The organism is Neglectibacter sp. CSJ-5, from assembly GCF_032490475.1.
Taxonomy (GTDB): domain Bacteria; phylum Bacillota; class Clostridia; order Oscillospirales; family Acutalibacteraceae; genus Hominenteromicrobium; species Hominenteromicrobium mulieris.
Map to the genome: position 1 here is coordinate 173,015 of NZ_JAVYJC010000001.1, position 115,343 is coordinate 288,357.

The 115,343-nt window shown below is 49.8% G+C and carries 106 protein-coding genes, 2 tRNA genes and 1 pseudogene (2 of these 109 running past the window's edge); 85 read left to right on the top strand and 24 right to left on the bottom strand.

The genetic code is table 11. The annotated features are described in order from the left end of the window. The 3 genes in view from R2K26_RS00775 to R2K26_RS00785 are tightly spaced (at most 11 nt apart) and all read left to right on the top strand, a layout consistent with a single transcriptional unit that may run on beyond the window. On the top strand, positions 1–591 hold the 3' portion of the coding sequence (locus R2K26_RS00775) for a hypothetical protein (protein WP_316518151.1). 192 nt of this gene lie to the left of the window's left edge; the window shows 591 of its 783 coding nt (coding positions 193–783); its start codon lies beyond the left edge, outside the window; its stop codon occupies positions 589–591. Beyond that, the gene (locus tag R2K26_RS00780) at positions 584–1,435 is read left to right on the top strand and encodes a hypothetical protein (RefSeq protein ID WP_316518152.1); all 852 of its coding nucleotides are present in this window, start codon (positions 584–586) and stop codon (positions 1,433–1,435) included. Before R2K26_RS00775 ends, R2K26_RS00780 begins: the two co-directional genes overlap by 8 nt. Before the next feature lie 11 nt (positions 1,436–1,446). Further along, positions 1,447–2,079 carry an ATP-binding cassette domain-containing protein gene (locus tag R2K26_RS00785; RefSeq protein ID WP_316518153.1) on the top strand — a complete coding sequence of 211 codons (633 nt, stop codon included), beginning with the start codon at positions 1,447–1,449 and terminating at the stop codon, positions 2,077–2,079. Positions 2,080–2,155: 76 nt separating this feature from the next. Here the strand turns inward: R2K26_RS00785 and R2K26_RS00790 are convergent, their stop codons facing one another. Next, positions 2,156–3,040, bottom strand: a complete 885-nt coding sequence (locus R2K26_RS00790) for a LysR family transcriptional regulator (protein ID WP_316518155.1) — start codon at positions 3,038–3,040, stop codon at positions 2,156–2,158. A gap of 195 nt (positions 3,041–3,235) precedes the next feature. Here R2K26_RS00790 and R2K26_RS00795 point away from each other — a divergent pair, with 195 nt between their 5' ends. Continuing rightward, a complete protein-coding gene (locus tag R2K26_RS00795) occupies positions 3,236–3,514 on the top strand; it encodes a hypothetical protein (protein WP_316518157.1) in 279 nt (92 codons plus the stop codon). Further along, positions 3,501–4,184 carry a YoaK family protein gene (locus R2K26_RS00800; protein ID WP_316518159.1) on the top strand — a complete coding sequence of 228 codons (684 nt, stop codon included), beginning with the start codon at positions 3,501–3,503 and terminating at the stop codon, positions 4,182–4,184. The genes R2K26_RS00795 and R2K26_RS00800 overlap by 14 nt, the downstream gene beginning before the upstream one ends. A 230-nt stretch (positions 4,185–4,414) precedes the next feature. Here R2K26_RS00800 and R2K26_RS00805 read toward each other — a convergent pair. Beyond that, positions 4,415–4,573, bottom strand: a tRNA-Ser gene (locus R2K26_RS00805). Positions 4,574–4,602: 29 nt separating this feature from the next. On the opposite strand from R2K26_RS00805, the gene R2K26_RS00810 reads away from it, so the two are divergent. The 5 genes from R2K26_RS00810 to R2K26_RS00830 are packed head-to-tail and all read left to right on the top strand — an operon-like array spanning position 4,603 to position 7,756. Next, on the top strand, positions 4,603–5,370 hold the full coding sequence (locus R2K26_RS00810; RefSeq protein WP_316518161.1) for a ParA family protein: 768 nt from the start codon (positions 4,603–4,605) through the stop codon (positions 5,368–5,370). Positions 5,371–5,372: 2 nt separating this feature from the next. Further along, the gene (locus tag R2K26_RS00815; protein WP_316518163.1) at positions 5,373–6,170 is read left to right on the top strand and encodes a ParB/RepB/Spo0J family partition protein; all 798 of its coding nucleotides are present in this window, start codon (positions 5,373–5,375) and stop codon (positions 6,168–6,170) included. Then, complete coding sequence (locus R2K26_RS00820) at positions 6,167–6,478, top strand: septation protein SpoVG family protein (protein ID WP_316518165.1); 312 nt, start codon at positions 6,167–6,169, stop codon at positions 6,476–6,478. Before R2K26_RS00815 ends, R2K26_RS00820 begins: the two co-directional genes overlap by 4 nt. Beyond that, entirely contained in the window at positions 6,478–6,828 is a 351-nt protein-coding gene (locus R2K26_RS00825) for a hypothetical protein (protein ID WP_316518167.1), read from the top strand. The genes R2K26_RS00820 and R2K26_RS00825 overlap by 1 nt, the downstream gene beginning before the upstream one ends. Continuing rightward, positions 6,803–7,756 carry a 3'-5' exonuclease gene (locus R2K26_RS00830; protein WP_316518170.1) on the top strand — a complete coding sequence of 318 codons (954 nt, stop codon included), beginning with the start codon at positions 6,803–6,805 and terminating at the stop codon, positions 7,754–7,756. Before R2K26_RS00825 ends, R2K26_RS00830 begins: the two co-directional genes overlap by 26 nt. Positions 7,757–7,985: 229 nt before the next feature. Here the strand turns inward: R2K26_RS00830 and R2K26_RS00835 are convergent, their stop codons facing one another. After that, the gene (locus tag R2K26_RS00835; protein ID WP_316518172.1) at positions 7,986–8,594 is read right to left on the bottom strand and encodes a hypothetical protein; all 609 of its coding nucleotides are present in this window, start codon (positions 8,592–8,594) and stop codon (positions 7,986–7,988) included. Between the two features lie 492 nt (positions 8,595–9,086). On the opposite strand from R2K26_RS00835, the gene R2K26_RS00840 reads away from it, so the two are divergent. The 5 genes from R2K26_RS00840 to R2K26_RS00860 all read left to right on the top strand — a co-directional run bounded on the left by R2K26_RS00840 (position 9,087) and on the right by R2K26_RS00860 (position 17,701). Beyond that, entirely contained in the window at positions 9,087–13,433 is a 4,347-nt protein-coding gene (locus tag R2K26_RS00840) for a SpaA isopeptide-forming pilin-related protein (RefSeq protein WP_316518173.1), read from the top strand. Positions 13,434–13,487: 54 nt separating this feature from the next. Next, a complete protein-coding gene (locus tag R2K26_RS00845) occupies positions 13,488–15,668 on the top strand; it encodes a SpaH/EbpB family LPXTG-anchored major pilin (RefSeq protein ID WP_316518174.1) in 2,181 nt (726 codons plus the stop codon). Positions 15,669–15,796: 128 nt separating this feature from the next. Further along, positions 15,797–16,603 (top strand): class B sortase, encoded by an 807-nt coding sequence (gene srtB, locus R2K26_RS00850; RefSeq protein WP_316518176.1) that lies wholly within the window; start codon positions 15,797–15,799, stop codon positions 16,601–16,603. Then, on the top strand, positions 16,600–17,487 hold the full coding sequence (locus R2K26_RS00855; protein ID WP_316518178.1) for a class C sortase: 888 nt from the start codon (positions 16,600–16,602) through the stop codon (positions 17,485–17,487). Before srtB ends, R2K26_RS00855 begins: the two co-directional genes overlap by 4 nt. Positions 17,488–17,491: 4 nt before the next feature. Then, positions 17,492–17,701: a helix-turn-helix transcriptional regulator gene (locus R2K26_RS00860; RefSeq protein ID WP_308450017.1), complete on the top strand. Its 210-nt coding sequence runs from the start codon at positions 17,492–17,494 to the stop codon at positions 17,699–17,701. 203 nt (positions 17,702–17,904) lie between these two features. Here the strand turns inward: R2K26_RS00860 and R2K26_RS00865 are convergent, their stop codons facing one another. Beyond that, positions 17,905–18,132: a hypothetical protein gene (locus tag R2K26_RS00865; RefSeq protein ID WP_316518181.1), complete on the bottom strand. Its 228-nt coding sequence runs from the start codon at positions 18,130–18,132 to the stop codon at positions 17,905–17,907. 31 nt (positions 18,133–18,163) lie between these two features. Here R2K26_RS00865 and R2K26_RS00870 point away from each other — a divergent pair, with 31 nt between their 5' ends. The 3 genes from R2K26_RS00870 (at position 18,164) to R2K26_RS00880 (ending at position 23,471) form a co-directional block, all read left to right on the top strand. Beyond that, positions 18,164–18,919 (top strand): PT domain-containing protein, encoded by a 756-nt coding sequence (locus R2K26_RS00870; RefSeq protein WP_316518183.1) that lies wholly within the window; start codon positions 18,164–18,166, stop codon positions 18,917–18,919. A gap of 135 nt (positions 18,920–19,054) precedes the next feature. Further along, positions 19,055–22,639 (top strand): VaFE repeat-containing surface-anchored protein, encoded by a 3,585-nt coding sequence (locus R2K26_RS00875; protein WP_316518185.1) that lies wholly within the window; start codon positions 19,055–19,057, stop codon positions 22,637–22,639. 151 nt (positions 22,640–22,790) lie between these two features. After that, entirely contained in the window at positions 22,791–23,471 is a 681-nt protein-coding gene (locus R2K26_RS00880) for a hypothetical protein (RefSeq protein WP_308449028.1), read from the top strand. Positions 23,472–23,478: 7 nt separating this feature from the next. Here R2K26_RS00880 and R2K26_RS00885 read toward each other — a convergent pair whose 3' ends face one another. The 3 genes from R2K26_RS00885 to R2K26_RS00895 all read right to left on the bottom strand — a co-directional run bounded on the left by R2K26_RS00885 (position 23,479) and on the right by R2K26_RS00895 (position 25,026). Then, positions 23,479–24,249, bottom strand: a complete 771-nt coding sequence (locus R2K26_RS00885; RefSeq protein ID WP_308449029.1) for a hypothetical protein — start codon at positions 24,247–24,249, stop codon at positions 23,479–23,481. 245 nt (positions 24,250–24,494) lie between these two features. Continuing rightward, the gene (locus R2K26_RS00890; RefSeq protein WP_308449030.1) at positions 24,495–24,767 is read right to left on the bottom strand and encodes a type II toxin-antitoxin system YafQ family toxin; all 273 of its coding nucleotides are present in this window, start codon (positions 24,765–24,767) and stop codon (positions 24,495–24,497) included. Then, positions 24,754–25,026, bottom strand: coding sequence for a type II toxin-antitoxin system RelB/DinJ family antitoxin (locus tag R2K26_RS00895; RefSeq protein WP_308449031.1), 273 nt, complete (start codon positions 25,024–25,026; stop codon positions 24,754–24,756). The genes R2K26_RS00890 and R2K26_RS00895 overlap by 14 nt, the downstream gene beginning before the upstream one ends. 135 nt (positions 25,027–25,161) lie before the next feature. Here R2K26_RS00895 and R2K26_RS00900 point away from each other — a divergent pair, with 135 nt between their 5' ends. From R2K26_RS00900 to R2K26_RS00990, 19 genes are all read left to right on the top strand, one after another. Next, positions 25,162–25,857: a hypothetical protein gene (locus tag R2K26_RS00900; protein ID WP_308449032.1), complete on the top strand. Its 696-nt coding sequence runs from the start codon at positions 25,162–25,164 to the stop codon at positions 25,855–25,857. Positions 25,858–26,034: 177 nt separating this feature from the next. Beyond that, positions 26,035–26,286 carry a hypothetical protein gene (locus tag R2K26_RS00905; protein WP_308449033.1) on the top strand — a complete coding sequence of 84 codons (252 nt, stop codon included), beginning with the start codon at positions 26,035–26,037 and terminating at the stop codon, positions 26,284–26,286. Continuing rightward, positions 26,286–27,377 carry an ArdC-like ssDNA-binding domain-containing protein gene (locus R2K26_RS00910; protein WP_308449034.1) on the top strand — a complete coding sequence of 364 codons (1,092 nt, stop codon included), beginning with the start codon at positions 26,286–26,288 and terminating at the stop codon, positions 27,375–27,377. Before R2K26_RS00905 ends, R2K26_RS00910 begins: the two co-directional genes overlap by 1 nt. A gap of 31 nt (positions 27,378–27,408) precedes the next feature. Further along, on the top strand, positions 27,409–29,379 hold the full coding sequence (dnaG, locus tag R2K26_RS00915) for a DNA primase (protein WP_316518195.1): 1,971 nt from the start codon (positions 27,409–27,411) through the stop codon (positions 29,377–29,379). Positions 29,380–29,391: 12 nt separating this feature from the next. Beyond that, the gene (locus R2K26_RS00920; protein WP_316518197.1) at positions 29,392–30,138 is read left to right on the top strand and encodes a hypothetical protein; all 747 of its coding nucleotides are present in this window, start codon (positions 29,392–29,394) and stop codon (positions 30,136–30,138) included. A gap of 373 nt (positions 30,139–30,511) precedes the next feature. After that, positions 30,512–30,961, top strand: coding sequence for a plasmid mobilization protein (locus tag R2K26_RS00925; RefSeq protein ID WP_396897206.1), 450 nt, complete (start codon positions 30,512–30,514; stop codon positions 30,959–30,961). After that, entirely contained in the window at positions 30,952–32,436 is a 1,485-nt protein-coding gene (locus R2K26_RS00930) for a relaxase/mobilization nuclease domain-containing protein (RefSeq protein WP_316518200.1), read from the top strand. Before R2K26_RS00925 ends, R2K26_RS00930 begins: the two co-directional genes overlap by 10 nt. Then, complete coding sequence (locus R2K26_RS00935; protein WP_316518201.1) at positions 32,324–33,232, top strand: DUF3801 domain-containing protein; 909 nt, start codon at positions 32,324–32,326, stop codon at positions 33,230–33,232. Before R2K26_RS00930 ends, R2K26_RS00935 begins: the two co-directional genes overlap by 113 nt. Positions 33,233–33,242: 10 nt before the next feature. Continuing rightward, a complete protein-coding gene (locus tag R2K26_RS00940) occupies positions 33,243–34,205 on the top strand; it encodes a hypothetical protein (protein WP_316518203.1) in 963 nt (320 codons plus the stop codon). Next, entirely contained in the window at positions 34,205–34,375 is a 171-nt protein-coding gene (locus tag R2K26_RS00945) for a hypothetical protein (RefSeq protein ID WP_316518205.1), read from the top strand. The genes R2K26_RS00940 and R2K26_RS00945 overlap by 1 nt, the downstream gene beginning before the upstream one ends. Beyond that, entirely contained in the window at positions 34,372–36,165 is a 1,794-nt protein-coding gene (locus R2K26_RS00950; protein ID WP_316518208.1) for a VirD4-like conjugal transfer protein, CD1115 family, read from the top strand. The genes R2K26_RS00945 and R2K26_RS00950 overlap by 4 nt, the downstream gene beginning before the upstream one ends. Positions 36,166–36,178: 13 nt before the next feature. Further along, positions 36,179–36,508, top strand: a complete 330-nt coding sequence (locus R2K26_RS00955; RefSeq protein WP_316518210.1) for a hypothetical protein — start codon at positions 36,179–36,181, stop codon at positions 36,506–36,508. A 16-nt stretch (positions 36,509–36,524) separates the two neighbouring features. Then, positions 36,525–37,163: a hypothetical protein gene (locus R2K26_RS00960; RefSeq protein ID WP_316518211.1), complete on the top strand. Its 639-nt coding sequence runs from the start codon at positions 36,525–36,527 to the stop codon at positions 37,161–37,163. 38 nt (positions 37,164–37,201) lie between these two features. Beyond that, the gene (locus tag R2K26_RS00965) at positions 37,202–37,342 is read left to right on the top strand and encodes a hypothetical protein (protein WP_316518213.1); all 141 of its coding nucleotides are present in this window, start codon (positions 37,202–37,204) and stop codon (positions 37,340–37,342) included. A 19-nt stretch (positions 37,343–37,361) separates the two neighbouring features. Continuing rightward, a complete protein-coding gene (locus tag R2K26_RS00970) occupies positions 37,362–37,853 on the top strand; it encodes a PrgI family protein (protein ID WP_316518215.1) in 492 nt (163 codons plus the stop codon). Further along, on the top strand, positions 37,798–40,134 hold the full coding sequence (locus R2K26_RS00975; protein WP_316518217.1) for a VirB4-like conjugal transfer ATPase, CD1110 family: 2,337 nt from the start codon (positions 37,798–37,800) through the stop codon (positions 40,132–40,134). The genes R2K26_RS00970 and R2K26_RS00975 overlap by 56 nt, the downstream gene beginning before the upstream one ends. Next, positions 40,115–41,839, top strand: coding sequence for a peptidoglycan DD-metalloendopeptidase family protein (locus tag R2K26_RS00980; RefSeq protein WP_316518218.1), 1,725 nt, complete (start codon positions 40,115–40,117; stop codon positions 41,837–41,839). The genes R2K26_RS00975 and R2K26_RS00980 overlap by 20 nt, the downstream gene beginning before the upstream one ends. A gap of 1 nt (position 41,840) precedes the next feature. Next, entirely contained in the window at positions 41,841–42,347 is a 507-nt protein-coding gene (locus tag R2K26_RS00985; protein WP_316518220.1) for a hypothetical protein, read from the top strand. Between the two features lie 37 nt (positions 42,348–42,384). After that, positions 42,385–43,998: a helix-turn-helix domain-containing protein gene (locus R2K26_RS00990; RefSeq protein ID WP_316518222.1), complete on the top strand. Its 1,614-nt coding sequence runs from the start codon at positions 42,385–42,387 to the stop codon at positions 43,996–43,998. A 241-nt stretch (positions 43,999–44,239) separates the two neighbouring features. Here R2K26_RS00990 and R2K26_RS00995 read toward each other — a convergent pair whose 3' ends face one another. Continuing rightward, positions 44,240–45,127, bottom strand: coding sequence for a tyrosine-type recombinase/integrase (locus R2K26_RS00995; RefSeq protein ID WP_316518224.1), 888 nt, complete (start codon positions 45,125–45,127; stop codon positions 44,240–44,242). A gap of 725 nt (positions 45,128–45,852) precedes the next feature. On the opposite strand from R2K26_RS00995, the gene R2K26_RS01000 reads away from it, so the two are divergent. From R2K26_RS01000 to R2K26_RS01015, 4 genes are read left to right on the top strand one after another with little or no spacing between them, the layout of a single operon-like run. Continuing rightward, positions 45,853–46,935 (top strand): hypothetical protein, encoded by a 1,083-nt coding sequence (locus R2K26_RS01000; protein WP_316518226.1) that lies wholly within the window; start codon positions 45,853–45,855, stop codon positions 46,933–46,935. 1 nt (position 46,936) lies between these two features. Beyond that, positions 46,937–47,677, top strand: coding sequence for a hypothetical protein (locus tag R2K26_RS01005; protein ID WP_316518227.1), 741 nt, complete (start codon positions 46,937–46,939; stop codon positions 47,675–47,677). After that, the gene (locus R2K26_RS01010) at positions 47,674–48,519 is read left to right on the top strand and encodes a hypothetical protein (protein ID WP_316518229.1); all 846 of its coding nucleotides are present in this window, start codon (positions 47,674–47,676) and stop codon (positions 48,517–48,519) included. The genes R2K26_RS01005 and R2K26_RS01010 overlap by 4 nt, the downstream gene beginning before the upstream one ends. 12 nt (positions 48,520–48,531) lie before the next feature. Next, positions 48,532–49,164, top strand: coding sequence for an ATP-binding cassette domain-containing protein (locus tag R2K26_RS01015; protein WP_308450096.1), 633 nt, complete (start codon positions 48,532–48,534; stop codon positions 49,162–49,164). 161 nt (positions 49,165–49,325) lie between these two features. Here R2K26_RS01015 and R2K26_RS01020 read toward each other — a convergent pair whose 3' ends face one another. The 3 genes from R2K26_RS01020 to R2K26_RS01030 are packed head-to-tail and all read right to left on the bottom strand — an operon-like array spanning position 49,326 to position 50,575. Beyond that, positions 49,326–49,778 carry a hypothetical protein gene (locus R2K26_RS01020; RefSeq protein ID WP_316518232.1) on the bottom strand — a complete coding sequence of 151 codons (453 nt, stop codon included), beginning with the start codon at positions 49,776–49,778 and terminating at the stop codon, positions 49,326–49,328. A 16-nt stretch (positions 49,779–49,794) separates the two neighbouring features. Continuing rightward, entirely contained in the window at positions 49,795–50,223 is a 429-nt protein-coding gene (locus R2K26_RS01025; protein ID WP_316518234.1) for a DUF6120 family protein, read from the bottom strand. 16 nt (positions 50,224–50,239) lie between these two features. Next, on the bottom strand, positions 50,240–50,575 hold the full coding sequence (locus R2K26_RS01030; protein ID WP_316518236.1) for a PadR family transcriptional regulator: 336 nt from the start codon (positions 50,573–50,575) through the stop codon (positions 50,240–50,242). 172 nt (positions 50,576–50,747) lie between these two features. Here R2K26_RS01030 and R2K26_RS01035 point away from each other — a divergent pair, with 172 nt between their 5' ends. Beyond that, entirely contained in the window at positions 50,748–51,011 is a 264-nt protein-coding gene (locus R2K26_RS01035; RefSeq protein ID WP_308450100.1) for a hypothetical protein, read from the top strand. A gap of 1,064 nt (positions 51,012–52,075) precedes the next feature. On the opposite strand, the gene R2K26_RS01040 is transcribed toward R2K26_RS01035, so the two are convergent. After that, a tRNA-Val gene (locus R2K26_RS01040) sits at positions 52,076–52,152 on the bottom strand. 506 nt (positions 52,153–52,658) lie between these two features. Between R2K26_RS01040 and glgB the strand changes: the two genes are divergently transcribed. The 4 genes from glgB (at position 52,659) to glgA (ending at position 58,524) form a co-directional block, all read left to right on the top strand. Further along, positions 52,659–54,653 (top strand): 1,4-alpha-glucan branching protein GlgB, encoded by a 1,995-nt coding sequence (gene glgB, locus R2K26_RS01045; RefSeq protein WP_316518882.1) that lies wholly within the window; start codon positions 52,659–52,661, stop codon positions 54,651–54,653. 80 nt (positions 54,654–54,733) lie between these two features. After that, on the top strand, positions 54,734–55,942 hold the full coding sequence (locus R2K26_RS01050) for a glucose-1-phosphate adenylyltransferase (RefSeq protein ID WP_316518238.1): 1,209 nt from the start codon (positions 54,734–54,736) through the stop codon (positions 55,940–55,942). Next, on the top strand, positions 55,942–57,054 hold the full coding sequence (glgD, locus tag R2K26_RS01055; protein WP_176821079.1) for a glucose-1-phosphate adenylyltransferase subunit GlgD: 1,113 nt from the start codon (positions 55,942–55,944) through the stop codon (positions 57,052–57,054). Before R2K26_RS01050 ends, glgD begins: the two co-directional genes overlap by 1 nt. Before the next feature lie 42 nt (positions 57,055–57,096). After that, a complete protein-coding gene (gene glgA, locus R2K26_RS01060; protein WP_316518240.1) occupies positions 57,097–58,524 on the top strand; it encodes a glycogen synthase GlgA in 1,428 nt (475 codons plus the stop codon). Between the two features lie 133 nt (positions 58,525–58,657). On the opposite strand, the gene R2K26_RS01065 is transcribed toward glgA, so the two are convergent. The 7 genes from R2K26_RS01065 to R2K26_RS01095 all read right to left on the bottom strand — a co-directional run bounded on the left by R2K26_RS01065 (position 58,658) and on the right by R2K26_RS01095 (position 66,765). Continuing rightward, the gene (locus R2K26_RS01065) at positions 58,658–58,954 is read right to left on the bottom strand and encodes a ferredoxin family protein (protein WP_316518242.1); all 297 of its coding nucleotides are present in this window, start codon (positions 58,952–58,954) and stop codon (positions 58,658–58,660) included. Next, positions 58,951–60,906: an FAD-dependent oxidoreductase gene (locus R2K26_RS01070; RefSeq protein ID WP_316518244.1), complete on the bottom strand. Its 1,956-nt coding sequence runs from the start codon at positions 60,904–60,906 to the stop codon at positions 58,951–58,953. The genes R2K26_RS01065 and R2K26_RS01070 overlap by 4 nt, the downstream gene beginning before the upstream one ends. A 49-nt stretch (positions 60,907–60,955) precedes the next feature. Further along, a complete protein-coding gene (locus R2K26_RS01075) occupies positions 60,956–61,624 on the bottom strand; it encodes a TIGR01906 family membrane protein (RefSeq protein WP_316518246.1) in 669 nt (222 codons plus the stop codon). A gap of 362 nt (positions 61,625–61,986) precedes the next feature. Next, positions 61,987–62,496 (bottom strand): flavin reductase, encoded by a 510-nt coding sequence (locus R2K26_RS01080; protein ID WP_308449062.1) that lies wholly within the window; start codon positions 62,494–62,496, stop codon positions 61,987–61,989. 34 nt (positions 62,497–62,530) lie between these two features. Then, a complete protein-coding gene (locus R2K26_RS01085; protein ID WP_316518249.1) occupies positions 62,531–63,895 on the bottom strand; it encodes an MATE family efflux transporter in 1,365 nt (454 codons plus the stop codon). Between the two features lie 14 nt (positions 63,896–63,909). Then, the gene (locus R2K26_RS01090; RefSeq protein ID WP_316518251.1) at positions 63,910–65,112 is read right to left on the bottom strand and encodes a class I SAM-dependent rRNA methyltransferase; all 1,203 of its coding nucleotides are present in this window, start codon (positions 65,110–65,112) and stop codon (positions 63,910–63,912) included. 255 nt (positions 65,113–65,367) lie between these two features. Then, positions 65,368–66,765 carry an MATE family efflux transporter gene (locus R2K26_RS01095; RefSeq protein ID WP_316518253.1) on the bottom strand — a complete coding sequence of 466 codons (1,398 nt, stop codon included), beginning with the start codon at positions 66,763–66,765 and terminating at the stop codon, positions 65,368–65,370. 625 nt (positions 66,766–67,390) lie between these two features. On the opposite strand from R2K26_RS01095, the gene ilvA reads away from it, so the two are divergent. The 10 genes from ilvA to R2K26_RS01145 all read left to right on the top strand — a co-directional run bounded on the left by ilvA (position 67,391) and on the right by R2K26_RS01145 (position 79,333). Beyond that, positions 67,391–68,587 carry a threonine ammonia-lyase gene (ilvA, locus tag R2K26_RS01100; protein WP_316518255.1) on the top strand — a complete coding sequence of 399 codons (1,197 nt, stop codon included), beginning with the start codon at positions 67,391–67,393 and terminating at the stop codon, positions 68,585–68,587. 14 nt (positions 68,588–68,601) lie between these two features. Continuing rightward, a complete protein-coding gene (locus R2K26_RS01105; RefSeq protein WP_316518257.1) occupies positions 68,602–70,275 on the top strand; it encodes a 2-isopropylmalate synthase in 1,674 nt (557 codons plus the stop codon). 1 nt (position 70,276) lies between these two features. Then, entirely contained in the window at positions 70,277–71,536 is a 1,260-nt protein-coding gene (gene leuC / locus R2K26_RS01110; RefSeq protein WP_176821069.1) for a 3-isopropylmalate dehydratase large subunit, read from the top strand. A gap of 2 nt (positions 71,537–71,538) precedes the next feature. Continuing rightward, positions 71,539–72,033: a 3-isopropylmalate dehydratase small subunit gene (gene leuD, locus R2K26_RS01115; protein ID WP_316518259.1), complete on the top strand. Its 495-nt coding sequence runs from the start codon at positions 71,539–71,541 to the stop codon at positions 72,031–72,033. Then, a complete protein-coding gene (gene leuB / locus R2K26_RS01120) occupies positions 72,030–73,109 on the top strand; it encodes a 3-isopropylmalate dehydrogenase (protein ID WP_316518262.1) in 1,080 nt (359 codons plus the stop codon). The genes leuD and leuB overlap by 4 nt, the downstream gene beginning before the upstream one ends. A gap of 4 nt (positions 73,110–73,113) precedes the next feature. Further along, positions 73,114–74,781: a biosynthetic-type acetolactate synthase large subunit gene (gene ilvB / locus R2K26_RS01125; protein WP_176821066.1), complete on the top strand. Its 1,668-nt coding sequence runs from the start codon at positions 73,114–73,116 to the stop codon at positions 74,779–74,781. A 1-nt stretch (position 74,782) separates the two neighbouring features. Then, positions 74,783–75,289 carry an acetolactate synthase small subunit gene (gene ilvN / locus R2K26_RS01130; RefSeq protein ID WP_316518264.1) on the top strand — a complete coding sequence of 169 codons (507 nt, stop codon included), beginning with the start codon at positions 74,783–74,785 and terminating at the stop codon, positions 75,287–75,289. A gap of 55 nt (positions 75,290–75,344) precedes the next feature. Next, a complete protein-coding gene (ilvC, locus tag R2K26_RS01135; protein ID WP_316518884.1) occupies positions 75,345–76,364 on the top strand; it encodes a ketol-acid reductoisomerase in 1,020 nt (339 codons plus the stop codon). Positions 76,365–76,499: 135 nt separating this feature from the next. Then, positions 76,500–78,155, top strand: a complete 1,656-nt coding sequence (gene ilvD / locus R2K26_RS01140; RefSeq protein WP_316518267.1) for a dihydroxy-acid dehydratase — start codon at positions 76,500–76,502, stop codon at positions 78,153–78,155. Next, positions 78,155–79,333: an ATP-binding protein gene (locus R2K26_RS01145; protein WP_316518269.1), complete on the top strand. Its 1,179-nt coding sequence runs from the start codon at positions 78,155–78,157 to the stop codon at positions 79,331–79,333. Before ilvD ends, R2K26_RS01145 begins: the two co-directional genes overlap by 1 nt. A 282-nt stretch (positions 79,334–79,615) precedes the next feature. Here R2K26_RS01145 and R2K26_RS01150 read toward each other — a convergent pair whose 3' ends face one another. Further along, positions 79,616–80,122 (bottom strand): GNAT family N-acetyltransferase, encoded by a 507-nt coding sequence (locus R2K26_RS01150; RefSeq protein WP_098922424.1) that lies wholly within the window; start codon positions 80,120–80,122, stop codon positions 79,616–79,618. A 208-nt stretch (positions 80,123–80,330) separates the two neighbouring features. On the opposite strand from R2K26_RS01150, the gene R2K26_RS01155 reads away from it, so the two are divergent. Next, complete coding sequence (locus R2K26_RS01155) at positions 80,331–80,708, top strand: TnpV protein (protein WP_316518273.1); 378 nt, start codon at positions 80,331–80,333, stop codon at positions 80,706–80,708. 70 nt (positions 80,709–80,778) lie between these two features. Here R2K26_RS01155 and R2K26_RS01160 read toward each other — a convergent pair whose 3' ends face one another. After that, positions 80,779–81,069 (bottom strand): hypothetical protein, encoded by a 291-nt coding sequence (locus tag R2K26_RS01160; RefSeq protein WP_316518276.1) that lies wholly within the window; start codon positions 81,067–81,069, stop codon positions 80,779–80,781. A 331-nt stretch (positions 81,070–81,400) separates the two neighbouring features. On the opposite strand from R2K26_RS01160, the gene R2K26_RS01165 reads away from it, so the two are divergent. The 8 genes and pseudogenes from R2K26_RS01165 to R2K26_RS01200 form a co-directional block, all read left to right on the top strand. Next, a complete protein-coding gene (locus R2K26_RS01165) occupies positions 81,401–82,105 on the top strand; it encodes a lantibiotic protection ABC transporter ATP-binding protein (RefSeq protein WP_316518277.1) in 705 nt (234 codons plus the stop codon). Continuing rightward, positions 82,106–82,852 carry a lantibiotic immunity ABC transporter MutE/EpiE family permease subunit gene (locus R2K26_RS01170; RefSeq protein WP_316518278.1) on the top strand — a complete coding sequence of 249 codons (747 nt, stop codon included), beginning with the start codon at positions 82,106–82,108 and terminating at the stop codon, positions 82,850–82,852. It abuts the gene before it with no gap. Positions 82,853–82,854: 2 nt separating this feature from the next. Further along, positions 82,855–83,598, top strand: a complete 744-nt coding sequence (locus R2K26_RS01175) for a lantibiotic immunity ABC transporter MutG family permease subunit (RefSeq protein ID WP_316518280.1) — start codon at positions 82,855–82,857, stop codon at positions 83,596–83,598. Continuing rightward, the gene (locus R2K26_RS01180) at positions 83,591–83,968 is read left to right on the top strand and encodes a NisI/SpaI family lantibiotic immunity lipoprotein (RefSeq protein ID WP_316518282.1); all 378 of its coding nucleotides are present in this window, start codon (positions 83,591–83,593) and stop codon (positions 83,966–83,968) included. Before R2K26_RS01175 ends, R2K26_RS01180 begins: the two co-directional genes overlap by 8 nt. A gap of 38 nt (positions 83,969–84,006) precedes the next feature. Next, on the top strand, positions 84,007–84,669 hold the full coding sequence (locus tag R2K26_RS01185) for a response regulator transcription factor (RefSeq protein WP_316518284.1): 663 nt from the start codon (positions 84,007–84,009) through the stop codon (positions 84,667–84,669). After that, complete coding sequence (locus R2K26_RS01190) at positions 84,660–86,024, top strand: sensor histidine kinase KdpD (protein WP_118286031.1); 1,365 nt, start codon at positions 84,660–84,662, stop codon at positions 86,022–86,024. The genes R2K26_RS01185 and R2K26_RS01190 overlap by 10 nt, the downstream gene beginning before the upstream one ends. Before the next feature lie 560 nt (positions 86,025–86,584). Next, positions 86,585–87,010: a sigma-70 family RNA polymerase sigma factor gene (locus R2K26_RS01195; protein WP_316518289.1), complete on the top strand. Its 426-nt coding sequence runs from the start codon at positions 86,585–86,587 to the stop codon at positions 87,008–87,010. After that, positions 87,007–87,174, top strand: a pseudogene (locus R2K26_RS01200) (helix-turn-helix domain-containing protein); the annotation flags it as partial. The gene R2K26_RS01195 and the pseudogene R2K26_RS01200, both read left to right, overlap by 4 nt. A 15-nt stretch (positions 87,175–87,189) precedes the next feature. On the opposite strand, the gene R2K26_RS15425 reads toward R2K26_RS01200, so the two are convergent. After that, complete coding sequence (locus R2K26_RS15425) at positions 87,190–87,660, bottom strand: zinc ribbon domain-containing protein (RefSeq protein ID WP_396897217.1); 471 nt, start codon at positions 87,658–87,660, stop codon at positions 87,190–87,192. Positions 87,661–87,840: 180 nt separating this feature from the next. Between R2K26_RS15425 and R2K26_RS01205 the strand changes: the two genes are divergently transcribed. The 6 genes from R2K26_RS01205 (at position 87,841) to R2K26_RS01230 (ending at position 93,243) form a co-directional block, all read left to right on the top strand. Beyond that, a complete protein-coding gene (locus R2K26_RS01205; protein WP_316518291.1) occupies positions 87,841–88,188 on the top strand; it encodes a hypothetical protein in 348 nt (115 codons plus the stop codon). A gap of 86 nt (positions 88,189–88,274) precedes the next feature. Then, positions 88,275–88,481 (top strand): hypothetical protein, encoded by a 207-nt coding sequence (locus tag R2K26_RS01210; RefSeq protein ID WP_316518292.1) that lies wholly within the window; start codon positions 88,275–88,277, stop codon positions 88,479–88,481. Between the two features lie 1,110 nt (positions 88,482–89,591). Beyond that, positions 89,592–89,876, top strand: a complete 285-nt coding sequence (locus R2K26_RS01215) for a plasmid mobilization protein (protein WP_316518294.1) — start codon at positions 89,592–89,594, stop codon at positions 89,874–89,876. Further along, the gene (locus R2K26_RS01220) at positions 89,876–91,234 is read left to right on the top strand and encodes a relaxase/mobilization nuclease domain-containing protein (RefSeq protein ID WP_316518297.1); all 1,359 of its coding nucleotides are present in this window, start codon (positions 89,876–89,878) and stop codon (positions 91,232–91,234) included. Before R2K26_RS01215 ends, R2K26_RS01220 begins: the two co-directional genes overlap by 1 nt. After that, positions 91,231–91,482 (top strand): transposon-encoded TnpW family protein, encoded by a 252-nt coding sequence (locus R2K26_RS01225; RefSeq protein ID WP_316518300.1) that lies wholly within the window; start codon positions 91,231–91,233, stop codon positions 91,480–91,482. The genes R2K26_RS01220 and R2K26_RS01225 overlap by 4 nt, the downstream gene beginning before the upstream one ends. 93 nt (positions 91,483–91,575) lie before the next feature. Next, on the top strand, positions 91,576–93,243 hold the full coding sequence (locus tag R2K26_RS01230) for a recombinase family protein (RefSeq protein ID WP_316518302.1): 1,668 nt from the start codon (positions 91,576–91,578) through the stop codon (positions 93,241–93,243). Positions 93,244–93,548: 305 nt separating this feature from the next. Here the strand turns inward: R2K26_RS01230 and purF are convergent, their stop codons facing one another. Continuing rightward, positions 93,549–94,988, bottom strand: a complete 1,440-nt coding sequence (purF, locus tag R2K26_RS01235; RefSeq protein ID WP_176821062.1) for an amidophosphoribosyltransferase — start codon at positions 94,986–94,988, stop codon at positions 93,549–93,551. 403 nt (positions 94,989–95,391) lie between these two features. On the opposite strand from purF, the gene R2K26_RS01240 reads away from it, so the two are divergent. The 6 genes from R2K26_RS01240 (at position 95,392) to R2K26_RS01265 (ending at position 103,526) form a co-directional block, all read left to right on the top strand. After that, positions 95,392–96,342, top strand: a complete 951-nt coding sequence (locus R2K26_RS01240; RefSeq protein ID WP_316518303.1) for a D-2-hydroxyacid dehydrogenase — start codon at positions 95,392–95,394, stop codon at positions 96,340–96,342. A gap of 398 nt (positions 96,343–96,740) precedes the next feature. Continuing rightward, positions 96,741–98,168 (top strand): 23S rRNA (uracil(1939)-C(5))-methyltransferase RlmD, encoded by a 1,428-nt coding sequence (gene rlmD, locus R2K26_RS01245; RefSeq protein ID WP_316518304.1) that lies wholly within the window; start codon positions 96,741–96,743, stop codon positions 98,166–98,168. Between the two features lie 313 nt (positions 98,169–98,481). Beyond that, the gene (locus tag R2K26_RS01250; RefSeq protein WP_396897207.1) at positions 98,482–101,694 is read left to right on the top strand and encodes a response regulator; all 3,213 of its coding nucleotides are present in this window, start codon (positions 98,482–98,484) and stop codon (positions 101,692–101,694) included. A 99-nt stretch (positions 101,695–101,793) separates the two neighbouring features. After that, positions 101,794–102,117, top strand: coding sequence for a hypothetical protein (locus tag R2K26_RS01255; RefSeq protein ID WP_316518306.1), 324 nt, complete (start codon positions 101,794–101,796; stop codon positions 102,115–102,117). A 203-nt stretch (positions 102,118–102,320) separates the two neighbouring features. Further along, positions 102,321–102,677, top strand: a complete 357-nt coding sequence (locus R2K26_RS01260; protein ID WP_396897208.1) for a hypothetical protein — start codon at positions 102,321–102,323, stop codon at positions 102,675–102,677. Between the two features lie 261 nt (positions 102,678–102,938). Continuing rightward, positions 102,939–103,526: an acyltransferase gene (locus R2K26_RS01265; protein ID WP_316518309.1), complete on the top strand. Its 588-nt coding sequence runs from the start codon at positions 102,939–102,941 to the stop codon at positions 103,524–103,526. A gap of 91 nt (positions 103,527–103,617) precedes the next feature. On the opposite strand, the gene R2K26_RS01270 is transcribed toward R2K26_RS01265, so the two are convergent. Beyond that, positions 103,618–105,468 carry a hypothetical protein gene (locus R2K26_RS01270; RefSeq protein WP_316518311.1) on the bottom strand — a complete coding sequence of 617 codons (1,851 nt, stop codon included), beginning with the start codon at positions 105,466–105,468 and terminating at the stop codon, positions 103,618–103,620. A 326-nt stretch (positions 105,469–105,794) separates the two neighbouring features. Between R2K26_RS01270 and R2K26_RS01275 the strand changes: the two genes are divergently transcribed. From R2K26_RS01275 to R2K26_RS01310, 8 genes are all read left to right on the top strand, one after another. Further along, entirely contained in the window at positions 105,795–106,745 is a 951-nt protein-coding gene (locus R2K26_RS01275; protein ID WP_316518313.1) for an ABC transporter permease subunit, read from the top strand. Between the two features lie 14 nt (positions 106,746–106,759). Further along, positions 106,760–107,680, top strand: a complete 921-nt coding sequence (locus R2K26_RS01280) for a carbohydrate ABC transporter permease (RefSeq protein ID WP_316518315.1) — start codon at positions 106,760–106,762, stop codon at positions 107,678–107,680. A gap of 87 nt (positions 107,681–107,767) precedes the next feature. Continuing rightward, positions 107,768–109,462, top strand: a complete 1,695-nt coding sequence (locus tag R2K26_RS01285; protein WP_316518317.1) for an extracellular solute-binding protein — start codon at positions 107,768–107,770, stop codon at positions 109,460–109,462. A 166-nt stretch (positions 109,463–109,628) separates the two neighbouring features. Then, positions 109,629–111,407 (top strand): sensor histidine kinase, encoded by a 1,779-nt coding sequence (locus R2K26_RS01290; RefSeq protein WP_316518320.1) that lies wholly within the window; start codon positions 109,629–109,631, stop codon positions 111,405–111,407. After that, on the top strand, positions 111,400–112,191 hold the full coding sequence (locus R2K26_RS01295) for a response regulator (protein WP_316518321.1): 792 nt from the start codon (positions 111,400–111,402) through the stop codon (positions 112,189–112,191). Before R2K26_RS01290 ends, R2K26_RS01295 begins: the two co-directional genes overlap by 8 nt. 68 nt (positions 112,192–112,259) lie before the next feature. After that, positions 112,260–114,152 carry a beta-N-acetylhexosaminidase gene (locus R2K26_RS01300; RefSeq protein ID WP_316518322.1) on the top strand — a complete coding sequence of 631 codons (1,893 nt, stop codon included), beginning with the start codon at positions 112,260–112,262 and terminating at the stop codon, positions 114,150–114,152. 15 nt (positions 114,153–114,167) lie between these two features. Continuing rightward, positions 114,168–114,806, top strand: coding sequence for a hypothetical protein (locus tag R2K26_RS01305; RefSeq protein ID WP_316518324.1), 639 nt, complete (start codon positions 114,168–114,170; stop codon positions 114,804–114,806). A gap of 166 nt (positions 114,807–114,972) precedes the next feature. Then, a protein-coding gene (locus R2K26_RS01310; RefSeq protein ID WP_316518325.1) for a Glu/Leu/Phe/Val dehydrogenase crosses the window boundary here: on the top strand, positions 114,973–115,343 show its 5' end (the start). 892 nt of this gene lie beyond the right edge of the window; 371 of the gene's 1,263 nt are visible here — the first part of the coding sequence; the start codon lies at positions 114,973–114,975; its stop codon lies off the right edge, out of view.

Genomic DNA, 115,343 nt, shown 5'->3' on the forward strand with positions numbered 1-115,343 from the left:
CTGTTTGCGGCAATACCCGGGGCGGCGCTGTTCTGCGCGGACTGGGAGAACCGATTCATTCGCTTTTCGGCACAGCGGTGCTCGAAGCGGATATACGGCGTATCGAAAGGCATTGCGTGCTTTGTTTCGGCGGTGCTGGTGGTCGTCGTTTCCGAGTGGCTCGACCTGATGATCTTACGGCTTTGGGGCTTTCCGGCGGTGAACATGGAAAACAGAATCTTCATGGCGCTGGGCGCGTTTGACGAGATTGGGTATTCCGAGCGGGTGTACCTTTATTTTGCGGCAGTAATCTTCATTAAAGCGTGCTGCGCGGGGGCGTTTGCGGAATTTGCGCTGTGGCTTTCGACGAAGATCACGAACGTATTCGTGACACTGGCGGCACCGATGCTGGCGTATTACGTTTTGAATACGCTGATGATGTGGCTGCGTATGCCGAGCAAATTTTACCCCGGTATGCTCTCTAAGGGACTTTCGATGTTCGGAGGCGCAGGGATAACGACGCTTGTGACGTGCGGAATCTTTGCAGCGTTCGGCGTGGTGTTCCTCGTTTTATTTACGCGCTCGTGCAGAAGGAGACTTGAAAATGGGTAAGGTTTTCGCTTGCTTTTCGATTGCGCTGCACAACTTTAAAAAATGGGCGGTGAACCCGCGGCTGTACATTTTGCTGTTGATGGAGGTCTTGTATTTGCACTCGCGGCTTTCGCCGGTGGGCGAGCTGTGCGCGCGGACGGGATATAAGGTCACGCCGTATCTGCTGCCGTTTTTGCTGGACGAGGGCAGCGCGGTGATGATGCTGTTCCTCGGCGTGGTGCTGTTGTTCTGCGATGCGCCGTTTATTGAGGACGAGCAGCCGTATATTATGCTGCGTTCCGGGCGGCGGATATGGTTCATCGGGCAAATGCTGTATATCGTGGTGGCGTCTGTGCTGTATTTAATTGTGCTGTATTTCATAAGTGTTCTTGTGCTGCTGCCGCATATCGAATGGAGCGCGGAATGGGGCAAGCTGCTTTCGACGTTTTCACAGACATCGGCAGGGGGGCAGAACGGCATCAGCATTCCGTTTGCACGCGTTATCACGGCGCGATTTGATCCGATCCCGGCGGTGTTGCGGTGTGTGGTGAACGGGAGCTTGGTCGCCACTGTGCTCGGTATGCTGATGTTCTTCGTGAACCTGAATATTTCCCGCACAGCGGGCGGCATCTGCGGCACGGCACTCGTGCTGTGGAACATGGTGACGTATAAGACGTGGTACGGGTTTGTGAACGTCTCGCCGGTCTCGTGGGTGAACCTTTCCCGTGTGGATTACGACGGCAGCTCGATATACCCGAGCCTTACGTATATTTTGTTGGCACTGTTGGTTTTGTTTGCGGTTTTATCGGCGGCTTCGTGGGTGACGCTGCGCAGGCGGAACATTGACGTGCTGAAATCGGTGTGAAAGGAGTCTTTATGGAAACTTGTATTGAAGTACAAAACGTGGTGAAGCGTTTTCGCGACCAAGTGGTTTTGAAGAACGTATCGATCTCGTTTGAAAAGGGGCAGATACACGGCATTGTAGGGCGCAACGGTTCCGGAAAAACGGTGCTTTTTAAGTGCATCTGCGGTCTGATGCACCCGGAGGAGGGCGTGATCCTCGTAAACGGCAAGCGCGTGGGACGTGACGTGGACATGCCGGAGGACATTGGAGCCATTATTGAAGCGCCGGGCTTTCTGCCGAATTACAGCGGGTACAAGAATCTGCGCTTTTTGGCGAACATACGGCGGAAAATCGGCAAGGAAGAGATTTTGAATGTGCTGAAGACGGTGGGGCTTGACCCCGAAAGCCGCAAGCATGTGGGAAAATACTCGCTCGGCATGCGGCAGCGCCTCGGCATTGCGCAGGCAATCATGGAAGACCCGGAGATCCTCATTTTGGACGAGCCGATGAACGGACTGGATAACGCCGGTGTGCAGGATATACGGGCACTGCTGTTGGAGCTCAAGGCACAAGGGAAGACGATTTTGCTCGCGAGCCACAACCACGAGGACATCGCGGCACTGTGCGACACGGTGCACGAGATGGACGGCGGGGTTTTATTGTAATGATATTCGATCTGTGGCCGAATGATCAAAAAAGGAAGCACGCGGTTTTGGTAGGCGTGCTTCCTTTTTTGATCATTCACTTTTCGGCGGCGAGAATCATTTTTTCGAGCTCTTTGGCGGCGACGCTCAGGGGTTGGCCTTTCCGTTTGATGACGACGACGCTTCTTTCCGGTATTTTCTCTTCTAAATCGATGCGACAGACATTTGACCATTTTTCCAAGAATTCTTCCGGCACGAACCCGATGCCGAGGTCGGCTTCGACCATGGGCAAAATTTGGTCGGCGGTGAACGCTTCGATATCCGGGTGGTACGGCAGGCCATGCGCGGCGAAGAACCCGGAATAGAACTCGAACGATTTGGTATCGGCGCCGAGCGAGATGAGCGGGAATTCTAAGAGCTCCTCAAGCTTTACTTGGCGGTTTGTGAGCGTTTTGAAAAACGGTGAACATACGGCATACTCGTGGATGGGCCGGACAGGTGTTTCGGTGAGCGAGGCGGACGGTGCGGTAGGGGTGGTGACGACGGCAATATCCGCTGTGCCCTCTTTTAACGCGGCGATAGCCTGCGGCGTGGAGTGGTTGCTGATGCGGATATGGATGCCGGGGTGGAGAAGGCGGAATTCTTTGAGCACGGGCAGCAGCAGGCAGCGCAGCGCGACCTCGCTTGCGGCGACGTACACGGTGCCGGTTTGCAGCGTGCGGCTCTCGGTAATCTCCGCTTCGCCGGCTTCGATATGCTCGAACGCGATGCGCACGTGGGCGTACAAACGCTCGCCCTCTGGCGTCAATTTCATGCCGCGGTTTGTGCGCAGAAACAGTGGACACCCGAGTTCGCCTTCCAGGTTTTTGATGGCGCGCGTCATGTTCGGCTGGTTATTTAAAAGCTGCTTTGCGGCCTGCGAGAGGTTACCGTATTTTGCAACGTAATAAAAAATTCGATAGTAATCATAACTGATGTACATGTTGGCTCTGTTCCCCTTGCTATATCATAACGATATTTTAGATATATAGATTATAGATTTTACACATGGATATAAGAGTATTATAATGGTCACGCTATGGGAAGTCAAGAAGATTTCGCGCAGATTTTGTGCTGAAAAGCGTAGATAAAAAGCGGCGTTTCAAGGTTTTGTGCGCCAAACGAAGAAGGGTATAAAATGGAAGCGGTAGTTTTTGAAATCATTATGGGTATTTTCTTTGACGCAGGTATGCTGGCGATGGTGGTGCATGCAGCGCAGCACATCGGCGAGGATACCGGTCGCGTTCGCTTTACGGCGGTTGTATTTGCGATTGGCTTTTTCCTTGGGATGATTGCAAAATGCGTTGTGGGCGGCAGCTACATTGCGCTTGCCCTGTATGCGCTCGGCTTTGTGCTCTCGTACACGGCGGTCGTTTTCACTGTGCCGGAAAAGGAGCACGCCTATGAAGGTCGCTGAGCCGTTTCATCTGCACGGGCAGATGTCCGACAGCTTCCGTGCGGCGGTGTTCATCATTCTCTCCGGCGGATTTCAGGACGCATATACCTACTTTTGCCGCGGCCGGGTTTTTGCCAATGCGCAGACGGGTAACATTGTTTTTTTGAGCACGGCGCTGTTCCAGAAAGACTGGCCGAACGTGGTGAAGTACCTTATCCCGGTGGTATCGTTTTTAATCGGTACAGCGGCCGCGGAGCTGATACACATTCGTTTTAAGACGTATGAGAAAATCCATTGGCGGCAGATCATTTTGTTCTGCGAGATCGTGTTTTTGCTTGTCGTCGGCTTTTTGCCGGCATACTTTGAACCGCTTGCGAACGCGATGGTCTCGTTTGTATGTGCCATGCAAGTGCAGGCGTTCCACAAGGTGCGCGGCCACGCGTATGCGAGCACGATGTGCATCGGCAACATGCGCTCCGGCACCGAGGCACTGTGCGCGTATTTCAGAACGCGGGATAAAGAGATTTTGCAGAAATCGCTGACGTATTTCGGTGTTATTTTTGTGTTCGGCATCGGCGCCGGCCTTGGCAGCCTGATGAGCGGCCTGCTTGGGACAAAAGCCATTTGGTGCTGCTGTGTGTCTTTGCTCGTTAGTTTTGTAATGATGTTTGTCCCCGAAAAAAACGGATAACCCATCTTCTGCGTTTTCCCCTTGCAGAGAAGTTATAACCCCACCGTGCCATACGGGCCCTGAAAGCTCCCGTGTGGTGCGGTGGGATTTTTATAAGTAAAAATCCTCTCGGGTCGTGTATGATTTGGTAGGATGAAGTGAACCGCGGGAACGGTTCGGGGAATTTGTCAAGCGGGGGATTGGAATCGAACATAGGAAAAAGAGCTGTCTCTAAAGAGACAGCTCTTTTTTGGTGGAAACGCGCGGGCTCGAACCGCGGACCTCCTGCGTGTGAAGCAGGCGTGCTATATAGTGTAGATAAGGAGCAACCGAAAGGCTGCTCTTTTTTCATATCTCAATTTCATATTTCTGACGGAAACCGGCAATGTTGCCGGTTTTTTTATATTTCCCCGGTTTCGGGAGTTTTAGGAGGCTCATTATGAGACAAATCAAAAAAATCGCAATTACAAACGAAAAGGGCGGCGTCGGCAAAACGATGACGGCCGTCAATCTCTCCGCGTGCTTGGCACAGCGCGGCTACCGTGTGCTGTTGATCGATGCAGACCCGCAGGGCTATGCTACACTCAATTATGATGTGGCCGTATCTCTGTCCTTACTTGAGGTGTTGCGTGGGCAGGCGACTTGCACAGAGACCGTGCAGACAACGCGCTTTGGTGTAGATGTGCTGCCGTCTGATCGAACATTGGGCGTGATAGAAGAATATTTGATCCGTCAGAAAATGAATGGTGCGCCTTATCTGAACACGTTGGAAAAAGCACTGGAAGATCTTCCAGATTATGATTTCGTCATCATCGACTGCCCTCCGCAGGGTGGCAGGCTGATGGATATTGTACACTATTATGCGGATGCGATTATCATGCCGATGTTTGCCGAAGACTATGGCATCCATGCGCTGACGCTCAAAGCGGAGGCTATCGCGGATATTCGCCGCACGATAAATCCAAATTTGAAAATTCTTGGCGGGCTTATCACGATGGATGAGCGGCGTGGTTTGCGCAGTGTATTCCGCGAAGTCCTTTTGGGACAGGATTTGCTGCCGATGTTCAGCACGACGATCCGGCGTAATGTGGCGCTGATCCGTGCGGTAAATGCACGTGAGCCGATTTGCGTTTTTGATAAGCGGAGCAACGGAAATATAGATTATCAGGCTCTGGCAGACGAGTTTTTGAGAAAGGTTGGTGCGTAAGCATGAAAAAGCTGAATTTAGGTAATATCAACGCCGGGTTAAATAGTTTGAAAGCAGCAACAGATAACGCCGCACAGAACGGCAGATTTGAGCTGATCGATACGGCGCTGATCGATTTTGCGGCGAAGAACTCTTACGCAGCCGATGATAATGAGGAATCCTACAAAGAGCTTGCGGCGAATATTGATGAAGTCGGTTTGCTCACACCGTTGGGCGTAATCGTAAACGGAAACCGTTACACACTGTTCTCCGGTGAACGTCGTTTTAGGGCAATCACTACGTATCTGCATTGGACGAAAGTGCCGTGCTATGTGTTTGAGACAAAATCTGTACGAAAGGCGCAACTGATGCTGCATCAGGCCAATGCAAGCCGCGAATACACACCGCAGCGCAAATTGCAGCTTTACGAAGAATATCGAAAGCTGCTTGAAGAAATGAAAGAAGCAGGTGAGATAAAAGGCGGTATGCAGGAGCATCTTGCAAAGCTGATGGGCGTTTCTGAACGCTCTGTGCGCTATTATAAACAAATGTCTGAGCAGCTTACACCGGAAGAAAAAGACGACGTGGCAGAGGGACGCTTAGACATTAAAGAAGCCCGTGAACGTGCTGTGGAGCGCGGACGGGAAACCGGCAATATTGCCGGTTCTGGCGAGAAAGAAGAAAAGAGTGAAAAGTCGGAAAAGTCGAAGCAGGACAAGCTTGAACAGGCAATTTTAAAAGTTCTCAAGCTTGCGGATAGGGAAGACCCGGAAAAAGTCACGGCTTTACTCAATCGGTATTTGAGAGGGTACATGGGATGAGATTCAGAAAGATCAATGTACATCCGCTGCGCGGTGCTGACCCAAGGCTCCGCGCAGTCGCAAATATCTTGACGGCAGACGGATATGCGATAAACGGCATCCGCGTCTATGAGGATAAAGGTAAAATGTATGTGCGCTTTCCGATTATCCATTCAGAAGCACGTGCGTGGAAAGCCGGGCGTGCAGCAAATTTTGCGTTTACGCCCTGTACACATGCTGCTCGCAGAGAAATTGAAGGAGCAATATTGGAAGCGTATAGAATGAAAACCGGCAATGTTGCCGGTTTTGAACAAAGGAGCGTGCAGTAATGATGTTAATTAGAACATCAACAGAAACATGGAACGCAGAATATACCGTACAAGGTAACACAGACGCACAAATTGTGCGTATTAAATCGCGTTCAAGTATTATAGTTGTTATTGCAAAAATCATGGAAAACCTACCCTTAGTCGGCAAAACAGTTACGTATTACATATCCGTGCCGAACTACGGCATAGCCCTCCCGGAAATCGAGAACTTGAATGAGTCAGCATGGATCGTTGATAGACTCCTCGTGCGAAATGTGACGCGTGTGGATGCAATTACGATTGCTCAGGTGCTGAGAGATGTTTTGAAAAACGAGGTGAAACAAAATGACAACGAAATACAGAGTTTATAATGAGTTATCGGAGGAGGAGAAGGCCCAAATCGCCACTGAGAAGCAGTGGAGTAAGCGAGGATATTGTCCCGTAGAGAACGAGGGCGAACTCATGTACTGCAATCGCTCTTGGTCTAAGGCGGTATATTTTCGAGCTGACCAAGTGCGGAGAATATCCGAAATGGAACTCGCGTTGATCCGCGCCGAGAGAAGTGCCAAAGACGTGGCGAAGCGTGCAAAGAAAAGGGCGGTTGCATTGGCTGAACAAGAAGCACAGCGTAAACGGGAAAATCTAAATATCTATCGGCAAAAATGCGCTGCTATTTGTGCGGCTGTGCCTAAGCGTCCGACAAACCTCAAACTCATTTTTGATTTGGAAACGACCGGCTTGAATTTCGTTGAGGATGAAATCCTTGAAGCTGCGATTACGACGGTAGACGGTGAAGTGCTTTTTGAATCGCGATTTAAGCCTGCATATACCAAAGAGTGGCCGGGTGCGCAGCGCGTGAATGGTATTTCACCCGAGGACGTTAAGGCGGCACAGGGGATCATCGATAAAATCGGCGAAATGGCAGCGTTGCTGCAAAACGCCGAAACGGTTATTGCCTACAACGGCAAGCAGTTTGATATTCCGTTTTTAGGAAAGTATGGGATAAAGTTTCGCCCGGATGCAGTGATTGATGATCCGATGCTTTACGGCGCAGTCGTATACGGAGAACTGCGTGGTGAAGGTGAAGACGTGAACTATAAGAACTATAAATGGAAAAAGCTTGCGGTATTGGCGGACTACCTCGGTTACAAAGGTGCAAATTGGCATAACGCGGCTGCCGACTGCATTGCCACGGCCTATGTGTGGCGACGGTTGCAGGAGCCGGACATGATCGAAAAGTACAATGAGAATTTGGCAAAGCTTAATGAAGTGTCGGAAGAAACCGACACCTCATTTTAGACCTATTGCAATTCTGCAGAGCACAAAATATAATGAGATACATAAAGGCAATCAGAAACATGAAAAGGAGCGATGTAAAATGGAAAGAATGTATGGGCGAATTAGATGCACTGCCGGAAGAATATGTGGATGTGCTGCGTGATTACGGTGGAAAAGAAAAATTTGACTTGTCTTAAAATGTAGGAACCGGCAATGTTGCCGGTTTTCTTGCTTTTCAACTTAATAGGAATTATAATGAAACCAACAAGGAGTGAACGACTATGAAGAAAAAGATCACAGCAATATTGATGGCGGCGCTTACGGTATCGCTTGCGGCGTGTGCGGGAAGCAGCACGGAAAACACCGTGACAGAAAGTTCAGCAGCAAGCAGCACAAGCAGCACTGCATCGAGCAGCAAACCGACGAACAGTACAAGCAGTGTTGCATCGAGCACGAAACCTACTGCAAGCACGAAACCGACAGCAACAGCAAAAGCAACGGCAACACCGAAACCGAATACAAAGACGGAAAGTTCGAAAACCGAAACGAGCAAGACGGGAGCAACCAAACCGAGCAGCTCGTCTGCCTCGTCTAAAACGGAGAACAGCACAACGAGTAAGCCGTCGTCTTCAAGTTCTACCGGCAGCACAGTATCGAAGCCGAGTGCAACCGCAAAACCGTCGGCGACAACGAAGCCCAGCTCTGGCAACAATACTGTGAGCAAACCGTCTTCCGGCAGCAGCGCGACTGCGAAGCCTTCTGCCACAGCAAAACCAACAACTGCGTCGACAACTAAACCCACGGCGGCACCGACAGCAAAGCCTACATCTAAGCCGACTGCAACGACTAAACCTGCCACGAAGCCCACAACCGCTCCGACGGCCAAGCCTACGGCAGCTCCTACATCAAAGCCGACTGCTGCGCCCACAGCAACACCAAAGCCGAAAGAAAAGGTTTGGGTTGTAGATGTTCCGGCAAAAGAAGAGGTTGGTCATTGGGAAGAAGATGGGTATTGGTGGAGTGATGTAGTGTATAGATGCAATGCGTGTGGAGTAACATTTTCCACTGTGGAAGGATTCTATACTCATTCAGACGATGAATGGGATAAAGGCAACGATCATGGAAGCTATACAGAAGTCCCGGGAGAATCTTATTGGGTAAAAACAGGCCAGCATTGGGTAGTTGATGAGCCTGCGCAAGAAGAACAAGGTCACTGGGAATATAGATAAAAATTGAATATTGCAACATCAAGCATCCGTTTTCTCGGGTGCTTTTTTACTGCAAAAATTCAAACCGTACTTTTTGAGTGCGGTTTTTTCATATAAAAATCTAACGAAAGGAATGGCAAAAAATGAAGAAAGCAAAACGGATTTTGGCCGGAGCGCTTGCGGCGTTGATCCTTACGATGTCACTGCCGTTAAGTGCTCTGGCGGATGAAGCCGACGTGCCTGTGGAAAGTCCGAGCTTTGAAGTCTCGTTTGACGTAGATACCGGGCAGGAAGAAGTTTCGGAAGCTCCTCCGGCAGATATTGAAGCGACACCGGAGCCTACCCCGGAACCTACCGCAGAGCCGACGCAGGAGCCAACGCCTACGCCGGAAAGTACCGCTACACCGGCCCCGACGGCAGAACCTACCGCAGTTCCCACGGCTACACCCGGAGTTACTGCAACGCCGACAGCAGTGCCCACGAGTACGCCGGAGCCCAGTGCTGTACCGAGCGCATCCCCTGTTGTAACGCCGACACCTACGCCTACGCCGTCACCACAGCCGGTGGTGAACCCAGTAAAGCTTGAGCACGACGTATTGGATAATGTAGATAAGGATTGTATCTACCTGTTCCCTGTGCCGAACAGCAGTGAGATCACACAGGAATACAGCGCCGAGCACAAGGCGATAGATATTGCCGCATTAAGCGGATCGCCTGTATATGCGGCAGAGGATGGCACTGTAAGCTATGTGCAGATTTGGGACGGGTCGTATGACACCACCGGCATGATGAGCTACGGTCACATGGTCGAAGTTCGACATGCGGACGGCAATACGACGCTGTATGCGCACTTATCTGAGATCAATGTGCAGCAAGGTGAAAAGGTTGTGCGCGGGCAGCGCATCGGGCGTGTCGGCAGTACCGGAAATGCTACCGGCCCGCATTTACACTTTGAAGTCATCACTTCGGAGGGTAAAGCCGATCCGGCAGAATACCTGTGGACAATGCCGGGCGAGTGGATCATGGGTTATGCCGCCGACACCGAGGCGGGAATATCGCTTACCGGTATTGGTGACACCGGTAAATCGGTTATACATTTTTATTCGCTCGCCAAAGAAACGACGACAACAGTGACCGGCTCATTGGGGCATCTGCCCACAAAGACGATCAAGTCAGGTTCAACCGAATATCCGGCATATTGTCTCGAAAAAGATAAGCTAATTTGGGACAATATAGATTTTAAGTGGTCGTCGTTTACTGTGCCGCAGCAGACGACTATGAAGGCTATCCTGGCGGAAGGCTTTCATGAAACAAATTCTCTGGATAAGTCCGATTGGGGTAATGCACAAGGCAGCGGTTATAAAGGCAATTACGCCAATGAAACTGCAAAATGGCTTGTCACGCAATACCTGATCTGGGCAGCCGAAAAAAACTACATCACCAAGCACAGCAATACAAGCTGGACATGGAAATCGCAGGTCGATACCGACCTCGAAACCATTGCCAAAAATGCGTATAACCCTACGGTTGTAAGGAGCTATTACGCGGAGGTTAAAACCAAGCTGCTCAATGCTTATACGATTCCCTCCTTTGCTTCAAGCAGCTCATCCAGCTTTTCGACGACAACAAAACTGTATTGGGATGGCAGTAAGTATACAGCAACAGTCACGGACAGCAAATCTGTTGCTGCCTATTATACGTACACCTATAACGGTATAACGTTCACCAAAAACGGCAATAAGCTCACAATCTCGACCACAAAAGAGTATCCGTCGGGCGTTGTTGCAACGGGATCGCGTACCATAGGCGATGACAGCAACCTCGCTTGGTGGAAATGCACAGATTCTTCAATTCAGCTCATAGCCACACCACTTGGCAAGACTAAAACTGTACGCAGTTATCTCAAAGTGCAGACGGTTACACCGTCCTATTACATCTATCTAAAAAAGTCCAGTGCTGACACATCTATGACTAATGGTGATAATAGATACAGCCTTAAGGGGGCTGTGTACACCGTTTACAGCGGCAATACAGCAGTAGCGACTATAGCCACGGACGCATCGGGATACGGATACACAAATGTTGCCCTCCAAAACGGACGGTATTCCATCAAGGAAACCACTTCTCCGAAAAACTACTACAAGGACGAAACAACGCATTGGGTAACGATTTCTTACGGAGACGCTGCATTAAATGTATCAGATGTTCCGATACCATTGGAGTATAGTATTAACCTCACGAAGACGAGTGCCAATGTCTCTATCACAAACGGCGACAGTGGATACAGCCTCGCCGGAGCCGTGTACAAAATCTATAACAGTTCAGGTACGGAAGTTGCATCCATCACCACCGATTCGTCGGGCAAGGGCAGCTCGAGCGCGAAGCTCAAAAACGGCACATATACCGCCGTGGAATCCAAAGCGCCTCCGGGGTATGCCTTGGACACGACAAGGCATACCGTTAGGATCAACAATGCTGACGCGACTCTGAATGTCAGCGATGTGCCTTTGATTAAGACGGTGACACTAACCAAAACGAGCGCTAACACGTCGATCACGGCAGGCAACAGCAATTATAGCCTTGCCGGAGCTGTGTACGATGTGTACGAAGGTAATTCTGCTACGGGTACGCCGGTTGCATCATTCACAACTAACTCGTCGGGCGTTGCGACGTTAAGCCGCAAATTATATCCAAATCGAACATATACAATTTTGGAACGAACTCCGCCTCCCGGATATGTAAAAGATACGACGCCACATCCATTCTATCTTACTTACAACTCGGCAACAATGGATGTCGTGGACGACCCAACGACCATTCGTCTTACGGTTAAGAAAAAGGATTCCGAAACCAATACCAGTGTGGCACAGGGCAACGCTTCGTTAGCGGGAGCGCAGTATAAAGTGACCTATGTCAACGGCACAAAAACCGTTGAAAATATCGTTACGACGAATAGCTCGGGGTCTGCAACGCTTAGGGGTCTTCCGATTGGTGTGACTGTAACTGTACAAGAAATTACAGCCCCAGCAGGATACAAGTTGGATTCCCGTGTGCACACCTACGTTACAACAACCAAAACAGAGAAAATTGAATATGACCTCGAACCCGAAGATTTCACCGAAGATGTCTTTAAAGGACACATCCAGATTATCAAGCAGATTGAAATGCTCGGTGCGGATGCACAGCTTGAGCAAGGCGCTGAATATCAGGTGTATCTCAAGAGCGCAGGCAGCTACAATGCAGCAAAGGATACAGAACGAGATTATCTTGTGACCGGGGCGGACGGCAAGTCGATCACCAAAGACCTGCCTTACGGCACATATACGCTGCATCAGGTTAAGGGTGTGCCGGGACGCGAATTTAAAGACTTGGATGTTGACGTCCACGAAAACGGTAAGACGTATGAGGTGACGCTCACAAACGAGCTTAAGTATGCGCCGCTCAAAATCGTGAAGACCTCCGAAGACGGCAATGTTGCCGGTTTTACATTCAAGGTCACACGGCTTGCGGATGGGTATAGTAAAACATATACCACCAATGCGGCCGGTGAGATCATTACAGATCAGATGCCTGTATACGTCGATGCAGATGCAACGCAGCTGTATGAGTACAAGGTCGAAGAAATCAACGTGCCGGATAAATATCGCACGCCGGATGCACAGACGGTAACACTTACCTATGGGCAGACGGCAGAGGTTAGCTTCTATAACCAAATTGCACGCGGCTCTTTGGAAATCCTCAAAGTGGACCATGACGGTGTGACGCCGCTTGAAGGCGCGAAGTTTGAGATTACAGACGATAACGGTAATGTAATTGCAACCGAAACTTCCGGGCCGGACGGAAAAATCAAGGTAGACTCGATCCTTTACGGACAATACCACTGGTCAGAGGTGATGGCTCCGAAGAGTTATGAACTTGATGATACCGTGCATGACTTTGCAATCGAGCACGATGAGCAAGTCGTAGAAGTCACGCAGGAAAACACCCCGAGCGTGGGCTCCATTACGGCAAAAAAGGTCGATACCGATGGCAATGCTATGCCGGGCGTAGAGTTTACGCTTGAGTACAGCACCGACGACGGCGCGACATGGGCCCCGGTGGAAGCTAGAGCAGAAGACAGCAAGCCTTCCATCGGCGGTTGCACAAGTGCAGTCGTTGACGGCGCACTTATAACCGATGAAAACGGCGTCACTACCTTCAATGGGCTTCAGGTCGATAACCAGACCGTTACAATCACCTACCGTTTGACCGAAACCGGCACGAAGTCCGGCAACACATTGCTCGCAGCGCCTTTGTTTATCGGCAGCTTGCCGCAGGTGCTTGATGACGGTACAGAAACCGTTGATGTGGTTGTTACAGCGGTCAACAATCAAAGTTTTACATTGCCGTCTTCAGGCGGTAACGGCATGATGGGCGTGCCGGTAGGCATTGCTCTCGCACTGATTTCCGCATCCTGCATTTTAATGCTGACGCGTAAAAAGAGGTTTTAAGGGGATTCTACAACCCTTGGAATAATAAATGATGAAGAAAGGAAATGAGTAGAAATGGCAAAATCCAAGTTGATCTCTCGCATTGGTGCTTTGGCTTTAGCAGCAGCTCTGGCCTGCACCTCTCTGATCTCGGCCTCGGCGGCTACTATTGATAAAGCTACCATCGATATGGACGCAAAGGCACAGCTGACCATTTATAAGTATGACTTTACCAATGCCAAAAAAGATGGCGTGTGGGATGAGGGCAGCTACGTTTCTACCGGCCAGTATGACGCAAAAGTAAATGAAGTGCTTGGTGGTACAACGCGTACCGGTGCGAACAGCACATCTTCTGCACTTGGTAATGGACAGGCAAGCAACGGCTATGCAATTAAAGGTGTCGAGTATACTTACCTCAAAATTGCGGACATCACGCAGTTCACGGAGTCCGAAAAAGACGGCGGTCGTACCGACAGCCACATTGAGGTGCTGTATGCAATCGATAAAGTAAAAGGCGCAGACATGCTTGCAGCTATCGGTCTTGCAGACGGCGAAAACAGTTATGAAAATGCCAACGCACTTGATTCCGACAACTGGTATTATCAGTCCGACGTTCTCAGTGCGGCACTTAAAGCTGCACTTGAAGCCAATTCCACAACCGTTAAGAATGCGCTCGAAAACTACACAAAAAACAATGGCGGCACAGCAATGCCCGAAACGAACGAGGACGGCTACAGCAGCGTAACCGGCCTCCCCGTAGGTCTCTATCTGCTGGTTGAAACCCGCACACCGGAAATGGTGACAGGTACAACAAATCCGTGCTTTGTCAGTCTCCCGATGACCACTGTTGATGGTGGTATGGCAGATGGTTCCGGCAACCAGATTACGACCGGCGGTCATGACTGGAACTACAATGTTGTTCTTTACCCCAAAAATGAGACCGGCATTGTCACACTGGAAAAAACTGTGCGTGAAGCTGTAAAAGACACCGGTAAAAACAATGCATCTGATGTTATCACCGACGGCTTTGCACACAATGCAACGGCCTCCGCAGGCGACACGATTGAGTACCAGATCATCAGCACGCTGCCGACGATCACGTCTGCGGCCACCAATATCAGCGAGTATACGTTCCAAGATGTTTTGGCCCGCGGGCTCTCTTATGTAGGTGGTACGAACAGCGTTACGCTCGAATTCTTTACCGATGCAAATTGCACCAACAAAGTTACAACGTGGAAACAGACAGACGGCAAATTCAAAGTTACGCGCGAAGAAAACAACGACGGAACGCACACGATGACGATCTCCATGACCGATGACGGTCTTGCCGAGATCAACACAACCAATACGGCTTACGATAACGATAACGGCAAGCTCTATGCCGGTTACAGCAATTACACACTTCGCATCCGTTACGATGCAAAACTCAATTCCGACGAAAGCCTTGTTTACGGCGACGCCGGTAATGAAAACGAAGTCGTCCTCACATGGAAACGTACCAATGACACCTACTACGACACCCTTATCGACGACGCGCATGTTTACACGTATGCGACGAACATTACGAAAACCTTTAGCGACGGTAAAGAAGAACAGACGATGTTCGATCACGTCCTCTTTAAAGCGCAGAACGCGATGGATGGCTACTATGTAATCGCACAGCTTAATGAGGGCGAAGGCATCTGGTATGTTACCGGCCACACGGATAAGGAAGCCTCTGCAACAGCAATGCACCCTGTCGAATGGAATGGCAAAAAGGGCCAGATCATCCTTAAGGGCGTCGAGGATGACCAGTACATCTGGACAGAGCTTGAAACGGCCAACGGCTACACGCTGCTCAAAAATAACATTGACGTAACGATCAAGTCCGTGGATGATGCAAACCGTCCGTGCGACATTTACAGCAAAGATACACTCGGCGTCGTGCAGAATGACCCGCGCTACAACTTCCCGAACAGTGAAGATTATAAGCTCGCGAACATCCCGCAGACGCAGCTCGCTCATAACTATCAGACTGCATCTGCAACGGTTGACGGTAACGACGTCACGATGCTCGACGATGAGATGGATACGGGTTCTACCAACGCAATCGCTCCGCTGCAGGTCGTGAACACCAAAGGTTTCGAGACCCCGATGACCGGTGAAACCGGCACATGGGCGCTTGCTATCGGCGGCGTTCTCGTCTTCTGTCTCGGTACTTCCGCATTTATCTTTTTCCTTGTGTTCAAGAAAAGAAAAGAGCAGGAAGATAAGTAAGAATACACCCAAATTTTGAATTAGGTTTACCTCGCAGGGAGGGCTCAGTGACAGCACTGAGCCCCACCCAAAGCCTGCAACTGTGTGTAGGCTTTGGGTGAAAAGGAAAAATTAGAGAAGGTGAAAACATGCCCCAAAAGCGAACGCACAAAGGTGCGCAGGTCATAGCCATTATCACCGCAGTTTTACTGCTGTGCGTCGCGGGATTTTGCGCGTATCTGCTCATCCATAACCAACAGCAAAAAGCAGAGCAAAAGGCGATGTTTGCAACCATAGCCGAAAAGGTGGACGCAGCTGAAAGTGAGTTGGGAGATTTGGAGCAGATCGGCAATGCAGAGGATAAACGCGTGGCACAGTTGCTTGAAGTATACCGAGAGCTGCACAGTTATAACTCAGACTTTGTAGGCTGGATACGCGTACCGGGAACAGAGATCAATTACCCGGTAATGCAGTCGCCGGATGAGCCGAATTTTTATTTGCGCCGAAACTTTGAGAAAGAGTACAGCAACCTCGGCACGCCGTATTTACAGGAAAACTGCGATATACGCACGTGCGATAACTTGATAATTTACGGCCACCACATGCTTGACGGCGGGATGTTCAGTGACCTCGAGCTTTATAAAAAGGAAGCATTCTTCGAGCAGCACAAATACGTGCGTTTTGACACATTAGACGAGCTGGGACTATATGAGGTCATGGCGGTTATCATCACAACGGCCTACCAGTCGGATAGCTTTCAATACTACAACTACACAGAAAACAACGAGCTGACTTTTAACACATACGTCGACGAATGTAAGCAGCGTGCTCTGTATGATACGGGTATGGATGCCGAATACGGAGATAAGCTAATCACCTTATCGACATGCGAATACAGCAGCGATAACGGCAGGCTGATCGTAGTTGCTAAAAAGATTGGAGGGGTTAAACGATGAGCAAACGCAAAAACACTATCATCATTATCTGTTTTATCCTTGTGATCCTGCTCGGCGCGGGTGCAGCTGCGTACCCGTTAATTGCATCGATTAACAACGAGCACACGCAATCGCTCGTACAGACGGAATACGAAGAAAAGCTTCAGCAACTTGACACTTCGGAAATCGATGCAGCGTTGGCGGCAGCACGGGAATATAACAAAACAATCTCCACCGTACAAATTGAGAACATCGATAAAATCAAAGCCGACCTGCCGCCATACGAAGATCTTCTGAACCTTGCCAATAACGGCATCATGGGCTACATAATGATACCGGCCATTAACATAGACCTGCCTATATACCACGGCACGACCGGTGCGGCGATGGAAAAGGGAGCTGGACACATGGAAGGCACGTCGCTGCCGGTGGGCGGTATCGGCACACACGCCGTGATCTCCGCACACTCCGGCATGGCAAGCGCAAAGCTTTTTACCGACCTCGATAAGCTTGAGCTTGGAGATATGTTCTTCATCACGGTGTGCAACCAGAAATTAGCTTACGAAGTGGACAACATCGCAGTGGTGGAGCCCACAGACATTGATTTGATCCGTATCGATACGCAGCAAGATTACGTCACATTGCTCACCTGCACACCGTACGGCGTCAACACACATCGGCTGCTTGTGCGCGGCCACCGGGTGGATATGGCCGAAGAAGCCATAGCGGAGGTTGAAGAAAAGGCAGTGCCGGAGGGCAGCACGTGGATAGAAAAATATGCGGAAGGGCTTGCAATCGGCCTCATAGCTTCCTTTGCGGCGATGCTGTTGCTGCTGTTGATCTTGCTAATCCGCCGCAGACAAAAAAAGAAAACCGGCAACATTGCCGGTTCTGAAAGGAAGTGATAGAATGCCAAACGCTTATATAGAGCTGATTGATAGCCTGATTTTACAGCGGCAAGCACTTAAAATATCGCAGCGCGAATTAGCTTCTGCCGCCGGAGTTTCGTGGACGGAGGTTGCACTCATGGAGCAGAAAAAGCACATGGTACAGCTCCGGGCACTGCTGCGGATAGCAGCCGCGCTAAACTGCAAACTGGTGGCCGTGAGTGTCGAATAAAAACATTGCCATATAAGGTGATTTCTGGTAGAATAAAAGCGAACTGCAATATGCGGTTCGGGTGCTGCCATAAAACGGTGGACGGTTTGGCCCTCAGATACGGATTTTCCGCACCGTGTGAGGGACGTTTCTTGAATATGAAAAATCCCTCAATCCGACACGGAGAGAGGGATGATACCATGAGTGATTTTGAAATCTTATCTTTAGTCATCATGACCGCAGGATTGATCGTTCAAATCCTCATCTACATAAAAAAGAAATGAGCCGCCCATACTTCCCAAAGTCGTCGGCTCATTTCTTTGAACTGCACTGAGGGCTAACCGTTCATCGGCAGCACTCTTTGTATTTTCAGTATAAATCTGTTTTGAAGTTTTGTCAAGCGCGAAAAGCGGCAATATTGCCGGTTTTGCACTTGATTTATTTTTACTCATTTATTATAATCAAATCAGGGAGTGAAAAACTATGAAAAGAAAAATCACAGCTATTTTAATGGCAGCAGCAATGGCGCTTACTATGGCGGCGTGTGCAGGCAACAGCACAGCGGATACCGGCGTTGAAAGCTCTGCATCCAGTGCAGTGAGCAGCAAGCCGGTTTCGAACACAAGCTCCACGGCCGCAAGCAGCGCCAAGCCGAGTGCATCGGCGAAGCCTACGGCTACTCCCTCTGCCGGTGCTGCGGCAACGGCCAAGCCTACCGCAACGACGAAGCCGGAGAGTAAAACCGAAAGCAGCAGTACGGTCAAGCCCACACCGAAACCGGCAGCAACCGCAAAACCGAGCAGCTCCAATACTTCCAACAGCAAGCCTTCCGGCAGTGCGGCCAGACCTATGCCCGCACCGACTGCGAAGCCGACAGCTGCACCCACCGCAGCTCCGACAGCTAAGCCTACGGCAGCTCCTACCGCAGTACCAACGGCGGTTCCCACCGCGACGCCGAAGCCCAAAGAAAAGGTCTGGGTCGTGGACGTACCTGCTCAAGAAGAAGTCGGGCATTGGGAAGACGTCTACTGGATGGGCAGCGATTGGGTCTACCGATGCAATCAGTGTGGTACAATATGCTCTACCGAGGCTGATATGTGGGATCACGAAGGTGATTTGTCCTCGTGTTGGAGCTACACCATGGTTAGCGGAGAACCGTACAAGCATTATACAGGAGAGAAATATTGGGTCGTAGATACTCCCGCCCAGGAAGAAGTCGGTCATTGGGAATATAGATAAGGATCAAATAAAGTGAATATTGCAGAATGAAGCACTCGTTTTACTGCGAGTGCTTTTTTACTGCTCAAATTCAAGCCGTGTCATTTTATATGCGGCTTTTTTCATATAGAAAAATCTTTGAAAGGAAGCAAAAAAATGAAAAAGAAGCTCAAAAAGTCACTTGCGTGTCTGCTTGCAACGCTGCTGATTTTCAGCGCCGTACCGATGAGCGCTCTTGCCGATGAGGCCGATACACCCGTATCGGTTACGGTCGAAACAAACGCTGAAAAAGCAGCTCAGGACACGGAGCCGAATGCAGAACCTAAACTGGAAATCACGGCAGAACCGACCGTAACGCCGGAGGCGAGTACAACCCCCTCGGCTGAACCGACAGCAGAGCCCTCACCGGAGGCAACAGAGGAACCGACTGAATCGGAGGTCAGTGCAGAGCCGGAAGCAACGGCTGAACCCACTGCCTCCCCTACGCCAAACCCCGAGGATGGAATCAGTCTACTGGCACTCGGCGACGAGGCGGTTACGCGTTACCGTACGGTAGGCATCAACGGTAATTTCAGTTCCAACTATTTGTATGATCTCGGTCAATACCCTCTCTACGATATCCTTCTCAATGGTACAAGCTACCCGGCCTACTGCTTACAGCACGGTAAGGGTCGTGTGAACAACGGAGCATACGTGCAAAGAGACAATTATGGCATGACTGAAGCTATGCGCCGCATTATCGCTTATGGCTACAACACGACAAACTCTCTCGGTAAAAATGATTGGTACAGCGATGCGACCGCAAAGACGATGGTCACACAGCATCTTGTTTGGCTGGCATCCGAAGGCTATATTACCGTAGACGGGACAAACTGGTCTTGGAGTTCTGGTATCGACAACGATGTTGAGCGCATGGCAAATCTGGCGTATAACGGTTCTGTTGTACGCAGTTACTACGCAGAGCTTAAAGATCGTCTTTTGCGGTCGGAAATCGTCCCGTCGTTTGCAGGAAAAAACAGCGACGGCAGCGATGCACAGGAAATCGCTTTGCAGCTTGTGAATGGCAAATATACGGCCACCGTTACCGATACCAACGGCGTGCTGGATTTATTTGATTTTCAAAAAGCAGGCTTTGATATTTCCCGTAACGGTAATACGCTGACAATATCTACGAGCACGCTGCCGGAGCAAGAGACCTCGATTATCGGTGCAGGCTACACCGTCGGCGATAAAAACAGCATCGCCGTTTGGGAGGACAGAGACCAGCAGGCCAATATTCAGCACCAAGCGACCTGCCCGGGCACAACGCAGACCATGGCGTACATCAAAATAAAAGGTGAAAAGCCAAAATATACCGTGACGCTGACCAAAACCAGCGCCGATGCAAAAATCACCAACGGCAACGCAAATTATTCGCTCGAGGGCGCAGTATATTATGTCTATAAAGATGTCAATATACCGGATTATCCGTATTGGGATTATGAGCCATATGCGACCTTTACCACGGACGCGAACGGGCACGCCGAACTTAGTAAGAAGCTCGAAAACGGCAACTATGTAACAATCGAGCAGGTGGCTCCGTTAGGTTATACACTGGACACATCGGTTCATAGATTCTCTGTTAATGGCAAGAGTACAGATATTTCGGTCGTGGATGACCCGAGTGCAGTTACTCTTACAGTTGCAAAAAAAGATAGTGACACGAATAGCAGTGTAGCTGCTGGTAACGCATCGTTGGCCGGAGCGGTGTACCGTGTATCTTATTTGCAAGATGGCAGCGAAGTACACAAGGATATTACTACTAATAGTTCGGGCCGAGCGGTTTTAAAGGGTATTCCTATTGGACAAATAAAAGTTCAAGAAATCTCATCTCCGTTGGGATACAAACTTGATCCGACAGTACATATATACAGTGTTGCACCACACGAAGTAACATCTGTTGAATTTGAACTCGAACCGGAAGACTTTACGGAAGATGTCTTCAAGGGTAGAATTTCGCTGCACAAGCAGTACGAAACGCTTGATGAACCTGCCGATGAGCAGGGTGCAGAGTTTGATGTTTACCTCAAGTCTGCGGGCAGCTTCGATGCAGCCAAAGAGACCGAGCGCGGCCACATCATCACCGGCGCAGATGGCATGGCAACCACAAAGGACTTGCCTTACGGCACATACGTCGTGCATCAAACAAAGGGCGGCAACGGTCGTCAGCTTGTAGCCGATTTTGATGTTTCAATCTCCGAGGATGGCAAGGTTTACAGCTATGATCTTGTCAACGTACAGAAAAATGCACAGCTCAAGATCGTAAAGACTTCCGAAGACGGCGTAATCGAAGGCATTCACTTCCGCGTGACGCGCCTTGAGGATAGCTATTCCGCAGAGTATGTAACGAATGCCGCAGGCGAAATCCTTACGGAAACACTTCCGATTTACGCGGACAAAGACGGCGCGAATAAGTATCAGTACAAGGTCGAAGAACTTGATACAGAGGAAACTTTCGGATATCAGCTTCCCGACTCGCAGACCGTAGAACTCAGCGAAGGCGAAATTGCTTCTGTAAGCTTCCATAATGTGCCGATTGAAATCGGTACGAAGGCCACCGTTGAGGGAGAAAAAGAAGTTGATCCGCTCGATAAAGTTACGCTGACCGATACGGTATCATACACTGGCCTTGTTCCCGGTAAAGAGTACAAAGTAACCGGCGTACTGATGGATAAAAAAACCGGTGAAAAATTACTTGTGAATGGGAAAGAGATCACCGCTGAAACTACCTTTATCGCAGAAACAAAGAATGGCAGCGTAGACGTTACCTTTATCTTTGACGCAACCGGTCTGCATGGTAAAGGAATCGTTGTTTTCGAGGATTTGTACCGTGAAAACGCGCTGCTTGCTACCCATGCGGACATCAACGACGAAGGGCAGACCGTAAAGATTAAGAATCCTGAAATCGGAACAAAGGCAACAGCAGACGGCAAAAAAGAAATTACAGCGGATAAGATCACGATTACCGATGTTGTGAGCTATAAGGATTTGACCCCCGGTAAAGAATATAAGCTTACCGGTGTGCTGATGAACAAAGCCACGAACGATAAGCTGCTCATCGATGGTAAAGAAATCACGGCAGAAGCTACCTTTACGCCAAAAGCTACCACCGGCGAAGTTGAGATGACGTTTACTTTCGACGCGCGTGAGCTGACGGTCGAAACTGAGGTCGTAGCTTTTGAAACGCTTTATCGCGACGGTATTGAAATTGCAGTACATGCAGACATCGAAGATGAGGGTCAGACGGTGAAGATTCTGCCGCTGCATGGCTCCATCAGCACGATCAAGGTCGATGCAGGAGACTCGCAGCACCGTCTTTCCGGCGCTGTGTTCGGCATCTATCGCGATGTAAACGGCGATGGTCGTTACACAGAGGGCATAGATACGTTTGTCGGCAATATGCGCGAAAAAGAAACCGGTGTGTATGAACTTGATGGTTTGCTTTACGGCAAGTTTCTAATCCATGAGAAGCAGGCTCCGTCTGGCTTCTCACAGGATAAAAACTATTACAGCTTCGAAATCACAAGAGACGGGGAAAAGGTGCAGTTTGAGGTTAAGCCCGGTATGAATTTCCCGAACAGCGCATTCCCAAAGACCGGCAGCAGTAATCACGGTGTTTATGCAGCACTGCTCGCTCTTGTGGTTTCCGGCCTCGGTTTAGGTGCTGTGATTTTTCACAAAGTCAAAAAAGCAAGTAAATAAGTAAAACCGGCAATGTTGCCGATTCCTAAGCTACCCGTGCAGAGTGAGAAGGCCCATTACCGTTTGGTGATGGGCTTTTGTAATGCAGAGCGCCGGTCACAATCCCGGTGGGGCACTGCAAATTTAATGTAATAGAAAGGTAAATGTTGATATGCATATTTTTGAAGAAGCAAGCCCAACGATTATAGGGCAGATGGTTACGCCTAAAAACATAGGAGACTTTTTTCTTGAATCATCGTACTACTTTTACTGCTGGGATGATCTTATGGAGTTGGAATACGGTCAGTGTGTTAGAAACAAGAAAAAATATTATTTTATCTCTGAGTTTGCTGAGGCAATTATGAAAAGAGGCTTTTTCTGCGACAAGCCTCTTTATGCGGAATTCACAGAAGAGCAAATTCAGAAGTATTTCAGCGGCGAGTATTCAGTCGGACAAATCTTTGCTCTTGCAATATCTCAAGCCCTTAATTTCACACCAGAACAAGTTGAAGTTTTGGAAGATAAAAACCTGAAATGCTTGGCCGTATGGATTCTGTACGATATGGTATTGGGTACAGATGTGAGAGATATTAGAGAAATACTTAATAAACCGATTTTTATAGAAGAAAAGGAAAAGCAAATTCGGAACTTGCATGGTAAAAGGCATTACTTACTCATTTCCCAAGAAAACTGGAAAATGGTAACAGAGTGGAACGCATGGAACAAGTGCGCCGATGACGGTACACTCAATTGTATTAAAAATTTGCGTGGTAATTTCCTTTGTTCGGATGCAGTTATGGATGATGACTATAATCTCATTGATACAAATGAAAATAGATACTTGAGCATTTGATTATAGACTATATTAGAAGAATTTGTAAATTTGATGAATGACATAGTTTTGTGACCACATAGGGGCGACCACTTTTGGATTTTTGAAATTCTGAAAATAAGGCAACATAGCCTATTTGTTGTTTTAGGTATTTATACTCGACAGGGAGATATAAGAAAACTTTTTTAGAAATAAAGACGCGACATGCTAATGACGAAGAAGTATGTTCATTTGTTGCAATACGTCTGAGAAGTAGTGTGTGCCTATCGTCTTTGTTTTCCATTTCTATCGAGAATTTTCCATATCCTAATAGAGGAGTATTATAATCTTCATCTCGGAAACCCATTAAAAGATTCTTGGGCTGTAAGTGTTTTCCTTCTTGTGTAATTTGAGGTGGAGTTTTTTCAATATGAAAATTAGTAGCGTGGTTAGTATTTGTTTTACATATAGAAGTTTTTTGTGGTTTGACATGAGAAATTCGCGTAAGAAGGCTGTGTAACTGACGTGATACATAGTCTCTATCTTCAGAGTTAAAAGAGTTCATAATTGTTTTTGCTCTATTTGTGGACAGATAAAGTTGGGCTAAGGGGCAATCTTCAGCATGTGATTGTTTCTGTGCAGTTCGCAAATATGCAGGTTGATCGTTTACATATGTAAGTTTAGCCTCTTTGCAGATAGGGCAGACCATGTACGGTTCATACTCAGCGCGAAATAAAGGAATATTGCGATATATTAGCGCTATTTGAAAAACAGAAAGTTCCGATTTTTTGTTTTCTAAGTAAGCATAATCAAATTTCATCTTCAGTATCGCCTCTAATAGTCATATAACTGTTGGTAAATAACATAAATATTGTATCTAATTTGACTGTACAATGCAATATAAAGTTTGACGGTAAGGAAAAAGCAGTACGTGGATGTTCGTTGACGGGAAGACGCTGTACATAAGTAAAGCGTGACCGGCAATATTGCCGGTTTTATACGAAAAAGGAGCGTCCACAACTTTAGGGACGCTCCTCGCAGATGGATAATGTTGAATTTGAACTTTCAGAACAGATCACTATGTGATCCGGTTCTGGTTAAGCAGAGGATGAGCTCATCGTTTTGAATTTCATAAATTAGAAGCCAATCGGGGGTGATATGGCACTCCCTGCAACCGGCATAATTGCCAGACAAGTTGTGATCTCGATAATTTTCCGGCAAAGGCTTTTGTTCAGCCAGAATGGTGATAACCTCTTCCAGAAGCCGAATATCGTAACCCCTTTTGACGATTCGCTTGTAATCTTTTTTGAAGGTCGTCTGATACTTAATCGTCAGCATTCAGATCCTCCATCAGCTCTTTTACGGAGGAAAAACCTTTGCTCATTCCAATTCCGTTTTTTGCGTCTTCGATAGCTTTTCTTGTTACGGCGTTCGGTACTTCGGCGCCGATTTCAAAAGGAATGCGATATTCGCGTACTGCTTTTTTTGCGAAAACGGTAAAAGCGGTCGTCATCGTCATGCCCATATCAGTGCAGAAAGCCTCGAATTGTGTTTTTAAATCGCTGTCCATGCGAATATTGACGTTTGTTTGTGCCATTATACAACCTCCTTTGGTACTTATATTATAGCACTTTGTAATGATACTGTCAATAAATTTTCGCACGATTGATGTGCAAAATGTAGATGATAATCGTAACATAATACAGATAAGAAAGAAAAGAGGAGCGAGAATATGCAAAAAGTTGTTGGATTTTTCAGTAAACCGGAAAATCTGTTTGTGCTGACACTTTTGATAGGGCTTTTTACGGGGACGTATAAGGTGGTGTCAAAGGCCTCAAATCACAACAATAGCTTGTATCAAAGGGTCAGCTCACCTATATGTTTCTATCTTAGGCTTTTTGGGTATGTATATACCCTTCCTTGGATAGGTAGTTTGTTGATTTCGGGAGGAAATTATGAAGAATGGTTGCAGGCATCAAAGAACACAGAGCCATATAGATTTTTCATAATTGGTTTGGTGATGATCTTCGGGAGTTATGCGATGTATATTCCGGTGCTGCTTGAGCGCATTGCACGCGGGATTATGAATAAGGTTTCAATTAAAAATGATCTTGAACTCATCAATTCAAAATTTGGCACAAGCTATACGGCAAGCGACTATATGTATGGTAAAGGGCACATTAAGCAAATTGTAACTTATATAAGCATAGGAGAAGAAAGTATTGCGGAGCTGATTTCAAACCCAAAACTTTCAGATGCAAAGAGAACTGTAATTCTTGACCTTCTTAGTCGTGGACTTACAGTAGACCAGATTAAGCCCTACATACAGTCGGACGATCCGTATACAGCGGAACAGCTGCAATTTGAACTCTACAAATTGTTTTTTACCCAAATAGGGATCGTCAATAGCCGCAATATAACAAAATAACCTGCCTGTGCAGAGTGAGAAAGCTCATTACCGTTTGGTGATGGGCTTTTGTAATGCAGAGCGCTGGTCACAATCCCGGCGGGGCCTGTAAATAAAAGGAAAGGAGCAAGAAGCTACGCCGAGCATTCCGGCAAACAAAACTGTAAACTTATATTTTCGGCAAAGGAGAAAGGCAAAATGAAAGAAATGTATGGTGTTGTGCTGCTGTACACAGAAGGCATGGCAATTTGTGAAGATGACTGGGAGAACCTTTGGTGCGCTGAGATGCCAGAAGAATTTGTAACAGCAGGAGATGGCATTGAAATCGACGGATTGACGCCATTAGAAGATCTTCCGATGGAGCAGCAAGTGCGTATTAAAAATGAGCTGGCTGCACTGCCGGAAGAATATCTGGACGTGCTGCGTAATTATGGTGGAGGTGAGGAGTAATGCCCGGTTACGGAAAATATCGTTCACCAGAGGAAAAAGAAGAATTTGTAAAGCAACTGGGTGCAGACGCCAAGCAGCGCGTTATTGACCTTGCAGAAAACTGGGAAGCAGATGCAAAAGATGTTGCGGAATTTTTGATTTTTTCAAGCCGGTTCCCAGATTACAGCGTCCGCAACCAGATGCTGATCTACAAGCAAAATCCGTATGCTATGTTTACTGCGGGATATAATCAATTTGAAAAAATGGGCTATACCGTACAAAAGGGCGAAAAAGGTATGCGTATATGGGTACCCCATAATATTACCTATTATCGTGGCAAAGAAAGTGAACCATGGAAGAGGCTGACGAAAAGCACACCAAAAGCAGTACGGGACATGATAAAAGCCGGAATGCTTGAGACACGTGAAGAATTGCAGTTCTATCGTTATGGAGTGGTCTTTGATATTGCACAAACGAATTGCCCTGCGGAAGATTACCCTAAATTAGTCGGTCTCGGCTGCGCAGATGAGCTGCACGCAGCGGCGTTTGACATTATCAGCGAATACAGCAACCGCTGCGGAATGCCGGTGCGGACGATTGATTTAAAGAGCGTTGCGCTGCGCGGATATTACGAATCAGAGACATGCAACATTACGATTAACAGCCGCCTTGCTGATACACAGCGATTATCGACGCTGCTGCATGAGATGGCGCACGGCATGTTGCAACACGGTATGGATACCGGCAAAAGCCGTGCACAGCGTGAGTTTGAAGCAGACGCTTTATCCGTTATGCTTGAATCCGCCATGGGTCTGCCAATCACTGACACACGTAAGGAGCACATGAGCGTGGAGTATAAGAACTACATAACCGAGCTTAAAACGGGCAAAACGGATGAAGAAAAAGCGGAAATCAATGAGCAGATCGATAAGGTTTTTAAACCAATCGGTGATCTATATAAGCGCCATGCGCCGCAGATTTTGGCAGCACTGCGCTTATCAGGCATTCAGCCGCAGCCGATAAAAACAGCGCAGGCAGCACCTGAACAGGAAGAAAAGACGCCGGAGCACATTATGGACAAGCCGAAAAGAAAAATGAATCGTTCACTGTAAAGAGAAATGAACGTAGAAAGGAGTGAATTTTTTGGCAATATCGAGAGATCAGGTTGATGAGATCAAAAGCCGCGTGAGCATTATAGATGTTGCAGCAGAACGTGTGAATCTATCGCGGCACGGTTCAACCATGTCGTGCTGTTGTCCGTTCCATCAGGAAAAAACACCGTCATGCGTATTGTATGAGAAGACCAATTCCTTTTACTGCTTCGGCTGCGGCACGAGCGGCGACGTCATATCTTTTATTCGCGGTACGGATAATCTCAGTTACGTGGAGGCGGTGCAGCAGCTCGCCCAGCGTGCCGGAATAACGATTGATGCCAAAGGCGCACAGCTCAATCAGCGTGAGCAGGAGCTCAGAGATCGTATTCGTGCGTGCAACCGAGAGGCGGCACGTTACTTCTTCCGTTCGCTTACACAGGACGATGAAGGCAGTGTCGGGCGAACTTATTTGCTGAATGAACGCGGTTTGAGCATGGCCGCTGTACGACATTTTGGTTTAGGTTATGCGAAGCCGGAAAGCTTTGGGCTTGTGAATTATCTGCGCGATAAAGGCTTTACGGATGATGAGATGATAACCGCAAATCTTGCGTACCAAAGTAAAACCGGGCACGTTATGGATCGGTTCCGAGACCGAATCATGTACCCGATTTTTGATACAGTCGGCAATGTAATTGCGTTTGGTGGACGCGCCCTGAACAAAGAGGACAAGGCAAAATACATAAACACCAACACCACGCCGGTATTCAGAAAGTCCAATAATCTGTACGGATATAACTTCGCACGCAAGGCGCACAGCGACCATTTGATACTCGCAGAAGGGTACATGGACGTGATCGCGCTGCAAACAGCGGGCTTTGCTGGTGCGGTCGCTTCACTCGGTACATCGTTGACGGAGGAACAAGCAAAGCTGATTGGGCGGAGCTGCAAGGAGCTTACTATTTGTTATGACAGCGACAGTGCGGGCATCAGAGCAACGCAAAGAGCTATACAGGTTTTGCGTTCTGCGTGCCCAGAGTTGCGCGTCAGCGTGGCTTCCTTGGGCGAAGGTAAAGACCCGGATGAGTTCATAAAAATGCACTCGGAGGACGGAGCAGAACGTCTTGCTGAGGCTTTCAAAGCAGCGATAAGCGATACCGAATACCGGCTACAAATGTGCAAAAACGGGTTGGACATGAACGTGAATAAAGACCGTTTGACTTATGCCGTTGAAGCGGTGCGTGTGTTGGCGACGGTCGAAAACCCGGTGGAACAGGATTTATTTGCGGCACAAATTGCTGCGGAGGTCGGAGTTGGACGTGAGAGTATCTTAGCACAGGTGCAGGCAGCTGCGACAGACCCGGCAAATAAAACCGTGCCGGAAGAAATTAAAGACGAGGAAATTTTTGAGCCGGAAGAAGAACCTACACAGCGCTATCATGCGTTTATTCGCCCGGTTTCTGACGCAGAAAGTGAAGTGGTAGCCTTTGCGGATGTCATTATAAACGAAGACTACCGCATCAACGGCGTGCGTCTGGTGTTGGATGAACACAATCGATTTTCGGCCTTGATGCCCGCGTATCTTGCTAAAGATAGGCGTGAATGGGTTCCGTACGTCGAGCTGAAGCCGGAGATTGAAAGGGAAATGACGGCGTTCCTTGCACGTAATTTTGATTTCAACTCGGAGGTTGAAGTTATCGGCGGCGGTACGGCGATAGACGTCGGAGAGACAAAGCTCACGCTGCGGAAGGCTGCAAACCGCAATACGGTTAAAGCGTATGCCGAGCTGCAAAACGATGTGTTTGCGCTCAAATACGGCAAGATCATGGAGGGCAAACGCGGGTATTTCTATTCGCCGCCGAGCATGGGAACGTACACAGATCAGGACGGCAATAAGCAATATCAGTATGCGTATGGGTTTGCTTCCGCACCGGAGCGCACAAGAATTTCGGGAGAAATTAAGAAACAATACGAGCTCATGTGCAAAAAAAACAAGCAGGTCTATGAAGCAAAAATCAAATAGCGAGGTGAGATTTTGCAGACGATTTATTTAGTTACCGGGCTTCCGGGCGTCGGGAAAACGAGCTTTTTGCAGGTGCTTGAAGGCTTAAAGCTACTGCCAGAGTATAGTGTTACGCCGCAGAAAATCGCTCGAATCTACAACAGTTCGGAAACGTATGCGATGCAAAAGCTCATCGCTGACGGGCGCAGTTTTCTGTGCGAGATACCGCTTGAACAAGAAAAAATGGAAGCGTTTTTCGCTTTGCTTGAGGGCAAAACGTATGCGGTGAATTGCTATTGCATCGGTCTGCCGGACGCAGCAGAAGCCATAGCGCGGTTGGTGTGGCGAGATCGTACAGGCGTTCCGGCTGCGAAAATCGTGGAAGATTTTGAGCTGTTCCCGTCCAATATTTGGGAACTTGCAAAGCGTGTAGAGAGCATTAAGTTCTTCGATAATACCCGTGGCTTTTGTCTGACCGGCTATTTCAGTGCGGGAAAACTTACGTTTTCGGATGCCGGTCATTGCGTGCCGTGGATGCAAATTGTTGGAGCTGCACTGCTTCCGGATGAGCATCAAGTTGCGCCGGAGAGCGTGTGGCAGACAAAAATTTTTGAAAGAAAGGCGAAAGAGAATGAAGAAAAGTCAGATGGAAATCGTGGTGAAGCTCAACGTAAGCGCGGAAAAAAGAAGGGCGCTCGAGATGTACTGCACGGACTTCGCGGGCACAATGCAAAAGGATTTGCAGGCAGCGGCGGAACAGATTTTAACGCAAAAATATAACAAGTCCGTGCCGAAAGCCGTGCGCGAATACGTGGAGTTGTGCAGCGACGAGGAAAATTCTTCCGCTGCAACGAGCGAAAAGTAATCCACTTTTTCGCAAAACGCAGTGAAAAACTGCGGGAAACCTTCCCCGTAATCAGCAAATTCTTGCGTCTGCCGGACACATTTTTGCGTGTGGCGACGCAGAATTTTGGGCGAACTCCGTTCGTTTTTTTGCTATCAGCAAAAAAGATTTGCGGCGGAAGCCGCCCGGGCAAACTGAAAAAGCGCGAAACGCACTTTTTCAGTTTGCTTTCGCAAGCATACCATTCTTACGTAAGAATGGTAGATCGGTGAAAATCACCGATTTTTTAGGGACACCCTAAAACCCGTCATGCAGAAAGAAGTGAGACCAATAAGAAAAGGCGAATACAAATACCCTTACCGTTTAGAGCTGCGCTTAAATGAAACACAAATGGCACGTCTGCAATCCTTAGCGAGCAAATCCGGTTTATCTATGTCGGCGTATGTGCGGCAGCTTATCGACGGTGTGCTTCCGCAGGAACGCCCGCCGTTTGATTTTTATTTGATCCTGTCACAGTTGCGTTACATTGGCAACAACATGAACCAGCTTACGCGTATAGCACATGCGACCGGCAGGATTGACTGGAAGGAATTTGAGCGGCTTACCGATGAGATCAAGCCGTTGGCATCTATGCTGTATCGTTACGTTACGGAGCCAATCAAACGCGACCCGATGACTTCGGAGCTCGGAACGTATATCCGTAAATCCGACCAAAAGGCGCTGAAAGAAAAACGGGAGGAAGAACGAAAGTGGCGGTAACAAAAATCTGGAAAATCAACGGCTGGATTGGCGATTGCCTGCTTTACATTGAGAACCCGAACAAGACGCAGAACCCGTTGGTGATCGGTGATCCGAAATTAAAAGAGGAAGAATATCAATCACTGACGGATGTGATTGAATACGCAGAAGACGGCAACAAGACTGTGCGGGACACGGAGCGTTTTGTGTCCGGCGTCAACTGCGATGCAGAAACGGCGCGGCAGGAAATGATTTTAGCAAAAAATGCGTTCGACAAAAACGACGGCATTTGTGCCTACCACGCCATACAGAGCTTTGCGCCGGGAGAGGTCACACCGGAAACGGCGCACGAGATCGGTATTCGGCTCGCAAAAGAAATGTGGGGTGAACGGTATCAGGTGCTTGTTGCAACGCATTTAGATCATGAGCATATCCACAACCACTTCGTTATCAACTCGGTTTCTTTTTTGGATGGCAAACGCTTATGGAAAGAGAAAAACTATTGGCAAATGCGGACGGTTTCGGATGCACTTTGCAGAGAGTATGGTTTGTCGCTCATTAAGCCGGTACGCCGCGGTATGCCGTATGCAACTTGGCAGGCAGAGAAAGAAGGAAAACCGAACCGGCGTAAAGTGCTGCGCGAAGATATAGACCACATACTCGCAAATGAAAATATAGAATCGCTCGAAGCTTTTTACGATACGCTGCGGGCGTACGGGTATGCCGTTATGACAGATCGAAAGTATGTTGCGATTTGTCCGCCGGGTGGTGAACGAAATATTCGTTTGCAGTCGCTTGGAGAAAACTACGAGCCGGAGGCGCTGCACTTGCGCATTCTCCGTATCAAAGCAGACCGGCTGCTCGGCAAAACCAAAGTTATAGAGCAGCCGATGACACCAAAAAGGAAAATGCGCTTGCGAGGAACGGTACGCCGAAAATCTAAAGCGCATGGAATACGAGCGCTTTATTACAAGTGGCTTTATTATCTCGGCGTTTTTAAGCGACATCCCAAAGTATACGGAAGTGCGTTTACCACGGCACGTTGGCAGTTAAACGCGTACGTAAAGCAGTTCGATTATGTTGCAAAATATGATCTTAAAACTTGCGATGACGTAGAGCAGCGGTTGCGCGTAGTGCAGCACGAAATCTCCGAGCAGATTGATGAGCGGGAAGAAGTAAGAACCGTGCTGCGGTGTTTGGAGACAGGCGATGCTGAAATACAGGAGCAGCTTGAAAAAATCGAGAAAATCAACGTGCAGCTCAAAAAGCTGCGCTCAGAAGCAAAGCTCTGTGTGCAAATCCTCGAGCAGCAGCCACAGATCAAATCCAAAATCGAAAAAGCACATGAAGTAAAAACATTTGAAACAGAAAGGGGAAAAGAAAATGGACGAACAAGCGATCATCACCTTGAGCATCGAAGGAACGAAGCTGCTCCTACGCGGGAGCAAAGAAGTTCTGGCAGCGCTCGTAGCGGCGATCCGATACAGCGCAGATAAAATGATCCCGGCGCGAAAATGCCGAGATTTTTTGATGAGTACATCGGAGGTGCGCTTTATCTCGATGAGTGATGAAGCCATCGAAACATTCAAAAAAGCTGCACGGCCCTATGGCTTGCGGTACTTGCATTTGCACGACAGCAACGGCGATGGGTTATCGACCTTAATGGTGCGCGGCGAGGATGCAGCAGTTATCAACCGTCTGATCGAGCACAATAAGCTGACTGTGCTGACGGATGTTACGCAGGCGGAGATCGAACGTGATCCGTCTAAAGCGGCAAATATAAACGAGCTCCCGGAGGTCGTGATTGGAAAAGATCAAGTGCGGGTACAGGATGCGGTTAAGGAGGCACGCGGTAGCGCACAAGACCTTTTAAAGCCGGAGCCAAACCCTACGAAAGGACAGACGGAACGGAAAAGCCGTCTGTCCTCCGACGGCTTGAAGACATCCGTAACGGAACAAGAGGCTGAAGAACTTTGGGCAGATGTTACGGCGTCTATCGATAAAGACTTTGCAGAGCGAATCGAAGAAAAGCGTCAGCACAATTTTGAACTTTATAACCAAGACGACCCGCTACTCGGCGAGAAGGTTGTGAAAACCAAACGTACCGTGCCGGTACAGGACAAGCCATCTGTTATGAAAAAGCTGGAGGCTGCAAAAAACGTCAACACGCAAAAAGAAGCGAGAATTGCGGAAGCTGTGCGCCAGATGCAGGCAGGTGGACGTACTTCAAATACCGATAAGGTCATTCAAAAGACGCCGAAGGTAAAGCCGCAAAGGCTGACAAGAAAGTAAGGCGGTGTGTATGGCGATTTCAAAAGAAGATATAAAGCCTTTGGCTTGGTCGGCTGATGATGAACCGACGTTCCTCAAGGACGACGAAAATAAAGACGGAAAAAACGGCAATGTTGCCGGTTCTGTGGATACAGTTCTGCGAGCGCGCCGTACTTTCAAAATGAAGAAGGGTTCCGGCGGCAGAAAAAAGCAATCATGGAAAGCGCTGAATACACGTTGGGTAAGGGCGCGGGATGAGATGTTCGTCAATGAGCGTTTTTTGGAGAAAGTGTTGCAGGTTATGGGACGTATGCGCTTTGACGTCAAAAACTCTATGCTAATCGCATTGCAGAATGAGAAAGCAACACGTATTGCAACGGCTGCATCGTGGCGCGGCTTAGGCGTGCAGCTTCTGTCGGGCGCAGAGGCAAAACCAATATGGCTGGATGCAGGTGCAGACGCACAGCGGAAAACCATAGTACCGAGCAAATGGTATGACATTACGCAGACAAATGCCGGAGAAAAACTGACGCTGAAAGGTACTATCTATAACACGCTTGCCATTTGCAGAATCACTCTAAATCAGATCGACGAGCTGAAAATCGTCGAACAACAAAATGTGACGGGCATCCACTATGACCATGAAGCACGTGCGTACCTTGTGCAGCCGGGGCAGATGGAAAGAGCTATGCTTTGCTACGCCGCGCTTGAAGCATTGGCCGAAAAAGATTTCGCTTTGGTGTTTCAGGAGAATGAGAAAACAGCGCTGCCGGATACACCGGCAAACGAGATCATTGCAAAATGCGCAGCGTATATTGTGTGCGTGCATTTTGGCGTTTTGCCGCAGGAAGTGTGTGTGCGCGTCCCGACGGCGCTCGGCACAGATAAAATTGAAAATCTGCTGCGAGCGTTATCCACAGCGCAGAGCATCGCAGCACAAGAAATTATGGTGATCGAAAATCGACTTCGGTCAAAGAAATGGAGGACAATGTGATGAAAAACAAAAAAGAATTAGCGGCGAGAGGTTGTTTGTGTGTGGAACCGAGTTCACCGGAATGCAGCGTACCTTATATCGTTACAGACCCCAAAGGCGAGCTGCGGCACTATGAGGAAAAAATAAAGGAAAACGGTTATAAAATAATTGTGAGTGAGTTCAAAAGATGAGAGGCAAAAACACATTAACGACTTGGATCATGGCAGGCATCGGGGCGGTATTTGTGCTTTGGCTTGCGGTGCTGATCGCGCCGTATGCAGAGGGTGGCTTGCCCGGGATTTTGCTGAACATGAATGAGATTACTGCACATCCGTTTCGGTTGGAATTCTGTGCCGATACCGGAAAAGCCGTGGGCATATTTCTGGGCGGCTATGCGTTGATGCTCCTATATATATTCGGCTCACAAAAGAATTTCCGCCATGGCGAGGAACACGGTTCGGCAAAATGGGAAAATGTGTACCTGCTGAACCACCGGCTCCACGACAAAGAACACCCGGATGAAAACCGCATCTTATCCAGACATTTGAGCATCACAACGGATCAGCGCAAATTGGATAAAAACCTATTTACGCTTGTTATCGGCGGCTCCGGCTCACGCAAAACGCGAGCGTATGTAAAGCCTAATTTACTGCAATGTAACTCATCTTATATCATCATGGACCCGAAAGGGGAGTTGCTCCGCGATATTGGCAATGTATTTAAGGCAGAGGGCTACAAAATCCGTGTCTTTGACCTTATCGATATGCTCAGCAGTTTTCGGTATAACCCATTCGTCTATTTTAAACGGGAAAGCGACATACAAGGCTTTATCACAAACCTATTTGCAAATACCGAGGATAAAACGAAACATGGTGGTGATGCCTTTTGGGACAAGACGGCTAAAATGATGCTTTCGGCGCTCATGTATTACGTGTGGTATGAATGCCCGGAGACGGAAATGAATTTCGGAACAGTTATGGAGCTGATCCTTGCCGAGACCGTCGAAGAAGGCGATGAAGCTGGGGTCTCTGCGACACAGGTGCTCATCGAGGAGCTGCGTGCCAGAAGCCCGAGGCATATAGCGGTGCGCTACTTTGATGCTTACCGAAAGGGTGCAGGCGAGACGATTATGAGTATTCAGGAATCGCTTCTCAGTCGCTTAGAAAAGTTTTTGCTTGAAGACGTGGTAAACCTAACGACCGGTGATGAATTGGAACTCGAGAAGATCGGAGAAGAAAAAACAGCGCTGTTTATCCGTATGCCGGACGACAACAGTTTCCATTTCCTGGCATCGGCGCTTATCACGCAGCTTTTTCAGCTTATGATGGCACAGGCAGATGCACGCAGCACCGGCGGCTTACCCGTGCCGGTGCATTTTGTGCTCGAGGAAGCGCGAAATATTACGTTGCCGGACAGCTTCCAAAACTGGGTTGCGACGATGCGTTCGCGCAACATCACATTATCGATTATTCTGCAAAATATATCGCAGATCAAGCGTATGTTCCCGGACGACTGGGAGTCCGTGTCCGGCATGTGCGATGAGATACTATATCTCGGCGGCAACGAGCAGAGCACGCACGAATGGATTTCCAAAGCGATGGGACAGGAAACGATTGACAATCGCAGTTACGGTACAACGCATAGTTGGACGAGCGGCAGCAACAGCACCAATGAGCAAAATAGCGGCCGCGCTTTGATGGATGTAACAGAGGTACGCCTAAAAAACAAGCTGTTGAAAGGCAAAATTGGTAGCGTAATTATGATTTTAGCCGATGAGCGGCCGATAATCGACGAAAAATACGACCTGAACCGACATCCAAGAATTAAGCTTTCGGCCGATGGCGGTGCGCCGCAGTATTCGTATGTTTCGTCAGAGCTTTTGCCGGAAACGAACACAATACAGATCAACGAAACAGACGTTGATGAAGACGAGGTGGATGGTGTGTTTACCTTTGACCTTCAAAATGTCGAACTAAATTAAAGGAGCGATTCACATGAGAAAGTTTAATTTGAACCGAGTGGGAAAATACGCACGGTACGCATACTTTGCGGTGGCAAGCGCAATGCTGTTTGCTATCCCCTGCTTTGCAAGCACCGGTGTGGCAGAGATCGACACACCGATTAACAATTTGCTGACGATGTTTTTCGGGTTGCTGAAAGTAGTAGGTATATTTGTAGGCTTATTTGGTCTTGTGCAAATCGTCATGGCAGGATTTAGCCACGATTCTACGAAGCGCATTATAGGTGTTACGTGTATTATCGGTGGATTTACCCTTTGCTTCGCACAGCAGATTCTGACGTTCCTCGGCATGACAACAGCATAAAAGGGAGTGAACTGCTTTGTATGAACTTGTGCTGCAATTTTTGACACAGATATTCGGCTTGATGTACTCGGTGTTGACGGAAGATCTCTCGGATTTTAGCCCGCACGCATACGAGTATATTTCAATTCTGAATACGATATTGAAAGGGTTTGCATCATCACTGATGCTTGTTGCATTTTGCGTAGGGTACATACAATCCGCCGTGTCGCTGATCGAGCAAAAAACGCCGATTGCAATATTCAAAACCTTGGCACGGCTCGTGATCGTCAATGCTCTGGTGGTACGCGGTACGGATATAATCCTCATGCCGATGTTCTCCGTTGTCCGCAGCTTAACAAGCCGCCTGATTGAGGCGATGGGCGGACAAGCCGGACTTCTTCCCAATATAGACGAAAGCTCACCGGGCGGTGTTGCCGGTGCGATAGGCGAGCTGCTGTCCATTAACATCCTGACCGGTATTTTATATATTGCGGTCATTATCAGCGGTCTGGTTTTGCTGCTGACGGTGTTCGGGCGGTTTCTCAAAATCTATGTCTATATGTCGATAGCGCCGGTTCCGTTGGCGTTTTTTGCCGGTGGAAATGTAACCGCCATGTATGGTCGCAACTATATAAAAACGTGTTCGGCGTTTGCATGGAAGCCATTACGATGGTAATCGCCATACAGCTATTTTGCGCGATAGCGGATGATGCTGTGATGACACAGGTAGGCGGGATGTTGGGCTTTCTGGGCACGATGGCGAAGCCGGTCATGCTGCTTCTGTACTTGTCGTCTCTCAGCGCCATTATAAAAGGTGCCGACAACATGACGCATAAGCTGTTGGGATTTGTGTAAGGAAGGAGCGAAAAGAGTTATGCAAATCAAAGTAAACCAAGAAATACGAGATATTAAAGATGAGTTCCTATCCGGTTTATCTGTGCGTCAGACTATTTGGAGTGCTGCAGCGCTATGTGCGGGCGTTATAACTTTTTGGAATGTGTATACGCGTTTCGGCAGTACCGATATGGCATCGTTCCTTACGTTATGCGCAAGTGCGCCGTTGGCCTTGATAGGCTTTTTTAAGTGGCATAAAATGCCCGCCGAGCGTGTGGCATTATGCTGGCTGCATGTGCTCTTGATGCCGCGCAGGGTCGTTTTTAAGGGTAGCAATATACACGCAAATGAGATCGAACAGCTTTGCACAGCCGCACGTGCGGTCGAGCAGAATGAAATGAAGAACAGAAGGGAGAAAGGCAAAGATGCTTTGGAAAAAGACCTTGAGAGGCGCGGAGCAGTATCAACAGGGAAGCATGAAAATTCCGCGCAGCACGCAGGAGATGATCCCGGTCAAGCGCATTCTGAATGATGGTACGTTCGTACTTGACAGCGGAGAATATTCCAAAATGTTTGCGTTTACGGACATCAACTATACAGAGCTGCGCGATGAGGAAAAGATGCGTCGGCTTGTGGATTATTCAGCACTGCTCAATTCTATCGATAAAGGCATTTACGCGAAGATCAGTGTTTTCTTTCGGCCGATACGACAGGAGCAGTTCGAGCGCGATGTGTTGATCCCGATGAACCCGGAAGATGAGTTAGATGATTATCGGGAGAATATGAATACCGTACTGCGGGAACAGGTGCGCGGTACGCTCGGCATGACGAAGCAGGCGTATCTGACGATAACAGCAGTACGAAGAAATGATGAAGATGCCGCAGCGTTTTTTGCTCGCGTGGAGGGAAATTTAATTAGCAGTTTTCAGGCGCTCGGTGTGGAACTGCGTGCAGTACCGTTATCCGAACGTCTGCGTTTGCTGCACGATATTTACCGGCCGGGTTTAGAGGAAACTTTCCGATTTGATGCTCACGCAGAAAAAAAGCTCGGCATGAACTGGAAAGACAGCATTGCACCGCTCAGTGCGGAAGCTCTCAATTCCTGTACGCATTTGAAAATCGGCGGCCGATACTGCAAAACGCTGTTCCTGAATGCCTATCCGATATATCTCAACGACCGCATTGTTTCGGATATTGCCTCTATCGGCAAGCCGATGATTTTTACAATCGATTTTCTGCCGATACCGAGCGCCGAAGCGATGGCGGAGGCGGAAAGCCGCAGTATGGCAATCGATACGAAAATCGTAAACTATACGCTGCACCAACAGCGCAACGGCAATTACAGCGGCAGCGTGCCGTATAAGCTGATGCAGCGTGCGGCGGGAGTACAGGAAGTCATGGAGGCTATACAGGAGCGCGACCAAAACTTATACCTTGTTACCGTCACCGTAGCACATTTTGCCGATACGCGGGAAGAACTGGAAAACGATGCTGAAAGCATCATGAGCAAAGGAAAATCCATTTCCTGCCAGTTTCTCCCGCTCCTTGCGCAGCAGTACGAGGGACTGAATACGGCATTACCTTTTGGGCGTCCGTTTATTCAGGCGGATCGGTTGCTAACAACGCAGGCGCTTGCCGGTATTTGCCCGTTTGCAGCGCAGGAAATCTATTATCCGGGCGGCTCGTGGTTCGGTATTAACGCAAAGACGAAACGCCTCATCACTATAAATCGCGATATGCTGATGAGCGGAAACAGTCTTGTGTTGGCGACGACCGGCGGCGGTAAGTCGTTCCACATCAAGGAGGACGCTTTGCAGGTCGCACTGAAAGGGGAGGCAGACATATTTTTCGTTGACCCGGAGTGTGAGTATGTTGTAGCGACACAAAGGCTTGGCGGAACGGTGATCTCCTTATCTCCGTCTACACCGCACAGGATCAATCCGCTTGAGATCAATGCCGACCCCGATGACCGCAGCAGCGAACCGTTGAAAGAAAAGCTTGAATTTATCATGTCTTTCTGCCGTATCTTGCTTATGGAAGATGGCAACGTGCTTGACGGCAAAATGAAAAGCCTTTTGGATCGTTGTGTGCGAAAGCTGTATGCACCGATCGTGGCGTCCGGTTATACAAAGCCGTCGCCGCTGCTTGGTGATCTGTACCGTATGCTGAAAGACCAGGATGCGCCGGAAGCACAGGAACTAGCGCTGCGCATGGAAATTTATACTGCGGGTTCTTACGATATGTTTGCGCAGCCTACGAACGTCGATACACAGGCGCATATCATCGACTATGACCTTTCAAAGCTTGGTGAAGGGATGAACGCGGTCGGTATGCTCATTGTCCTTGAATCGATTTACAGCCGCCTAATGGACAACTGGCGGAAAAAGAGGCACACGTACATTTATATCGATGAGATCATGACGATTTTCCGTAACCCATACGCGGCACAGTATTTTGCATCGCTTTGGCAGCGTATCCGCAAGCGTGGTGGCTATATCATCGGTGCGACCCAGAACACAACGGAAATACTCAACAGCCCGGAGGCACGCAAGCTGCTCGAAAACAGCTACATCATCACGATGCTGTATCAGTCTGCACCGGACAGAGACGTACTTGCGGAAATGTTTAGCCTGTCTGAGGCGCAGAAGCAGGCGCTTGCCAAGGAGCAGTACGGCACAGGGCTCATCAAGGTTGGCAGCACGATTGTGCCATTTGAAAACGATTTCCCGACCGATAATCCCTTGTATCAGCTGATGTCCACAAAGCCGTCTGACGGATGGGGGCAAGAAGTAAATGAACATTACGACGTATGAGAACACGGTAAAGAAAGGCATGATCAAGGCACACGGGTGCAGTGACGGTTTACGGGAAATGTCAGAGCAGCTCTCCGAGATGCAAAAAATCGTCACTGCACCGATGAGCGTTGATACGCCGGAGCAGGATGGGGACAAAGCGCCGGAAACGGCTGCGGCAGATCAGGTTGTCGGCCGTGCAAAATCGACGGCAGGGGCGGTCAGAGATGCTGTGACGAGTGAGATCAAGCGCGCTGTGCGAAAGAGTAAAAATAAACCCGTTGAACGAGGCGTGCAACCGTTGGCGAAGAGCTCTCCGTGGCGGTTGACATCGCGTGCAGGAAATACGGTGCAGGCATCGTATAAAGCTGCATCCAAAACTGCGTATAGAAGCACCTCCGAAGCAGTGTCACATGCGGCACGCGCCGGTGCGCAAGCTGCACAGCAGGCAGCTAAGACGGCCACTGTGGAGACTGTAAAAGTTACGGCAACCGTAAGTGCCGGTGCAGCGACGGCGGGAACCAGCGTGGCCGTACAGGCTGCGGCCGAAACGGCTAAAAAGGTAACGGTCGGCACGGTGCAAAAAATACAGGAAAGTGCGCAGACGGCTACGGCCGTACACGCGCACGATGTGGCACGTGCGGCGCAGCAGTACGTCGCAAATAAAACGCAAGATGTACCGGCGACAGACGCCAAGGGCTTACCTAAAGCTCTCATGGCGATTTGGATCGGTGTTGTTGTACTGCTGTTGATTTTTTCAAACAGTTTTGGCAGCTTAGCGAGCAGTGCCGGACGTGCGATAAATCTAAACGACCGCGTGGAATCCTACCGCGCATCCATTACATATTGGGCACAAAAAGACGGCATACCCGAATATGTTGAGGTTCTATTGGCGCTGTGTATGGCAGAGACCGGCATTTTGGATGACCCGGAAGACCCGTTTGCGTGCTCCGAATCCGGCTTGGCGGTAAAACAGCCGAATGGCATAACTGACCCCGAGTACAGCATTGAGATCGGCGTATATTGCTTTAGCCTAAAGGTGAAAAAGACCGGCTGCAAATCACCGACAGACAAAAATAATTTGTTCAAGGCTTTGCAGGCATACAACATGGGCGATGGCTTTATCGATTTCTGCGATACATATTACGGCGGGGTATGGTCAGTCGAATGCGCGAGAGCTTATTCGGAAAAAATGGGTGGCGGCAGTACCTACGGGAACCCGAATTATATCGAGCAGTTTTTGCGCTGCTATACGTTTGGCACGATTTCGGGAACATACCCGGGAAGTCTGAATGCACGCGGTCTATGTGCACCGCTTGAGCCGGGATGGGAGCAGAACATCACGCAGCATTTCGGCGGCATGTACAGCGGTTCGCCGCACAAGGGAATGGACATCGGTATGCCGGAGGGCACGCCGGTGTACGCGGCCGCAGACGGCAAAGTGACCGTTGCAAATGCGTCGGATTCGTGGGGCTACTCATGGGGCTATTACGTCAAAATCAACCACGCAGAGGGCGTAGACACGCTGTATGCGCATCTATCCAGTGTGGCGGTATCTTATGGGCAGTATGTGCATCAGGGCGACGTGATCGGCTACGTGGGCAGCACCGGAAATTCATCCGGCAACCACTTGCATTTTGAATTGTATTTAGAAAATAACCGAGTTGACCCGTATCCGTATATCGGGACGGATTTACTCAGCAAGTATTTGGAAAGGACGTTTTAATATGACAATCAAACAGGCTTTTATTGGAATCGTTACGACTATTGCACTTGTAATCGCTGTGCTGATTTCACAGATCGTGCGTATCAACACAATGACCGGTGATCTGCAGGAGGCGCAGACACGCATAGAGGCATTGGAGACCAAAGCCGCAGCAACGCCAAAACCCACGGCTACGCCGGAATCGACTGCAACGCCGGAGCCGGTGGTCTATGTGGTGAGCCCGATCAGCGAGTTCAACGCGTATAACGTAGAGGCAGCGCCGTATTACTGGCTGCCTGTCCCAGATGCAGAGGCAGACGGGACACTCGAAGCCGGGACGAACATGGTCGTGTCCGGCGTTTGCGGAGAGCTTTACTACGCTGTGCTGCCGGATGGCACGTATTTCTATATTCCGCAGTCGGCCGTAGCGCAAGTGCCCGAGGTTACTCCGGAGCCGACACCGGAACCCACACCCGAGCCTGCACCGGAGAGCGTGGCGGAAACAACCACACCTGCACCAGCAGAATAACTTTAAGATAATTAAATAGAATGGAGGAGTAAGACCGATGAACGACTTTTACGCGACATTAGACCTTAATATCAGCAGCCTTACCCCTCGCAGCGTAAAGCTGTTGGCTTTTTTACAGGCGCACGCGGATAAGGAGGGGGTATCCTTTTGGAGCAAACGAAAGACCTGCGAGGCGCTCGGAATCAGTGAATCAACCTATGCACGCGCTTTGCGCGAGCTAACGCGTGAAGGCTTAGTGGAGGTCAAGCCGCGTTTTGATGAGAACGGCCGTCAGCGTAGCAATACATACCGCGTTCTAAACACAAAGGGGCTCAAATATCGCGCAGATATGGATGATGTAGAGAAGTTGCGCCACCGTGAAGTGAAGGTATACAGCCAGATCATGCTGCAAATCGGTGAGGATAGCTGGGCGATTTCCCGTCGCAGCCTTGCCGATGCGTGCGGATGCTCTATGCGCTCTATTTCGCGCCTCGTGGCAGCCTTGCGCGATAAGGGAATCCTTTGTGTGCGTGCGGAAGATCGCAGTTTTATGGGCAATAAGGGGCAGAGCTTCAATCGTTTCCGTCGGTACAAACCGGCGGAACTTTTGCTTTTGCGCCGTATTTTACTCGTGCTGCTTTCTTCTTTGAATACCCCCATAGTCAAATGTGACACCCCTATGAACCCTTACCCCCAGCTACAGTTTTTATGCCTGGTTAAGGAGAAGGGGTATACGGTATTTAGAGTTTACAGGAAGAATAAAGTAAACAGAAAGAATCAACTATACCGCAAGTATAAGTGTGCAAAAGTGGAGATTTGCGGTGAGGAAAGGAATATCATGACAGAGATCATTTATGCAAAACCACAGTACAAGCAGTCCCGTATGCCGGGAAAAGAGCTGTGCTGGCGTGTGCCGGAGGACATGCCGCTAAAAAGCGAAAGGTGGGCATTGGTTCCGTGCAAGGAACATCTATATCTTGTGAAAATCTTACGCAAGGAGTGGGTGGAGGACAATATAGCCGAGCAGTACCGTCGTGTTTACGCGATAGGCAGCACGCGAGAAGAATTAAAGCCGCCGATAGGGCGTGTGCATCTCATAGACGCAGACAGGAGCGATATGCCCGGTGAGGTAAGCTATCACGCCGTTGAAAACTCGAAGCTTTCTAAGCCGGACGTGATGGAGTTACTGCAATATCCCATCGGTGTGACACTTGAAGCAGACGGTCGATACCGTGTATTTCTGGGGGCGTATCGGTTTTGGTATCTGAGAGAGTGTCTGCACTGGACGAAAATCCCGTGCTTTGTTTACAAAATCAAACGGCAGATACGTGATCCTCGTGAACGGCGCCGCCGGGAGATTCGACGCAGGCAGCAGGCGGCAGAAAGTCCGCGTATCCGGCTTCAACTCTACGAGAATTACTACAAGCTGCTGAAAGGCATGAAGAACGCAGGTGAAATCAAAGGCGGTTTACAGACGCGGTTGATGCAGCTTCTCGGCGTTTCCGAACGCACGGTGCGCATTTATAAGCAGCTCTCGGAACAACTTACCGGGCGAGAAAAGCAGCACTTAATGCGCGGTAAGCTGCCGTTTGTGCAGGCACGTGCCCTTGCCGCAGAGAGAAATCAAAAAGCGGCAATGTTGCCGAATTCGGAAACAGGAGATCTTCATTAACAAGGTGAAAGCAGTGAGGATGCAGCAGCGGCAAAAGCGGCAATATTGCCGCTTTTGTGCTGTCAGGTACGCTTTTTACATTTTGAAGTGCGGCAGTTAATTATAAACACCTATATCTTTTGCATATTTAGAAAGATTACCTGATAAAAATGACCATACAGTAGCATTTTTACTCTTGTATGGTCATTTTCTGTTTTAGAGAACGGTTCCTTATAAACTCAAAAGCGGCAACATTGCCGGTTTACGGTCTTTGTGATGAAAGCCGACACATCTGTTCATAAAGGGATACCGGATCCGGGTGGACGTACCGACGGAGTGTAAAGGCCGGGTTGGAGTGGCCAATGATAAGAGCAAGGCTTTTTGCATCCGAGCCGTTTTCAATCATTCGGGTCGCGAAGGTATGGCGCAGCATGTGCGGCGATACGCGGCGAATTCCGGCGCACTTTGAAGTGTACAGGCAAATGTGCCGTAAGTGACCGGCGCTTACCGGTTCTGCATCGCCGAATATGTATCGGTTAGAGCTGCAGCGCTTAGCCCAGCCTTGCAGATGTGTGAGCATAAGGGCGACTTCGGGAATCACCGGCACGCTGCGAATGCCGTTCTTTGTTTTGCTTTTTTCAACGCGCAGAACCTTGGCTTTTTTATCCCAGTCCTGCCAGCGCAGGTTTTGCAGCTCTCCGCGCCGCAGGCCGGTCAGAAGAAAGGTTTGCAGAATGAACTGATCTCGAATCGTGAGTTGCTTTGCAGCTTCTTCAAACGCTTGCTGTTCTTCGCGTGATAGCCCGTTGATGACTTTTTCCGAGGCTTTTTTGGGGACGGTGACACCATTGATCGGGTTTTCCGTACACTGGTGATTCTCAATCGCGGTTTGGTAGGCCAAGTTATAAAGCGACTTGATATGCCGTAAAGATGATTTTGCGTACTTCTTTGATAGGTCGTTCAAGGCTTTTTGAAATGTGACCGGCAGCAGCTCTGTGAGCAGCGTGCTTTCGATTTCCGGGAAACGCCGCGATAACCTCTTTCGGGCATCTCGGTAGATTTCGAGCGTTTTCGAGGCATATTCCGGCACGGCGTATACCTCATACCAAACATCCAGCCATTCTCCGATGGTGCAGACTTTTCTTTCCATTGTAAACCTCTCCTGTTAGATTAAAATTCCCGTTAGGGTTAATTCAGTTTAGCAGTGAAAGGAAAGAAAAACAAAAACCGGCAATGAAAAAGTAAATTTTTGATTGATTTAAGCAAATGCTGTTACCTATTTTTCATAAATTATATTGACAACTGTAATTTTATGTGATATTATGACCATGAATTAAGGGATGGGTCGACACATTCCTTGCAAAATCTACATAATTTAAGGAGGCAATTGTATGTTAAAGAAAAGGCTTATAGCCGGTGTGGCAGCTTGCTAAATGGCGGTTTCTGCGTTTTCCATGTCTGCGAGCGCGTATGCTTGGACAGACACGATACGTGTGTACAAAAATCAAGGAGCTTATCTTACAAATGCTTGTGTAAAATTGAATACACAAAATTATTTTAAGGTTAATATCCAACCCGATAAAAATGTTTCTGATGCGTGGAGTCAAGGGACAGAGTTGGTTTATGCTCGAGCCCGAGATACAAATAATGTATATGCGTCTTCATTAGTTGAAACGAGATATGCGGGTAATTTTACACCCTTGTATTATTCCGGATATGGAGTATTTGGCTATTCGTACAAATGCGCAGCGCAATATGCCGACAGCAATCCATATCAGTATGCAGCTTTGACATTGAACTGGGAGCCGTAATAGATGATGCCGGAGTGAAGCAAAATTTAATTTTGCTTCACTCCTATCAATAAAGGAGCTTATTATGAAACAAATTAGATTACTGCTTATACTGTGTGTGTTGATTTTACTGGCTTCATGTAGAACAACAGAAAGTACAAATAGTTTGAATATTACTAGTGAATCCAAAGATATTAGCTCTGGAAAAGAATTTGTCAGTTCGCAACCAATACTAAAGGATAATGTGAATTTATCAATGTCGGTGTTTAAAGGAGTTACTTCCATATTTTCTGAAGATGTTATAAATAGTGCTTTCAAACTTAGTGAAAATAAAATTACACAGTATGGAGTGGGACCGAAAGAGACAGGATATATTGTTACAGATGAAAAATGTACAGTTACAGTAGATGAAGGTATGGTTTCATATTTAAGTTCAGATGTAAAAGAAGTTTTACCTGTTTTACAAGTTTTTCGATATAATGAAACCGATCAGATGTATAACGCAAATCAGTTTGAAAAAGATGGAGACTTAAACTTCAAGAGCCATAATGAAGTTTTACAAGACTTTTATAAAATATTACAGGCTATTGGATTGAAAAACAATTATTTGGTGAATTGCTATAATCTTGATTCTGAAACACTCAAGGAAAAAGAAAAAGTTATGATAGATAAATTTGGTGGCAATGAGAATTTAGATGGATGGAAAGACTGCTATTTCTTATATGCTGTACCGAAGCTGAATGATAAAAAAGTTTTTACAGATGTTCATGGAAGCTCTGAAAAAGGCACTATGATAACTGGAGAAGAAATAATTTCAATAGTTACAGAAAACGGGTTACAATTGCTTGTTGTTTCAAATAGTATAAATATAGTTGAAGAACTCGAAAAGAAAGAAATTATGACCGAGAATCAAGCGAAAGAGGAAATAGAAAGGCAGCTTGGTCAGTTGATTGTATCAGAACAGTATACAATTAAAAGTATAGCGCTAGGATATTATCCTCAGTTTGCTGATACGGCACATAAAGAGGTACTCTTCTATCCGGCGTGGAAAGCAGTTGTATTTGCGGAAGGGGATGACACAATGAGGTCATCAAATGACACCGCCTATTCTTATGAATTTTCATATATGATCGATGCTCAAACGGGATTAGAAATTTCGGAGGAGTAATATGCAAAAATTATTTAGCACTTTTATACAAGATGCATATCGTAGCTATTGCACTAAGCGATTTGTATTTGCTGTTTTAGGAGTTGCTTTCTTTAATTTTCTGAGTGTGTACTGGGATATGCTTTTAGGTTCAGCTAATTGCGTAGCTTATTTATATATGATTTCAGGTATAATGGGCATCGAAACATTGTATCTCTTGTTATCTGTTTTACCGGGAACAATTCTTTTTAGAGTTGATAAAAACGAAAATTATCAGAGAAATGTTTTGTTGCGTTCTGGTAAAATAGCATATCTACTATCAAAGGTAGTAATAACAGTATTTACGGCAATATCAGTTTCTTTGATCGGCGATTTTTTATTTATATGTGCGTTGGAAATGCGCTATCCTTTTACAACAGATGAGTTTTCTGAACAGGTTTTATCGTTGTATGGATGTAGTGTATTGGAATATATATTTAGAAAAAGTTTTATTAAATCAATATCTGCATCTGCATTTTCGAGTATGGCGTTGTATATATCATCCCGAACTAAAAATATACTTATTATTTTATTTTCCCCGATTATTCTATATTATTTGTGGTTGCGTTTATGCCGGATACTGGGGCTACCTCAATGGCTCGATATTGCTTTATTGATAAGAGGGGAAACACTTGGTACCGCGACTTCTTTGGTAGTTTTTGTAATAGTTATAGTAGCTTCCAGTGCGTTATTTATAATGGAAGCGAATAGGAGTATGGAATGAATAATTTGCTTAATATATACCATGTCTTTCTATATGGTGTGCGTCGATTGCTCTCGGATTCACGAATATTTATTGTTGGAATTATTACAATACTATATTTGTTAATGATTGGGGATGCGCTGCATCAGTATATATTGATAGCAGGAGAACCGATAACACCTTGGCTCTTTCCTTTTATAATGGCAAACCGAAATTGTGTTTTGGTGCTATTTTTACTCCTGGTTTTATTATTTTGCGATGCACCGTACATTGAGGAGAATGCTTATTTGCTTTTTTTGCGATGTGGTCGTACTGTATGGATGTTCGGTCAATTATTATACACGATTATAATATCTATTTCGTATGTTCTATTTGTAGTTATTATTACAATGGTAATGAACTTATTTGATTGTGTGGCTTTGCACGATTGGGGCCGGGTGTTTTATACGCTTGCGAATACAAATGCTGCGGAATTAGTTGATTTGCCGATTCAAATTTCTAAAGCGTTGATTTTACATTTTAGTCCTAAAAATGCAATGGTATTTTCGATTACTTTATCGTGTCTTGCTGCAATTTTTCTTGGTAGCATAGTGTTTTTATTAAATTTAGCTTTTAGTAAATTGATAGGCTCTATCGTTGGTTCGATGTTTGTTCTGTTTCAATTTCTTTCATCTAACGCTTCAGGCTATACGATGACATATTTTTCTCCAATTTCATGGGTTAATTTAGATTCTTTAGATTTTTTAGGAATTAGTTGTATGCCATCTATTCAATATGCATTTGCTTTTTTTTGCCTTTCAATCTTAATCTTCTGGTTATGTTCTTTTATGATTATACGAAACAAAGATATTATAATATCATAAGGAGAAGTTCCTATGGAAACTTGTATTGAAGTACAAAACGTGGTGAAGCGTTTTCGCGACCAAGTGGTTTTGAAGAACGTATCGATCTCGTTTGAAAAGGGAAAGATACACGGCATTGTGGGGCGCAACGGTTCCGGCAAAACGGTGCTTTTTAAGTGCATCTGCGGTCTGATGCACCCGGAGGAGGGCGTGATCCTCGTGAATGGCAAGCGCGTGGGACGTGACGTGGACATGCCGGAGGACATTGGAGCCATTATTGAAGCGCCGGGCTTTCTGCCGAATTACAGCGGGTACAAGAATCTGCGCTTTTTGGCGAACATACGGCGGAAGATCGGCAAGGAAGAGATTTTGAATGTGCTGAAGACGGTGGGGCTTGACCCCGAAAGCCGCAAGCATGTGGGAAAATACTCGCTCGGCATGCGGCAGCGCCTTGGTATTGCGCAGGCAATCATGGAAGACCCGGAAATTCTCATTTTGGACGAGCCGATGAACGGACTGGATAACGCCGGTGTGCAGGATATACGGGCACTGCTGTTGGAGCTCAAGGCACAAGGGAAGACAATCCTGCTTGCGAGCCACAACCACGAGGACATCGCGGCACTGTGCGACACGGTGCACGAGATGGACGGCGGGGTGCTGGAATAATAAAGGCTACAAGATAAAACCTGCCTGTTTTAGAATAGGCAGGTTTTTGCTGTAATCTTTGAGTGTTTATAGATATGAGAATGTTAAAAAAGAAAGGCGGCTGTTTCCAACTGAAAGTAGCCGCCTTTAATATGGGATTTGAGTGAAACCTTGTACGCAAATTAAGAAATGTTACCGTATTTATCGCAGGTGATACTTAAAGAAAGCGTTCTGTTTTTCCCTAAATAATAAACTGTACCGGAACCGTATACGGTTGCACCTGAGCGGGAAGAAGTTTTCGTAACATAAGATGCAGAGTTATCGTAGATAGAAACAGAAACACTCTGGCTTGTAGCAGTGCAACTCACGTTGTACGTATAATTAAAATTACCAGTCAACGAGACTGCAAAAACCGCTGTATTGCTTGCCGTGTAATAGGTGGATTTTTTTGTATATGATCTTGCCGTTCGTGCAACTGCCGGTGTTACTTCTAACTCTGTCACGATATAACTGCCGTCTTCAAGGTATTCGACTGTTTGCATGTTCTGCGATGCTGTTTCTGATGCAGATACACAGAAAGGTATAATACCAAGTAAAAGTGTTAAACAACAGATAATTGTTAATATACGTTTCATTTTTTTACCTCTTTTCTTAATAAACTCTCGTGCCTTCCGGCTCTGGAGGCGGCGTTCCTTCGACTTCTTCATAAAGTCTTGTAACGATATACCCATCCTCGAACTGTCGTTCCCGCCAGTTATCAAACAGAATATATCCCAAAACGCACACAAGAGCAAATACAACTGTGGCGATTACAAAAACGCGCACAGCTTTTCGGTGCTTAAATGTTCGTTTTACTTCATTGTACGGTTCAGTGCTCAGAAAATTTTCGGCTATGCTTTGTGGTGTGCCGAAATGTTTTTCTAAGTCATTTTCGGTCAGCGTAGTTGTTGCGCTATCAGCAAAATCTTCCATGTCATTTTGCAGTCGCTGCAAAAACTGCTTTTTCTTCTTTTTGTCACACGTCATTTCTTTGTCTATTCGACGCAGATAGTCGTGGACAACATTTACGGTTTCGCTCATCCCATATCCCCCCAATTTAAGAATCAAGAATGTTATGAATTCCTTGCTGAACGGTTTCGTAATCCTTTTTTAAAGATGCTAACCGTTCACGCCCGGCATTTTCGATATGATAAATCACACGCATACGGGAGCGCCCCGTGCTCATGCGTGTTACGATCTCCTGACCGGTGATGTACCCATCGTCTGCCAAGCGATACAGAAGCGGATAAAATGACCCCTCCTGCACTGTGATTAAACCTTTGCTTCGCTCTTTGATCTTCTGCACAAGCTGATAGCCGTATGTGTCTTCTTCACACAGCAAAAACAACGTGAGCATTTCGATTGAGCCTTTTTTCATGGTATCGATAGCCATAGTGGAGATACCTCCTGTCAAGTAATAGATTACAGTAAAACGATTTATAAGTCAATACCTATTTTAAATAATTTATTTGACAAATAAAAATTGAAATGCTATTATGATATTGGATTAATCTCATTGAAAGAACGAAGAAATTGTAAGTTTACTTGATTGGAGATGAGTTATAGTGCTTAAGGAAGAATTGTATCAACAATATTTGCAATGGAAAAAAGAAAAAATCGCGTGGTCAATAGAAGAAATATTTGGGTTTCCGAAAGTTGATTGCGATGTATACGAAAATGAAGATGTTTTAGTTAGTCGCCTTTTTTATGTTATTCCCGATATTTTTGAAGTAAAGTTACGCGTGTTCATTTTTTACGAAGAAAACACCTTTCTTAAGACAAAAGGCGATGACTTAAAATTGATCCACAGTGAACTAAAAATACAATAGTTGATGCATAAAGGAAAACCGGCAATGTTGCCGGTTTTTTCTGTGTGAATATAAAACTTGCCAGATAAAAGAATTTCTGGTAGAATTTTAAAGGACCGTGATAGCGGTTCGGGTGCTGCCATAACGGTGGACGGTTCAGCCCTCAGATACACTTCGGTGTACCGTGTGAGGGAACATTTCTTGAATATGAAAAAATCCCTCAATCCAACACGGAGAGAGGGATGACGCTTATGAAGCTCGAGCTGAACTTTAGCGATTTGTGCCAGTTGGCACTTGTCGTTATTGCGTTGATCGAACTGTTTCGTGATCGTAAACATAAAAAGAGATGAGCCGCCCTGCCCAAGGTCTCGGCTCATTTCTTTAAGCTGAACTGAGGGCTAACCGTTCATCGGCAGCACTCTTTCTATTTCTAATTATAAACGCTTCTGAAGTTTTGTCAAGCGCAAAAACCGGCAATGTTGCCGGTTTTTGTTAGACGAGAGAAAAGGCGGGGCGGGTTACGTAATGAGCAAAACCGCGACACCTTGTTGAAAAATGCAGAAAAAATCTTATTTTGCGTTGACGAGCGGGAAAAGAAGTGCTATACTTTTAGGCAGAAATAAAGAAAACGTCCGCTACGGACGCTTCTCGGTCGATAAACGATCTACCAAATCGTTTATCGATTCCAGATGTACGACCATCTGAAAACTTCGCGAAAAGACGCCGATAGGACGTTTTTTACAAGAGGGGTGCTTCATGTCTAACACTTAGTTAGATTATAGCACAAGCCAAACGATATTTCAAGGCTTTTCAGATGCTTGTCTGGAGAGCCTTTTTTATTTCTGATTTCGCACCTTGAAAACCGAATGAACCCACAGGCGAGAATACCCGGCGCAAATCAGTGTGCATTTGCACACCTCTGCAATGGGAAATACTTGGTATACAGGATTGGACAAACCTAATCTGCCTCAGGAACGGCGTTTGAGAACGGGTCGCTAAAATCAGGATTATTAAAACGAATATTCTTTGTTTTAATCGATGTGCATAGCTGCTATTAGGCTATGCACATACATTAGAACAAAGTTTGGTGGAAACGCGCGGGCTCGAACCGCGGACCTCCTGCGTGTGAAGCAGGCACTCTAACCAGCTGAGCTACGCTTCCATATCAACTGTATTATGTATTCTACCACAGAAAATGGGATTTGTCAAACGCTAATTTGGGGATGACGTGATTTTTGCGAAGGGATTTACAGAAAGTTTCAGTAAACTTTCCTTTTTCCGACACTGTATTTAACGCGGGGGCAGTATACTGAAAACACAGAATGCACGGGGAACGCCGCAAGTGGGCGAAAATGCGGCGGAAAAGCTTGCCTTTATGTGGGTTTTATCGGTGGTTAGTTATTGAAACTATACAAACCGAAGTGAGTTTTCATGGGTTATTGTTAGAAATTAGCTAAAAACCCTTGAACTTTTTTCTTGTTGTGGTATTATTAGTATAGAAATTGGTGCAGAGCGTCTTTTATTAAATTGAACGGCACGGAAAATAGGAAAATAAGACGCTGTGCGGCAAAAAATTCGGACGGACTGCGGGTGCAAAAATGAGAATGGCATGCACCGCCGGCGTTTGCCGGGCTGTTCCGAATGGAAAGGACAGGACGTATGAGTGAGATGATAAACAAAACGGCGCCGGAAGGCAATGTTCCGCTTTATTTGTTCCGCAGCGGCAAAAACAGCCATTCCTACGAATACATGGGTGTGCACAACACGATAAAGGACGGAAAGGCATGCACCGTGTGCCGCGTATGGGCGCCGAACGCGCAGGCAGTTGCCATTACCGGTGATTTCTGTGAATGGGATCCGGAAAAGTATCCGCTTACAAAGATCGACGACGCGGTTTGGGAGGGCTATACGGACGAACCCTTAAAGGAATTCGACGCGTATAAGCTCGTCATTACGGCGGAGGACGGCACGGTGACGTATAAGTCCGACCCGTATGCGTTCCACGCAGAGACACGTCCGGGCACGGCTTCCCGCTACTACGACATTTCGGGGTACAAGTGGAACGACGGCCGCTGGTTTGAGCACAAGAAAAAATACCCGCATTATAACCAGCCGGTGAACATCTACGAGATGCACGCAGGCTCCTGGCGCAAATATGCGGACGGCAGCGTATTTTCTTACGACAAGCTCGGTGACGAGCTGATCCCGTATGTGCAGGAAATGGGCTTTACGCACATTGAGTTGATGCCGTTGACAGAGTACCCGTTCGACGCTTCCTGGGGCTATCAGGTGACGGGCTACTTTGCGCCGACCTCCCGCTACGGCACGCCGAAGGACTTTATGCGCTTTATCGACCGCTGCCACCAAGCGGGCATCGGCGTGATTATGGACTGGGTGCCGGGACACTTCCCGCGCGACGAGGCTGGCCTTGCGAAATTTGACGGCATGCCGTGCTATGAATATGCAGACCCGAGAAAGGGCGAGCACAAGGAGTGGGGCACGCTGGTGTTTGACTACGGCCGCACGGAAGTCATCAGCTTTTTGATGAGCAGCGCACTGTTCTGGGTGAAGGAATACCACATTGACGGCTTGCGCGTGGACGCTGTGGCCTCAATGCTGTACCTTGACTACAACCGCAAGGACGGCGAGTGGATCCCGAATAAGAACGGCGGCAAGGAAAATCTGGAGGCCATTGCGTTCTTACAAAGACTGAACGAGGCGATTTTCGCCGAGGTGCCGGAGGTCATGATGATTGCCGAAGAAAGCACCGCGTGGCCGATGGTGACGAAGCCGACTTACATGGGCGGTCTCGGATTCAATTATAAATGGAACATGGGCTGGATGAACGACATGTTGCGCTACATGTCTTTGGATCCGCTATTTAGAAAGGGCAACCACAACAGCCTGACGTTCTCGTTCTTCTATGCGTTCTCCGAGAATTTCATTTTGCCGATCTCGCACGATGAGGTCGTTTACGGCAAGGGTTCTCTCTATAATAAGATGCCGGGCACGCCGGAGGAAAAGGCTGCAGGCGTACGCTGCTTTGCGACCTACATGATGGCACACCCGGGCAAAAAATTGCAGTTTATGGGCACGGAGTTCTCGCAGCACGACGAGTGGAACTTTAACGAAGAACTCGAGTGGAATTTGCTGCAATACCCTGAGCACCAGATGGCGCAGACGTTCTTTAAAAAGCTCAACGCGTTCTACCTCGGCCGTTCCGAGCTGTGGGAGATCGATTTCTCGTGGGAGGGCTTCTCGTGGATCTCGAACGACGACGACAGCCAGAGCGTTATTGCGTTCCGCCGCTTTGACCGCGAAGGAAACGAGCTGATTGCCGTGTGCAATTTCCTGCCGGTCCGCCGCGAGAATTACTGCATCGGCGTGCCGTACGCGGGCGTTTACGAAGAGGTGTTTACCTCCGACGCTGCGGAGTTTGGCGGCACGGGCTTTACGAACGGCAACAACATACGCACCGTGGATGAAGCGATGCACGGCTTTGAGCAGAGCATTTCGTTGACGCTGCCGGAGAACACGGTATTCTTCCTGCGCTGCAAGCGCAAGGCGGCAAAGAAGCCCGCCGCGAAGACGACAAAGACGACGGCAAAGAAGCCCGCGGCCAAAAAGGCAGCCGGCACAAAAGCCGCAAAGAAAAAAGCCTGATTCATTTTACATGAAACAATATACGGGCGGCGGCAAAATGCCGGAACGCCCGAAATCTACCAGAGAGGGGATCATCAGTCATGTTACCTAAGCAAGAAGTAGTTGCAATGCTGCTGGCAGGCGGCCGTGGCAGCCGTCTCGGTGTTCTTACCAAGAACCTCGCAAAGCCGGCTGTTCCGTTTGGAGGCAAGTACCGTATTATCGACTTTCCGCTTTCCAACTGTGTGAACTCCGGCATTGAGACCGTGGGTGTTCTGACACAGTATCAGCCGCTCGAGCTGAACGAATACATCGGTTCCGGCCAGCCGTGGGATCTCGACAGTATGAACGCCGGCGTACATATTTTGCAGCCGTACGAGCAGAGCAGCGGCTCTGACTGGTACAAGGGCACGGCAAATGCCATTTACCAGAATATACCGTTTATTGAGCGCTACAACCCGGATTATGTGGTTGTGCTGAGCGGCGACCACATCTACAAGATGGATTACTCCAAGATGGTTGCGTATCACAAGGAGCACGATGCGGCCTGCACCATCGCCGTTTACGAAGTGCCGATGGAGGAGGCTTCCCGCTTCGGTATTCTGAACACGAACCCGGACGGCTCTATTTACGAATTTGACGAGAAGCCGGCTGTGCCGAAGAGCAACAAGGCTTCCATGGGCATTTACGTCTTCTCCTGGAAGAAGCTGCGCGCGTATCTGGAAGCGGACGAGAAGGACCCGAACTCCTCGAAGGACTTCGGTAAGGATGTGCTGCCCACCATGCTGAACGCAGGCGAGCGTATGTTTGCGTACCGCTTTGAGGGCTACTGGAAGGACGTCGGCACGATTGACAGCCTGTGGGAATCCAATATGGACCTTTTGAACCCGAAGACCGGTCTTGACCTTTCCCGCGAAGACTGGAAAATTTATTCCAGAAACCCGGTCATGCCGCCGCATTACATTGCAAAGGGCGCAAAGGTGCAGAACTCACTCGTAGCTGAGGGCTGCAACGTATACGGCGATCTTGAGTTCTCCGTATTGTTCCACGGCGTTTATGTGGCGCCGACCGCGACTGTGACGGACTCCATCGTGATGCCGGGCGCTGTGATTGAAGAAGGCGCGAAGGTGCAGTATGCGATCGTGGCGGAGAACGCCGTCATCGGCAAGAACTGCGTCATCGGTAAACGCCCGGAGGACATGGAAAACAGAGACGATTGGGGCGTGGCGGTCGTAGGCCCGGACTGCAAGCTCTCTGAGGGCACCGTTGTGGCGCCGAAGGAAATGATCGATAAGGAGGCGCAGGCATAATGTTTGGAAATAATGTTTTGGGCATCATCTTTGCCTATGCACACGAAGAAAGAGTACGCGACCTGACGGAGCTGCGCGTGATGGCTTCCGTGCCGTTCGGCGGCCGTTACCGTTTGGTTGACTTCACCCTCTCCAACATGGTGAACTCCGGCCTCAACAAGGTCGGCATCATCACGGAGGATAACTACCAGTCCTTGATGGACCACCTCGGCTCCGGCAAGGCATGGGACCTTTCGAGAAAGCGCGAGGGTCTGTACCTGCTGCCGCCGTTCGGCAAATCGACTTCGAGAACCGACGGCAAGATCGAATCGCTCGATTCCATTCGCCGCTTCCTGAAAAATTCCCTTGAGGAATATGTGATTCTCTCCGATTGCGATATGGTCTGCAATATCGATTACCGCGAGGCACTGGAGCAGCATGTGCGCCAGAACGCGGACATCACGGTCATTTACCGCCATGGCACTTCGCCGGACGTAGACCGCAACAACATTTATATGGTAGACCCCGAGAACCGCATTCGCGAGCTGCTTCTGCACCGCGGAAGCGAGCACGGTGTAAATTACGGCATCGGCATGTATATCCTTAGCCGCGAACTGCTGCTTCAGCTCGTTGAAGGATGCATGAGCCGCAACGAATATGACTTTGATAAAGATATGGTTCAGCGCGTAATTCCCGAACTGCGCGTGATGGGTTATGAATTTAAGGGCATTGCATATCAAATTTCCTCGTTTGAAGCGTACTTTAACGCTAACATGGGTTTGATGGATCCGCGCGTGCGCGCAGAGCTGTTCAATCCGAACCGCCCGATCTACACGAAGGTGCGCGATGATATGCCGGCGAAATACGGTTTGAATTCGTATGCCACCAACTGCCTTGTTGCAGACGGCTGCGTGATAGACGGTGAAGTGGAAAATTGTGTGCTGTTCCGCGGCGTGAAGATCGGCAAAGGCGCGAAGGTTCGCAACTGCGTTATCATGCAGGACACGGTCATCGGCGCGAACAGTCGGCTCGATTATGTTGTGGCGGACAAGAACGTGGAGATTGAAGAGAACCGCACGCTGATGGGCTATCAGACCTACCCGGTGTACATTGCAAAGGAAAGCAAGGTCTAAGCTGCCCCGAGAAACGAAGGAAAGGAAAGCGGTGTAATTGATATGAAAGTTTTGTTTTGTGCCAGTGAAGCGTTGCCTTTTGCCGCAACGGGCGGCCTTGCAGACGTAGCGGGTTCTTTGCCGCAGGCGCTGCGCGCACGTCTGATTGGTTGCCGCGTGGTGATGCCGCTGTATGAAAGCGTGCCGCAGGAATTGCGCGACAACATGAAGTTTTTAACAAGCATCAGTGTGCCGGTGGCTTGGCGTCGCCAGTATTGCGGTATTTTTGAGGCGAAGGTAGGCAATGTCATTTACTACCTCATCGATAACCAGTACTACTTTAAGCGCCAAGGACTTTACGGTCACTTTGACGACGCGGAGCGCTTTGCGTTCTTCTCCCGTGCCGTTTTGGAGATGCTGCCGTACATTGAATTTAAGCCTGATGTGATCCACGCGAACGACTGGCAGACGGCGCTGGTGCCGATCTACTACCGTTTGTTCTATGCAAACAACGACTGGTACAGCGGCATTAAGACGCTGTTCACCATTCACAATATCCAGTATCAGGGCCAGTACGGTTTTGAGATTCTGGAAGACGTTTTCGGTATTCCGAAGAGCGAGCAGAGCTTACTCGAATACAACGATTGCGTGAACCTGATGAAGGGCGCGATTGAGAGCGCGAACTGGGTTTCTACCGTGAGCCCGACGTACGCGAAGGAAATCCTTGATCCGTGGTTCGCCCACAAGCTGGACCCGATTTTGCGCGAGCGTGCCTGGAAGCTTTCCGGCATTTTGAACGGCATTGACGTGGTGGGCTATGACCCGGCGACGGACAAGAACCTGTATGAGACGTATGACGCAAAGCACCTGGAGGGCAAAGCCGTCAACAAGGCAAAGCTGCAGGAGCGCCTCGGCCTTGCCGTTGACCCGGATGTGCCGCTCATCGGTATGGTAACGCGCCTCGTCTCCCACAAGGGCCTTGACCTTGTAAAGGGCGGCGTGGACAACATCATGACGTACTCGAATGCGCAGTTTGCGGTCCTTGGCAGCGGCGACTGGGAGTATGAGCAGTTCTTTAAAGAGATGCAGGCGAAGTATCCGGGCAGATTTGTGCTGTGCCAGGGCTTTGTGCCGGAGCTTGCGCGCAAGATCTACGGCGGCTCCGATATTTTCCTGATGCCGAGCAAGAGCGAGCCGTGCGGTCTTTCACAGATGGTGGCGCTGCGCTACGGTTCCATTCCGGTCGTGCGCGAAACGGGCGGCCTGAAGGACTCCATTACGGACAGCGGCGACGGCAAGGGCAACGGCTTCACGTTCCAGACGTATGACACGCAGGATATGCTGAACTCCGTGCACCGCGCGATCTACGCGTATAACGAGAGCAAGGACGGCTGGAAGGTGCTTGTGGAGCGCGCAATGGCGTGCGACAACAGCTGGGGCCGCTCCGCAAACGATTACATTCGTTTGTATAAGCAGCTCATCAACAGCTGATCTTCTGAAACGTCTTTCGAGAAACAAGACGGCGTTTTGCACGACTGTTTGATTAGGTATCGTAGAAAATGAAAAATGCCCTGCTTGTGTTTTTTAGGCACAGGCAGGGCTTTTTTGTGTTTTTATGTTTTGGTTATTTCTCTTCCGGGTAACGGACGGGGACGAACTTTGCGCGGTTCATGAGGGGGTGCTCGAGGCGGATGGCACCGTCGTGCGGGCACGCCATGACGCATGCGCCGCAGTAGTAGCACTCGCCGGGGTAGAGCACGATGGGGTGCTTGCCTTTTTCGGGCGAGGGGATGAGAATATCCACCTGACAGATGTTGACGCAGGCGTTGCAGCCGACGCATTTTGTTTCATCGTAAAGAATCGGGTGTGTGCTGCACGGCACGGGTGCTGCCGTGAGAATTTTGTTTTGAAACTCGCTCATTTCCGATACGCCCCCTTCTGCTCGGTTCTGATGTAATCCCCGTTGCGCTTTTCGTACTCGGTCTCGAGGTCGCCGAAATAGTAGAGCGGATGGCTGCCGTAGATGACTTCGCCGTTTTCTTGTCGGACGGTGATGAAGCGGCGGTCGCGCTCGGGGTCGGTCTCGGTGCTGTCCGTGCGCTTGAAAAACAACGGCTCGGACGACGTTTTGCGGGAGAGGCAGGCGTGCAAAATTAACTTGGAGACGGTCAAAATGTCAAAGACCTCGTGCGCGCGCATGAGCTCGTGCGGGTTTTTGCAGCTGATCTGCGGGACGATCTCGGTTTCAAAGCTTTCGAGCAGGTCGAGACCCTCATGCAAAAGCGCATCGCACTTTACGCCGCCGCAGTAGTTCTGCATGGCTTTGGAGATGGCCATGTTGAGTTCGCGCCAATCCATGCCGTCTGCGCGGCGGATGGGGGCGAGCAGGCGTTCGCGCTCGGCTGCGGCTTCCGCTTCATTATAGTCGGGCAGGGCATCGAGTGCTTTGGCAGCTGCGGCGGCTTTGCGGCCGGCGTAGTAGCCCGTGGCGCAGGCGAAACCGGCGCAGTCCGAAGCGTAGAGCTGGTCGCCGGCGGCGTAGATGCCGTCGATGTTTGTTTTGAGGTCCCAGTCGTGCCAAACGCCGCCCGGCGCGCCGAACAGCTGCCGTTCCTGCTCAAGGAAATTTGCGGACTGCCAGCCCGTGCCGTAGCTTTGCAGCATGTGCTTTTTGGGGTCAAATCCACGCTCCGTGTAATTTTTGAGGATCGGAATTTTTGTTTTGCCCTCTTCGCCGACCATCATGCCCCAGATGACGCGGCGCTCCGCGTCGGGCATACGGCTGAGGTCTGCGTAGAACGGCAGTTGGTAACCGCGGCGCATGAGCTCTTCAAAATCAAGCGTTTCGGGGCCGCGGTACTCGTACTTCGGGTTATCGATGACGCCGCCCTTTAAGAAAAATTTCTGGCCGGGAGCGGGGTAGTAGCGCTCGGAGACGGTTTTAAGCTCATTACCGTCGCGGTCGACGTAGGGGATTTCCACGCCGCGGGCGTCGACCATCGTCGCGGCATACCACGTGTTGTGATTATTGCCTGCGCCGTAGGGCGGAAAGCTGCGGCCGGCGGCGGAGAACTCTCCCTTGACGGATTTTTCCATCATGGTGAACTCAATGCCGGCCTTGTAGCCCATGGCGTGGCCGCTGCCGATGCTCTGCATGGGACGGAACTCGCACAGGCCGGTCATATCCGGGTTAAAAAGCCAGACGCGCGCCGGGCGGCTCATGGTGAGAACGGTCTCTTTGGCGCGGAGGATGTAGAACTTGCCGGTGCGCACGTCCATGGCGCAGGCGCCCGCACCATGCTTTTTACCGTTCCGGGCGGTGGTGAGCAATGCGGTAGCTTCGGTGCGGTCAAGCACTTTCACGCCGAGGCGCAGAAGCTCCTTGAAAAGAGCGGGCTTAAAGGTGCTGCCCCAGACGCGCAGAGTGAATTTGTTTTTATAATCGTAGGCGAACATCAGCTTCGTTTCGTCGTCGCGGAACTCTGCACCCTTGAATTCATCGTCGGTGTCGCGGACTTTGCCGCCGAACGACTCAAGGTCTAATAGACGGTCGTAGCCCTCGCGGCACTCGATGTAGTGCGCGATGCCGTTAGAGTAGCCGCACTGCTCATCGACGTACGCTTCGGCGATTTCCTTCGGCGTGACGGTGGAGCAGGGGTTTGTACAGGCGGATTCCCAATGGTCGAAACCGGTGCCTGCGCTGCCGCTGCGGGCGGTGGCACCTTTTTCCACTAAGATGACGGACTGTCCGCGCCGTGCCGCCGCGATGGCGGCATAGCAGCCGGCAAGGCCGCCGCCGAGCACCAAAACGTCGCAGGAAAGCGTTTCGATGATATCTAATTCATTTTTATATGGCCAGTTATAGGTCTGCAAAGCAGATCCCTCCTTGTTTGAGTGTGAAAAGCGGAGCTTCAGCAAAGCTTTAGGCGGTGTGCGTCTTTTTATGCTTTGCGTGCCTGTATGCGAGCAGGCAGATGATGCTGCCCAGTACCACGAGCGCCAAGATCATCAAAGCGCAGTGCATGAAAAAGGTATCGGGCAAAATGGTGATGACGGGGTCTGTTGCGGCATCGAAGATCCAATAGTTGTTATGGAAGACAATCTTATGGAATAGGACGAACACCGTTTCCCAGTTTAAGGCGATGAGTACACCGAGCGCTGCGGGAATGGCGACCGTTAAAATGCCGGAAAGCAGCAGATACCCCGGGTTCTTTTTAAAATGGCGGTAGATGATGCCCGCAAGGCTCAAAATGCCGCTGACGATGAGCGTGATCTCGAAGACGCCGAACACGTTTTTGACTTCTTCAAAATGGATGCGGCCGCTCTCGCTCATGGCGAGCGTGGGGAAATTCAGAACTTGTGTGCCGAAAATGGAGTTGTAATCGATGAGCACGTTGTAGTTCTGCAAAATTTCCTCGCGCGGCAGGCCGGACATGGCGGTGATGTTTAAATGGTCAACGTCAAAATAATAGAGCGGACGGAAATTGAGCGTGAAGACGACAGCGGCGCTGATGATGAACAGCACGAGCGCGACGGCGAGCACGATATTGAAAACGACCGCCAACGGGGTTTTTTGAAGTTTATCAGACACGGGAAATACCTCCGAATTTTTTATCTTGCAAAGGCAGACCCGCACGGTGCTTTCTGCGGGGACATGCCCTCCGGGATGGGCTTTTCAAATTTTTTTGTGGAGACAAACGTCATGCGGTGTCCCTCCTTTTTTGAATTTATAGGAAACATGGTAGCACAATCCCTGCAAAATCGCAAGGAAAACGCGCAAAAAGACTATTTGATAACGCGATACTTGCCGAAGTGCTGTCCGTTTGGCGTAAAGCAGATGACGCGTATGACGGAGATTAAGGATTGCTTCGGTGAATGCGTTTAAAAACAGGATAGATATGAGAAAACCGCCGCATACCGAAACTTTTCCGGTATGCGGCGGTTTTCTGTTTTTTATGATTCTTTGACGAGCACATCGATGACTTCTGCGATGTACATTTCGTGGTAGTCCTTGTTCGGGTACCAGCGTCCGTCTACGGTTTCGTCGAGAAACTGCTCGGGTCTTAACGGCGTGCGGCTCATTTTGCGGCAGACGAGCACGAGCTCCGCTTCTTCAAAATACGCATTGCCGTTTGTGAACGCCGGGGTGAAGCCGACTTTTTTGACCTTGTCTTCATCGCGACCGGAAACTTTACCAAGGTAGGAGAGTGCGTCTTTTTTCTCTGCGGGGTAGAACGAGAGCGTGAAAGTATCGCGGGTATCGACAAACTCTTTCGTGTAGCGCTGCGGGCGGATATACACGGTGACGGACGGCTTGCCCCACATGAAGCCCATGGCGCCCCAGGAGACGGTCATGGTGTTGAATCCGTTTTCATCGCCGGCAGTGAGCAAGGCCCACTCTTTGCCGATTTTTGTGAATGGATTTAAAGACAGGGAGTCATACGGTACGGAACGAAATGTCATTTAAAACAGTCCTTTCGGAAAAAATTTACAGAAGTCAGGCGGTCTGCTTTTGCGGACCGCGGTTAATAACGCGTTTGATGGTGAGCGTGTAGACCAAAATGGAGACGAGCGGCGGGAAAATATCCGAGATGGGCTCGCAGAAGAAGATTTGCTCGATAGGCAGGAAGCGCGGCAGAATGAAAATGCACGCAAAGAAGACGACCTTGCGAAAGACCGAAAGCGGCAGCGCGATTTTGACGACGCCCATGCCCGTGAAGCCGTCCACAATCTCGTACTGCATGCCAAGCAACACGGTGCCGAGCGTGTAAATACGGATGAGCCGCGCCGTCATGGCAATGTATTCGGGTTCTTTGGTGAAAATGCCTGCAAAAAGATGCGGAATGGTCTGTGCGGCGAGCGTCATGAGGGCGCAAAAGCTGACCGCGATGACGAAGATGTACCGCTGCGCGCGAAGGATTTTCTCCGGGCGGCGTGCGCCTAAATTGTAGCCTAAAATGGTCTGCGTGCCCATGGTGAGGCCGCCGAGCGGCATGGTGATGAGCAGCTCGAAGCTTTGCACGATGGTGTTGCAGGTGAGGAGCATGTCGCTGTTGTCGCCGCCGTAGCGCTGAAGCATCATGTTGAGCGAGATGAGCATGACGTTATCGAAAAGAATAATGAGGAACGCGCTCATGCCGATGCTCGTCACACGGCCGATGACTTTTAAATCGTATCCGCCAAATGTGATGGGAACTTCGATATGTTTGCCGAACAGGACACACAGCACGAACGCGCAGCTTGCGACCTGCGAAATGACCGTGGCGATGGCCGCGCCCGCGACGCCCATACGGAGAGCGAAGATAAAAATGGGGTCGAGCACAATGTTGATGATGGCGCCGATTAAAACGGAAAGCATGCCGCTGCGGCTGTGGCCCTGTGTGATGATAAACTGGTTCATGCCTGTGGCGGTGAGGGCGAAGACCGTGCCGATTAGATAGAGCGAAAAGTAGGTCTCGGCGTAGGGGTAAACGGCCTCGGTCGCGCCAAACGTGAGCAAAATGGGGCGGCGGAAGATATATGCCAGCACCGTGACGGGCACAGCGAGAGCCAAAATGTACACGAAGCAGTTTGCGATGACTTTTTTAGCGGCGTCTATGTTCTTTTCGCCAAGATTGATGCTGACAAGCGGCGCGCCGCCGATGCCGACGAGAAACGCAAACGACGAGATGAGCGTGACGATGGGACCGCACACGCCGACACCCGCGAGCGCCTGCGTGCCGTTGCTCGGAATATTGCCGATGTACATACGGTCTACAATGCTGTACAGTACGCTGACGAGCTGCGAGAGCATGGAGGGAACGGCCAAGGTCCAGACGAGGCCTTTAATGTTATCCGACCCGAGGTCGTTTGTGAACTTCAAGGAAAAGCGCCTCCTCAGTGCTCGTGGCAGACTTGAAAAATATAGAACTTGAGGTAATAGGATTCGTCGGCACTCCACAAAATGGGATGATCAGGCGACTGGGTGCGGAACTCCACCTGACGCAGGCGGCAGTGCGCGGCACGCGCGGCCTGCCCAATGGTCTGGGCGAAGAGCTCGGCGTTCATGTAGTGCGAACAGGAGCAGGTGGCAAGGTAGCCGCCGTCCTTGACGAGCTTCATGCCGCGCAGGTTAATCTCGCGGTAGCCCTTGACGGCGTTTTTAATGGCGTTTTTGGATTTTGTGAACGCCGGGGGATCGAGAATGACGACGTCGAACTGCTTGCCCTCGTTTTCGAGCGCGGGGAGCAGGTCAAAAACGTCGGCGCACTTGAACTCGACCGTATCGGAAAGATTATTTAGAGCGGCGTTTTTCTGCGCCTGCGCGACGGCGAGCTCGGACGCGTCTACACCAAGGACGTGCTTTGCGCCCGCGATGCCGGCGTTCAGCGCGAAGGAGCCCGTGTGTGTGAAGCAATCGAGCACATCCATATCCTTGCAGATGCGCTGCATGGCGAGACGGTTATATTTTTGGTCGAGGAAAAAGCCGGTCTTCTGGCCGTCTTTAACGTCCACGATGTAGCGCACGCCGTTTTCGACGATCTCGACATCGGTGTCGAATTCGTCGCCGATGAAGCCCTTTTTGCGGTCCATGCCTTCTTTTAATCGCTCTTTGGCGTCGCTGCGCTCGTACACGCCGCGAATTTTGATGCCGTCTTCGAGCAGGACTTTCTTTAAGATGTCAATGATCTGCAGCTTCATTTTATCGATGCCGAGCGCGAGGGACTCGACGACGAGGACATCGGAGAATTTATCGATGACAAGGCCGGGTAGGAAATCCGCTTCGCCGAAAATGACGCGGCAGGCGGAGGTATCGACCGTGCGCTTGCGGTATGCCCAGGCGTTGCGCACGCGCATCTCTAAAAACGCGTCGTCAATCTCCTGTGACGCGTCGCGGGTGAGCATGCGGACGCGAATCTTGGAGTTCTGGTTGATGAAGCCGCGGCCGAGCGGGCAGCCGTTTTGCTCCTGCACGGTGACGACAGCGCCGTTTTTGAACGTGCCGTGGATGCTTTCGATCTCGTTGTCATAGATCCAAAGACTGCCCGCTTTGAAAGCGCGGCCTTCGCCTTTTTTGAGTGTTACAATAGTTTCGTTCATAGATGGGTTCCTTTTATATAGTTGAGATGGGGGAGCTTTTTCTAAAGGCTTGCAGGGCAAGCCTTTCAAGGGACCCCCTAATTGAGTCCCTCGCGGTTCAACTGTCCACCGGACAGTTCTAGCAATGCGAAGCATTGCTTACTATCACTCCTGATTTTTGGGTAGGCAAAAGGGTTTCGTCGTCTGCGGACGACGACCAAAGGTTTCACCTTTGGAATCTGACCGACTTTTTGAAAAAAGTTGGATCAAAAGCTTTTAACCAACGCTTTCGGATAGATTGGCGTTCGCTTTTTCCGCTTCGATCTGCTTTGTGACCTTCTTAATGCAGTGCAGGCAGGTGGGGGTGATGTAGAGCACGGCGGCGATCCACGCGGTTTGATCCGAGAAACAGATAGCCGTATAGCCGAACGCGCCGACAAAGCCGAGGCTGACGATGGAGCGCGCGAACATTTCCGTTACGCCGGAGAATACCGCGCGGCCGGAGAAGCCGATGCCCTGTGTCGCCATACGGCAGATGTTGAGGATACCGAGACTCCAGAAGAAGTAGCCCATGCAGCGCAGATATTTTGCGGAAGCGTCGAGCACGTCGCCTGCACTCGATTCAACAAAGAGCATGGACATGCTGCGGCCGAAGAAGATCATGACAAGGCCGATGCAGAAGCCGTAGGCGACGCCGACGATGACGCCGAGCCGTACGCCCTGCCGAATGCGCTCCGGCTTTTTTGCACCGAGATTCTGACCGCAGAAGACGGAAACAGCAGAACCGAGGGCATCAAACGGGCACATGCAGAACTGCTTTAAGCGCATGCCGGCCGTGAAGCCCGAAACGTACACGCTGCCGAGGCCGTTGTTCGCCGCCTGCATGACCATGCTGCCGATGGCCGTGATGGAGGTTTGAAGTCCCATGGGGATGCCCATGACGACGAGGTCACGGATGGATTCGGCATCCGCTTTGCAGTCTGCGCGGGAAAGCGTGAGGAGCGGTACGCGGAAGCGGATATAGATAAGGCACAAAATGCCGCTGACCGCCTGCGCTGCGATGGTGGCGATAGCCGCGCCCGCAACGCCCCACTTGAAGACAATGATGCAGAGCAGGTCAAGACCGATATTCAGGACGGTCGAGATGGCGAGGAACAGGAACGGCGTGCGGCTGTCACCGACGGAGCGCAGGATGCTGGAGAGCAGATTGTATAATAAGGTAAAGGGGATGCCGAGGAAAATGACGATGAGATACGCGTAGGCGTCGTCAAAAACATCCTGCGGCACGGAGAGCATTTGTAAAATGAGCGTGCAGCACAGAGAACATACCGCCGTGATGAGCACCGCGAATAAGGCGGTAAGCAGCACGGAGTTGAAAATGTACGAACGCATTTTATCAAGACGCTCCGCGCCGAAGCTTTTGGCGATGGGGATACCGAAGCCGATGCAGATACCGATGCAGAAACCGAGTACCAGAAACTGCACGCTGCTTGTAGCGCCGACGGCGGCGAGTGCGCCGGTGCCGAGCACACGGCCGACGATGGCGGCATCAACCAGATTATACATTTGCTGCAAGAGGTTGCCGAGCAAAAGCGGCACCGCAAATTGCAGGATAAGCTTGAGGGGCTTACCCTCTGTCATGCTTTTTGTCACGAAAATCACCCGAAAATACATAGTCTTTTTTCAACCTTCTTATTTTATCATACCTTTTTTATTTTGGCTATGGCAGAACTGAGGATTTTGCACGTCGTTTTCCACACTTTTTGCGTGAATTGCGGAAAAAGCGCCCGATTTGCGAAAAAGGAAAAAACGGTGGGAGAAAAGGTATTTCCTGCAAAACTTACAAAAGAAAAATTTTGACAAGGCGGTCGAAAAGCATTGACAACGAGAAAAACGGGTGTTATAATCTATTCAATTTCATAACAAAAAGCGATGACGAAGACTGTCTGTGCAGAGCTGTTTCAGAGAGCCGGTGGCAGGTGTGAACCGGTGCAGAGATGCAGAGATTTCTCCCTTCCGAGCCGGATGCCTGAACAGCGAATTCAGTAGGGTATCCCGTGATTGCTACGTCAGTGCATAGAAGTTATTGGACTTCGAAGAGTGGCGGAGGTTCTCCGCAATTTGAGTGGTACCGCGAGTGCATATTTTAGTTATTACACCCGTCTCAAAGCATAAACGGCTTTGAGGCGTTTTTTTATACTTCAAAGCGGAAGAACAAGGAAACAAGCTGCAAGTTTGAGGGCACAAACTTTCAAATTCGTAAGGCTTTTAACCGAACACAGCAGAAAGGCAGAGGAATATGTTATCATTAGACAAAGTATTTGATGCACAAACCGTTCTAAAGGGCATCATCCGCGAAACAAACGTCGTGAAGACCTACGGCATCGCGCCGGATTGCGACCTGTACCTAAAGCCCGAGAATTTGCAGATCACCGGCTCTTTTAAGGTGCGCGGCTCTGCGTATAAGATCTCCCAGCTTTCCGCAGAAGAGAAAGCGAAAGGCGTTATTGCCTGTTCCGCGGGCAACCACGCACAGGGCGTGGCGCTGGCGGCAACGAAAAACGGCATCAAATCGCTCATCTGTCTGCCGGACTCCGCACCGATCTCCAAGGTGGAGGCCACAAAGGGCTACGGCGCAGAGGTTTGCCTTGTGGAAGGCGTTTACGACGACGCGTATAACAAGGCGATTGAATTGAAAGAAAAAGAGGGCTATACGTTCGTGCACCCGTTTGACGACGAAGACGTTATCGCGGGCCAAGGAACCATCGCACTGGAGGTTCTGAATGACCTTGACAACATCGATGCCATTGTGGTGCCGGTGGGCGGCGGCGGACTCATCTCCGGCATTGCGTACACCGCAAAGCACATCCGCCCGAGCGTGAAGGTGTACGGCGTACAGATGACCGGCGCACCGAGCATGTACAACTCCATTCACGACGGCAAGATCGAGACACTCGACACCGTGCAGACCGTGGCGGACGGCATCGCCGTGAAGCGCCCGGGTGACAACACGTTTGAGATTGTCAAAAAATATGTGGATGACATTGCGCTGGTGAGCGAGGACGAAGTTTCGAGCGCAATCTTGGCACTCATCGAAAAGCAGAAAATGATCGCGGAGGGCGCGGGCGCTGCTTCCGTTGCCGCTGTGATGTTCAATAAATTTGACTTAAAGGGCAAGCGCGTCGTGTGCATCGTCTCCGGCGGCAACATTGATGTGACGAGCCTTTCCCGCGTGATTGACCGCGGCCTGATGAACTCCGGCCGTTCCGCGAGCCTCCTCATCGAGCTTATCGACAAGCCCGGTCAGCTCAAGGAGATCTCTTCGATCATCGCGGACTGCGGCGGCAATGTGACCGGTGTGCATTACGAAAAAGGCAACACCGAAAGCATTAACGGCTGCTTCCTGCGCATCGAAATGGAGACGCGCGACAACAACCATGTAAAAATGATTAAAAACACCCTGCGTGAAGCAGGCTTCAGAACCACCAAGGGTTGAGAGGAGAAAGCAAAATGATGGACGCAAGCAAATATAAGGTCGGATACTTCCCGGTATCGAAAGAATATAACAAGTGGGTGGAAAAAGACCACATTGAAAAGGCGCCGATCTGGTGCAGCGTGGATATGCGCGACGGCAACCAGAGCCTTGTCATCCCGATGAGCCTTGAAGAAAAGCTTGAATACTACAAAGTGCTTTTGCAGGTCGGCTTTAAGGAGATCGAGGTCGGTTTCCCGGCGGCGAGCGAGACGGAATATGAGTTCCTCCGCACGCTGATTGACAACAACATGATTCCCGAGGACGTTACCGTGCAGGTGCTCACCCAGTGCCGCGAGCACATCATCCGTAAGACATTCGACGCGTGCAAGGGCGCACCGAGCGCGATTATCCACTTCTATAACTCCGTCAGCGTTGCACAGCGCGAGCAGGTATTTAAGAAGTCCAAGGAAGAAATCAAGAAGATCGCCGTAGACGGCGCGAAGCTCGTTAAAAAACTTGCGGCCGAATACGAAGGCAACTTCCGCTTTGAGTATTCTCCGGAGTCCTTTACGGGCACCGAGCCGGAATACGCACTCGAGGTCTGCAACGCGGTTCTCGACGTTCTGGAGCCGAGCGAGACGAACAACGTCATCATCAATCTGCCGGTCACGGTGGAAATGAGCATGCCGCACGTGTATGCTTCGCAGGTCGAGTACATGAGCGAGAACCTCAAGTACCGTGAATTCGTGACTTTGTCTCTGCACCCGCACAACGACCGCGGCACGGGCGTTGCGGACACCGAGCTGGCGCTCCTTGCCGGCGCAGACCGCGTAGAGGGTACGCTGTTCGGCAACGGCGAACGTACCGGCAACGTGGATATCATTACGCTTGCGATGAACATGTACTCCCACGGTGTTGACCCGAAGCTTGACTTCTCCGACATGCCGTACCTTGTGGACGAATATGAAAAATGCACGCGTATGCATGTGTACGAAAGAGCCCCGTATGCGGGCGCACTGGTGTTTGCGGCGTTTTCCGGCAGCCACCAGGATGCGATTGCAAAGGGCATGAAATACAGAGCGAAAAATAAGCTGCATCAGTGGAACGTACCGTATATTCCGATCGACCCGAAGGACATCGGCAGAACGTACGACGCAGACGTTATCCGCGTCAACTCCCAGTCCGGCAAGGGCGGCATCGGTTATCTGCTGGAGCAGACGTACGGCTATAACCTGCCGCCGAAAATGCGCGAGCACTTCAGCTATCTGTGTAAGGATATTTCCGACCACGAGCACAAGGAACTGAAGCCGGATGAGGTTCTGAATATCTTTGAAGAGAACTACCTCAATCTGACGAACGGTGTTACCGTGACGGATTTTGAGTTTATGCGCGACAAGGACAACGTGAAGATCGGCATCACGTTCGCGAAGGACGGCGAAGAGACCGAGATGGAAGCGGAGGGCAACGGTTCCCTCAACGCGATCAACAACGCGCTGCGTGCGTACACCGGTGCAGAGTACACCCTGCAGGTCTTTACCCAGCACAGTATGCAGGGACAGGGCTCGCAGAGCGTGGCGGCTTCGTACATCGGCCTTGAAAAGGAAGACGGTTCGATGTTCTGGGGCGCAGGCACCGACACCGACGTTGTAAAGGCGAATACAAAGGCGCTGTTGAGCGCTTACAATAATATGATCAAAGGGGGAGACTAAAATGAAAATGACCATGACGCAGAAGATCCTTGCGGCGCACGCGGGTCTCAGTGAAGTTACCGCCGGTCAGCTCATCAATGCAAAGCTGGATATCGTGCTCGGCAACGACATCACGACGCCGGTCGCGATCCATGAGTTTAAGAAAGCGGGCTTTACAGACGTTTTCGATAAGGACAGAGTGACGATCGTACTCGACCACTTTGTGCCGAACAAGGATATTAAGGCGGCGGAACAGAGCAAGACGTGCCGCGAGTTTGCGTGCAGCCACTGCGTGAGCCATTTCTATGACGTAGGCAAGATGGGCATTGAGCATGCGCTTTTGCCGGAGCAGGGCATTGTGACCGCCGGCGACTGCATCATCGGCGCGGATAGCCACACCTGCACCTACGGTGCGCTGGGCGCGTTCTCCACAGGCGTTGGCTCTACGGATATGGCAGCCGGCATGGCAACGGGCATGGCGTGGTTTAAGGTTCCGTCCGCGATCAAATTTAACCTGACCGGCAAGCTGCCGGAAAATTGCAGCGGCAAAGACGTTATCCTCACAATCATCGGCATGATCGGCGTGGACGGCGCGCTGTATAAGAGCATGGAGTTTACCGGCGAGGGCGTGAAGAACCTCTCCATGGACGACCGCCTGTGCATCTGCAATATGGCGATTGAGGCCGGTGCGAAAAACGGTATTTTCCCGGTGGACGATATTACGCTTGCCTATTTACAGGACAGAAGCGAACGCGAGCCGGTTGTATACGAAGCAGACCCCGATGCGGAATACGAAAAGGTTATCGATATCGATCTCGCAAAGATTGTGCCGACCGTCGCCTGTCCGCATCTGCCGGAGAACACGCACCCGGCAAGCGAGCTGCACGATATTAAGGTCGACCAGGTTGTCATCGGCAGCTGCACGAACGGCAGAATGGAAGACATGGAAGCGGCGTACAGCATTTTGAACGGCAAGAAAATCGCGGACGGCATCCGCTGCATCATCATTCCGGGCACGATGCAGATCTACCGCGAATGCGTGGAGCGCGGCTACGTGACGGCATTTATCGATGCGGGCGCTGTTGTTTCTACCCCGACATGCGGTCCGTGCCTTGGCGGCTATATGGGCATTCTGGCAGCGGGCGAACGCTGCATCGCCACAACGAACCGTAACTTCGTTGGCCGCATGGGTCATGTGGACAGCGAAGTGTACCTGGCTTCTCCGCACACGGCGGCAGCCAGCGCACTGACCGGCTACATCACCGAATATAAGGAGGCGTAAGCATGAACACACAGGGCAAGGTTTTCAAATATCCCGATAACGTCGATACGGATGTTATCATTCCCGCACGTTACCTCAACACCCCAAACGCACAGGAGCTTGCGCTCCACTGCATGGAGGATATTGACAAGGCGTTCGTAAAGAAGGTCGAAAAGGGCGACGTCATTGTGGCGGGCTGGAACTTCGGCTGCGGCTCTTCCCGTGAGCACGCACCGCTCGTCATTAAAACCTGCGGCACGGGTTGCGTCATTGCAAAGAGATTTGCGCGTATTTTCTACCGCAACGCCATCAATATCGGCCTGCCGATTCTCGAGTGCGAGGAAGCGGCAGACGAGATCAACGCAAACGACGAAGTTTCGGTCGATTTTGATACCGGCATCATTACCGACGTCACAACCGGCAAGACGTATAAGGCGCAGCCGTTCCCGCCGTTCATTCAGAACATCATCAAAGCAGGCGGCCTGTTGAAGTCCCTCAAGGAGGCGGAAAACAAATGACGAAGAATATCGCGGTGATCCGCGGCGACGGCATCGGCCCGGAAATCGTAAACGAAGCGCTCCGCGTGCTGGATAAAATTGCAGAGCTGTACGGACACACCTTTCATTATACAGACGTCGATATGGGTGGCTGTGCCATCGATAAGTGGGGCGACCCGTTGCCGCAGAAAATGCTCGATAAGTGCGTAGCTTCCGACAGTGTGCTGCTCGGCGCCGTAGGCGGCGACAAGTGGAATGATGTGCCGGGCCCGAAGCGCCCGGAAAAGGGTTTGCTGCGCCTGCGCGCGGGTATGGGTGTTTACAGCAATAACCGCCCGGCGAAGATTTGGCCGCAGCTCTCTGACGCTTCTCCGCTGAAAAAATCTATTGTCGAAAAGGGCATCGATTTCATCATCGTGCGCGAGCTCATCGGCGGCATCTATTTTGGCGAGCATAAGACCGATGATGCAGACGGCCAGCCGGTCGCGACGGACATTATGAAGTACAGTGAAGCGGAGATCGAGCGCATCGGCCGCATCGGATTTGAGACGGCAAGAAAGCGCAATCACCGTTTGTGCTCCGTAGAAAAGAGCAATGTGCTCGACACGAGCCGCCTTTGGAAGAAGGTCATGCACCGCTTGGCGGACGAATACACCGACGTGGAGCTGACCGATATGCTCGTCGATAACTGCGCGATGCAGATCGTGAAGAATCCGGCACAGTTCGACGTCATCGTGACGGAGAACATGTTCGGTGACATTCTTTCCGACGAAGCTTCCATGATCACCGGCTCCATCGGCATGATCCCGTCCTCGAGCCTCGGTGCGACGAGCTGCGGCCTGTACGAGCCGATCCACGGCTCTGCACCGGACATTGCGGGTCAGGACCTTGCAAACCCGATCGGCACCATTCTTTCCGCCGCCATGATGCTGCGTTACAGCTTCGATATGGCGAAGGAAGCCGATGCGGTGGAGCATGCGGTCTCCAAGTACCTCGACGCGGGCTACCGTACTGCCGACATCATGGAAGACGGCATGACGAAGGTCGGTTGCAAACAGTGCGGCGACCTCATCCTCGAATACTTAACGAAGGAGTAATTGAATGCAGCTTACAGGTGCAGATATCCTCATCAGAACTTTAATTGAACAGGGCTGCGACACCGTTTTCGGTTATCCGGGCGGGCAGATCCTGAACGTTTACGACAGTCTTTACAAATATCAGAATGAAATTCGCCACATGCTGACGGCGCACGAGCAGGGCGCTGCCCACGCGGCGGACGGCTACGCAAGAGCGACCGGCAAGGTGGGTGTGGTGATGTCCACCTCCGGCCCGGGCGCAACGAACCTTGTGACCGGCATTGCGACGGCGTACCTCGATTCCATCCCGCTTGTCGCGATTTGCGGCAACGTGCCGACGACACAGATCGGCACGGACAGCTTCCAGGAGATCGACATTACGGGCGTGACGCTGCCCATTACGAAGCACAACTACTTCGTCGGCTCCGTGGAGAATCTGGCGGATACCATCCGCGAGGCGTTTGCGCTTGCGCAGTCCGGCAGACCGGGCCCGGTGCTCATCGATGTGCCGAAGGATGTGCAGACAGCGGTCTGTGACTACGAGCCGCAGGCACCCGTACAGCCCGAAGAACGCCACGCGGCGAAGGACGTGCGCATCAAAGAAGCCGCGGCGCTCATCAACGCCTCGAAGCGTCCGTTCATTTACTTCGGCGGCGGTCTCATCACCTCGGAAGCACAGGAAGAAATGCTGGCGCTCGCCGAGAAGATTGACGCGCCGATCGGCTGCTCCTTGATGGGTCTTTCCGGCATTCCGACCGACCACCCGCGTTTCCTCGGTATGCAGGGCATGCACGGCCACTACGCTTCCTCTATGGCGATGCACGACGCCGACCTCATCATTTCGCTCGGCGTGCGCTTTAACGACCGCGTGACGGGCAACCGCGAGAAGTTTGCGAAGCTTGCGCAGATCATCCATATTGACGTGGACGGCTCCGAGCTCTCGAAAACCGTGAACTCCGCCTGCGGCCTGCGCGGCGACGTGAAGCTGACGCTGCAAAAGCTCATTCCGCTCGTCAACGCAGAGCAGAAGCCCGACTGGGAAAAGGCCGTGAAGGCCTTAAAAGAAACCGAAAACGATTATCTCGATATTCGCCCGGGTCTTACGCCCCGTAACGCGATCATGACGCTGAACAAGCACCTCGGCGAGAATACCGCCGTTGCAACGGACGTCGGCCAGCACCAGATGTGGGCGGCGCAGAACGTGAACTTCAAAAAGCCGCGCCGCTTCATTTCCAGCGGCGGCCTCGGCACCATGGGCTTCGGCCTCGGTGCGGCCATCGGTGCGGCGGTCGGCACAGGCGAGCGCAGCGTGCTCGTCACGGGCGACGGCAGCTTCGGCATGTGTCTCAACGAACTCACCACTGCCGTAACCTACAACGTGCCGGTTGTCATCCTTCTGATGAATAACGGCGTGCTCGGCATGGTGCGTCAGTGGCAGACGCTGTTCTTTAATAAGCACTATTCCAACACGATTCTCGACCGCAAGACTGACTTTGTGGCGCTTGCGCGCGCGTTCGGCGCGGACGGCGAGGCTGTTGATACCGTGGCGGCGCTCGACAAGGCGTTTGAGCACGCGTTCAGCTGCGACGGCCCGTATGTCATCGATTGCAGGATCGATAAGGACGAATTCGTCCTGCCCATGCTCCCGCCGGGCGGCAGCATGGACGATATTATCATGAAGGTGGGTGAATGAGATGAATCGATATACCGTAGCGGTTCTGGTCAATAACCAGTTCGGCGTGCTGAACCGTGTGACGAGCATGTTCAGAAGACGTCAGTTCAACATCATTTCTCTGACCGTCAGCGAAACGGAATCGAACGCGCTTTCCCGCATCACCGTCACGTTTGAGGGCGGCGAGACGCAGAAGCAGCAGCTCGTGAACCAGCTTTATAAGCTGCCGGACGTTTGCTCCATTAAAGAGTTCACCCCGGACACCTCCGTCAGCTGCGAGCTGATGCTCATTAAGCTGAAAAACGATTCCAAAACGCGCAGCGACATCCTTGCCGCGGCGGACGCGTTCGGCGCGACGACCATGGATTACTCCAAGGATTCCCTGATGCTTTGCCTGACCTCCGAATCGCGAAAAATCGATGAATTCGTCGATTTGATGCGCGACTACGAGATCCTTGAGATCTGCCGCACCGGCAATGTTTCCCTTGAAAAGGGTAGCACGACGATCCGTCAGGCCATCAATTTCTAATTTAGTTTGTCCATTTAAATTAACATACCAATTCATGCACAGAAAGAGGTAATTTATCATGGCAAGAATCTTTTATCAGCAGGATTGCGATCTGCAGAAGCTCGCAGGCAAGACCGTTGCCATCATCGGCTACGGCTCGCAGGGTCATGCACATGCACTGAACCTGAAGGACAGCGGCGTTGACGTTATCGTCGGTCTGTATGAAGGCTCCAAGAGCTGGGCAAAGGCCGAGGCACAGGGCCTCAAGGTCATGACAAGCGCTGAGGCTGCAAAGGCTGCGGACATCATCATGATTCTCATCAACGATGAAAAGCAGGCTGCACTGTACAAAGAGAGCATTGAGCCGAACCTGACCGAGGGCAAGACCCTGGCATTTGCACACGGCTTTAACATTCACTTCGGCTGCATCAAGCCGCCGAAGAACGTCAACGTCATCATGATCGCGCCGAAGGGCCCGGGTCACACGGTCAGAAGCGAGTATCAGGCAGGCAAGGGCGTACCGTGCCTCATCGCGGTCGAGCAGGATGCAACGGGCGACGCTTGGGACATCGGCCTCGCATATGCACTCGGTATCGGCGGCGCAAGAGCAGGCGTTTTGGAGACCACGTTCCGTACCGAGACCGAGACCGACCTCTTCGGCGAGCAGGCAGTTCTCTGCGGCGGCGTTTGCGCTCTGATGCAGGCCGGCTTCGAGACGCTGGTTGAGGCAGGCTACGACCCGAGAAACGCGTACTTTGAGTGCATCCACGAGATGAAGCTCATCGTTGACCTCATCTACCAGAGCGGCTTTGCCGGCATGAGATACTCCATCTCCAACACGGCAGAGTACGGCGATTACATCACCGGCCCGAAGATCATCACCGAGGAGACGAAGAAGACCATGAAGAAGATCCTGAAGGACATTCAGGACGGCACCTTCGCAAAGGAATTCCTGCTCGACATGTCTTCCGCAGGCAGCCAGGTACACTTCAACGCAATGCGCAAGCTGGCTTCCGAGCATCCGAGCGAGGCTGTGGGCGCGGATATCCGCAAGCTGTACAGCTGGAGCGACGAGGATAAGCTCATCAACAACTGATTTGAACAGAATCTGTTTTAAGGGGATAGCCATAGGGGAGTTTTCCTCTATGGCTTAAACCCTATTTACACACGGCGCGTTTTTCCATGTGGGACGCCGCGCCACAGCCAAAATTTCACGGATCGAGGAAATAAAATGAAAAGTGATTCTCTGAAAATCGGTACGCAGAACGCGCCGCACCGTGCGCTGTACCATGCTCTGGGCCTCACGGAGGAGGAGATCGAACGTCCGCTCGTCGGCATCGTCAGCTCCTATAACGAGATCGTCCCGGGCCACATGAATATCGATAAGATTGTGGACGCCGTAAAGATTGGCGTTGCGATGGCAGGCGGCACGCCGATTGTCTTCCCGGCGATCGCGGTATGCGACGGCATTGCAATGGGCCACACCGGCATGAAGTATTCGCTCGTCACGCGCGACCTCATTGCGGATTCCACCGAAGCCATGGCATTGGCACACGGCTTTGATGCGCTCGTCATGGTGCCGAACTGCGACAAGAACGTGCCGGGCCTTTTGATGGCGGCGGCGCGCCTTAACGTGCCGACAGTGTTCGTCAGCGGCGGCCCGATGCTTGCGGGCCACGTAGACGGCGCAAAAACGAGCTTCTCCTCCATTTCGGAGGCGGTGGGCGAATTCAACGCCGGTAAGATTACCGAAGAAAAGCTGCGCGAATATGAGTGCAAGACCTGCCCGACATGCGGCTCCTGCTCCGGCATGTACACCGCAAACTCCATGAACTGCCTGACTGAAGCCCTCGGCATGGGTCTGCGCGGCAACGGTACCATCCCGGCGGTATATTCCGCACGTATCGAGCTTGCAAAGCACGCGGGTATGGCAGTCATGGATATGCTGAGAAAGAACATTCGCCCGCGTGACATCATGACGAAGGACGCCATTATGAACGCTCTTACGGTCGATATGGCACTCGGCTGCTCCACGAACAGTATGCTGCATCTGCCGGCCATCGCGCACGAGTGCGGCATCGAGATCAACCTCGACATCGCAAACCGGATCAGCGAAAAGACCCCGAACCTGTGCCATCTGGCACCGGCGGGCAGAACGTACGTTGAAGAGCTTGACGAAGCGGGCGGCGTGTACGCTGTGATGAACGAGCTGAGCAAAAAGGGTCTGCTGCACACGAACTGCATAACCGTGACCGGCAAGACTGTCGGCGAGAACATCAAGAATTGCGTAAACCTGAACCACAACGTTATCCGTCCCATCGAGAATCCGTACAGTCAGACCGGTGGCATCGCCGTGCTGCGCGGTAATCTTGCGCCGGAGGGCAGCGTTGTAAAGCGCTCTGCCGTTCTGCCGGAGATGCTTGTGCATGAAGGCCCGGCACGCGTGTTTGAGAGCGAGGAGGACGCACAGGCGGCCATCAACGCGGGCAAGATCGTACCGGGCGACGTCGTTGTCATCCGCTATGAGGGTCCGAAGGGCGGCCCCGGTATGCGCGAGATGCTGAACCCGACCTCTGCTATCATGGGCATGGGCCTCGGCAACAGCGTGGCGCTCATCACGGACGGCCGTTTCAGCGGCGCAACGCGCGGTGCGTGCGTCGGCCATGTTTCCCCGGAAGCGGCTTCCGGCGGCCCCATCGGCGTTGTGGAGGAAGGCGATATCATCAGCATCAATATTCCGGAGAACAAAATTGAGCTGAAGGTGGACGAGGCTGTCCTCAATGAACGCATGAAGAACTTTGTGCCGAAGAAGAAAGAGCTTTCCGGCTACCTGAAGCGCTATGCGGCGCTGGTCTCCAGCGGTGCTTCGGGGGCGATCCTGAACTGATGGGTAGTTTACAGGAGTTGAGCATCCGCCTTTCCACGCTGGCGGTGTTCAGAGAATTACAGGAAGATGCGGTTATAAATAGTCTGCGTAAGTATCTCGCAGAGCCGTCCCCGGCGCTGTATGCGTCGTTCGTCTCTGCGCTGTACCGCGCAAACGGCGGCATACTCGGCGCGTATGTGCGCGAAATCTGCGAAAACAGCGAAAACGTCTACGTGCAGGCCGTGGGCAAAAAGGAAGAGATCCCCGCTTACCTGCGCGAGGCCGTTTTGGAAGAGCTTAAAACGCTGCAGATGACGGCGGAGCTCACGCCGGAAACGCTGCGCAGTGCGATGGAGTATAGGGGCTTTTTACCCGGCTTTGTCAGCGAAGCGCCGGACATTAAAGCGTGCTACACAGAGCGTACCGAGAACATCGGCAAGTACGGCTACGGCATTTACGCCAAAAACCGTATGTTCTACCTTGGCGAGAATGCCGAGATCGTGCCGGTCAGCAACCCGGACAAGACGGAGCTTTCCGACCTTGTGGATTACGCCCGCGAGCGCCAGATCATCATCGATAACACAAAGGCGCTGCTTGAGGGCAAGCCCGCGGCGAACATTTTGCTGACGGGCGACGCCGGTACGGGTAAATCGTCTACGGTGAAAGCCGTTGTCAATGCGCTGTGGCGCGAGGGTTTGCGTATCATCGAGGTGCGCAAGGATCAGTTACAGTCTATCCCGAAAATTCTCGATGAGCTTTCTGCGAATCCGCTGAAGTTTATTCTGTTCATCGACGACCTTTCGTTCCTCAAGGACGACGATAACTTCAATGCACTGAAAGCGGTGCTGGAGGGCTCCGTTACGGCGAAGTCGCAGAACGTGGCAATCTACGCGACGAGTAATCGCCGCCATATCATCAAGGAGAAGTTCTCCGACCGTGAGGGCGATGACATTCACCGCAACGATACGATGCAGGAGCTTGCATCGCTTTCCGAGCGCTTCGGCATCCACGTGACGTTCAGCAAGCCGAACAAGGACACGTTCCTGCACATCGTGCGCCACCTTGCGGAGGAAAACGGCATCGATATGCCGACGCAGGAACTGGAGTTGCTCGCCGAGCGCTTTGCGCTGGAGCGTGGCAACCGCTCCGCGAGACTTGCCCGTCAGTTCATCGACGGACTGCTTTCCAAGGCGGAATAAAAACCTTATACAGTAGACTGTTTTTGAAGCGGCACCTTTGCGGCTAAAACACGAAATGAAAAATGCTCCCGGTTTTTAGCTGGTTGCTCATAAAAAAGTGAATCCGACCTATGGCTGCAATCAAAGGTCGGATTCTTTTTTTATGTTAGGACTGGAATATCCATGGCTCCCCCTGACGCGGGAGGCTTGGATGCGGTGCAAAATCGCACATTACCGCACTACACCGAATGGTGTATAGAAGTGCGCCCTTACTGTTTGACAAATTGGAATTGATTTTCCTTTTTATTTCTTAGTATCAATCCAAATGAAAACTCTCTCGTCAGTTCTTTCAGTAACAACACCTCCGTTTGCTATTGCCACAGCTTGAGATGCTATGTTATCTAAAAGAATGGTTACTAACACTTTATCTATTCCCATTTCTTTCGCTTCATTAAGCAATAATCTCAGCAGTTCTTTTCCATATCCTTTTCCACGAAACGCTGGTGCAATTCCGTACCCGATATTTCCTCCTGCTTTTCTCAATGCCTCAGTCAAAAAATGTCTGACAGAACCAAATCCAACCGGAATACCATCAGCATATAGCCAAAAAGTTGTAGAAGGCACTTTCCAACCATCTACAATCCCTTCTTGCTCAGAATCCCTCTGTTTTACAATCAGCCATTCTTTATACTCATCAAATGTTAATCCGTTGGCTTTGTTAATTAATCCATTTTCTTCAGCAGGGATCTCTTGCAGCATTGTGTAAATATCTAAGCCATCATCAACTGACAATCTTTTTAATTCCAACATTATTTTCAATTCTCCTTAATCAAATAAACTCAAGTTTATCAGTCTGTTTAATCATATCATATGGCTTCAATGTACGGCAAGAACAATTCCGGCAGACATTACTGCCGGGAAGGAGGCACTTCGTAAGGAAGTGCCTCCTTCGGCTTTTGTAATCAGCCGGAATGATTGGACTGTAGGTAAAAAAACAATCATATTGGAGGGCTACAAAATGGAGAGGTACATCTACAACGAGAAGAATGGGCTTTGGTATGAGCTACAGGGAGACTACTATCTACCCTGTCTGAAACTGCCGAAGGAAGAAACGGCACATATCGGCATCTTTGGTCAGCGGCATCGTCGCTATCTTAAAACCCACCGCAAGGCGCTATATACCTCCCTGCTCACCAGAGGCAAACTGAATGGTTACCTTGCTGACATTAACCGGCAGGCAGAGGGAATGTTCTCTCGGCTGGTAAAGCAGCTTACCGAAAAAGAGGGCGTGACGGAAACGCTCAAAGCGGAAAATCAAATGCTGTGGGTACAGAAGATGAACAATCTGAAAAACGCCGCTATGGAAATCGTATCAAACGAGCTTATTTATCGCTAACACTGCACAAGTAAGGTCGCCGTCAACAGACGGCGGCTTTTCTCATTTCGGGTGTAATTCGAAAGCCACATCATACATATTTCGGGAGCAATCCTGCCGTTTGGTACACAGTAGTATATTGTTTTGAAAACATAGTCTGAAAGGCTAATTTATCTCGTTCATAATAGGCTGAAGCCGTTTGACCCAGCCTTAAATAGAGTTCCAGGTGGATATGCTTATCATTGCTGTCCTCGCGTACCACAGCGTGGTCGAGAATCGTAGCCACCGTTTCCGATTGGATCGATTCTTCGTAATTCAGATCCGCCCACAGCGCCTTTTCCAGCGCTGCCGTATAGTCCAACAGCTTTTCTTGTCCGTCCATCCTGATACCCCCGTCAGATTGATTTTTTCCATGATACCATATCTGGGAGTATGGAGCCAGAGAAACCGGTGATTTTCTGCTGGTAAATTCTACGCATTTAGAGCGGCACTATGGCGGGGATAGGATAAAACACTCACATACCCCGCCGACTATGCGGGAAAAACCTTGAAATATAGGGCTTTTTAAGGCCCTGAAGGCGTAGGTTGGTGCTTTGTTGCGATATGCTCCACGGTTACGGTGTATTGTTCATATTCTGTTTTCGGGAATCTTTATGAAATCTTCAAAATTGCCCGGTATGCTATCCGTAAAATCAAAGAAAGGACTTGATTATATGGATATGATTTTGAAAACGACTGACCTCTGCAAAAATTTCAAGGGGCAAATGGCGGTAAACAATGTGTCACTGAACATCCGGCGCAACTCGGTTTATGGTCTGCTGGGGCCGAATGGGGCTGGCAAATCCACGATCTTAAAAATGCTCACCGGCATTTTGCGCCCCACATCGGGAAGCATCGAGTTTGACGGCCACCCGTGGAAGCGGAATGATCTGGAGCATATCGGTGCTTTGATTGAGATGCCCCCGCTTTACGAAAATCTGACTGCATACGAAAATCTCAAAGTCAGAACTACATTGCTAGGTCTGGACAATGCACGAATTAATGAGGTATTGCAAATTGTCCAGCTCACGAATACCGGCAAGAAACGGGCCGGGCAGTTTTCTCTTGGTATGAAGCAGCGGCTTGGTATTGCTATTGCATTGCTGAACAGTCCCCAGCTTTTGATTCTGGATGAACCGACTAACGGCCTTGACCCTTTAGGGATTGAGGAACTTCGAGAGTTAATTCGCTCTTTTCCCTGCAAAGGGATTACAGTTATTTTGTCCAGCCATATTCTGTCAGAAGTCCAGCAGATTGCAGATCATGTGGGTATCATTGCTGGCGGCGTCCTTGGATATGAGGGAGAGCTTCGCGCCGGTGAAGATTTGGAACAACTCTTTATGGATGTTATTCGCAGGAATGGAAAAGAGGGGTATTAAATGGAAATGAGATATATTCAGGCCGAGAATCTAAAACATAAGAGAACTTTCACAAAAACGCTGATCGTTCTGGCTCCATTTGTAACAGCGCTTATGAACTTTTTTGCCCCTCTTTGGTTCCAGCTCAATTCTTATAACTGGTGGTATATACTGCTCTATCCCGGCTTTCTCACGCTTACCTGCGCTTTGGTTGAGCAGCGGGATAATGGCAAACTAAAATATCGTGCCGTTGCTTCATTGCCTGTTTCGCAGAACAAAGTCTGGAAAGCAAAAATTGGAGTGGCCGGTATTTACTCCTGTGTGGGGAATTTCATTTTCCTGGCGCTAAATCTGTTGGGCGGTTTTGCAATATTAGTTATCAACGAAATTCCCCTGACAATCGGAATTTGGCAGGCTGCGGCCGGAACAGCTTGTATTGTCATTGCAAGCCTATGGGAAGTTCCGCTGTGCTTATGGTTATCAAAAAAAGTTGGTATCTTTGTCACGGTTATTCTTAATGCCGGACTTGGAAGCGTTTTAGGGATTTTCACGGCTACAACCTCTTTGTGGATGATCTGCCCGTATAGCTGGGTGCCGCATCTTATGATTTCCGTGTTAGGTATTTTGCCTAATGGTGAGCCGGTTGCAGATCAGAGTACGGCAATGGCATTTTGGATGATTATACTTGTATTGGTCATTTCGCTGGCCTGGTTTGCGGCGCTGTCATGTTTAACGGCAAAATGGTTTGAAAAAAAGGAGGTGGGGTAACTATGGTATCTGTGGTTCGCTGCTGGAAAGCAGAATATCAGAAGTGTAAACACAGCATTTTGCTCTATATGCACAGCATGATTCCGATTATATGTGCGGCGATTTTTGCGGGTTACTATCATATATCCAGTTGGGAACCGGCGACCAAAATCAGTGCCTATCTGGAAGTATTGGCCGTTGCATTTCCGTTCTTGATTGGCATTATCGTGGGTCTGGTTGTTCAGATTGAAAATCAGGCCGGGCATTATCAGCTTTTGTTAGGAACAATCCCATCTCGCATAGCAACGTATATTGGTAAACTTGGGTTTCTGATGATCTGTGCTATGGGTGCAACATTTTTAGCGTTAGGAACATTCGCTGCACTATATAGGGATGCTCCGGCAAGCCTTTACCTGAAAGCAGGGATTCTATTGTTGATTACCATGCTTCCCATTTACCTGATTCATTTGTTTGTGGGAATGAGCTTCGGAAAAGGTGCATCTGTGGGATTGGGAATTGCAGGGAGTTTAATAGCTGCCCTTATGATAACAGGGCTTGGTGACGCTACATGGAAATATATTCCCTGGGCCTGGGGCGTTCGTGCTATGGATTACACTGTGCTTGCATGGAATAGCCCCCAACTGTATGCACAGGTAAAAACCGATTTTTTCAGCGGTATGATTATTTCTGTATGCTGCACTGTTTGTCTGCTGATTGCCAGTTTGGTTTGGTTTCATGGTTGGGAGGGAGGTAAAAACAGTGAATAAAAAGTGCCTGTTTGCCGTGGTAATTGCGCTTGTAAGTCTTATATGCTTATCGGCCTGCGGTGCGCTCCGCGATACCGCCGATAAAAATAAGGCGTTAAATGAATCTCTGCCGTATTATGAGCTGAACGCCGCAAACTATGATGAAATTTCATATAACGGCCTGACATATACCATAACGGATGAATGTCTTGAAATGTCAGAACTGCAAGAAGAAATCGGGCAGGTATCGAAACGCTTCAAAAATGTGGCGGGGGAAGATTTCAGTTTCGGCTACGTTTACAGTATTGTGGATGTGGATATAAGCAATGCCGTAGCTGTAAATATCAACAATGAATATCGGAAAGCTGACATTAAAAATAATGATGAGTAACCTCGACAATGTGGTATAATGGGGCGGGAGGTGATTTTTTGACCCACTTACTTGTAGTTGACGATGAAGTTTCTATCTTGGAATTGATTAAGAACAGTTTGGGGAAAGATGGATATTTGATAACAGTCTGTCAAAATGCGGATGATGTAGACATCAAAAAACTGCATTTCTATGACCTCATTCTTTTGGATGTGATGATGCCTGGCACAGACGGGTTTGAGTTTTGCAAACAGATCAGGAATATGGTAGACTGCCCGATTCTCTTTCTGACCGCAAAGACATTAGAGGAAGATATATTGTTTGGATTGGGCGTCGGTGCGGATGATTATATTACGAAACCTTTTCGTATTCAGGAGCTTCGCGCCCGTGTCGCGGCACATTTACGCAGAGAAAAAAGGGAGCATCACAGCACACTTTCATTTGAGCCTGATATAAGATTTGACCTTTCCGCAAAGGTACTGTATGTTTCAGAACAGCCGGTTCCCCTTACCAAAAGCGAGTATTCAATCTGTGAATACCTTGCGAAAAACCGGGGACAGGTTTTTACAAAAGAACAAATCTATGAAGCCGTTTTCGGGTTTGATGGAATAGGCGATAACTCTACGATCTCAACGCATATAAAAAATATTCGTGCGAAATTGGAGCATTTCAAAATAAGTCCGATCAGCACCGTATGGGGGATAGGATATAAATGGGAGTGAAAAAGAAACCTACATTGAAAATATTGTTTCGCCAGTTTGCTATCTCCCTCATTGTCATGCTGGTAGCGGCAATTATTGTCCCTTCTGGTTTGGAGGGACTTGCTGTAAATGCTGGATTAGCTACAAGAGCAAATCTAAGTGAATTGCAGGTAAAAGAGATCATTCCAACGCTGACGATTGCCCCGGATATTACAAAGGTTGTGATTCCACAGGGATGCGGCTACTTAATTCTGGACAAGAACTTTAATGAGCTTTACAGCAATATGGACGATGATGAAAAAGAAATTGCCCTGTTGTACGCAAAGGGAGAATATATTGAATATGCTACGGGGAGGCAGTTTGCACTTGTTGTCCGGGAAAACGAATTTTGCGTTTTAAGGTATTATATTGGTTCTCAATTTACAGTGTCATGGCTACCGGAATATTTTCCATCTCCTGACACGCTTGCGTTTATCCTGATGGCTGTAAATTCGCTGCTGGTCATTATCATACTGACCGCCAGATTTGCTAAGAACCTGCGTACACAACTGACCCCGCTTTTTGAAGCAACTGCGGAGGTTTCAAAGCAAAACCTTGATTTTGAAGTAGGACACGCCAAAATCAAAGAGTTTGAAGATGTCCTTGCATCTTTTTCAGATATGAAAGATAATCTGAAAATTTCGTTAGAACGGCAATGGAAAACCGAACAGACACAGAAAGAGCAAATCGCCGCGCTTGCCCATGATTTGAAAACGCCTCTGACGGTTATTCAAGGAAATGCTGATTTACTCACAGAAACAAATCTTGATGATGAGCAACGATTATACGCTGGTTACGTCGTGGAAAGCTCCGGCCAGATGCAGTCATATATTCAAACCCTGATTGATATATCACGGGCGGCGGTTGGTTATCAGCTCCATATTGAAAGTATAGACTTGCCAGCGTTCATGCAGCACTTGTTCGGTTATATGGAATCACTATGCCGGACAAAAGAAATCCGGCTGCAAATGAATACTGTTTCACTCCCTCAAATGCTGAAATTTGATAGGGTGCTGATAGAACGTGCTATTATGAATGTTATCAGTAATGGGCTGGACTACTCCCCGCAAGGCGGAACGCTTTATGTGGATGTTCAGAGTAACAACGGTTTCGTGGAAATTTCAGTCACAGACGAGGGAACGGGGTTTTCTAAAGAGGCATTATGCCACGCACAGGAACGGTTCTATATGGGCGATCAAAGCCGCAATTCAAAGTTACACTTTGGTATGGGTCTATATATTACAAATTCGATTATGGAACAACATAATGGTCAGCTTATTTTAGAAAATTCAAAAGAAACCGGCGGCGCAAAGGTTACTATGAAACTTCCTTGCTGATTTTCCGATAGTGTAATGGACGTCTTTTATGTCCGTCCATTTTTCAAATCTTTATGGAATCTTCAAAAATTCCTCTTATCATGTATCTAAAGAAAAAACATCTGCCCAGCGGCAGAAAAGAAAAAAACCGATGCTGGGCAGACCCATTTTCACGCTTAATTTATATTCACTGGTGGCGGTTTTGAGAAATCAAGGCCGCTGCTTGCTTTCTGTCATTCCCAGCAGTTAAAGGCATGGCGGCCCACGGGAGGACGCCGCCATGCTGTTTTACTATCATTATAATCTAATCCACTTCTACCGCTTAAAAAAAGCCTTGCCCCGCCACGGGAATATTCCGGCTATGAGTATGAACTATACCATGTAAGAAAACAACAAAACGCTTCAAATCGTCGCCCGGTAGGTTTACGACCTGCCGGGCGATTTTTGTCGATTTTCGCGGATTGTCATTTCCGGCAAAAAATCAGATGGAAAAGGAGGCGGTCAGCAGACCAGGGCCAGCATAGGCCCCTGACAACGGACAGGATCATCCTGTTCACTCCCCACGGAAAGGGGGTGAGAAGATGAAAGTTACCCCTGATGATTACGGGAGGCGCTGCCAGTTTGACCATTTTTGCAAGCTGGTACTGTACCATGAAGCCATTGACTACTTCCGGGAAAGGAAGCGTCAGCGTGGCTGGGAAACATCCTTTGAAACGCTGCCGCTTTCGGAACTGGACACGCTATGCACGATAGATCAGTACCCCAGCGACAGTTTTATATTTCCGGCCTATGACTGTGAGCTTCAGATCAGCGACGGGCTGGTGGCCGCTGCCTTTGCCAGCTTGCCCCAGCCGGGACAAAGCATCTTGATACTGCATTGTGTCATGAAACTGGCAGACGGCGAGATCGGCGCACTCATGGGAATGTCCCGAAGCGCCGTCCAGCGGCACAGGACTAAGACGCTGGAAACCATGAGAACAAGACTGACGGGAGGTATTGCAGAATGAAGCAGACCAGATATAAGGAGCCTTTGCCCCTTGCAGTGATCGAGGCGGCCCGCGCCGGTGACGCCGGGGCCGTGGAACAGGTCTTGCAGTATTACAACGGTTACATAAACAAGCTCTGTACCCGGACGCTCTATGACGATTGCGGCCAGCTCCATGTATCTATTTGCCGTGCTTTGCTTTTACCGTTCCCGCTGCTGCAAGGAAATTACCTGAGCTTGCAGCAAAATAATCTGTTCATTGAACCGATTGTTCCGCTTTTTGAATTCCTGCATGGTGATGGCATCGGTCACGCTCAGCTCCAGCAGCTTATCCTTTTTATCCTCCAGCTGTTGTATTTGTGCTTCCAACCGTGCTATTTTGTCGGAATGATCTTCTCCTTGCTGCGTGTCCGTGATGGAATCTATCACCAAACGGATGATCTGCCTTTGGTGCTTCACCAGCTTTTGAAACTGCTCCGCCAGAATCACATCCAATTCTCTGGTGCGAATGGTGGGCAGGTCATAACCGGCTTTGCCATGCTCGCGATACATTTTGCACTTCCAAAACTCCGTTTCACCATCCTGTGTTTTGAGGGACTGCCTATGAAACGATGTCCCATGCTTTCCGCAGATAATCTTGCCGCTGTACGGATGCCGGCTTTGATACCCCACACAAATGTGGTGGGGCTTGCATGATTTTGTCGATGATAGGCTTTAGCACAGGGGCTCTGCACCCGTTTTGCACGCAGTACTTTTGAGAAAATTCGCATTTAACTTGGGATTTCAAAAAAACATGGTACACTGCAAAAACAAATGCGGGTCAGCGAAAACGGACAGGAGGCGAAAGGCGATATGGCACGGGAAGAAGAATGGACCTGCGACTGTGAGTCGGATCCTTTGGCAGAGCATCGCCGGGAAAAGGAAAAACGCGCCCTCCATATAGAGCAGAGAAAGCGGCACAAGGAGCGGCTGTGCCGGGAGCTGTCCGGTAGCGGAAACTGCAAGCTGTCCATTTGGGTAGACAGCCGGAAGAAAAAATCCGGCGAAATCATCCTCATCAGGCGCTATAAGAACAGCAATATCCAGTGCCAGCTGAAAAAATGCTCGAAGCATATTGTCCGATGCATCCCGCCGGATGTCCTGCCGCCCAAGGGAAATCAGTATAGAAGGGCTTTTGACTACTGGTGGATATGGGAGTAACGAATTGAAAAATATTTCGATTTAACTTAAGTTTTCAAAAATACCGTGATACGCTGTAGAAAAAACAAAGGAATGAGTGGATAACAATGTCTGTCAAAACCAATATCAAGGACTTTTACGGGCGGGTGATCGGCACGGTGGTGGAGGAAAACAACGGTGACAAGACCATCAAGGATTTTTACGGCCGTCCTCTGGGCTACTACAAGAAAGGCCGCAATGTGACCACCGATTTTTACGGCCGGGTGGTGGCCTCCGGCGATCAGCTTACCATGCTGCTGAATTCGGACAAGTGAGAAAGCCGGGTGCCGCATTCCTACAGAATGCGGCACATCTCTTTTTATTAAACTCATTTTTACCACATGGTATCACGAAAAGCAGGAATTTTCAAGGATAATTGGGGAACTACAGGAAATCAATGTTGGGATGGGATGCTGTTTATATCGGAGGACTTGCAGTCTTCAGCGGACTATAGCTGGCGAGACAGCTCCGGCAGTTCAATGGGTGGGCATGAATGGATTGTAGGAATATATTCGGTTTGTTCCCACTACAAATTTTTTTAGGAATTGTGCTATATAAACATTTTGCAAAACATTTTAAAACGTTTTGCAACGAATCCTCCAAAGGAGATTAGCATTATGGATATGTACTTTTCTGCAAGAACGCATTTAAGCTATTCCTGTCCCTCAAAGCGAAAAAGCATTAAAAGCCCATTGACGAACAGGCGTTCTATATGGTATAATCTATACACTCTCATTAGAGAGCCACAACTGAATATCTGAAATGAAACACAAGGCAGCCGTCGAAAGAGATTGCGGCTGCGCCGCTCCTGATGCAGTGTCTGCCTGAGTCGCGGAAAAAGCAGACATTGAAGGTTTCTGAAAAGCAGAGCCGGTACATAGTTTCATCAAAGATATAGCGAGAGATCATCTCCCGCTGATTTGATGTGCTGTGTACCGGCTCTTTTTGCCGTTTGCGGAAAGTTTACAAAATTTACTTCGTTCAAATCGAAAATAAATTCTCAATTGATTAGCGTGAGGGCAAAGAGCCGACCTGACAACTGAATGACCGTCCGAATGGGATATGATTCTGCCACGACTTCCCCGATGGGGGCAAGCAGAACAACGCTGCGGTGAGATTCCGGGGCAGGAATAGAAAAACGACATTCGGGGGAAGCGGCAGAGTAATCTAAAAACATAAGGTGCTGTCCACAGGAATAACGAGCATCGGATTGTGGTCCCCACAATCCGGATCCGCAGCCTTGCGGCGTGCGGACCTCTCAGGGCGTTTTCTCGCCTACCGGCTCGGTCGGTGCTTCTGAGCTCAAGCGCTCAGAGGTCGCCACCGGCGACCCGCACCCCTGAAACCCTGCTGAGAAAGCAAAATTGACTGAAGGAGATGACAAAATGAAGGAAGAAAAAGTGCGTATCAGAGTACGCCTGACCGAAGAAGAAAAAGAGAAATTGGAGCGCAACAGCGCCCTGTGCGGACTGACCCAAAGCGAATATGTCCGCCAGCTCTGCCGGGGCATTCACCCGAAGCCAAAACCGCCGGATGTATTCTGGGAGCTGATGGAGGAGCTATATAAGGCCCATTCCGATTTGAAAGAGTGTGCCAAATATGGGCCGTCCGCCCTGAAACTCTGTGCCGAAATCGAACGGCTGGTGCTGGACTTGCAGGAGGCGATCTAATGGCAACGACTTCTCTTTGGCACATCGAAGGCCGACTGAAAGACCTCATCGACTATGTGGAGGACCCGGAAAAGACGGCAGCGAAAACCCCGGAGCTGCAAGACCTATACAATGTGTTTTCCTATGTCCAGCGTTCAGAGGCTACGCAGGAGGGTGAGTATGTCACCGCCATCAACTGCCTGAAGGAAACGGCGCTGCGGCAGATGATCCTTACCAAGAAGCGCTACGGTAAGACGGACGGCTATATCGCTTGGCATGGGTATCAGAGCTTTAAGCCGGAGGAGGTCACGCCGCAGCTTGCCCATGAGATCGGCGTGAAACTGGCAAAGGAGATGTGGGGCGACCGCTTTGAGATCATCGTCAGCACCCATCTGGACAAGGAACATCTGCACTGTCACTTCTGCTTCAACTCCGTGTCCTTCCGGGACGGCGGCAAGTACAATTATTCCAAAGCAGAACAGCAGCGTCTGCGAGAAGCCTCAGACCGGCTTTGTCGGGAATACGGACTGTCCGTCATTGAGAATCCTCACAAAGCACCTTCTCGTCCTGTTTGGCTGGATGAGAAAAGCGGCAAGCCCACCCGCTACAATGTCTACCGTACCGATGTGCGAGAGGCAATGGAGTTCAGCAGAACCCCCTACTATATGGAGGACTATCTGCGGCGCAAAGGGTATGTGACCGACTTCACGGGCAAGCACTGGAAACTCCGTCTGCCCCAATATGAGCACTTTACAAGGCTGGACACTCTGGATGAAAGGTGGACGCCGGAGAACATACGCCGCTCTATGGGCAGGTATGCCACCTTCGGCAATCGCAGGGCGTATATCAGTTATCCGCCCCAAATGCCACAGGAGCTTTCGGACTGGTTTCAGCCGTTCCATAAGACCGGTCATATCTACAAGCTGTACCTACACTATTGCTATCTGCTGGGGTACTTACCGAAGCATACCGACCACAAACCCACCAGTCCATACCTGAAAGAGGACTTGCGAAAGCTGGACGAGTTGTCCCAGCAAGTGCGGTATATGGGCAAATACGGTATTGAAATGCTGGACGATCTGTATGCCGATAGAGAGAAAATCCAAGGAGATATGGACAGTTTAATCTCTCGCCGTACCAAGCTGCAAAACAAGATCCGCCGTGCCGTACCTGCCGAAAAGGAAATCCTGCGTCAGGAAAAGGCGGGTGTGACGGAGCAGATTACTGCCCTGCGAAAGCAGTTGAAGCTGAATAAGGCCATTGAGGTGCGTTCTGCCAAGATACAGGAAAAGACGGATTTATACTTTGCCAATGAAATCCGTGCCAAGGAAGAGCAGCAACAAAAGAAATCGCAGAGAAGGGAGCGTGACGCACGATGAAAGACCGAAATAATGAAATCTATGCGCAAATTGACCGTATTACAGACCATCTTGTAACGATGCCGAAGCAGGAACGCATTGCGTGGTTTCGGCGGAGCGCCTATGTGCAGCCGCTGAATTTCACCAGAGAAATTGACGGCACGGTATATGCCGTAAGAGCCTTTTTCAGCGAGAACGCACGGGAGAACATCACCGAAAAGGTACAGCGCATCATCCTGAAAAGCGATGATAATAACAAAGAGATTTGAAACTACCACATTAAAGCGTTGAAGTTTACGGTTGGATATGGTAGAATAAGCTCACCTACAAATTCGATCATATCCGGCTGGGAAAGGAGCATCATGACAAAGCAACCGGATAAAATCACAGCCCTGTATTGCCGCCTGTCCCGTGACGATGAGCAGGACGGCCTGTCAGGGTCCATCAAAAATCAGCGAACCATCCTCGAAAAGTACGCACAGGAAAACGGCTTTCAAAACACCCGTGTGTTCATTGATGATGGCTGGTCAGGTACGAACTTCGCAAGACCGGCGTTCACGGAGATTATGGAGCTGGCGGAAAAGGGCCTTATCGGCACCTTGATCGTCAAGGATCACTCCCGCTTGGGGCGTAACCGCCTGATCGTTGGACAGCTTCTGGAAGAGGGCTTCGACAGTCTCGGCGTCCGCTACATCGCCATTATGGACAACATCGACACCGCAAAGGGCATCAGCGACCTTGTCCCGATGCAGGACTTATTCAATGAGTGGCACGCTAAGAACACCAGCCAGAAGGTACGCAATGTGTTCAAGAGCAAGGGAATGTCCGGCGCACCGCTGACCACCAACCCGCCCTTTGGGTACCTAAAAGACCCGGAGAGCAGGAACGGGTGGACCGTGGACGAAGAAGCGTCAAAGACTGTGCGGCAGATCTTCTCTTGGTGTGTGGACGGCCTTGGACCGACGCAGATTGCCAAACGCCTGAAAGCGGCAAAAGTGTCCACACCTACGGAGCATTGGGGCAATATCGGCCGGAATTGCAGCAAGCCACCCGCTGTGCCCTACAACTGGTGCTCGGCCACTGTGGCGGACATCCTCGGCAAACAGGAATACTGTGGCGATACGGTGAACTTCCGCAGCACCACCAAGTCCTTCAAGAACAAGAAGAAAATCGAGCGTCCGCCGGAGGAATGGCAAATCTTCAAGGATACCCATCCTGCCATCGTTGACCGGGAAACCTTCGCCTTAGTGCAGGAGCTTCGCAAGCACCGCCGCAGGCCCACGAAAAGCGGCATCGTCAGTCCCTTTTCGGGTTTGCTGTACTGCGCTGATTGCGGAGAGAAGCTGTATTACAGTGTCACCAACAACTACAAACGGGAGCAGGCGTACTTCTTCTGTTCCTCCTATCGCAAGAACTCCGAGGTTTGTTCTGCCCATTATATCCGTGAGAAAGTGGTGGAGCAAATCGTCTTAGAGAGTATGCAGCGCATTCTCTTAAATGTGCAGGTGTTTGAAAAGGAGTTTGCCCGCAAGCAGATGGACTGCTACACGGAGGACAAGAAGAAGCTGCTTGCCGCCAAGCGCCGGGAGCTGGGCAAAGTGAAGAAACGCATTGCGGAGATCGATACCCTGATTCAGAAGATCTACGAGGACAACGCCAGTGGAAAGCTGTCTGACGAGCGCTATGCCACCCTGTCCCTGTCCTATGAGGAGGAGCAGAAAACGCTGAAAGCAGCCGTTCCGGAGATGCAGGCCTATCTGGAAGCCGAAACGGATAAGACCGAGAGCTTGCAGCGGTTCATTCAGAAGGTGAAGCAAATCACGGAATTGAAAGCACTGACCCCTGAGCTGATCCACGAGTTTATGGATAAAATCGTGGTGTATGCGCCCAGATACCTCGACGGCAAGCGGGTGCAGCTTTTGGACATCTATTACAGCGGCGTGGGCATCCTCCACGAGCTGACCCCGGAGGAGATGGAAGAAGCCTTCCAGCACCACCTCGCTGAGCGTAGCAAAGAGAAAACGGCCTAACCACAAGGGTTACACCGTTTCCAAGAATTTATTAAATTGAGATACAAGAGCCGCCCCGGGGCACCTTCCTTACGGAGGGTGCCCCGACTGATGCTGTTTTATGGACATCTACATTTATGCCGGGAGCGTTTTTGTGTATACAGGTAAATTCGATTTTACAAATTGCTGTGGCGGCGGCTCGAACCCGTTTGCAGGGTACTGCCGAGGCTGGTGATGCAAAGGAGTGTTGCGATGAGAAACACGCCGGGAATGACGATAATCCACCACGCGTTTGTGAGCAGAGCCTTTTCGCCGACAGAGACGCATTACGCTTCGTATTCGCCGCGAATGTCTTCTTCCGGGGCGGGAATGGGGTAGTCGCCCGTAAAGCAGCCCGTGCAGATGCCGAGACCGTTCACCATTTCCGGCAGACGCTCTAAACGTAAATAGCCGAGCGTATCTGCGCCGATCTCCTTGCAGATCTCGTCGACCGTGTGATTATAGGCGATTAGCTGGTGGCGCTCCGGCACATCGATGCCGAAGTAACACGGCCACAGGAACGGGGGCGAGCTGATGCGCATGTGCACCTCTTTTGCGCCGGCGTCTTTCAGCATGTTCACAATCTGGTCGCTCGTCGTGCCGCGCACGATGGAGTCATCGATGAGGATGACGCGCTTATCCTTGACAACCTCGCGCAGGACATTTAATTTAACGCGCACGCTGGATTCACGGCTGCTCTGCTTCGGTTTGATGAATGTGCGGCCGACGTAGTTGTTTTTCACGAATGCCGTGCCGTAGGGGATGCCGGATTCCATGGCGTAGCCCTGTGCTGCCGCGTTGCCGGATTCCGGCACGCCGACGACGATGTCCGCATCCACGGGGGAATCTTTCGCGAGGAAACGGCCGGCAAGCAGACGTGCGGAATACACGTTGATGCCGTCAATGCGGCTGTCCGGGCGGGCGAAATAAATGTACTCAAAAATGCAGCGCCCCTGCTTTTCGGCGGGGAGGCAGTGCGATTTGTCGGAGAGAATGCCGTTCGGCGTGATGGTGACAATCTCGCCCGGCTCTACGTCGCGGACGAATTCCGCGCCCACGGCGTCAAGCGCACAGGTCTCGCTGGATAGGAAATACGTGTTGTCGCGCTTGCCGATACATAGGGGCTTAAAGCCATAGGGATCGCGCGCGCCGATCAGCTTGCGGGGGGACATGACCGCGAGGGCATAGGCACCCTCAATTTTGTCCATCGTGCGGCTGACGGCCTCCTGCACGTTTTTCGTCTGTACGCGCTCGCGTGCGATGTAGTAGGCAATCGTCTCGGAATCGATGGTCGTTTGGAAAATAGCGCCGCTGTACTTTAGTTTTTCGCGGAGGTCAACGGCATTTGTCAGGTTGCCGTTGTGCGCTACGGCCAGCGTGCCCTTGATATAGTGGATGATGAGCGGCTGCGCGTTTTCGCGGTTGCTCGCGCCGGCGGTGGAGTAGCGCACATGGCCCACGCCGATATTGCCGTGCAGGCGATTGAGGCGCTCCTCGTCGAATACCTCGTTTACAAGGCCCATGTCCTTGTAGTAATCCACTTTGCCTTTGGGGCCCTCGGTGTCGCTGACGGCGATGCCGCAGCTTTCCTGTCCGCGGTGCTGCAAGGCGAATAATCCGTAATAAATGGAAGAAGAAATGTCGTGTCCGTCAAAATCGTATGCGCCGAAAACGCCACATTCCTCGCCGGGCTTGTCCGTTTCAAATGGTGTTCGATCGTAGTTCATAGAAGTCCCCCGTTCCTCCGCAAACCGCGGTATTCTGCTGTTTGTGTTCTGTTTATCTGCCGAAAATACACAGGCGGCAAACGCCGTGAAAACGTTTCCCGCTTAACAGAATTATTATAATCGGATTTTCGTGAAATTGCAATTCTAAGTTTTAAAAACTGCAAATATGTGTAGAGGATGACAAAATCCTTTGACAAACGGCGCGCAAAATCGTTGAAACAAAAAACAAAATGCGGTATAATAGCAAGCGAAAGAAACGACGAGCCCGAACAGTCCGGGGGACTGTTCAGCCGTAAGAAACCCTATCAAGGGGGGTTAAACGGCGGTCAGAAACGGCCGTTAGAAAGAGCCATAACACATTTTTACATGTAGGATAAAAAATGAAAACAGAAAGGACCTCGCTATGCATATCGTTATTTTGGACGGCGGCTCTACAAACCCCGGCGACGTCTCGTGGGCGCCGCTCAGGGCGCTCGGCAGCGTCACCGTGTATGACTCCACTAAGCCAGAAGAAATCGTGGAGCGCGCAAAGGACGCCGAAGCTGTCATCTTGAACCGCAATGTTATAAGCCGCGAAATCATGCAGAAATTGCCGAAGCTGCGCTTCATCGGCCTTCTTGCAACGGGGTATAATACTGTCGATGTCAAAGCTGCAGGAGAACTGGGCATCACCGTGTGCAATGTGCCGCTTTATTGCGTGGAGACCGTCGCGCAGCAGGCGTTTGCGCTGCTTTTGGAGCTGTGCAATCACACCGAAAAAATAAGCGCCGCCACCCGCGGCGGCGACTGGGATAAGGCCGAAACGATGAGCCACAGCACGCACCCGCTGTTTGAGCTGTACGGCAAAACGCTCGGCATCGTCGGCTTCGGACATATCGGGCAGACCGTCTCAAAGCTCGGCGCGGCGCTCGGCATGAAAATTCTCGTATACAGCCGCACAAAACGGGAACTGCCCGAGCGTTATCAGTGGGCGGAGCTCGACGCGCTTTTCAAAAATGCCGATGTCGTCTCGCTGCACTGCCCGCTCACGGACGAGACCCGCGGGCTTGTGAATGCGGAGCGCCTTAACCTGATGAAGCCCACTGCGTTCCTTATCAATACGGCGCGCGGCGCAGTTGTGGACGAAGCTGCCCTTGCCGAAGCGCTGAACAGTGGCCGCATCGCCGGAGCGGGGCTTGACGTCCTTGTGCACGAGCCGCCGAAAAAGGATGACCCGCTGCTCGCCGCCCAAAACTGTATCGTCACGCCGCACATCGCGTGGGCGTCCCGAGACGCGCGCGCCCGTCTCATTAAGACTGTCGCCGAGAACCTGAAAGCGTTCCGGAACGGCACGCCACAGAACGTCGTTTCGTGATTTTATCGCTCTTTTCGCTTTTTGCGGAGACTTCAAAAGCTTTCTGTAAAAAGTAATGCAGAAAAGAGCAAAAGGCGAGAAATGAATCTCGCCTTTTGCTCTCTTTTGGGGAGGAGTTGTATTGAAAAGTCGCGGTAACGTTTACCGCAGAGCTCGTTGTCATTTGTTATGTCTCTATTATAACGACTGAAATATCGATTGTCAACGGTTTCTGAAACAATCTCCCTTTTGCTATTGTCGCACAAATCAAAACAAAAATTTGTGTATATTTTGCACATATAAATTGACCGTGTTCTTCCACATAAGCCGTTTGAAATCGTATCTCACCCTTAAATTACCCGCATGTTCTCTGCTTTATGCATGAAAAAGAGAATTTTGTGTTTGACGGAGGTTTTTCCATGATAAAGAAAAATGATTTGTTTGAAGCGGAGATCATCGCCATGACCGCCGAGGGCAGCGGCATCTGCCGCGCAGATGGCATGGCCGTGTTCGTGCCCGGTACCGCCGTGGGCGACCGCTGCGTCGTGCGCGTCGTAAAAGTCCTCAAAAAGTACGCGTTCGGGCGGCTCGAGGAGCTGCTTACGCCGTCGCCCGATCGCACCACACCGGATTGTCCCATTGCAGGCCCGTGCGGCGGCTGCGTTTACCGCCACATCACGTATGAAGCGGAGCTGAAGATCAAAACGCAGCGTGTTCGCGACGCCTTGGAGCGCATCGGCGGCTTTGAAAATATCCCCATGGAGCCGATCCTCGGCGCGCCGTCCCGCACGCGCTACCGCAACAAATGCCAGCTGCCCATCGGACTTTCCAAAAACGGCGAAATGCAGATGGGCTTTTACGCCGTGAATTCCCACCGCATCATCGACACGCACACCTGCCTTTTGCAGCCCGAGGTGTTTGATCGCGCGGCGGAAGCGTTCCGTGCGTGGCAAAAACTGAGCGGGGAGAGCATCTACGATGAAGCGGCGCACAGCGGCGTTCTGCGCCACCTTTACATGCGCTGCGGCGAAAAGAGCGGTGAGGTGCTCGTGTGCATCGTCGCGAACGGCGCAAAGCTGCACGGGGAAGACTTGCTCGTCAAAATGCTGCGCGAGGCTGTGCCGGAAATTACCGGCATTGTGTTAAACATCAACCGCGAGCGCACAAATGTCGTTTTGGGTCGCGAGTTGCGCACGCTGTGGGGCAAGCCCACGATCCGCGATACGCTCTGCAGGCTGGAGTTTGAAATTTCGCCCCACGCGTTTTATCAGGTGAACCGCACGCAGGCGGAGGCGCTTTACAACAAGGCCGCAGAGTACGCCGGGCTTACAGGTGCGGAAACGCTGCTTGACCTCTACTGCGGCACCGGCACCATCGGTCTTTCCATGGCGAGCCGCGCGAAGAAGCTCATCGGCGCAGAGATTATCCCCTCCGCTGTTGAAAATGCCCGCAAAAACGCCGCGCACAACCATGTCACGAACGCCGAGTTCCTTTGCGGCGACGCCAAAGACGCCGCGCGCATCCTCTACGAGCGCGGCGAGCGCCCCGACGTCATCGTCATCGACCCCCCGCGCAAGGGCTGCGATGCCGCCGTTATCACGACCATCGCCGCCATGCGCCCCACGCGCGTCGTCTATGTCTCCTGCGACCCCGCCACCCTCGCCCGCGATTTAAAGCAGTTTACCGCCGAGGGCTATAATATTGAGGCCGTCACCCCCGTCGATATGTTCCCGGGTACCGCGCATGTCGAAACGGTAGTCCTTTTGAGTAGGAAAAAAGTCAATGGATATGTCGGTGTTGATTTGGATGCAGAGAAGATTCAAGGTAAATCAGGGAGTGCTACATAAAAAGAAATTTAAGATTATGTATTGCGTAAATATGGTTTTAAAGTACATTCCGGATCTATTGGTCAAATCAAAACAAAGGCAGGTCTTGATAAACGTGAAAATTATAATATTGGATCCGGCGATGGACAAAAAGTATCTTGCCCACAGGAGAAGGAAGATGCCATCATGGATGCGTTTAGACATTTCAATATGATTTGATAAAAATTTGTTTACTAAGCATAGAGAGGGCTTGGCAATAAATGAATCTAATTTGGAAGATACAGATAAAAGCAGGATGAAGAAGGCATAAGACGAAGAGAGGCTTTTTTATAAAATGAAAATGGAAAATTATGCAGAAAACATATATTCTTTAGGTGAGACTGTAACGGGACAGACACAGGCTATGTCACAGGCCGTACGGAAAACACTGGAAAATAATGGCGGGGTAGGTATAATGACAGGATCTTATGACCAAAACCTGTCTATTTTGTCTGTGAATAATCTGCTGTTGCATAGTATAGGATATACATTCGATACTTTCATGGAACAGACAAAAGGCTCATTGAAAAACTTCTTTTATGACAAGGAATATGTACTGGAGCGAGACCGCTTTTTGCAGCTTCACGGAACAGGGGAAGCACAGATCCTTGCAGCAGACGGTACAGTGAAAAATATACGGCTTTGTAAAGAGGATGCGACAGATGAGGCGGGCAGACAGATCTGGGTTATGTCCGTACAGTTCAACTGGGATCATGTAAATTTGGCACTGCTCAATGAGGCTATCTGTTCCGGCTTCTGGTATTTTGACTGTGACGAAAACAGTGAGATTGTGAATGTAAACTGGAGTCATGAATTCCGAAAAATGCTCGGCTATCAGGACACTCTGGACTTTCCGAATAAACTGGAATCCTGGTCAGATCTTCTGCATCCACAGGATAAAGAAAGAGTAATGGCGCAGCTTCAGGCGGCAATTAAGGATAAGACGAACCGGACAAAATACCAGGTAGAGTATCGTATGAGAATGAAGGATAATCAATACCAGTGGTTTCGGGCATCGGCAGAAGGAATACGCCGTCTGGATGGTTCTGCCAGCAGGATTGCCGGGATTTTTATTAACATTGATGCGAAGAAAAAAGAAATCATGCAGGCACAAAAATCTGCTGCTTTCCACCGGGCTTTTACGAAAGCAGATCTGTGCGAGTATTATGTGAATCTGGAAGCGAATACTTTTGATACCTTTAAGGTTGAACCGTCCCTGATGACCGTCTTTGAACAGAGTCATACGTGGGATGAATTGATTCGGCATTTTGTGGATTCCTATGTTGTGGAGACAGATAAGAAGGCGGTATCCTCTTTTTACGACCGCGGTTATATTGCAGAAAGGCTGAAGGGTCTGGAAACCGAATTGTCTTTAGAGTGCCGTATCACTCTGAATGGAGAAGAACGATGGGTCCGCAATGTGGTCATACGTGGCGAAATAGAGGATTCAGAATATGCCATGATCTTTCTGCGTGATATCACAGAGGCAAAGGCAGAGAGCAAACGGCATCTGCAGATGGCAGCGGATAATGCTTCCATGGAGCAGCTGATTCAGAGTATTGTGCGTCTGTTTGACCGCTTTGTTGTCTGTGATCTGGAAAATGACAGATATGAATGCTACACTCTGAATGGACAGATGATATATAAACCTCTGGGAATTTATCATGATTTTCAGATGCAGGTTCTTGAAAAATATAAGACACTGGAACCATTGGAAGCTATAGATATCCTGATAACCCTGGATAATATTCGGAAAAAACTGAAAAGTGAAAATGATATTTATAAGTTTGAGTATTGCAGCCTGGATGAAAAGACTTATAAAATCGCTTCTTATATTCCCTTGGAATGGAAGAATGGAAAGCTGGAAAAGGTATTGCTGGCATCCATGGATGTGACACAGGAGAAGAAAGCAGAGATTGAATCCCGTCAGGCGCTGAAAGAGGCTTACCGGTCCGCAGAAAATGCAAATCGTGCGAAAACAGAATTTCTTTCCAATATGTCCCATGATATCCGGACACCAATGAATGCGATTGTGGGTCTGACGGCAATCGCAGGAGCAAATGTTGAGAGTAAGGACAGAGTCATTGAATGCCTCGGCAAGATCACAGAATCAAGCCGCCATCTGCTGGGGCTGATCAATGAAGTATTGGTTATGGCACGTATTGAAAGTGGAAAAATGACACTGGCACAGGAAGATTTCAATCTGTCAGAGCTGGTAGATAATCTTATTACACTTATGAAACCGGTGCTTGATGAACATAAACATAATTTTGATATACACATCAATCGTATTGAGCATGAGGCTGTCTGTGGTGACAGCTTGAGGATTCAGCAGGTATTTGTGAATCTGATGAGTAATGCGATCAAGTATACACCGGATGGTGGAAATATTACTTTTTCGATAGAGGAAAAACCCAATGGATTTTCAGAACTTGGATGCTATGAATTTACGATTGAGGATAATGGAATCGGTATGTCACCGGAATTCCAGAAAATCATGTTTGATCCTTTCAGCCGTGCAGATGACCACCGGACAACCAGAGTTCAGGGAACCGGTCTTGGAATGGCAATCAGCAGAAATATTGTGAACCTGATGAATGGCACGATTAAAGTGGACAGTACCTTGCACAAGGGAACTAAAATCACGGTAACAATTTATCTGGAGCTTCAGAAAAAAGAAAAAGAACAGGACAGAGATCTGATGAATCTACCGGTTCTGGTTGTGGATGATGATAAGACGTGCTGTGAAAGTACAATTGCCACACTGAAAGAAATCGGTATTACAGGTGAATGGGTTCTTTCTGGCAAGGAAGCTGTTGAACGTTGTTATGCACGTCATGAGTTAAAAGATGATTATTTTGCTGTTATCCTGGACTGGAAGATGCCGGAGATGGATGGTATAGAAACTGCCAGACAGATTCGGAAAAGGATCGGGAAAGAGATTACCATCATTGTACTGACATCCTATGAATTCAGCAAAATTGAAGAAGAGGCAAAGACGGCAGGTGTAGATGCTTTTATTGCAAAACCGCTGTTCCGTTCCCGGCTGACGGCTACACTGCGGCAGTTTACTTCAGGCAGAAAAGAAAATACAGCGAGAAATGATCTGGAGAAACTGTCAGAAGCAGATTATACAGGAAAAAGGATTCTGCTGGTTGATGATAATGAGTTGAACAGAGAAATTGGTGTTGAAATTTTGCGGATGACAGGGGCAGAAGTGGAAACAGCAGAAAATGGAAAAATCGCAGTTGAAAAAGTGGAAGCTTCTCCGAAAGGTTCGTATGATCTTATTTTTATGGATATCCAAATGCCTGTCATGAATGGTTATGAGGCAACTGCAGCAATCAGGAGCCTTCATGGTGAAAAGGGAAAACTGCCTATTGTTGCCATGACTGCCAATGCTTTTGCAGAAGATGTACAGTTGGCCAAAAATACAGGCATGAATGGACATATCGCGAAACCGCTGGATATGAATAAGCTGAAAGATGTTCTGGAAAACTGTCTGTAATTGCCTTTCTGGATGCATGGGAAAAGCAGCCGGGAAACATAGAGAGGGTTTTGTTATGACAGAAACGAAATATATATATTTCCGAAGCAACCGCATTCCATGGCAGTTTTGGCTTTCATAGCCGTGCTGATCATTTTGTTTCTTGTCCTGATTGTAATAGTACATATGAGAAACAGAAAATTAAAAAGTATACTGGAAGAACAGATGGCAGAAAGACAACTTCTGGATAAGATGTCTGCAGATTCCTTTGAAATTCTCCATTTGAGTGCCGGGATCAACGTAAAAGAAATGAATCTGAAGCAGTATATGGAAAGCGTAACGTTTGAGAACAGAAGACCGATTGAAAACGGTAATCCGGTCGGAGAACAGATTGTGCTTGAAGGTACCGATGCGGTGAAGGAAATGCTTTCCGGCTTGGTATGAGACTTAAAGCGGTACGACTTTTTTGCAAGGTAAATTGATAACGCTGCTAAAATGTTGACAACATAATGCCAACCTATTATAATAAAATCCAGCTTTATTAGTATTTATGTTTTTCGTTGTGATAGGAGGATAAAATGTTAAAAACCGTCCTGCTCCAGAAAATAAAACCGTACCGTCGGGTAAATAAAAAAGGCTTCACGCTTATGGAAATGCTGATTGTCGTGGCTATCATCGCGATACTCATTGCGGTCGCGATTCCGGTTTTCAGCGCACAGCTTCATAAGGCAAGGGTCGCAACGGACTGGGCGAACCTGCGGTCGTTTTACGCCGACATACAAACGGATTATATGACAACAGGGGAGCAAAACCCGAAAGTCCCCGTAGATTGGCACACAAACCCAGCTTACGACTGGCATTCGGTGACGTTTTTGAACGGACAGAAAGTCAAAATGAAAGCAGGCTTCTGCGCGGTGAGTTTTACAAAAGATGTGGGTTATTCGATCGAATACGATTGTAACGACGGACACCCAGCGTGCCATCTCAGCCTGCCTGTAAAATAATATCTTGTTTAGAAGACTTTGTGCATTTTATGTGCAAAGTTTTTTTGCGGAAAAGCAAACCTTAAAAACATAAACCAAGAAAGGAGTCGCAAAATCCCCCCTGTAACCGCGTTTTTGTTATTGTTTTCGATTCCCTCGGTGCGGCTTTCGAAGCTGCTGTAAAAGATGCTTTTTTTCGTAGTATCCGTCAAGCAAAAAAGAGAGTTCTGCTGGAGGTTTTCTACTTTTTCCTCTACACTGGAGGAAAAGGGGGAGATGCTTTTGGAACGACCGGTATTCAGCTTTTTTTCAAAACTTATTATGCCGTTGTTTTACGATAAAAAGTTTTTGCGTGGCCGCTGGTTTGAGGAATCCAGTCTCGGCTGGACATGGTGCTGGCGAAACTTGTGGATGCAGAAGGTAAAGGGCATCAATCGCGATATTCCGTTCCCGGTTTCTTTCCGCAATGAAGTAAGCAGCGCGGAAAATCTGATTTTCGACCCGGATGATATGAACGATTTTAACGCGTTCGGCTGCTATTTTCAGAATTTCGCCGCCAAAATCGTCATTGGCAAAGGCAGTTATATCGCGCCGAATGTCGGTCTTGTCACGGCAAACCATGTGCTGACCGATTTGGAGCAGCATCAGCCCGGCAAAGACATCGTGCTTGGCAAAAACTGCTGGATCGGTATGAATTCCACCGTTTTGCCCGGCGTGGTGTTGGGTGACCACACCGTTGTGGGTGCGGGTTCGGTCGTGACGAAAAGCTTTCCGGAGGGCTGGCAGGTTATTGCCGGGAACCCTGCAAAGGTGATTCGCAAGCTCGAAAAGCCGACGGGAAATGAAAATCAAAACAAGACAATAGTTTAATAGGTGATACAAAAGAAAGCTGCTGCGGCCTCCCACACGGGAAACCGCAGCGGCTTTCTTCTATATAGGGATATGAACGTGTAATTTAAACTTACAGGCGATACAGCTTTTCGCCCACAGCAAACCAAATCGTGCCGTCCGGCGCAAGTGTCGCGGTACGGCAAAGCCCCGGGGCCTCAAATTGCTCTGTAAGGCGATTTGTTTCGGGATTGAAGAAATCAATCATTTTGCCGGTGAATACGGCGCACAAACCGTTTTTCAGGTCTAAAAGCTCGTGCGCGATACAGTCATCGTTGTACGCATCCACGCCGGTCTTGCCGATGAGCGGCATTTCGCAGCGTGTTTCCAACGTGTCGGGGTCGAGTACGGAAAGCACCGGCGTGCCGTCCGATTTTGTGCGGCTGACAACAAGGCGGTTTTGTATATACAGAATTTTGAAGAATAAAACACCTTTATCAAAAACGCGCTGCCCGACAACTTTGCCCTCATAAGCGATTTTCAAAACCCGAAAAGTGTCCCGGTCCGCCATCAGTCCGCTGGCTTCGCCGTTTGTCACGGCATAGAGATATTCGGGCGCGGCACAAAGATGCTCAATGGCCTGGTCGCCTGCAATGCCGAACCAACTGGTGACTTTCTGCGTTTTGGTGTCGATCTTTGTGATGCCGCCGCTGCGCACGCCGTAGCTTGCCCACCAGCCGGTCCAGATGTTTCCGTCCGCGCCAAGCACGCTTTTTCCGTGCGGACGCACCATTTTCGGCGCACAAGAGCCGAGCAGGCGCGGGTTGATGTTATTATACTGATCCCACGGCGTTTTAGGGTCATACAAAATGTGGTCGCCGTGTATGTAGGAGGTCAGGTACAGCCTGCCGTCAAGCGGTACAATGCCGTATACCTCACCGCCGGCCGCCGCAACGGAAGCGGAGTTTTCAAATGTACCCGTTTTTGGGTCATAGCTGAAAATCGTCTGACCAAATTCTGCACTGCCCCAGATCAAACCGTCCGGGTCGGCCGCAAGCGTCATGATGTTGCACGGGATCGGCTCGGCGGCGAGCAACTCAAAATGCCAGCCATCGTCTTCTTCCCAGATGAGATCCTGCCCCTTGATGCCGATGCGCTTTCCGTTTTTGCGCGTGACAATATGGTTGCCGGCTTCGCCTGGGAGCAGTCCGTAGGGAAGCGGTTCGTTTTGCTTTTCCAAATACGCTTTTACGTCGTTCGGTAGATTTTCCGGTTGTTCGTCGAAGGCAAATTGCACTAAAAATTGATTGGTTTTTATATTATATAATCGGTACGCCGTATCGGTTTTCGTCAAAAGGCAATCTCCAAACGCCGCAGCGATGTTTTCGCCCGCGCCGCCGACCTGCATGAATTTTTGATTTGCAAAAGTATAAAGCCAAACGGTATTCTCGTGAAAGCCGGAGTTTACCGCCACACCGCCGCAGACGGGCGTAACGTTTTTGGTGTAGCAATTTTCTTTGTCGGAGCCGACATGTCCGAGACTGACAAGCGTTTCTTTTTCCGGATCATATTCCAAAAGCGCGCCGCCCGGCCAGGTTCCGCCGTAGATTCTGCCGTTATCGCCTCGGGCAAGATTCCAGATGTACCGCTCGCCTTCGACGGTCAGCGAGGAAAGGTACGTCCGCGTCTTCAAGTCAAACCGATGCAACGCTCCGTGATCGGCACATGTGCCAATCAGCAGCATTTCTTTTTCTTTTAAGTACAGCACGGCCCATGCGCCGGCATCATACGGCAGCGGGTAGTTTTCGCACGTTTTGGTTTCGGGATCGACTAAGATCAGCGCGCCGGTGGCGCCGCCTGCATAGCTGACAACAGCAAACCGTTCCTTGCCGCTCAACGGGTCAACCGGAATATAATCCGCACCGAGAATACAGAAATTCCGGCAGGGCAAAGCAGCTAAAAAAGCTTCTCGTCTTGCGTTCATAAAAATGTCCTTTCTCTTTTACGGCACTGTAAAATACCGCGTGTTCTTTTCATATATACTCTGATTTTTGCACAGCACTGCGCACATTTCAAGTCCGATTTTCTGCAAAACTTGACGGATTTTACGAGATTTTTTGACTTTAACAATAAAAGATCATGCGATTTTATGATAACTTTAGTGAAACTTCCGAAGAACTAAGAATAGTACATATTTTACGAAGAATTCTCCATATCAAGGGTGTTCACAGTGTGTTAAAATCCTTTCATCAAAGAAAATTCGGTGCGGCGCAGCGGTTCGCCGCAGTAAAACAGAGGGAGGATGCTGTTATGGCAAAGAAGGCCGTGCAAAAGCCGGTGGGCAGTACGCGCAGCTTGTGGTCGCGCATATGGGAGAACAGGTTCCTGTATGTAATGCTGCTGCCAATGGTTGTACTGCTGCTTATTTTCAACTATTATCCGATGTATGGTGTAATCTTAGCGTTTAAAGATTTTAACTTTTCGGCAGGTATTCTCGGAAGCCCGTGGACCAAAAATCATGGCTTTTATAACTTCCTGCGTTTGTTTAGGGATCCGTCTTTTTCAAATGCCATGATTAACACGCTGTCCATCAGCCTCGGCCGTTTGATTTTCGAGTTCCCAATTCCGATTATGCTGGCGCTGCTCATCAATGAGATCCGCTCCAATAAATACAAAAGAGTTGTGCAGACGGTCTACACGTTCCCGCACTTCATCTCATGGATCATCGTGGCGGGCCTGTTCTTCAATCTGTTCTCAAACGACGGCATCGTAAATCAGATATTCACAGTGATCGGTCTACCGAAGCAGCATGTGCTCAGTGATCCGAACACATTCCGTCCGCTCGTTTACATTAGCTCCAACTGGAAAGAAATGGGCTGGAGTGCTATTATATACCTTGCCACCATTTCCGGTATCAGTCCGGAGCTGTACGAGGCGGCGCGCATCGACGGCGCGGGTCGCGCGCAGCTGGTGCGGCATATCACGCTGCCGTGTCTCAGCGGCACCATCGCCATTCTTTTAATCTTACAGATTGCCAGTATGATGAACGCAGGCTTCGACCAGCTCTTCAACCTTTCCAACGCAGCGGTCCGCCAGAGTGCCGACATCATCGATACGCTCGTTTACCGCAAGTCGTTTTCGGAGGCGGCGAACTTCGGTTACACTACGGCCATCGGCTTGTTTGAATCTGTCATCAACTTCGTTCTGCTTTTGATCGGCAATACCATCACTAAAAAGCTTAACGGCAGAGGCATTTATTGAAAGGGGGCAGCAAAATGAGTGAAATAACCGCTTCTCTGCACGCAAAGCCCGCAAAAAAGAAAAAACTGAACCATTACACAGGCTTTGATTATTTCCTGATCGTCTTCATGGGTCTGTTGGCGCTTATCACCGCGTTTCCGTTTTACTACATGCTGATTGTTTCATTCGGCACCTACGAGGACATTCATGCGCAGAGCATTTATCTGTGGCCTACCGTATTCGATACCAGTGCATATGAGCTTGTTATCGGCAACGCGCAGTTCTGGAGCTCCGTGCGCAACACCTTGTTTGTTACGGTCGTCGGTACGGCGCTCAGCGTCGTTATTATGGTGGCGGCAGCTTACCCGCTGACAAAAAAAACGCTGTTCGGCGGTAAATTCTTTTTCAATATGCTCATCTTCACCATGTTCTTTGGCGGCGGCATGATCCCCTGCTATCTCGTCGTTGAGCAGCTCGGTCTCGGCAACAGCATCTGGTGCATGATTTTCCCGTGTCTTATCGGGCCGTTCAACATTATTTTGATCAAAAATTACATAGAAGATCTGCCGCTCGCGATCGAAGAATCCGCAAAGATTGACGGCGCGAACGATATGGTGATTCTGTTCAAGATCATTCTGCCGATGTCCACACCGATTATCGCGACGGTGGCGCTGTTCGTAGCGGTTGGCAACTGGAATTCCTACTGGATGGCGATGCTGCACATCAATAAGCCGAACCTGTATCCGTTACAGCTTTTGCTGCGCAACATGCTGCTGAACACCACAAATTCCATGACCGGCGTAAAGGCCGCCATTATCGCGCAGGAAAAGAGCGTATACGATCTTTCTTTGCAAATGGCGACCGTTACCGTTGCGACGGTACCGATTTTAGTTGTTTATCCGTTTGTGCAGAAGTATTTCACCAAGGGCATCATGCTCGGCGGCGTAAAGGGCTGATCTGCAAAAAACCTCAATTTTACACAGTACCAAAATCCGAACGGTCGGATGGTATAATAAACTTTCAAGATTTAGGAGGATGTAAGTATGACGAAGCTATGGAAGAAAATCTCCGCAGCGGCACTGGCCGCAGCCCTGATGCTTTCCTGCATGGCGGGCTGCTCCGGCGGCGGAACGGAGAGCAAAAAGGAAGAGGGCAGTTCTGCGGCAGACGAAAGCATGTCTCAGGGCTCATCCGACGGGAGCGCAGAGTCCTCTCAGAGCGATGATTATGCAGAACACATGACGCTCAGCATCGCGGTGTGGGGCATCGGCGATACGATCATCGACGGCGAAGACGAAGTGCGTGACCGCTTGTACGACAAGTTCAATATCGATATTGAACCGTATGCGGTAACTTGGGGTGACTACGGCGAGAAGATTCAGCTTTGGGCCGCAACAAATCAGCTGCCGGACATCACCGCGTACGATGCTGCGTATACCGATACGTTCCGCAAGTGGCGCGATCAGGGTGTTGTGCGTGCGCTGCCGGACAACTGGGCAAGCTTTGAAAATGTTGCGAAAATGCTGGATAACGCGGAGGGCCGCGCCATGAACGAAGTGGCGGAAACCGAGGCAAATCCGGTGTTCTACGGCATTCCGCGCCCGAACTATCAGAGCGATGAAGACGGCATTACGGACTACGGCATCGCCATTCGCCGTGACTGGATGGAGAATGTCGGTGTGACGAAAGTACCGGAAACGCCGGACGAGCTTTTGGACCTTTTGAAAAAGTTTGTAACAGATGACCCGAACCAGAGCGGCAAAGCCGATACAGTCGGCCTTGCAGGCTACACGTTCAGCTGGATGACGGTTCTCATGAACGGCGAATGCCCGGATGCCGTAAACGGCTTCCGTTGGAGCTTTGCAGAAGACGGCTCTCTTGTGCCGTGCTTCATGACAAAGAATTTCCTCAACGGCGTTAAGGTCATGAAAGAATTCTGCGATGCAGGCGTCATCGACCCGGACTATATCATCTATAAGGGTGAAGACGGCCGCGATAAGTTCCTCAACGGTCAGGCGGGTGCTTATGCACACTCCGGCCCGACATACAGCGGTACCGGCATCATGGCAGAACGTTTCGGCGAAGCCTATCCCGATAAATCCCTTGATGAGATCGTGGCATTCGTACCGCTCTTTGCAAACAGCGAGACCGGCAAAACCACATTCCCGGCACCGAGCAAGTATTGGTCTGAGACATATCTCAGCAGCAATGTGGACGATGCAAAGGCACAGCGCTGCATGGCACTTATGGATTACCTTTTAAGCGTTGAAGGTTATGAAGACATTTCCCTCGGCATCGAAGGTGTTTCCTACAAAAAGCTCGGAGAGGGCAAGTATGAAGTCCTCCCGATGACAAAGGAAGACGGCTCCCCCATGACGGTCGCAGAGCGCTATCCGTGCACAGGTCTCTACTCTCTCGGTTTCTGGGGTCCGTACCGCCAGGATATTGCCCCGGGTCATACCGATGGTCAGATTAAGCTCTATGACGATTATCAGACGCTGATGTTTGATGAGAAGAAAGCAGCCGTTGCCGATGCACCGAACACAAAGGGTCTCCTTCTGGATGAAACAAAGGATCTTGCAACGGCGGACGACCATTACGAGGAGATCATCAATCAGCTGATGACGTCCGACGACATCGACGCCGCATGGCAGGATATGGTCGACAGCTACATGAGTCAGGGCTACGATCAGGTCATCGCAGAGATGAATCAGCTTTATAAGGATGCAGGCAGATAAATACGGATAACTCTATGTGAATTCCCTCCTTTGCCTCAGGGCAGGGTCGGCGCAAAGGACGTCGGCTCTGCCTTGTTCTTTTTCATTCCGTTCTGTTCATTTGCCACGAAAAATGGTATAATGCAAAAAAGAATATATACCAAATTCATGAGTGGGAGGCAGAAAAATGAGGAGAAAATCAACAGAAAGCGGCATGCCCATCGTTACATATATCGGTGCGGCATGCATGGTGCTTGTCCTCGTGGTTTCAGCGGTATTCACGGCCGGTTACGAGATTTTTTCAGAGCATGTGCGGCAGTCCAATTTAGCGTACACCGCACAGGTTTTCACGCAGTTGGAAGATCAGCTGCAAGCACAGCTGCAAACGCTGGAGGATAGCCTCAAGGGTCTTGCTATCAACCGCACCATGGCTGCATTTTTCAAGGGAAAATTTCAGGAGCTTCCGTTTGATTCGCGCCGCGAACTGGATTCGCTTACCATGGACGTTATGCTCGTCAACCCGGATATTCGGCAAATCGTGGTCGAGGGTTACAACGGCATTACGTATTATGCGGCGGACCACAATCAGGTGCTTTCGGATGCAATCCAAAAGCTGCCGGAGCAGCCGCAGTTTTACTACGATCTTTCGCCGGGCCTTACGATCGGTAAAGAAAACAAACGATGCTTTCTGCTTTCCACCTCCATGTATGATATTTGGAATTATACATCCAGCTTTTTCCTCGGTCGCATGACGATGGTTGTACAGCTTGAAACGCTTGGACTCGAGAATTTCACGGATCAGTATGATATGAGCCTTTTTCTTTTAAACGAAAACGGCATTTGCGCTTCAAACCGCGAACCTACCGAAATGGAACAGCAGATTTTGGCACGTGCGGATATTTTTGAGGACGGTCAACGGGAGATCATCGTAAATGGCAGGTCGTATCTGGTGCACACGGGACACATCAAGGCGCTGAACAGCAGCCTTGTCAGCATTTTACCGAAGGAGAACATCATGCAGGAGCTCGACCAGATCCGCAAAAGCGACATATGCTTGATGGCGGGCGCCGTGATTTTGATGATTACCGTCATGTTTTGGTTGAATCGCAAAATCAACGAGCCGCTTTATCAGTTGATCTCCCACATGCAGCGTATCGAGCATGAGGAAAAGCGATATTTCGGCAACGAGCTGCATCTTTCCGGTTATCGCGAGATCCGACAGGTTTCCGAAGAGTTCAATCATATGATCCGCAAAGTCGGTGATTTGACGGACGACCTTGTGCAGACCACAACAAATCTGTACGAAGCGCAGCTGCAAAAAAAGCAGGCAGAGCTTTTACAGCTGCGCAGCCAGATTAACCCGCATTTTCTGTATAACACCTTGGAAAGTCTCATCGGCATGGCGTATCTCGAAAATGCCGACCAAACCGCAGACATGGTGAAAAGTCTGGCGCAGATTTTTAAATACAGCGTAAAAGGGCAGGATTTTGTTCTGGTGCGCGAGGAAATTGCCGTGACGCGCGCGTATCTGAGCATTCAGCAGCGGCGTTTTCCGGGTGTGTTTGAGGTGCATTTCTGTGTGGATGACGATGCCGTGTCCTGCCAAATGCCTAAAATGCTTTTGCAGCCGCTTGTCGAAAACGCCGTCAGCCACGGATTTCGCGAGCAGTTTGCGGGTACCGGCGGACAGCTGACAGTTGGTGTCCGACGCGAAGACAAAAAACTGCATCTATGGGTGGAAGACAACGGAAAAGGACTGAACGCGGAAAAAATGTCGTATTTTAACGAAATGTTATGCGGCGATACAATGCCGTCCCCCGATTCCATCGGACTCGAAAACGTGATTGGTCGCATTCGCTTAATCTACGGCGGTGCCGGCGTATTTCACATGACGGGAGAACTGGGGCACGGCGTGCGCATCGATATGGAGTTGCCGCTCACATACGGAGGGGAAAAGCATGTATAAAGTAGTATTGATCGACGACGAGCCGCTGATTCTTGTCAGCTTGGAGCGTCGCATAGACTGGGCAGCGCACGGCTTTACCGTCGAGGGTAAAGCGCGCGGCGGGGAAGAAGGCCTGCGGCAGATTCACGATTTGCAGCCGGATCTCGTCTTTACGGACATTCGAATGCCGGATATGTCGGGACTCGATCTTCTACGGGAAGCACGCAAAATGTATCCGGATATGCTGTTCGCCGTTTTGAGCGGGTACAGCGAATTTGAGTATGCCCGTAAGGCGATCGAGTACGGCGTTTTGGGCTTTTGCTTAAAGCCGTTCGACGAAAACGAGCTTTACGCTCTGCTCGATAAGGCCGCGGCACTGCTCGGAAAGCTTGAAAAACGCGAAACGGAAAAAGCAACGGAGCCCGCGCGCTCGGAGACCATGCGCGGCATTCTTCTGTATTTGCAGGAGCATTATAAAGACCCGGAGCTCTCCACCGTGGAGGTCGCCCGCGTATTTGGATTCAACCCGAATTACGTCAGTCAGCTCTTTAAAAAATCGGAAAACGAAACGCTTACAGCTTATTTGACGAACCTGCGTATGCAGAAAGCCTGCGTTTTGCTTGAGAGCAGCGGGTGCCAGGTGCGGCAGGCGGGCGAGCAGGTCGGCTACCCGGATTACCTGTATTTCGCTAAGGTCTTTAAGAAGCACATGGGCGTCACACCGAGTGAATACCGCGCCGGGCTGCGCGGCAAAGAGACCCCGCAGAAGTCGTCAAGCGCACAGGAGAATACGCAAAGCACGTAAATCCCGGAACGGGTATAATAAAAGCGGAAAGTATACCGGGTATACCCGATGCGGAAAGGACGACGAATATGATACAAATAAACATCGCATCGCTGAACAGCGAGCTGAAACAGGGGCTCATTTTACTGTGCGAGGATTATGATTTTGCCCTTTCGGATACGGAGGGCTTACAGCTTTTTGCGGAACACACCGGGGAAAACCTCGTGCAGGTTTCGCTGAAAGGGCAAAGCGCCGTGATCCGATATCATCAGAAAAGCCATTTTTTCCGCGGCTTCTCTCTGCTTTTGGAGCATTTAAAAGAGAGTTCTGCGGATTATGCGGCAGCGGAAACGCCGCAGTTCGATGAACTCGGCGCCATGTTCGATGTATCGCAGGGCAACGCTGTTTTGCGCGTTTCCTCCGTAAAAGCCATGCTGCGCCGTATGGCGATGATGGGCATGAACATGCTCATGCTGTACTGCGAAGACAGCTATACCGTCGAAGAAGAGCCGTACTTCGGCTATATGCGCGGCCGCTACACCGAAGCAGAGCTCAAGCAATGTGACGATTATGCGTATCTGCTCGGCATCGAGATGATACCGTGCATCCAGACACTTTCGCACCTCATTGATGTTTTAAAGTGGCCTGCATTCGATAACATCAAGGAAGATTATGAAACGCTGTTTGTCGGTGGAGACGAGACGTATGCTTTCATCGAGCATTTGATCCGCGCCGCTGTCAAGCCGTTTCGTACAAAGCGCATTCATATCGGCATGGACGAAGCGTGGCATCTCGGCACGGGACGCTATCTTGCAGAGCACGGACTTGTGCCGGGCGAGCGCATCATGCAGGAGCATTTAAGCCGCGTCATGGAGATCGTGCGCAAGCTCGGCTTACAGCCGATAATGTGGAGCGATATGTTCCTGCGCCAGTTCGGCGGCGGGGATTACTATAAAGAGCAGCTCGATATTCCGAAGGACGCTGCGTCGCTGGTGCCGCCGGATATCGACATGGTGTACTGGGATTATTACCACGAGGACGAAGCATTTTACGACAGCCGAATCCAAACGCACCGCCTGTTCGGCGAGCCGATTTTCGCCGGCGGCGTGTGGACGTGGGTGGGCTTCGGCGCAAACTGGGGCCTTACATACGCCACAACGCACCCTGCGCTGCAAAGCTGCAAGAAAAACGGCATCCGCCGCGTCTTTGCCACCATTTGGGGCGATAACGGCACGGAGTGCAACATTTGGGCAAACCTGCTGGGCTTGCAGCTGTTTGCAGAACACGGCTATGCCGAAGTCTTTGACGAAGAGAAATTTCGCCGCCGCTTTGCGTTCTGCTGTGGCGCGGTGTATGAGGATTTTGATGACCTGCGCTATCTCGATGAAATTCCGGGTTGCAAGCCGGGCAATTTGGAGCAGGTGAATGCGTCAAAATATCTTCTCTGGCAGGATCCGCTGATGGGCCTGTTCGATTACCACATCAAAGGTCTTCCGCTTCGTGAGCATTATCAAAGCCTTACTTCGCATTTTGAAAAAGCCATGACGCGGAACGGTGCGTATAACGAAATGTTCCGATTTTATATGCTGCTTTCTAAAACGCTCGCCGCAAAAGCGGAGCTCGGTCTGTGCCTGACGCAGGCGTACCGTGCGGGGGATAGAGAAGCACTCAAAACGCTTGCGGCGGAGGCAATACCGCAGACGATTGAATACGCGGAGCAGCTGCGACGGTGCCACAAAGCAAACTGGTTTATCGATAACAAAGCCATGGGCTGGGACATCATGGATATGCGCTACGGCTCGCTGCTTATCCGCCTGCGCTCTGCAAAAGAGCAGGTGGAAGCTTACTTAAACGGAGACGAAAACAGTTTGGAAGAGCTCGCGGAGCCGCGTCGTTCCTTTAACGGCAAAGAGGGTCTCGTGCCGTATGCCAACTGGTACGGGCGCATCGTGTCCGCCAGCCGCATCGCGCCGGAAGCCTAATCAGGAGGAATACACATGAGCAGATTGGTTTACTGCGATCAAAAAATGATCGATCTGGACGCTTGCGAAGTCGTCTACGATACACCGTTTACACCGAAAAGCCTCAAAGAAGATTTTGAGGCCCCAAGCGGACATTGGAGCGTGAAAGACGGGTGGCTTGTCGGCGTGCACCGCGAAAATTCCGGCGGCATGCTGTATACAAAGCAAAGCTGGGATTTCAACCTCATCATGGAGTTCGACGCCGAAGCAATCCCGCCGTGTAAAAACGACCTCAATTTCGTCATGAAAACAAGTGGTTGGGATAGCGTGCATCACGATGCCGGGCCGGGCTACATTTTCGGCCTCGGCGGTTGGTGGCTCGATAAAGCCGGCATCGAAAAATACCCCACCTGCAAGCCGCGTTGCCTCACGGAGCTTTACCCGCTCGAAAGCGGCAAGCTTTATCATATCATCGCAGGTGTCATTGACGGGCATTGCTTTTTCTACGCAAACGGTAAACTCGTCTGCGAAATGTACGACCCTGCGCCGGAAGATTTTGTCGGCTGCGGCAAGGTCGGCTTTGATACCTACGCGTCGCAGATTCGCTACAAAGACCTGCGCGTTTACCGTGCCGCGTACACGGAAAGAACCCTCGAATACACGGCGAATTTTTAAAAATCAGCGTATTTTACGCCGCACTTTGCACATTCTGCAAAGCTTCTTTGCAGCGTAGAAAACGTCAAGAAATCCGAAGAAAAAAGGGAGAAATAAACGGATATCTGCCGTATGATACAGACAGAAGATCCGGTAAGGGCCGGATAAATTTACGGAGGTGTTCGTTATGGAAAAGAAGTACAACGCATATGAAAACGCACTTGAGGTGCTGCGCGGCGCAGCAGAGCAGGCCGGTTATAAGCACGATGAATACGTGACGCTGGAATACCCGGAGCGCGAATTAAAGGTTTCCGTTCCGGTCGTCATGGATGACGGCAGCGTGCAGGTATTTGAGGGCTACCGCGTGCAGCATTCCAGTCTGCGCGGCCCGTGCAAGGGCGGCATCCGTTTCCATAAGGATTCGGATATTGAAGAAGTGAAAGCGCTTGCTTTGTGGATGACCATGAAGTGCGCCGTTGCCAATATCCCGTACGGCGGTGCAAAGGGTGCTGTCAAGGTCGATCCCGCAAAGCTCAGCCGCGGCGAGCTGCAGCGTCT

Excerpts from the sequence above, each read along its gene's own strand:
- R2K26_RS00780 (WP_316518152.1), top strand. The coding sequence starts at position 584 with ATGGGTAAGGTTTTCGCTTGCTTTTCGATTGCGCTGCACAACTTTAAA.
- R2K26_RS00785 (WP_316518153.1), top strand. The coding sequence starts at position 1,447 with ATGGAAACTTGTATTGAAGTACAAAACGTGGTGAAGCGTTTTCGCGAC.
- R2K26_RS00790 (WP_316518155.1), bottom strand. The coding sequence starts at position 3,040 with ATGTACATCAGTTATGATTACTATCGAATTTTTTATTACGTTGCAAAA.
- R2K26_RS00795 (WP_316518157.1), top strand. The coding sequence starts at position 3,236 with ATGGAAGCGGTAGTTTTTGAAATCATTATGGGTATTTTCTTTGACGCA.
- R2K26_RS00800 (WP_316518159.1), top strand. The coding sequence starts at position 3,501 with ATGAAGGTCGCTGAGCCGTTTCATCTGCACGGGCAGATGTCCGACAGC.
- R2K26_RS00810 (WP_316518161.1), top strand. The coding sequence starts at position 4,603 with ATGAGACAAATCAAAAAAATCGCAATTACAAACGAAAAGGGCGGCGTC.
- R2K26_RS00815 (WP_316518163.1), top strand. The coding sequence starts at position 5,373 with ATGAAAAAGCTGAATTTAGGTAATATCAACGCCGGGTTAAATAGTTTG.
- R2K26_RS00820 (WP_316518165.1), top strand. The coding sequence starts at position 6,167 with ATGAGATTCAGAAAGATCAATGTACATCCGCTGCGCGGTGCTGACCCA.
- R2K26_RS00825 (WP_316518167.1), top strand. The coding sequence starts at position 6,478 with ATGATGTTAATTAGAACATCAACAGAAACATGGAACGCAGAATATACC.
- R2K26_RS00830 (WP_316518170.1), top strand. The coding sequence starts at position 6,803 with ATGACAACGAAATACAGAGTTTATAATGAGTTATCGGAGGAGGAGAAG.
- R2K26_RS00840 (WP_316518173.1), top strand. The coding sequence starts at position 9,087 with ATGAAGAAAGCAAAACGGATTTTGGCCGGAGCGCTTGCGGCGTTGATC.
- R2K26_RS00845 (WP_316518174.1), top strand. The coding sequence starts at position 13,488 with ATGGCAAAATCCAAGTTGATCTCTCGCATTGGTGCTTTGGCTTTAGCA.
- srtB (WP_316518176.1), top strand. The coding sequence starts at position 15,797 with ATGCCCCAAAAGCGAACGCACAAAGGTGCGCAGGTCATAGCCATTATC.
- R2K26_RS00855 (WP_316518178.1), top strand. The coding sequence starts at position 16,600 with ATGAGCAAACGCAAAAACACTATCATCATTATCTGTTTTATCCTTGTG.
- R2K26_RS00860 (WP_308450017.1), top strand. The coding sequence starts at position 17,492 with ATGCCAAACGCTTATATAGAGCTGATTGATAGCCTGATTTTACAGCGG.
- R2K26_RS00865 (WP_316518181.1), bottom strand. The coding sequence starts at position 18,132 with ATGAGTAAAAATAAATCAAGTGCAAAACCGGCAATATTGCCGCTTTTC.
- R2K26_RS00870 (WP_316518183.1), top strand. The coding sequence starts at position 18,164 with ATGAAAAGAAAAATCACAGCTATTTTAATGGCAGCAGCAATGGCGCTT.
- R2K26_RS00875 (WP_316518185.1), top strand. The coding sequence starts at position 19,055 with ATGAAAAAGAAGCTCAAAAAGTCACTTGCGTGTCTGCTTGCAACGCTG.
- R2K26_RS00880 (WP_308449028.1), top strand. The coding sequence starts at position 22,791 with ATGCATATTTTTGAAGAAGCAAGCCCAACGATTATAGGGCAGATGGTT.
- R2K26_RS00885 (WP_308449029.1), bottom strand. The coding sequence starts at position 24,249 with ATGAAATTTGATTATGCTTACTTAGAAAACAAAAAATCGGAACTTTCT.
- R2K26_RS00890 (WP_308449030.1), bottom strand. The coding sequence starts at position 24,767 with ATGCTGACGATTAAGTATCAGACGACCTTCAAAAAAGATTACAAGCGA.
- R2K26_RS00895 (WP_308449031.1), bottom strand. The coding sequence starts at position 25,026 with ATGGCACAAACAAACGTCAATATTCGCATGGACAGCGATTTAAAAACA.
- R2K26_RS00900 (WP_308449032.1), top strand. The coding sequence starts at position 25,162 with ATGCAAAAAGTTGTTGGATTTTTCAGTAAACCGGAAAATCTGTTTGTG.
- R2K26_RS00905 (WP_308449033.1), top strand. The coding sequence starts at position 26,035 with ATGAAAGAAATGTATGGTGTTGTGCTGCTGTACACAGAAGGCATGGCA.
- R2K26_RS00910 (WP_308449034.1), top strand. The coding sequence starts at position 26,286 with ATGCCCGGTTACGGAAAATATCGTTCACCAGAGGAAAAAGAAGAATTT.
- R2K26_RS00925 (WP_396897206.1), top strand. The coding sequence starts at position 30,512 with ATGCAGAAAGAAGTGAGACCAATAAGAAAAGGCGAATACAAATACCCT.
- R2K26_RS00935 (WP_316518201.1), top strand. The coding sequence starts at position 32,324 with ATGGACGAACAAGCGATCATCACCTTGAGCATCGAAGGAACGAAGCTG.
- R2K26_RS00940 (WP_316518203.1), top strand. The coding sequence starts at position 33,243 with ATGGCGATTTCAAAAGAAGATATAAAGCCTTTGGCTTGGTCGGCTGAT.
- R2K26_RS00945 (WP_316518205.1), top strand. The coding sequence starts at position 34,205 with ATGAAAAACAAAAAAGAATTAGCGGCGAGAGGTTGTTTGTGTGTGGAA.
- R2K26_RS00950 (WP_316518208.1), top strand. The coding sequence starts at position 34,372 with ATGAGAGGCAAAAACACATTAACGACTTGGATCATGGCAGGCATCGGG.
- R2K26_RS00955 (WP_316518210.1), top strand. The coding sequence starts at position 36,179 with ATGAGAAAGTTTAATTTGAACCGAGTGGGAAAATACGCACGGTACGCA.
- R2K26_RS00970 (WP_316518215.1), top strand. The coding sequence starts at position 37,362 with ATGCAAATCAAAGTAAACCAAGAAATACGAGATATTAAAGATGAGTTC.
- R2K26_RS00975 (WP_316518217.1), top strand. The coding sequence starts at position 37,798 with ATGAAAATTCCGCGCAGCACGCAGGAGATGATCCCGGTCAAGCGCATT.
- R2K26_RS00980 (WP_316518218.1), top strand. The coding sequence starts at position 40,115 with ATGAACATTACGACGTATGAGAACACGGTAAAGAAAGGCATGATCAAG.
- R2K26_RS00985 (WP_316518220.1), top strand. The coding sequence starts at position 41,841 with ATGACAATCAAACAGGCTTTTATTGGAATCGTTACGACTATTGCACTT.
- R2K26_RS00990 (WP_316518222.1), top strand. The coding sequence starts at position 42,385 with ATGAACGACTTTTACGCGACATTAGACCTTAATATCAGCAGCCTTACC.
- R2K26_RS00995 (WP_316518224.1), bottom strand. The coding sequence starts at position 45,127 with ATGGAAAGAAAAGTCTGCACCATCGGAGAATGGCTGGATGTTTGGTAT.
- R2K26_RS01000 (WP_316518226.1), top strand. The coding sequence starts at position 45,853 with ATGAAACAAATTAGATTACTGCTTATACTGTGTGTGTTGATTTTACTG.
- R2K26_RS01005 (WP_316518227.1), top strand. The coding sequence starts at position 46,937 with ATGCAAAAATTATTTAGCACTTTTATACAAGATGCATATCGTAGCTAT.
- R2K26_RS01010 (WP_316518229.1), top strand. The coding sequence starts at position 47,674 with ATGAATAATTTGCTTAATATATACCATGTCTTTCTATATGGTGTGCGT.
- R2K26_RS01015 (WP_308450096.1), top strand. The coding sequence starts at position 48,532 with ATGGAAACTTGTATTGAAGTACAAAACGTGGTGAAGCGTTTTCGCGAC.
- R2K26_RS01020 (WP_316518232.1), bottom strand. The coding sequence starts at position 49,778 with ATGAAACGTATATTAACAATTATCTGTTGTTTAACACTTTTACTTGGT.
- R2K26_RS01025 (WP_316518234.1), bottom strand. The coding sequence starts at position 50,223 with ATGAGCGAAACCGTAAATGTTGTCCACGACTATCTGCGTCGAATAGAC.
- R2K26_RS01030 (WP_316518236.1), bottom strand. The coding sequence starts at position 50,575 with ATGGCTATCGATACCATGAAAAAAGGCTCAATCGAAATGCTCACGTTG.
- glgB (WP_316518882.1), top strand. The coding sequence starts at position 52,659 with ATGATAAACAAAACGGCGCCGGAAGGCAATGTTCCGCTTTATTTGTTC.
- R2K26_RS01050 (WP_316518238.1), top strand. The coding sequence starts at position 54,734 with ATGTTACCTAAGCAAGAAGTAGTTGCAATGCTGCTGGCAGGCGGCCGT.
- glgD (WP_176821079.1), top strand. The coding sequence starts at position 55,942 with ATGTTTGGAAATAATGTTTTGGGCATCATCTTTGCCTATGCACACGAA.
- glgA (WP_316518240.1), top strand. The coding sequence starts at position 57,097 with ATGAAAGTTTTGTTTTGTGCCAGTGAAGCGTTGCCTTTTGCCGCAACG.
- R2K26_RS01065 (WP_316518242.1), bottom strand. The coding sequence starts at position 58,954 with ATGAGCGAGTTTCAAAACAAAATTCTCACGGCAGCACCCGTGCCGTGC.
- R2K26_RS01080 (WP_308449062.1), bottom strand. The coding sequence starts at position 62,496 with ATGACATTTCGTTCCGTACCGTATGACTCCCTGTCTTTAAATCCATTC.
- R2K26_RS01090 (WP_316518251.1), bottom strand. The coding sequence starts at position 65,112 with ATGAACGAAACTATTGTAACACTCAAAAAAGGCGAAGGCCGCGCTTTC.
- R2K26_RS01095 (WP_316518253.1), bottom strand. The coding sequence starts at position 66,765 with ATGTATTTTCGGGTGATTTTCGTGACAAAAAGCATGACAGAGGGTAAG.
- ilvA (WP_316518255.1), top strand. The coding sequence starts at position 67,391 with ATGTTATCATTAGACAAAGTATTTGATGCACAAACCGTTCTAAAGGGC.
- R2K26_RS01105 (WP_316518257.1), top strand. The coding sequence starts at position 68,602 with ATGATGGACGCAAGCAAATATAAGGTCGGATACTTCCCGGTATCGAAA.
- leuC (WP_176821069.1), top strand. The coding sequence starts at position 70,277 with ATGAAAATGACCATGACGCAGAAGATCCTTGCGGCGCACGCGGGTCTC.
- leuD (WP_316518259.1), top strand. The coding sequence starts at position 71,539 with ATGAACACACAGGGCAAGGTTTTCAAATATCCCGATAACGTCGATACG.
- leuB (WP_316518262.1), top strand. The coding sequence starts at position 72,030 with ATGACGAAGAATATCGCGGTGATCCGCGGCGACGGCATCGGCCCGGAA.
- ilvB (WP_176821066.1), top strand. The coding sequence starts at position 73,114 with ATGCAGCTTACAGGTGCAGATATCCTCATCAGAACTTTAATTGAACAG.
- ilvN (WP_316518264.1), top strand. The coding sequence starts at position 74,783 with ATGAATCGATATACCGTAGCGGTTCTGGTCAATAACCAGTTCGGCGTG.
- ilvD (WP_316518267.1), top strand. The coding sequence starts at position 76,500 with ATGAAAAGTGATTCTCTGAAAATCGGTACGCAGAACGCGCCGCACCGT.
- R2K26_RS01145 (WP_316518269.1), top strand. The coding sequence starts at position 78,155 with ATGGGTAGTTTACAGGAGTTGAGCATCCGCCTTTCCACGCTGGCGGTG.
- R2K26_RS01150 (WP_098922424.1), bottom strand. The coding sequence starts at position 80,122 with ATGTTGGAATTAAAAAGATTGTCAGTTGATGATGGCTTAGATATTTAC.
- R2K26_RS01155 (WP_316518273.1), top strand. The coding sequence starts at position 80,331 with ATGGAGAGGTACATCTACAACGAGAAGAATGGGCTTTGGTATGAGCTA.
- R2K26_RS01160 (WP_316518276.1), bottom strand. The coding sequence starts at position 81,069 with ATGGACGGACAAGAAAAGCTGTTGGACTATACGGCAGCGCTGGAAAAG.
- R2K26_RS01165 (WP_316518277.1), top strand. The coding sequence starts at position 81,401 with ATGGATATGATTTTGAAAACGACTGACCTCTGCAAAAATTTCAAGGGG.
- R2K26_RS01170 (WP_316518278.1), top strand. The coding sequence starts at position 82,106 with ATGGAAATGAGATATATTCAGGCCGAGAATCTAAAACATAAGAGAACT.
- R2K26_RS01175 (WP_316518280.1), top strand. The coding sequence starts at position 82,855 with ATGGTATCTGTGGTTCGCTGCTGGAAAGCAGAATATCAGAAGTGTAAA.
- R2K26_RS01190 (WP_118286031.1), top strand. The coding sequence starts at position 84,660 with ATGGGAGTGAAAAAGAAACCTACATTGAAAATATTGTTTCGCCAGTTT.
- R2K26_RS01195 (WP_316518289.1), top strand. The coding sequence starts at position 86,585 with ATGAAAGTTACCCCTGATGATTACGGGAGGCGCTGCCAGTTTGACCAT.
- R2K26_RS01205 (WP_316518291.1), top strand. The coding sequence starts at position 87,841 with ATGGCACGGGAAGAAGAATGGACCTGCGACTGTGAGTCGGATCCTTTG.
- R2K26_RS01210 (WP_316518292.1), top strand. The coding sequence starts at position 88,275 with ATGTCTGTCAAAACCAATATCAAGGACTTTTACGGGCGGGTGATCGGC.
- R2K26_RS01215 (WP_316518294.1), top strand. The coding sequence starts at position 89,592 with ATGAAGGAAGAAAAAGTGCGTATCAGAGTACGCCTGACCGAAGAAGAA.
- R2K26_RS01220 (WP_316518297.1), top strand. The coding sequence starts at position 89,876 with ATGGCAACGACTTCTCTTTGGCACATCGAAGGCCGACTGAAAGACCTC.
- R2K26_RS01225 (WP_316518300.1), top strand. The coding sequence starts at position 91,231 with ATGAAAGACCGAAATAATGAAATCTATGCGCAAATTGACCGTATTACA.
- R2K26_RS01230 (WP_316518302.1), top strand. The coding sequence starts at position 91,576 with ATGACAAAGCAACCGGATAAAATCACAGCCCTGTATTGCCGCCTGTCC.
- purF (WP_176821062.1), bottom strand. The coding sequence starts at position 94,988 with ATGAACTACGATCGAACACCATTTGAAACGGACAAGCCCGGCGAGGAA.
- R2K26_RS01240 (WP_316518303.1), top strand. The coding sequence starts at position 95,392 with ATGCATATCGTTATTTTGGACGGCGGCTCTACAAACCCCGGCGACGTC.
- rlmD (WP_316518304.1), top strand. The coding sequence starts at position 96,741 with ATGATAAAGAAAAATGATTTGTTTGAAGCGGAGATCATCGCCATGACC.
- R2K26_RS01250 (WP_396897207.1), top strand. The coding sequence starts at position 98,482 with ATGAAAATGGAAAATTATGCAGAAAACATATATTCTTTAGGTGAGACT.
- R2K26_RS01255 (WP_316518306.1), top strand. The coding sequence starts at position 101,794 with ATGGCAGTTTTGGCTTTCATAGCCGTGCTGATCATTTTGTTTCTTGTC.
- R2K26_RS01260 (WP_396897208.1), top strand. The coding sequence starts at position 102,321 with ATGGAAATGCTGATTGTCGTGGCTATCATCGCGATACTCATTGCGGTC.
- R2K26_RS01270 (WP_316518311.1), bottom strand. The coding sequence starts at position 105,468 with ATGAACGCAAGACGAGAAGCTTTTTTAGCTGCTTTGCCCTGCCGGAAT.
- R2K26_RS01275 (WP_316518313.1), top strand. The coding sequence starts at position 105,795 with ATGGCAAAGAAGGCCGTGCAAAAGCCGGTGGGCAGTACGCGCAGCTTG.
- R2K26_RS01280 (WP_316518315.1), top strand. The coding sequence starts at position 106,760 with ATGAGTGAAATAACCGCTTCTCTGCACGCAAAGCCCGCAAAAAAGAAA.
- R2K26_RS01285 (WP_316518317.1), top strand. The coding sequence starts at position 107,768 with ATGACGAAGCTATGGAAGAAAATCTCCGCAGCGGCACTGGCCGCAGCC.
- R2K26_RS01290 (WP_316518320.1), top strand. The coding sequence starts at position 109,629 with ATGAGGAGAAAATCAACAGAAAGCGGCATGCCCATCGTTACATATATC.
- R2K26_RS01295 (WP_316518321.1), top strand. The coding sequence starts at position 111,400 with ATGTATAAAGTAGTATTGATCGACGACGAGCCGCTGATTCTTGTCAGC.
- R2K26_RS01300 (WP_316518322.1), top strand. The coding sequence starts at position 112,260 with ATGATACAAATAAACATCGCATCGCTGAACAGCGAGCTGAAACAGGGG.
- R2K26_RS01305 (WP_316518324.1), top strand. The coding sequence starts at position 114,168 with ATGAGCAGATTGGTTTACTGCGATCAAAAAATGATCGATCTGGACGCT.